General features: G+C 57.7%; 118 protein-coding genes, 1 other RNA gene, 1 pseudogene and 1 riboswitch (2 of these 121 only partly in view). Of the genes and pseudogenes, 83 read left to right on the top strand and 37 right to left on the bottom strand.

Annotated features, from left to right (window positions below; translation table 11 throughout):
- The 7 genes in view from murA to mlaF are tightly spaced (at most 18 nt apart) and all read right to left on the bottom strand, a layout consistent with a single transcriptional unit that may run on beyond the window.
- A protein-coding gene (murA, locus tag I6L46_RS15350; RefSeq protein WP_005336355.1) for a UDP-N-acetylglucosamine 1-carboxyvinyltransferase crosses the window boundary here: on the bottom strand, nt 1-1,031 show its 5' portion. Its footprint begins 226 nt before the window's first position; only the first 1,031 of its 1,257 coding nucleotides appear in the window; its start codon is at nt 1,029-1,031; the stop codon falls past the left edge of the window.
- Between the two features lie 18 nt (nt 1,032-1,049).
- On the bottom strand, nt 1,050-1,307 hold the full coding sequence (ibaG, locus tag I6L46_RS15345) for a BolA family iron metabolism protein IbaG (RefSeq protein WP_005306001.1): 258 nt from the start codon (nt 1,305-1,307) through the stop codon (nt 1,050-1,052).
- Nucleotides 1,307-1,579, bottom strand: coding sequence for a lipid asymmetry maintenance protein MlaB (locus I6L46_RS15340; RefSeq protein WP_005336352.1), 273 nt, complete (start codon nt 1,577-1,579; stop codon nt 1,307-1,309). Before I6L46_RS15340 ends, ibaG begins: the two co-directional genes overlap by 1 nt.
- Entirely contained in the window at nt 1,576-2,208 is a 633-nt protein-coding gene (locus I6L46_RS15335; protein ID WP_139730930.1) for a phospholipid-binding protein MlaC, read from the bottom strand. The genes I6L46_RS15340 and I6L46_RS15335 overlap by 4 nt, the downstream gene beginning before the upstream one ends.
- A gap of 2 nt (nt 2,209-2,210) precedes the next feature.
- The gene (gene mlaD, locus I6L46_RS15330) at nt 2,211-2,708 is read right to left on the bottom strand and encodes an outer membrane lipid asymmetry maintenance protein MlaD (protein ID WP_216976214.1); all 498 of its coding nucleotides are present in this window, start codon (nt 2,706-2,708) and stop codon (nt 2,211-2,213) included.
- Nucleotides 2,709-2,715: 7 nt separating this feature from the next.
- Nucleotides 2,716-3,495 carry a lipid asymmetry maintenance ABC transporter permease subunit MlaE gene (mlaE, locus tag I6L46_RS15325; protein WP_005336345.1) on the bottom strand — a complete coding sequence of 260 codons (780 nt, stop codon included), beginning with the start codon at nt 3,493-3,495 and terminating at the stop codon, nt 2,716-2,718.
- Nucleotides 3,495-4,295 (bottom strand): phospholipid ABC transporter ATP-binding protein MlaF, encoded by an 801-nt coding sequence (gene mlaF / locus I6L46_RS15320; RefSeq protein WP_216976211.1) that lies wholly within the window; start codon nt 4,293-4,295, stop codon nt 3,495-3,497. The genes mlaE and mlaF overlap by 1 nt, the downstream gene beginning before the upstream one ends.
- A 207-nt stretch (nt 4,296-4,502) precedes the next feature.
- On the opposite strand from mlaF, the gene I6L46_RS15315 reads away from it, so the two are divergent.
- The 10 genes from I6L46_RS15315 to npr all read left to right on the top strand — a co-directional run bounded on the left by I6L46_RS15315 (nt 4,503) and on the right by npr (nt 11,319).
- Nucleotides 4,503-5,498: a KpsF/GutQ family sugar-phosphate isomerase gene (locus I6L46_RS15315; RefSeq protein WP_005336342.1), complete on the top strand. Its 996-nt coding sequence runs from the start codon at nt 4,503-4,505 to the stop codon at nt 5,496-5,498.
- Entirely contained in the window at nt 5,498-6,052 is a 555-nt protein-coding gene (kdsC, locus tag I6L46_RS15310) for a 3-deoxy-manno-octulosonate-8-phosphatase KdsC (protein WP_101530526.1), read from the top strand. Before I6L46_RS15315 ends, kdsC begins: the two co-directional genes overlap by 1 nt.
- Nucleotides 6,049-6,609 carry an LPS export ABC transporter periplasmic protein LptC gene (lptC, locus tag I6L46_RS15305; protein ID WP_120416082.1) on the top strand — a complete coding sequence of 187 codons (561 nt, stop codon included), beginning with the start codon at nt 6,049-6,051 and terminating at the stop codon, nt 6,607-6,609. The genes kdsC and lptC overlap by 4 nt, the downstream gene beginning before the upstream one ends.
- Nucleotides 6,596-7,123, top strand: a complete 528-nt coding sequence (gene lptA, locus I6L46_RS15300) for a lipopolysaccharide transport periplasmic protein LptA (RefSeq protein WP_040068817.1) — start codon at nt 6,596-6,598, stop codon at nt 7,121-7,123. Before lptC ends, lptA begins: the two co-directional genes overlap by 14 nt.
- A 3-nt stretch (nt 7,124-7,126) precedes the next feature.
- Nucleotides 7,127-7,852, top strand: a complete 726-nt coding sequence (lptB, locus tag I6L46_RS15295) for an LPS export ABC transporter ATP-binding protein (RefSeq protein ID WP_005336333.1) — start codon at nt 7,127-7,129, stop codon at nt 7,850-7,852.
- A 65-nt stretch (nt 7,853-7,917) separates the two neighbouring features.
- Entirely contained in the window at nt 7,918-9,357 is a 1,440-nt protein-coding gene (locus tag I6L46_RS15290) for an RNA polymerase factor sigma-54 (protein WP_005336331.1), read from the top strand.
- Between the two features lie 20 nt (nt 9,358-9,377).
- Nucleotides 9,378-9,665 (top strand): ribosome hibernation promoting factor, encoded by a 288-nt coding sequence (gene hpf / locus I6L46_RS15285; protein ID WP_005336323.1) that lies wholly within the window; start codon nt 9,378-9,380, stop codon nt 9,663-9,665.
- A 2-nt stretch (nt 9,666-9,667) separates the two neighbouring features.
- Nucleotides 9,668-10,114 (top strand): PTS IIA-like nitrogen regulatory protein PtsN, encoded by a 447-nt coding sequence (gene ptsN, locus I6L46_RS15280; protein WP_005336322.1) that lies wholly within the window; start codon nt 9,668-9,670, stop codon nt 10,112-10,114.
- A gap of 45 nt (nt 10,115-10,159) precedes the next feature.
- Entirely contained in the window at nt 10,160-11,026 is an 867-nt protein-coding gene (gene rapZ, locus I6L46_RS15275) for an RNase adapter RapZ (protein ID WP_124928328.1), read from the top strand.
- Between the two features lie 20 nt (nt 11,027-11,046).
- The gene (gene npr / locus I6L46_RS15270; protein WP_042024530.1) at nt 11,047-11,319 is read left to right on the top strand and encodes a PTS phosphocarrier protein NPr; all 273 of its coding nucleotides are present in this window, start codon (nt 11,047-11,049) and stop codon (nt 11,317-11,319) included.
- Nucleotides 11,320-11,336: 17 nt separating this feature from the next.
- On the opposite strand, the gene I6L46_RS15265 is transcribed toward npr, so the two are convergent.
- The 12 genes from I6L46_RS15265 to I6L46_RS15210 all read right to left on the bottom strand — a co-directional run bounded on the left by I6L46_RS15265 (nt 11,337) and on the right by I6L46_RS15210 (nt 22,258).
- Nucleotides 11,337-13,241 (bottom strand): transcription antiterminator, encoded by a 1,905-nt coding sequence (locus I6L46_RS15265; RefSeq protein ID WP_216976209.1) that lies wholly within the window; start codon nt 13,239-13,241, stop codon nt 11,337-11,339.
- A 107-nt stretch (nt 13,242-13,348) separates the two neighbouring features.
- Nucleotides 13,349-14,089, bottom strand: a complete 741-nt coding sequence (locus tag I6L46_RS15260; RefSeq protein WP_042079669.1) for a KDGP aldolase family protein — start codon at nt 14,087-14,089, stop codon at nt 13,349-13,351.
- Nucleotides 14,089-15,204 carry a DgaE family pyridoxal phosphate-dependent ammonia lyase gene (locus I6L46_RS15255; protein ID WP_216976207.1) on the bottom strand — a complete coding sequence of 372 codons (1,116 nt, stop codon included), beginning with the start codon at nt 15,202-15,204 and terminating at the stop codon, nt 14,089-14,091. The genes I6L46_RS15260 and I6L46_RS15255 overlap by 1 nt, the downstream gene beginning before the upstream one ends.
- Nucleotides 15,188-16,327: an amidohydrolase/deacetylase family metallohydrolase gene (locus tag I6L46_RS15250; protein WP_216976205.1), complete on the bottom strand. Its 1,140-nt coding sequence runs from the start codon at nt 16,325-16,327 to the stop codon at nt 15,188-15,190. The genes I6L46_RS15255 and I6L46_RS15250 overlap by 17 nt, the downstream gene beginning before the upstream one ends.
- A 42-nt stretch (nt 16,328-16,369) precedes the next feature.
- Nucleotides 16,370-17,020 (bottom strand): DUF4310 family protein, encoded by a 651-nt coding sequence (locus tag I6L46_RS15245; RefSeq protein ID WP_005355144.1) that lies wholly within the window; start codon nt 17,018-17,020, stop codon nt 16,370-16,372.
- Nucleotides 17,021-17,031: 11 nt separating this feature from the next.
- Nucleotides 17,032-17,808: a DUF4311 domain-containing protein gene (locus tag I6L46_RS15240; protein WP_005341754.1), complete on the bottom strand. Its 777-nt coding sequence runs from the start codon at nt 17,806-17,808 to the stop codon at nt 17,032-17,034.
- A gap of 39 nt (nt 17,809-17,847) precedes the next feature.
- Entirely contained in the window at nt 17,848-18,144 is a 297-nt protein-coding gene (locus I6L46_RS15235; RefSeq protein ID WP_043821888.1) for a DUF4312 family protein, read from the bottom strand.
- Entirely contained in the window at nt 18,144-18,509 is a 366-nt protein-coding gene (locus I6L46_RS15230; RefSeq protein ID WP_005355141.1) for an SFCGS family glycine-rich protein, read from the bottom strand. Before I6L46_RS15230 ends, I6L46_RS15235 begins: the two co-directional genes overlap by 1 nt.
- Nucleotides 18,510-18,526: 17 nt before the next feature.
- Nucleotides 18,527-18,886 carry a transcriptional regulator gene (locus tag I6L46_RS15225; RefSeq protein ID WP_058058621.1) on the bottom strand — a complete coding sequence of 120 codons (360 nt, stop codon included), beginning with the start codon at nt 18,884-18,886 and terminating at the stop codon, nt 18,527-18,529.
- 314 nt (nt 18,887-19,200) lie between these two features.
- Complete coding sequence (gene degS / locus I6L46_RS15220) at nt 19,201-20,325, bottom strand: outer membrane-stress sensor serine endopeptidase DegS (RefSeq protein ID WP_005336297.1); 1,125 nt, start codon at nt 20,323-20,325, stop codon at nt 19,201-19,203.
- 109 nt (nt 20,326-20,434) lie between these two features.
- Nucleotides 20,435-21,796: a Do family serine endopeptidase gene (locus I6L46_RS15215; RefSeq protein WP_005336295.1), complete on the bottom strand. Its 1,362-nt coding sequence runs from the start codon at nt 21,794-21,796 to the stop codon at nt 20,435-20,437.
- 81 nt (nt 21,797-21,877) lie between these two features.
- Nucleotides 21,878-22,258: a YhcB family protein gene (locus I6L46_RS15210; protein WP_201996575.1), complete on the bottom strand. Its 381-nt coding sequence runs from the start codon at nt 22,256-22,258 to the stop codon at nt 21,878-21,880.
- Between the two features lie 140 nt (nt 22,259-22,398).
- Between I6L46_RS15210 and zapE the strand changes: the two genes are divergently transcribed.
- The 8 genes from zapE to I6L46_RS15170 all read left to right on the top strand — a co-directional run bounded on the left by zapE (nt 22,399) and on the right by I6L46_RS15170 (nt 28,572).
- Entirely contained in the window at nt 22,399-23,493 is a 1,095-nt protein-coding gene (zapE, locus tag I6L46_RS15205; RefSeq protein ID WP_216976203.1) for a cell division protein ZapE, read from the top strand.
- Nucleotides 23,494-23,759: 266 nt separating this feature from the next.
- Nucleotides 23,760-24,188, top strand: a complete 429-nt coding sequence (rplM, locus tag I6L46_RS15200) for a 50S ribosomal protein L13 (RefSeq protein ID WP_005336289.1) — start codon at nt 23,760-23,762, stop codon at nt 24,186-24,188.
- 15 nt (nt 24,189-24,203) lie between these two features.
- Entirely contained in the window at nt 24,204-24,596 is a 393-nt protein-coding gene (rpsI, locus tag I6L46_RS15195; protein WP_005336286.1) for a 30S ribosomal protein S9, read from the top strand.
- A 295-nt stretch (nt 24,597-24,891) separates the two neighbouring features.
- The gene (petA, locus tag I6L46_RS15190) at nt 24,892-25,482 is read left to right on the top strand and encodes a ubiquinol-cytochrome c reductase iron-sulfur subunit (protein WP_005336284.1); all 591 of its coding nucleotides are present in this window, start codon (nt 24,892-24,894) and stop codon (nt 25,480-25,482) included.
- Between the two features lie 2 nt (nt 25,483-25,484).
- Nucleotides 25,485-26,702: a cytochrome bc complex cytochrome b subunit gene (locus I6L46_RS15185; protein ID WP_005336282.1), complete on the top strand. Its 1,218-nt coding sequence runs from the start codon at nt 25,485-25,487 to the stop codon at nt 26,700-26,702.
- A complete protein-coding gene (locus I6L46_RS15180; protein ID WP_005336280.1) occupies nt 26,699-27,433 on the top strand; it encodes a cytochrome c1 in 735 nt (244 codons plus the stop codon). The genes I6L46_RS15185 and I6L46_RS15180 overlap by 4 nt, the downstream gene beginning before the upstream one ends.
- 87 nt (nt 27,434-27,520) lie before the next feature.
- Nucleotides 27,521-28,150 carry a stringent starvation protein SspA gene (sspA, locus tag I6L46_RS15175; RefSeq protein WP_005336279.1) on the top strand — a complete coding sequence of 210 codons (630 nt, stop codon included), beginning with the start codon at nt 27,521-27,523 and terminating at the stop codon, nt 28,148-28,150.
- Nucleotides 28,147-28,572: a ClpXP protease specificity-enhancing factor gene (locus tag I6L46_RS15170; RefSeq protein ID WP_005336278.1), complete on the top strand. Its 426-nt coding sequence runs from the start codon at nt 28,147-28,149 to the stop codon at nt 28,570-28,572. Before sspA ends, I6L46_RS15170 begins: the two co-directional genes overlap by 4 nt.
- Before the next feature lie 43 nt (nt 28,573-28,615).
- On the opposite strand, the gene dolP is transcribed toward I6L46_RS15170, so the two are convergent.
- Genes dolP through I6L46_RS15150 form a run of 4 tightly spaced genes read right to left on the bottom strand, consistent with a single transcriptional unit; the run spans nt 28,616 to nt 31,899 of the window.
- Nucleotides 28,616-29,194: a division/outer membrane stress-associated lipid-binding lipoprotein gene (gene dolP, locus I6L46_RS15165; RefSeq protein ID WP_042053505.1), complete on the bottom strand. Its 579-nt coding sequence runs from the start codon at nt 29,192-29,194 to the stop codon at nt 28,616-28,618.
- Nucleotides 29,195-29,198: 4 nt separating this feature from the next.
- Nucleotides 29,199-29,789 carry an SIS domain-containing protein gene (locus I6L46_RS15160; protein ID WP_005336275.1) on the bottom strand — a complete coding sequence of 197 codons (591 nt, stop codon included), beginning with the start codon at nt 29,787-29,789 and terminating at the stop codon, nt 29,199-29,201.
- Between the two features lie 9 nt (nt 29,790-29,798).
- Nucleotides 29,799-30,191, bottom strand: a complete 393-nt coding sequence (locus I6L46_RS15155; protein WP_085941981.1) for a YraN family protein — start codon at nt 30,189-30,191, stop codon at nt 29,799-29,801.
- Nucleotides 30,112-31,899 (bottom strand): penicillin-binding protein activator, encoded by a 1,788-nt coding sequence (locus I6L46_RS15150; protein WP_254203105.1) that lies wholly within the window; start codon nt 31,897-31,899, stop codon nt 30,112-30,114. Before I6L46_RS15150 ends, I6L46_RS15155 begins: the two co-directional genes overlap by 80 nt.
- 199 nt (nt 31,900-32,098) lie before the next feature.
- On the opposite strand from I6L46_RS15150, the gene rsmI reads away from it, so the two are divergent.
- The 16 genes from rsmI to lfiJ all read left to right on the top strand — a co-directional run bounded on the left by rsmI (nt 32,099) and on the right by lfiJ (nt 47,300).
- A complete protein-coding gene (rsmI, locus tag I6L46_RS15145) occupies nt 32,099-32,932 on the top strand; it encodes a 16S rRNA (cytidine(1402)-2'-O)-methyltransferase (RefSeq protein WP_005336254.1) in 834 nt (277 codons plus the stop codon).
- Between the two features lie 156 nt (nt 32,933-33,088).
- Nucleotides 33,089-33,475: RNase P RNA component class A (gene rnpB, locus I6L46_RS15140), an RNA gene on the top strand.
- Nucleotides 33,476-33,702: 227 nt separating this feature from the next.
- Entirely contained in the window at nt 33,703-34,575 is an 873-nt protein-coding gene (gene lfiM / locus I6L46_RS15135; protein ID WP_216976199.1) for a lateral flagellar motor switch protein LfiM, read from the top strand.
- A gap of 8 nt (nt 34,576-34,583) precedes the next feature.
- A complete protein-coding gene (gene lfiN / locus I6L46_RS15130; protein ID WP_019444828.1) occupies nt 34,584-34,961 on the top strand; it encodes a lateral flagellar motor switch protein LfiN in 378 nt (125 codons plus the stop codon).
- Nucleotides 34,961-35,695, top strand: coding sequence for a flagellar type III secretion system pore protein FliP (gene fliP, locus I6L46_RS15125; protein ID WP_005336248.1), 735 nt, complete (start codon nt 34,961-34,963; stop codon nt 35,693-35,695). Before lfiN ends, fliP begins: the two co-directional genes overlap by 1 nt.
- A gap of 1 nt (nt 35,696) precedes the next feature.
- On the top strand, nt 35,697-35,966 hold the full coding sequence (gene fliQ / locus I6L46_RS15120) for a flagellar biosynthesis protein FliQ (RefSeq protein WP_005336246.1): 270 nt from the start codon (nt 35,697-35,699) through the stop codon (nt 35,964-35,966).
- On the top strand, nt 35,963-36,745 hold the full coding sequence (gene lfiR, locus I6L46_RS15115; RefSeq protein WP_005336245.1) for a lateral flagellar biosynthetic protein LfiR: 783 nt from the start codon (nt 35,963-35,965) through the stop codon (nt 36,743-36,745). The genes fliQ and lfiR overlap by 4 nt, the downstream gene beginning before the upstream one ends.
- A complete protein-coding gene (flhB, locus tag I6L46_RS15110; protein ID WP_216976197.1) occupies nt 36,742-37,878 on the top strand; it encodes a flagellar biosynthesis protein FlhB in 1,137 nt (378 codons plus the stop codon). Before lfiR ends, flhB begins: the two co-directional genes overlap by 4 nt.
- Before the next feature lie 3 nt (nt 37,879-37,881).
- Nucleotides 37,882-39,957, top strand: a complete 2,076-nt coding sequence (gene lfhA / locus I6L46_RS15105) for a lateral flagellar biosynthesis protein LfhA (RefSeq protein ID WP_216976196.1) — start codon at nt 37,882-37,884, stop codon at nt 39,955-39,957.
- Nucleotides 39,958-40,132: 175 nt separating this feature from the next.
- A riboswitch (cyclic di-GMP riboswitch) is annotated at nt 40,133-40,220 on the top strand.
- Between the two features lie 137 nt (nt 40,221-40,357).
- The gene (gene lafK / locus I6L46_RS15100; RefSeq protein ID WP_216978060.1) at nt 40,358-41,740 is read left to right on the top strand and encodes a sigma-54 dependent transcriptional regulator; all 1,383 of its coding nucleotides are present in this window, start codon (nt 40,358-40,360) and stop codon (nt 41,738-41,740) included.
- A 3-nt stretch (nt 41,741-41,743) separates the two neighbouring features.
- Entirely contained in the window at nt 41,744-42,073 is a 330-nt protein-coding gene (lfiE, locus tag I6L46_RS15095; RefSeq protein WP_216976193.1) for a lateral flagellar hook-basal body complex protein LfiE, read from the top strand.
- A gap of 17 nt (nt 42,074-42,090) precedes the next feature.
- The gene (gene fliFL, locus I6L46_RS15090; protein WP_201986437.1) at nt 42,091-43,833 is read left to right on the top strand and encodes a lateral flagellar M-ring protein FliFL; all 1,743 of its coding nucleotides are present in this window, start codon (nt 42,091-42,093) and stop codon (nt 43,831-43,833) included.
- Nucleotides 43,820-44,848 (top strand): lateral flagellar motor switch protein FliGL, encoded by a 1,029-nt coding sequence (gene fliGL, locus I6L46_RS15085; RefSeq protein ID WP_040068863.1) that lies wholly within the window; start codon nt 43,820-43,822, stop codon nt 44,846-44,848. Before fliFL ends, fliGL begins: the two co-directional genes overlap by 14 nt.
- Nucleotides 44,849-44,860: 12 nt before the next feature.
- Entirely contained in the window at nt 44,861-45,553 is a 693-nt protein-coding gene (gene lfiH / locus I6L46_RS15080) for a lateral flagellar assembly protein FliH (protein ID WP_216976191.1), read from the top strand.
- Nucleotides 45,546-46,877, top strand: a complete 1,332-nt coding sequence (lfiI, locus tag I6L46_RS15075; protein ID WP_216976189.1) for a lateral flagellar FliI-like assembly ATPase LfiI — start codon at nt 45,546-45,548, stop codon at nt 46,875-46,877. The genes lfiH and lfiI overlap by 8 nt, the downstream gene beginning before the upstream one ends.
- Before the next feature lie 9 nt (nt 46,878-46,886).
- On the top strand, nt 46,887-47,300 hold the full coding sequence (lfiJ, locus tag I6L46_RS15070; protein WP_040068866.1) for a lateral flagellar protein LfiJ: 414 nt from the start codon (nt 46,887-46,889) through the stop codon (nt 47,298-47,300).
- A 9-nt stretch (nt 47,301-47,309) separates the two neighbouring features.
- Here lfiJ and I6L46_RS15065 read toward each other — a convergent pair whose 3' ends face one another.
- The 3 genes from I6L46_RS15065 to flgA form a co-directional block, all read right to left on the bottom strand.
- Nucleotides 47,310-47,753 carry a flagellar protein FlgN gene (locus tag I6L46_RS15065; RefSeq protein WP_216976187.1) on the bottom strand — a complete coding sequence of 148 codons (444 nt, stop codon included), beginning with the start codon at nt 47,751-47,753 and terminating at the stop codon, nt 47,310-47,312.
- Complete coding sequence (gene flgM, locus I6L46_RS15060; protein WP_216976185.1) at nt 47,750-48,025, bottom strand: flagellar biosynthesis anti-sigma factor FlgM; 276 nt, start codon at nt 48,023-48,025, stop codon at nt 47,750-47,752. The genes I6L46_RS15065 and flgM overlap by 4 nt, the downstream gene beginning before the upstream one ends.
- A 76-nt stretch (nt 48,026-48,101) precedes the next feature.
- Nucleotides 48,102-48,893, bottom strand: a complete 792-nt coding sequence (gene flgA, locus I6L46_RS15055; protein WP_216976182.1) for a flagellar basal body P-ring formation chaperone FlgA — start codon at nt 48,891-48,893, stop codon at nt 48,102-48,104.
- A gap of 59 nt (nt 48,894-48,952) precedes the next feature.
- Between flgA and lfgB the strand changes: the two genes are divergently transcribed.
- From lfgB to I6L46_RS14940, 23 genes and pseudogenes are all read left to right on the top strand, one after another.
- On the top strand, nt 48,953-49,342 hold the full coding sequence (lfgB, locus tag I6L46_RS15050) for a lateral flagellar basal body rod protein LfgB (protein WP_019444816.1): 390 nt from the start codon (nt 48,953-48,955) through the stop codon (nt 49,340-49,342).
- A gap of 2 nt (nt 49,343-49,344) precedes the next feature.
- Complete coding sequence (flgCL, locus tag I6L46_RS15045) at nt 49,345-49,770, top strand: lateral flagellar basal body rod protein FlgCL (RefSeq protein WP_040068871.1); 426 nt, start codon at nt 49,345-49,347, stop codon at nt 49,768-49,770.
- Nucleotides 49,771-49,773: 3 nt separating this feature from the next.
- Nucleotides 49,774-50,481 carry a flagellar hook assembly protein FlgD gene (locus I6L46_RS15040; protein WP_216976180.1) on the top strand — a complete coding sequence of 236 codons (708 nt, stop codon included), beginning with the start codon at nt 49,774-49,776 and terminating at the stop codon, nt 50,479-50,481.
- Between the two features lie 18 nt (nt 50,482-50,499).
- Nucleotides 50,500-51,702, top strand: a complete 1,203-nt coding sequence (gene flgEL, locus I6L46_RS15035; RefSeq protein ID WP_128834334.1) for a lateral flagellar hook protein FlgEL — start codon at nt 50,500-50,502, stop codon at nt 51,700-51,702.
- Nucleotides 51,703-51,711: 9 nt separating this feature from the next.
- On the top strand, nt 51,712-52,446 hold the full coding sequence (gene lfgF / locus I6L46_RS15030; RefSeq protein ID WP_040068877.1) for a lateral flagellar basal-body rod protein LfgF: 735 nt from the start codon (nt 51,712-51,714) through the stop codon (nt 52,444-52,446).
- A 78-nt stretch (nt 52,447-52,524) separates the two neighbouring features.
- The gene (gene lfgG, locus I6L46_RS15025) at nt 52,525-53,310 is read left to right on the top strand and encodes a lateral flagellar basal-body rod protein LfgG (protein ID WP_040068879.1); all 786 of its coding nucleotides are present in this window, start codon (nt 52,525-52,527) and stop codon (nt 53,308-53,310) included.
- A complete protein-coding gene (gene flgH, locus I6L46_RS15020) occupies nt 53,310-53,981 on the top strand; it encodes a flagellar basal body L-ring protein FlgH (RefSeq protein ID WP_040068881.1) in 672 nt (223 codons plus the stop codon). The genes lfgG and flgH overlap by 1 nt, the downstream gene beginning before the upstream one ends.
- Nucleotides 53,982-53,989: 8 nt before the next feature.
- Nucleotides 53,990-55,096: a lateral flagellar basal body P-ring FlgIL gene (gene fgIL, locus I6L46_RS15015; protein ID WP_040068883.1), complete on the top strand. Its 1,107-nt coding sequence runs from the start codon at nt 53,990-53,992 to the stop codon at nt 55,094-55,096.
- 8 nt (nt 55,097-55,104) lie between these two features.
- Complete coding sequence (locus I6L46_RS15010) at nt 55,105-55,503, top strand: rod-binding protein (RefSeq protein ID WP_019444809.1); 399 nt, start codon at nt 55,105-55,107, stop codon at nt 55,501-55,503.
- A complete protein-coding gene (gene lfgK / locus I6L46_RS15005; protein WP_216976178.1) occupies nt 55,503-56,822 on the top strand; it encodes a lateral flagellar hook-associated protein LfgK in 1,320 nt (439 codons plus the stop codon). The genes I6L46_RS15010 and lfgK overlap by 1 nt, the downstream gene beginning before the upstream one ends.
- A gap of 11 nt (nt 56,823-56,833) precedes the next feature.
- A complete protein-coding gene (lfgL, locus tag I6L46_RS15000) occupies nt 56,834-57,751 on the top strand; it encodes a lateral flagellar hook-associated protein LfgL (RefSeq protein ID WP_139442804.1) in 918 nt (305 codons plus the stop codon).
- 17 nt (nt 57,752-57,768) lie between these two features.
- On the top strand, nt 57,769-58,773 hold the full coding sequence (locus tag I6L46_RS14995; protein ID WP_216976176.1) for a hypothetical protein: 1,005 nt from the start codon (nt 57,769-57,771) through the stop codon (nt 58,771-58,773).
- 247 nt (nt 58,774-59,020) lie between these two features.
- Nucleotides 59,021-59,584: pseudogene (locus I6L46_RS14990) on the top strand (Lateral flagellin); the annotation flags it as partial.
- A 159-nt stretch (nt 59,585-59,743) separates the two neighbouring features.
- Nucleotides 59,744-60,136 carry a flagellin gene (locus tag I6L46_RS20825; protein ID WP_338153689.1) on the top strand — a complete coding sequence of 131 codons (393 nt, stop codon included), beginning with the start codon at nt 59,744-59,746 and terminating at the stop codon, nt 60,134-60,136.
- Nucleotides 60,137-60,257: 121 nt separating this feature from the next.
- Nucleotides 60,258-61,544, top strand: a complete 1,287-nt coding sequence (gene lafB / locus I6L46_RS14980) for a lateral flagellar capping protein LafB (RefSeq protein ID WP_216976174.1) — start codon at nt 60,258-60,260, stop codon at nt 61,542-61,544.
- A 49-nt stretch (nt 61,545-61,593) separates the two neighbouring features.
- Nucleotides 61,594-61,986: a lateral flagellar export chaperone LafC gene (gene lafC / locus I6L46_RS14975; RefSeq protein ID WP_005336195.1), complete on the top strand. Its 393-nt coding sequence runs from the start codon at nt 61,594-61,596 to the stop codon at nt 61,984-61,986.
- Nucleotides 61,987-62,045: 59 nt separating this feature from the next.
- Nucleotides 62,046-62,447 (top strand): LafX, encoded by a 402-nt coding sequence (locus I6L46_RS14970; protein ID WP_236761278.1) that lies wholly within the window; start codon nt 62,046-62,048, stop codon nt 62,445-62,447.
- Entirely contained in the window at nt 62,438-63,520 is a 1,083-nt protein-coding gene (locus I6L46_RS14965; protein WP_139740525.1) for a flagellar hook-length control protein FliK, read from the top strand. The genes I6L46_RS14970 and I6L46_RS14965 overlap by 10 nt, the downstream gene beginning before the upstream one ends.
- A gap of 59 nt (nt 63,521-63,579) precedes the next feature.
- Nucleotides 63,580-64,014 carry a lateral flagellar basal body-associated protein LafF gene (gene lafF, locus I6L46_RS14960; RefSeq protein WP_272868740.1) on the top strand — a complete coding sequence of 145 codons (435 nt, stop codon included), beginning with the start codon at nt 63,580-63,582 and terminating at the stop codon, nt 64,012-64,014.
- Between the two features lie 7 nt (nt 64,015-64,021).
- Nucleotides 64,022-64,738 (top strand): lateral flagellar system RNA polymerase sigma factor LafS, encoded by a 717-nt coding sequence (gene lafS / locus I6L46_RS14955; RefSeq protein WP_216976172.1) that lies wholly within the window; start codon nt 64,022-64,024, stop codon nt 64,736-64,738.
- Between the two features lie 50 nt (nt 64,739-64,788).
- Complete coding sequence (lafT, locus tag I6L46_RS14950) at nt 64,789-65,649, top strand: lateral flagellar motor stator protein LafT (protein ID WP_216976170.1); 861 nt, start codon at nt 64,789-64,791, stop codon at nt 65,647-65,649.
- Nucleotides 65,649-66,596, top strand: a complete 948-nt coding sequence (gene lafU / locus I6L46_RS14945) for a lateral flagellar motor protein LafU (protein ID WP_042053528.1) — start codon at nt 65,649-65,651, stop codon at nt 66,594-66,596. The genes lafT and lafU overlap by 1 nt, the downstream gene beginning before the upstream one ends.
- Nucleotides 66,583-67,044, top strand: coding sequence for a hypothetical protein (locus I6L46_RS14940; RefSeq protein ID WP_216976168.1), 462 nt, complete (start codon nt 66,583-66,585; stop codon nt 67,042-67,044). Before lafU ends, I6L46_RS14940 begins: the two co-directional genes overlap by 14 nt.
- Here I6L46_RS14940 and I6L46_RS14935 read toward each other — a convergent pair.
- A complete protein-coding gene (locus I6L46_RS14935) occupies nt 66,977-67,984 on the bottom strand; it encodes a lytic transglycosylase domain-containing protein (protein ID WP_254203104.1) in 1,008 nt (335 codons plus the stop codon). The two genes, I6L46_RS14940 and I6L46_RS14935, sit on opposite strands and share 68 nt — an antisense overlap.
- A 644-nt stretch (nt 67,985-68,628) precedes the next feature.
- Here I6L46_RS14935 and mraZ point away from each other — a divergent pair.
- The 18 genes from mraZ (at nt 68,629) to mutT (ending at nt 89,711) form a co-directional block, all read left to right on the top strand.
- Nucleotides 68,629-69,087: a division/cell wall cluster transcriptional repressor MraZ gene (gene mraZ, locus I6L46_RS14930; protein ID WP_013723406.1), complete on the top strand. Its 459-nt coding sequence runs from the start codon at nt 68,629-68,631 to the stop codon at nt 69,085-69,087.
- On the top strand, nt 69,088-70,026 hold the full coding sequence (gene rsmH / locus I6L46_RS14925; protein WP_005336168.1) for a 16S rRNA (cytosine(1402)-N(4))-methyltransferase RsmH: 939 nt from the start codon (nt 69,088-69,090) through the stop codon (nt 70,024-70,026). It begins immediately after the preceding gene.
- A gap of 3 nt (nt 70,027-70,029) precedes the next feature.
- Nucleotides 70,030-70,344 carry a cell division protein FtsL gene (ftsL, locus tag I6L46_RS14920; protein ID WP_005336166.1) on the top strand — a complete coding sequence of 105 codons (315 nt, stop codon included), beginning with the start codon at nt 70,030-70,032 and terminating at the stop codon, nt 70,342-70,344.
- On the top strand, nt 70,341-72,095 hold the full coding sequence (locus I6L46_RS14915; RefSeq protein ID WP_005336163.1) for a peptidoglycan glycosyltransferase FtsI: 1,755 nt from the start codon (nt 70,341-70,343) through the stop codon (nt 72,093-72,095). Before ftsL ends, I6L46_RS14915 begins: the two co-directional genes overlap by 4 nt.
- Nucleotides 72,028-73,560: a UDP-N-acetylmuramoyl-L-alanyl-D-glutamate--2,6-diaminopimelate ligase gene (gene murE, locus I6L46_RS14910; RefSeq protein ID WP_216976165.1), complete on the top strand. Its 1,533-nt coding sequence runs from the start codon at nt 72,028-72,030 to the stop codon at nt 73,558-73,560. The genes I6L46_RS14915 and murE overlap by 68 nt, the downstream gene beginning before the upstream one ends.
- Nucleotides 73,557-74,912, top strand: coding sequence for a UDP-N-acetylmuramoyl-tripeptide--D-alanyl-D-alanine ligase (gene murF, locus I6L46_RS14905; protein ID WP_216976163.1), 1,356 nt, complete (start codon nt 73,557-73,559; stop codon nt 74,910-74,912). The genes murE and murF overlap by 4 nt, the downstream gene beginning before the upstream one ends.
- Nucleotides 74,906-75,988, top strand: a complete 1,083-nt coding sequence (mraY, locus tag I6L46_RS14900; RefSeq protein ID WP_005355120.1) for a phospho-N-acetylmuramoyl-pentapeptide-transferase — start codon at nt 74,906-74,908, stop codon at nt 75,986-75,988. The genes murF and mraY overlap by 7 nt, the downstream gene beginning before the upstream one ends.
- Before the next feature lie 4 nt (nt 75,989-75,992).
- On the top strand, nt 75,993-77,276 hold the full coding sequence (murD, locus tag I6L46_RS14895; RefSeq protein ID WP_202004356.1) for a UDP-N-acetylmuramoyl-L-alanine--D-glutamate ligase: 1,284 nt from the start codon (nt 75,993-75,995) through the stop codon (nt 77,274-77,276).
- A complete protein-coding gene (ftsW, locus tag I6L46_RS14890) occupies nt 77,273-78,454 on the top strand; it encodes a cell division protein FtsW (protein WP_005336154.1) in 1,182 nt (393 codons plus the stop codon). Before murD ends, ftsW begins: the two co-directional genes overlap by 4 nt.
- Complete coding sequence (gene murG / locus I6L46_RS14885) at nt 78,454-79,536, top strand: undecaprenyldiphospho-muramoylpentapeptide beta-N-acetylglucosaminyltransferase (RefSeq protein ID WP_216976161.1); 1,083 nt, start codon at nt 78,454-78,456, stop codon at nt 79,534-79,536. The genes ftsW and murG overlap by 1 nt, the downstream gene beginning before the upstream one ends.
- A gap of 111 nt (nt 79,537-79,647) precedes the next feature.
- Nucleotides 79,648-81,102: a UDP-N-acetylmuramate--L-alanine ligase gene (murC, locus tag I6L46_RS14880; RefSeq protein WP_216976160.1), complete on the top strand. Its 1,455-nt coding sequence runs from the start codon at nt 79,648-79,650 to the stop codon at nt 81,100-81,102.
- 97 nt (nt 81,103-81,199) lie between these two features.
- Nucleotides 81,200-81,952, top strand: coding sequence for a cell division protein FtsQ/DivIB (locus tag I6L46_RS14875; RefSeq protein ID WP_005336149.1), 753 nt, complete (start codon nt 81,200-81,202; stop codon nt 81,950-81,952).
- On the top strand, nt 81,933-83,192 hold the full coding sequence (gene ftsA / locus I6L46_RS14870) for a cell division protein FtsA (protein WP_005336148.1): 1,260 nt from the start codon (nt 81,933-81,935) through the stop codon (nt 83,190-83,192). Before I6L46_RS14875 ends, ftsA begins: the two co-directional genes overlap by 20 nt.
- Nucleotides 83,193-83,231: 39 nt before the next feature.
- Nucleotides 83,232-84,383: a cell division protein FtsZ gene (gene ftsZ, locus I6L46_RS14865; RefSeq protein WP_005336147.1), complete on the top strand. Its 1,152-nt coding sequence runs from the start codon at nt 83,232-83,234 to the stop codon at nt 84,381-84,383.
- Nucleotides 84,384-84,482: 99 nt separating this feature from the next.
- On the top strand, nt 84,483-85,406 hold the full coding sequence (gene lpxC, locus I6L46_RS14860; protein WP_005336146.1) for a UDP-3-O-acyl-N-acetylglucosamine deacetylase: 924 nt from the start codon (nt 84,483-84,485) through the stop codon (nt 85,404-85,406).
- A 140-nt stretch (nt 85,407-85,546) separates the two neighbouring features.
- Nucleotides 85,547-86,452 (top strand): M23 family metallopeptidase, encoded by a 906-nt coding sequence (locus I6L46_RS14855; protein ID WP_005355107.1) that lies wholly within the window; start codon nt 85,547-85,549, stop codon nt 86,450-86,452.
- Between the two features lie 59 nt (nt 86,453-86,511).
- Nucleotides 86,512-89,232, top strand: coding sequence for a preprotein translocase subunit SecA (secA, locus tag I6L46_RS14850; protein ID WP_005336144.1), 2,721 nt, complete (start codon nt 86,512-86,514; stop codon nt 89,230-89,232).
- 74 nt (nt 89,233-89,306) lie between these two features.
- Nucleotides 89,307-89,711: an 8-oxo-dGTP diphosphatase MutT gene (gene mutT / locus I6L46_RS14845; RefSeq protein WP_019444787.1), complete on the top strand. Its 405-nt coding sequence runs from the start codon at nt 89,307-89,309 to the stop codon at nt 89,709-89,711.
- A gap of 77 nt (nt 89,712-89,788) precedes the next feature.
- On the opposite strand, the gene yacG is transcribed toward mutT, so the two are convergent.
- The 9 genes from yacG to I6L46_RS14800 all read right to left on the bottom strand — a co-directional run bounded on the left by yacG (nt 89,789) and on the right by I6L46_RS14800 (nt 97,602).
- Complete coding sequence (gene yacG, locus I6L46_RS14840) at nt 89,789-89,983, bottom strand: DNA gyrase inhibitor YacG (protein WP_021231282.1); 195 nt, start codon at nt 89,981-89,983, stop codon at nt 89,789-89,791.
- 9 nt (nt 89,984-89,992) lie between these two features.
- On the bottom strand, nt 89,993-90,715 hold the full coding sequence (zapD, locus tag I6L46_RS14835) for a cell division protein ZapD (protein ID WP_005336141.1): 723 nt from the start codon (nt 90,713-90,715) through the stop codon (nt 89,993-89,995).
- A gap of 37 nt (nt 90,716-90,752) precedes the next feature.
- Nucleotides 90,753-91,367, bottom strand: a complete 615-nt coding sequence (gene coaE, locus I6L46_RS14830; RefSeq protein ID WP_216976159.1) for a dephospho-CoA kinase — start codon at nt 91,365-91,367, stop codon at nt 90,753-90,755.
- 13 nt (nt 91,368-91,380) lie between these two features.
- Complete coding sequence (locus I6L46_RS14825; RefSeq protein WP_204381446.1) at nt 91,381-92,253, bottom strand: A24 family peptidase; 873 nt, start codon at nt 92,251-92,253, stop codon at nt 91,381-91,383.
- A gap of 61 nt (nt 92,254-92,314) precedes the next feature.
- Nucleotides 92,315-93,556: a type II secretion system F family protein gene (locus I6L46_RS14820; RefSeq protein WP_005336136.1), complete on the bottom strand. Its 1,242-nt coding sequence runs from the start codon at nt 93,554-93,556 to the stop codon at nt 92,315-92,317.
- Nucleotides 93,557-93,789: 233 nt separating this feature from the next.
- Nucleotides 93,790-95,496 (bottom strand): PilB family type IVa pilus assembly ATPase TapB, encoded by a 1,707-nt coding sequence (gene tapB / locus I6L46_RS14815; RefSeq protein WP_005336134.1) that lies wholly within the window; start codon nt 95,494-95,496, stop codon nt 93,790-93,792.
- A 3-nt stretch (nt 95,497-95,499) separates the two neighbouring features.
- On the bottom strand, nt 95,500-95,925 hold the full coding sequence (locus tag I6L46_RS14810) for a prepilin-type N-terminal cleavage/methylation domain-containing protein (protein ID WP_041915402.1): 426 nt from the start codon (nt 95,923-95,925) through the stop codon (nt 95,500-95,502).
- Between the two features lie 327 nt (nt 95,926-96,252).
- Entirely contained in the window at nt 96,253-97,128 is an 876-nt protein-coding gene (nadC, locus tag I6L46_RS14805) for a carboxylating nicotinate-nucleotide diphosphorylase (protein ID WP_120416062.1), read from the bottom strand.
- A gap of 3 nt (nt 97,129-97,131) precedes the next feature.
- Complete coding sequence (locus tag I6L46_RS14800) at nt 97,132-97,602, bottom strand: TIGR02281 family clan AA aspartic protease (protein WP_040068932.1); 471 nt, start codon at nt 97,600-97,602, stop codon at nt 97,132-97,134.
- 130 nt (nt 97,603-97,732) lie between these two features.
- Between I6L46_RS14800 and ampD the strand changes: the two genes are divergently transcribed.
- From ampD to I6L46_RS14770, 6 genes are all read left to right on the top strand, one after another.
- Nucleotides 97,733-98,308 (top strand): 1,6-anhydro-N-acetylmuramyl-L-alanine amidase AmpD, encoded by a 576-nt coding sequence (gene ampD, locus I6L46_RS14795; protein ID WP_167571392.1) that lies wholly within the window; start codon nt 97,733-97,735, stop codon nt 98,306-98,308.
- A 278-nt stretch (nt 98,309-98,586) separates the two neighbouring features.
- Nucleotides 98,587-99,351 carry a pyruvate dehydrogenase complex transcriptional repressor PdhR gene (pdhR, locus tag I6L46_RS14790; protein WP_005336127.1) on the top strand — a complete coding sequence of 255 codons (765 nt, stop codon included), beginning with the start codon at nt 98,587-98,589 and terminating at the stop codon, nt 99,349-99,351.
- Nucleotides 99,352-99,430: 79 nt separating this feature from the next.
- Nucleotides 99,431-102,091: a pyruvate dehydrogenase (acetyl-transferring), homodimeric type gene (gene aceE / locus I6L46_RS14785; RefSeq protein WP_216976156.1), complete on the top strand. Its 2,661-nt coding sequence runs from the start codon at nt 99,431-99,433 to the stop codon at nt 102,089-102,091.
- A 119-nt stretch (nt 102,092-102,210) separates the two neighbouring features.
- Nucleotides 102,211-104,100 carry a pyruvate dehydrogenase complex dihydrolipoyllysine-residue acetyltransferase gene (aceF, locus tag I6L46_RS14780; protein ID WP_216976154.1) on the top strand — a complete coding sequence of 630 codons (1,890 nt, stop codon included), beginning with the start codon at nt 102,211-102,213 and terminating at the stop codon, nt 104,098-104,100.
- 148 nt (nt 104,101-104,248) lie between these two features.
- On the top strand, nt 104,249-105,676 hold the full coding sequence (lpdA, locus tag I6L46_RS14775) for a dihydrolipoyl dehydrogenase (protein ID WP_005336123.1): 1,428 nt from the start codon (nt 104,249-104,251) through the stop codon (nt 105,674-105,676).
- Between the two features lie 124 nt (nt 105,677-105,800).
- A complete protein-coding gene (locus tag I6L46_RS14770; RefSeq protein ID WP_216976152.1) occupies nt 105,801-106,763 on the top strand; it encodes a sensor domain-containing diguanylate cyclase in 963 nt (320 codons plus the stop codon).
- A gap of 98 nt (nt 106,764-106,861) precedes the next feature.
- Here I6L46_RS14770 and I6L46_RS14765 read toward each other — a convergent pair whose 3' ends face one another.
- The gene (locus tag I6L46_RS14765; RefSeq protein WP_216976150.1) at nt 106,862-108,772 is read right to left on the bottom strand and encodes a methyl-accepting chemotaxis protein; all 1,911 of its coding nucleotides are present in this window, start codon (nt 108,770-108,772) and stop codon (nt 106,862-106,864) included.
- Nucleotides 108,773-109,006: 234 nt separating this feature from the next.
- Here I6L46_RS14765 and I6L46_RS14760 point away from each other — a divergent pair, with 234 nt between their 5' ends.
- Together I6L46_RS14760 and acnB are read left to right on the top strand one after the other, a co-directional pair.
- Nucleotides 109,007-111,268, top strand: coding sequence for a patatin-like phospholipase family protein (locus I6L46_RS14760; protein WP_159164663.1), 2,262 nt, complete (start codon nt 109,007-109,009; stop codon nt 111,266-111,268).
- Between the two features lie 229 nt (nt 111,269-111,497).
- Nucleotides 111,498-112,669, top strand: partial view of a bifunctional aconitate hydratase 2/2-methylisocitrate dehydratase gene (acnB, locus tag I6L46_RS14755; RefSeq protein WP_064339268.1) — the start only. It continues 1,426 nt past the right edge of the window; 1,172 of the gene's 2,598 nt are visible here — the first part of the coding sequence; it begins with the start codon at nt 111,498-111,500; its stop codon lies off the right edge, out of view.

Genomic DNA, 112,669 nt, shown 5'->3' with positions numbered 1-112,669 from the left:
TCTGCACCCATCCGTACCAGTTCGGGAACGTGCATGAAGCGGTTCTCGAAGATGGTCTCGGTGACCATGCCGGTGCCTTTGGCGACGGCGTTCAGCACAGTGAACTGTGCCTGCATGTCGGTCGGGAAGGCCGGGTAGGGGGCAGTCTTGATGGTGACCGGTTTGAGGGTGCGGCCAGTCATGTCGAGGGTGATCCAGTCTTCACCCTTCTCAATCAGGGCGCCAGCCTCTTCCAGTTTGACCAGTACCGCTTCCAGCAGGGTCGGGTCGGTCTTGCGGCAGGTGATCTTGCCGCCGGTGACCGCTGCACCCACCAGGAAGGTACCGGTTTCGATGCGGTCAGGCTGCACGCTGTAGTTGCCGCCGTGCAGACGCTCGACACCGTCGATGGTCAGGGTATCGGTGCCTGCGCCCTGGATCTTGGCGCCCAGAGTATTGAGGAAGTTGGCCAGATCGACTACTTCCGGCTCGCGTGCGGCGTTTTCGATCACGGTGCGGCCATCAGCCAGGGTGGCGGCCATCATCAGGTTTTCGGTACCGGTCACGGAGACCATATCCATCAGGATGTGGGCGCCTTTCAGGCGACCATCGACACGGGCCTTGATGTAACCATCTTCGATGGTGATCTTGGCACCCATCAGCTCCAGGCCGTGGACGTGCAGGTTGACCGGACGGGCACCGATAGCGCAACCGCCTGGCAGGGAGACGTCAGCCGCGCCGAAACGGGCGGCCAGCGGGCCCAGCGCCAGAATGGAGGCGCGCATGGTCTTCACCAGTTCGTAGGGGGCGACGTGGTTGTTCACCGCACCGGTCAGCACGGTGACGTTGCCGTTGACCTTGGTGGTCGCGCCCAGCATCTCCAGCAGCTTGATGGTGGTGCCCACATCTTTCAGGCGTGGCACGTTGGAGAGGTGTACCTCTTCATCACAGAGCAGGGTCGCGAACAGGATCGGCAGTGCGGCGTTTTTGGCGCCGGAGATGGTCACTTCGCCGTTGAGAGTACAACGACCATCGATTTTGAATTTGTCCATTTTTACTTCGTTACCAAATCAGGAGGGCAATAGGAATTTACGTTCGCGTTTCCACTCGGCGTCGGTGAACGCCTTGATGGAGAGGGCGTGAATGGCGTTGCTGGCGATCTTGTCCATCAGCGGGGCATAGATGGCCTGCTGCTTCTTGACCCGGCTCATGCCGTCAAACATGTCACCGACGGCGATCACTTGGTAGTGACTACCGTCCCCTTTGACATGGACTTCGGACAATGGCAGAGCCTCAAGGAGTATCGCTTCAATTTCAGAGACTTGCATTATGCGTCCTCAGTTGTGAGCGGGGTTGACTGAAACAGCCCGGCCACCCCGTAGAGGTTGGCCAGGGTATAGAAATCACTGGAGGCGCCCACCAGTTGCGGTGTGGCGCCTCGCGCTAATACGGCTTTGGCCCATTTGACCAGCAGGGCCAGTCCGGCGGAGTCGAGAGTGGTGACGCCGCCGAGCTCGAGCTGGTCATCCTGCCACCATTCGGCGCGGCGTTGCCACAGGTCATTGACCTGTGGCGCCTGCAGCTCACCGCTGAGGGTCATGGTTTGAGTACCAGCGGCTTGGCGTTGTGTTCGCGCAACTGGGCGATCACCGCATCGATGCCATTCTGGCGAATGAGGCCGCCCAGCTCGCTCTGCTTGGCGGAGAGCAGGCTGATCCCCTCTGCCACCATGTCGAAGGCTTTCCACTCGCCGGTCTTGTTGTTCTTGCGCAGCTTGAACTCGAGGAAGATGTCCGGCTTGCCTGCCTCTTTCACGCTGACGTTGACGGCGGTGATGTTGCCGCTGGGAGCTTTGCCCGGCTCGACCTTGACGGTCTGCTTGTCAAAATGGGCCAGCGCATCGGCGTAGGAGCTCACCATGTACTCGGTGAACACCTCGACGAAGGCATTGCGCTGCGCTTCGGTGGTCTCTTTAATCTGGTTGCCAAGCACCTTGTAGGCGGCGAAGCGGTTGTCCACATAGGGCAGCAGCTCTTCGCGGATGATCACCCGCAGGTGATCCGGATTGCTCTTCACCTGGGCCTGATCGGCTTTCAGGCGGGCAAAGGTCTGCTTGGCAGCCTGATCCACCAGCGCATTGGGGTCGGTGGCATTGACTGCGGCTTGGGCAGACAGGGAAAAGAGCATGCTGGTCATCAGACCCAGCAGCAGGGCGATTTTCTTGAACATGATTACTCCTTCTTGCTGTCTGATTTGCTGTCGGAGGATTGGCTGTAGAGGAACTTGCCAATCAGATCTTCCAGCACGATGGCGGATTTGGTGTCTTCAATCAGGTCGCCATCTTTGAGCATCTCGGTGCCCATCTCCTCATCGCTGAAGCCGGGGGCCAGACCGATGTACTGCTCGCCGAGCAGACCGGAGGTGAGGATGGAGAGGGAGCTGGTATCGGCGAACTCGCCAGCGCTCTTTTGCATCATCAGGGTGACTTCGGGCACCTGGGTTTTCGGGTCCAGTACGATGTCGCTGACCCGACCGACCACCACGCCGCCGACCTTGACCGGCGAACGGACTTTCAGGCCGCCGATATTATCGAAATGCGCGCGCAGGGTATAGGTTTCTCCTTCCGGTTTGAAGCTCAAACCGGCCACTTGCAGGGCCTGTGCCAGAATGGCACCGATGCCAGCCAGCATGAAGGTGCCGACCAGGAATTCTACTTTGCTGAACTTCATCTTTACCTTATCCAAACATGACTGCAGTGAGTATAAAATCCAGGCCGAGCACGGCGAGGGATGAGTGGACCACAGTTCGGGTCGTGGCCTGACTGATCCCGGCCGAGGTCGGCTTGGCATCATAGCCGTTAAAGAGCGCAATCCAGGTGACCACCAGGGCGAAAATCAGGCTCTTGATGGCGCCCTGCATGATGTCTTCATGCCAGTCGACGGAGGCCTGCATGGCAGACCAGAAGCCCCCTTCGTCCACGCCGAGCCAGTCCACACCGACCAGCTTGCCGCCGAAGATACCGATCAGGCTGAACATAAAGGCCAGCAGCGGCATGCTGATGACGCCAGCCCAGAAGCGGGGGGCAACCACCCGGCGCAGTGGGTCGACCGCCATCATCTCTAGGCTTGAAAGTTGCTCGGTGGCCTTCATCAGGCCGATTTCAGCGGTCAGGGCCGAACCGGCACGGCCGGCAAACAGCAGCGCCGTGACCACAGGACCCAGCTCCCGCAGCAGGGAGAGGGAGACCAGCGGCCCCAGGCTCTGCTCGGCGCCGAAATCCTTCAATACGTTGTAACCCTGCAGCGAGAGCACCATGCCGATGAACAGGCCGGAGACCAGAATGATGGCCACCGACTGTACGCCCACCACATACAACTGCTGGACAAGCAGCGGGAAGTGCTTGCGCGGCTCGGGTTTGCCCGCCAGCGCATGGAACAACATGATGGTGGCGCGACCGACGGAGCTGATAAACCGCACTCCGACCCGCCCCAGCTTGCTTATTTGACTTATCAACATCAGAGATCCTGTAGCAGATCGCCTGCCGGAAAATGAAACGGAACAGGACCATCGGGCAATCCTTTGAGGAACTGCTCGACTTCGGGATTGTGCTCCTCGCGCAGCTGATCCGGCGTACCGTGCGCCACCACCTTGCGATTGGCAATGATGTAGGCGTAATCGGCGATGCTCAGCACCTCTTTTACATCGTGGGTGACGATGACGGAGGTGATATCGAGGGCATCGTTCAGCTCCTTGATCAGCTTGACCAGCACCGCCATGGTGATGGGATCCTGCCCGACAAACGGCTCGTCATACATGATGAGGTCGGGGTCAAGGGCGATGGCCCTAGCCAGCGCCGCCCGGCGCGCCATGCCGCCGGAGAGCTCGGAGGGCATCAGTTTCGCCGCGCCGCGCAAGCCCACCGCTTGCAGCTTCATCATGACGATGGTGTGGATCAGCTCCTCCGGCAGGCCGGAGTGCTCCCGCAGCGGGAAGGCCACGTTGTCGTAGACCGTCATGCCGGTAAACAGGGCGCCACTCTGGAACAGCATGCTCATCCGCTTGCGCACTTCATAGAGGCGCGAACGGGAGAGGGTGGGGATATCTTCCCCGTCAAACAGAATGTGACCGGACTCCGGCTTGAGCTGGCCACCGATCAGCCGCAGCAGGGTGGTTTTACCGATGCCGCTCGGGCCCATGACGGCGGTTACCTTGCCACGAGGAATGGTCAGGTTGATCCCGTCATACAACAGCCGATCTCCGTGACTGAAGGTCAGATCGGAGATGGTGATCAGGTCATTGTTCAAACAATTGTCCATCCGGTGTAAATGAGGTGCGAATTTTATGGGGTAGTCTAGGTCTAAGCAACAGCAAGGAACAACTATTGAACAGGCTGCAAGCCCATTTGCACGACAGTTTTCTGTAACAAAGTGCGTCATCGAGAGCGGGACTTGCCATCCGATTCGCTTATCCGGGCAGACTTTTTTATAATCCCGCAGCTAATTTCGGCCCGGAGCTGTGTCTTTATGTCTGTAAAGCCTGAGAAAGTGTCTGAACTGTTCGATTTTCGTCGCAGTGCCCGCGCGGTGCTGGACACAGAAAAGCAAGCCATTGATGGACTCTATCAGTATCTGAACGACGCCTTCGACAAGGCGTGCGAAATGGTGCTGCGCTGTGGTGGCAAGATAGTGGTCACCGGCATGGGCAAATCGGGCCATATCGGCAGCAAGATCGCCGCCACCCTCGCCAGCACAGGCACACCGGCCTTCTTCCTTCACCCGGGAGAAGCGAGTCACGGCGATCTGGGGATGATCTCCAGTGGCGACCTTATCATCGCCATCTCCAACTCCGGTGAGAGCGATGAAATCCTGGCCCTGCTGCCGGTACTCAAGCGCCGCGGCATTCCGCTCATCTGCATGACCGGTAATCCCGCCTCCACCATGGCCAAAGAGGCCAACGTGCATCTGTGCATCAAGGTGGAGAAAGAGGCCTGCCCGTTGGGTCTGGCACCCACTTCCAGCACCACGGCAACCTTAGTCATGGGCGATGCCCTGGCGGTCGCCCTGCTGGAAGCGCGCGGTTTTACCGCCGATGACTTCGCCCTCTCTCACCCTGGCGGTTCCCTTGGCAAGCGTCTGTTGCTGCGGGTTGGCGACCTGATGCACAGTGGCGATCTGTTGCCCCGGGTGGGGATAGATGCCACCATCAGCCAGGCGCTGCTGGAAGTGAGCCGCAAGGGGCTCGGTATGACGGCGGTGGTCGATGGCAATGGCCTGCTGGCCGGGCTCTTTACCGATGGCGATTTGCGCCGCATTCTCGACCAGCAGATCGATATCCATCACACCCCCATCAGCCGCGTAATGACGGCCAACTGTGTTACCGTAGGCCCAGAGATGATGGCTGCGGAAGCCGTTAAGCTGATGGAAACGAGAAAAATCAACGGATTACTGGTCGTGGATGAAGAGAAACGCCCGCTCGGCGCCTTCAATATGCACGACCTGCTGAAAGCCGGAGTAATTTGATGCAAAACGTACCGACCCTCTATGGTCCGGTGACGCGCAGCCAGTTTGAGAAGGCGGCGCAAATCCGCCTGCTGGTGTGCGATGTGGACGGGGTGCTCTCCAACGGCCTCATCTACATGGGAAACAACGGCGAAGAGCTGAAAACCTTCTGCACCCGCGATGGTGCGGGCATGCGAGCACTGCTCAATGCCGGGATCGAGATCGCCATCATCACCGGGCGCAACTCCCGTATCGTTAGCGATCGGATGAAAAGCCTGGGGGTGGCTCATGTGGTGCAGGGGGCTGATAAAAAGCTGCCTCACTTCGAAGCGCTGCTGGCCAAGCTGGGGCTGACTGCTGAACAGGCCGCCTATATGGGCGATGACACCATCGATCTGCCGGTGATGGCCGCTTGCGGCCTGGGTATCGCGGTGGCCGATGCCCATCCGCTGGTGCTGAGTCGTGCCGATATGGTGACCCGGCTTGGCGGTGGCATGGGCGCGGTGCGCGAGGTGTGTGACCTCATTTTGCAGGCGCAGGGCCACGACGATTATCAGCCCGAGGCCTCGGTATGAGCAGACAGACCCTGTTGTTTGCCCTGCTGTTTCTGGTCGCACTGGTTGCCTGGCAGTTGGGCAAGGTTGAGCTGGTGCCTGAGAGCGCCGTCAAAATCGAAAACTATCAGCCGGATTTTGTCGCCAAAGATCTGGTGACCACCCGTTTTGATATCAACGGCAAGCGCACCGAGCGGTTGGAGTCGACCTACGCCGAGTATTATCAAATCCTCGAGCAGGCCACCTTCGATAAGCCGGTGGTCTACATGTATGGCGATCAGGGGGCCGCCGAGTGGAAGGTGACCGCCGAAACCGGCGTGCTCAACACCGGCGACAACGTCATCCTGCGGGACAAGGTGCATCTGGATGGTCTGCTGCCCACCTCTTTCATTTCCACACTGGATACTCCCTATCTGGAGCTGGATTTGGTGACACAGGATGTGCGCAGCAACCGGGAAGTGAACATTCTGGGTCGGGATTTCCAGACCCAAGGGGTTGGCCTCAAGGGCCATCTGGACCGCAAATATTTTGAGTTACTGGATCAAGGCCATGCCATCTATTTCAATGAAAAACGCTAATCTGGCCCTCGCAGCCCTGTTGTTGTGTGGTGCGGTGACCGCCAAAGAGTCCGACTTTGCCGAGAAGGTTTACGTCGATGCCGTCAAACAGGTGGCCGAGATGCAGGACAACCGCATCACCTTCGAAGAGGATGTGACCATCAATCAGGGCACCATCCGGATCAAGGCTGACAAGGTGGTTGTGACCCGTTCCGGCGAGAAAGGGGCCGAGGTGATGACTGCCTACGGCAAACCCGCCACCTTCTTCCAGATCCTGGATAACGGCAAGCCGGTCAATGCCCACGGCAACACTATCCGCTACGAGCTGAAGAACCGGCTGGTGACCATCACCGGCAACGGTCAGCTCAAGCAGGAAGATAGCCAGGTCAATGGCGATCTGATCCGCTACGACATCGTCAAACAGAAGATGATTGCCGAGAGCAAGAGCCCGAGCCAGCGGGTCAAAACCGTATTCCTGCCTGATCAGGTAGAGAATTTCGACAAGCCCGCCGACCAGAAGAAGCAGGGAAAATAAGCCATGGCAGTGTTGAAAGCAGTGGGCCTGCAGAAGAGCTACAAGCGCCGCATGGTGGTGAGTGACGTCAGTCTTGAAGTGGGCACTGGCCAGATTGTCGGCCTGCTCGGCCCCAACGGGGCGGGCAAGACCACCTCCTTCTACATGATCGTGGGGCTGGTGCAGCGCGATGCCGGTCTCATCACCATCGACGATCAGGACATCAGCCTGCAGCCCATGCATGTGCGGGCGCGTAACGGCATCGGTTACCTGCCGCAGGAGGCCTCCATCTTCCGTCGCCTGTCGGTATTCGACAACCTGATGGGAGTGATGCAGACCCGCAAGGGGTTGAGCCGTGAGGAGCGTGAGGACAAGGTTCAGCAACTGCTGGAAGAGTTCAACATCACCCACATTCGCGACAACCTGGGGCAGAGCCTCTCCGGCGGTGAGCGCCGTCGGGTCGAGATCGCCCGTGCGCTGGCGGCCGAGCCGCGTTTTATTCTGCTGGATGAACCCTTTGCAGGGGTTGACCCGATTTCTGTGATAGACATCAAGAAGATCATTCAGCATCTGAAAGATAGAGGCCTTGGCGTCTTGATTACCGACCACAACGTCAGAGAGACTCTGGACGTATGTGAGAAGGCCTATATCGTCAGCCACGGCAAGATGATTGCCGAAGGTGCACCGGCTGACATCCTTGCCGATGAGCAGGTCAAGCGCGTCTATTTGGGCGATCAATTCAGTCTATAGTAAGGGGGCATGCCTTCATTTCCTTTGACGAGTGCCTCGCTGAACATAAGGATATCCCGACGTAGATGAAGCCGACATTACAGTTGCGTCTCGGTCAGTCCCTGACCATGACGCCGCAATTACAACAAGCGATTCGTCTGCTCCAGCTCTCCACTCTGGAACTTCAGCAGGAAATTCAGCAAGCGCTCGAAAACAACCCTCTGCTGGAGCAGGAAGAGAGCGAGGCGCAAGAGACCAGTCCGGAAGCGCCGGTCGATGCCAGCCAGCTGGATTCCAGCGATGCCATGGCTCAGGAGCAGATGCCGGACGAGTTGCCGGTGGATACCACCTGGGACGAGGTTTACTCTGCCGGCACCGCCCAGAGCGCGGGCCCCATCCACGATGGGGAAGATAGCGTCTATCAGGGTGAAACCACCGAAAACCTGCAGGATTATCTGCTGTGGCAGATGCGGCTCACACCGTTCAGCGATGTGGATGCCGCCATCGCGCTCGCCATCATCGATGCCATCGACGAATCCGGTTATCTGACCGTTGCGCTGGAGGATATTCAGGCTGCCGTCACCAGCGATGACGTAGAGGTGGAACTCGATGAGGTCGAGGCGGTACTCAAGCGGGTGCAGCACTTCGATCCGGTCGGCATTGCTGCCCGCTCTGTGCAGGAGTGTTTGCTGATCCAGCTGGATCAGTATGACCCACAGACCCCCTGGCTCAACGAGGCCAAGGAGGTGATCCTCGAGCACATGGAGCTGCTCGGCAACCGGGATTACCGCACCCTCGCCCGCAAGACAAAACTCAAAGAGAGCGACCTCAAGGAGGTGCTGGATCTGATCCAGCTGCTGGAGCCGCGTCCCGGTAACGGCATCATCCAGAGCGACTCCCAGTATGTGATCCCCGACGTCTCCGTGGTCAAGAAGGGCAGCAAGTGGGTGGTCGAGCTCAATCCCGACTCCGCCCCCCGCATCCGGGTCAACGAGACCTATGCCGCCATGGCCCGCAACGCCCGAAGCAGCACCGACACCCAGTTTATTCGCTCCCATTTGCAGGAAGCCAAGTGGTTCATCAAGAGCCTGGAAAGTCGCAATGACACCCTGCTGAAAGTGGCCAGTTGCATTGTCGAGCAGCAACAGGGCTTTTTCGAGTATGGTGAAGAGGCGATGAAGCCGATGGTGCTCAATGACATCGCCGAAGCGGTAGAGATGCATGAGTCGACCATCTCCCGGGTGACGACCCAGAAGTACATGCATACCCCCCGTGGTATCTTCGAATTGAAGTTTTTTTTCTCCAGCCATGTGAACACCGAAGGAGGAGGAGAGTGCTCATCGACCGCAATTCGCGCGCTCATCAAGAAGCTGGTCACGGCAGAGAATCCTGCCAAGCCGTTAAGTGATAGCAAGATCGCGGATTTGCTGGCCGAACAGGGTATTATGGTGGCGAGACGCACGATCGCTAAGTATCGCGAATCCTTGTTTATCCCACCTTCCAATCAGCGCAAACGCCTGGTTTAGGCAAACAAAAGGATGATGTTATGCAAATTAACCTGACCGGACACCATGTCGAGATCACCGAAGCTCTGCGTGATTATGTGAATAACAAATTTGCCAAACTCGAGCGTCACTTCGACCACATCAACAATGTTCATGTGGTGCTTAGCGTGGAAAAACTGAACCAGATAGCGGAAGCCAAATTGCACGTCAGCGGTGGCGAAGTGTTTGCCAACTCTGAACATGCCGATATGTATGCTGCGATAGACACCTTGCTCGACAAGCTGGACAGGCAGATCATCAAGCACAAAGATAAGTTAAATAAAAAATAACCATGCAACTTGAACACATACTGAGTCGGGACTGCACCAAGAGTGCAGTCCCTTGTACCAGCAAGAAACGCGCCCTCGAAATCATCAGCGAGCTGGCCGCCGAACGCCTTGGCACCTCCCGTCAGGCGCTGTTCGAATGCTTGCTGGCCCGCGAAAAAATGGGTAGTACCGGGATCGGTGCCGGTATTGCGATCCCCCACGGTCGCATTGACGATGAGTTCCCGCCAACCGCGATCCTGATGACCTTTGCCGACCCTATTCCTTTCGACTCCATCGACAATCAACCGGTTGACCTGCTGTTTGCCTTGCTGGTGCCGGAAAGCGAGTGCAAGCAGCATCTCAAGACCCTTTCTCTGATGGCTTCCAAGCTGGGTGACAAGGCGGTTTGCCGCCAGTTGCGTCAGGCAACCAGCGACGAAGAGCTCTATCAGATCATGACCTCGGCCTGACAGCAGGCCAAGGATGAGACACCCGCTTTGGCGTGAGGGAACAAGATGCAGTTAATCGTGGTAAGTGGACGTTCGGGCTCCGGTAAAACGGTAGCCCTGCGAGTGCTGGAAGATCTGGGTTACTACTGTGTGGACAACCTGCCGGTCAATCTGCTGCCCCAGCTTATTGTCTCGGTGGAGAGCCAGTACGACAAGCTGGCGGTCAGCATCGATGTGCGCAACCTGCCGAGCGATCCGGAGAAACTGGAAAATCTGTTGGCACAGGTGCGCAATGAGGGGCGGGTAGAGTTCTCCAGCTTTTTCTTCGACGCTGACAATGGCACCCTGCTCAAGCGCTATGGCGAGAGCCGCCGCTTGCACCCCCTCTCACGCAACAAGCTGTCGCTGGATGAGGCAATACGTCAGGAGACCCACCTGCTGGCGCCACTCTCCTCGACCGCTGACCTGCGCATCGACACCACCACCCTCAGCATTCACGACCTGAGCGAGCTCATCAAGACCAGGGTGCTCGGCAAGAAAGAGAATGAGCTGGTGCTGGTGTTCGAGTCGTTCGGCTTCAAGTATGGCATTCCCAAGGATGCCGACTTCGTGTTCGATGCTCGCTTCCTGCCCAATCCACACTGGATTCCCGAACTCAAGCCGTTTACCGGCAAGGATGAGCCGGTTGCCAACTACCTCTCGGCGCAGGCTGACGTGATGCTGTTTACCCAGCAGATCGAAAACATGCTGGTGACCTGGTTGCCCCATCTGGAGCGCAATAATCGCAGCTACCTGACGGTCGGTATCGGTTGTACCGGTGGGCAGCACCGCTCGGTCTTTATCGCCGAGCGGTTGGCGAGTGCTTTCCGCTTGCTTGGCAAGAACGTGCAGATCCGCCACCGCACTCTCGACAAGAGTGCCCCCCAATCCTGACGGACCAATAGGACGATCCGATGACTGTTTCCGCCTCGGTTGAAGTGAAAAACAAGCTGGGTATTCATGCCAGACCGGCCATGATGCTGTTCGAACTGGTGCAGGGTTTCGATGCCCATGTGTTGCTGCGCAATGAAGATGGTGTGGAGGCTGATGCCGACAGCATTATTGGCTTGTTGATGCTCGATTCGGCTCAAGGCAGGCAGGTAGAGGTTCAGGTAGAGGGCCCCGAAGAGGAGGAGGCCCTTGCTGCCGTGGTGGAGCTGTTCACCTCCGGCTTCAACGAGGAGTAGTCACTCCTCGTTTTATGTTATGAACGGGTACGCGCCAGCGCTTTGAAGCTGGCAAAATCGCGACAAGCCAGCAGATTCCTGCTGGCTTTTTCGTTCATCAGTGCCAGAAACAGGTCGTAGAGACCCATCGCCTCCTCGTAGTCGGCCTTGCTGATGGCCAGCACGAAGATGAGCGTCGCGATTTCACCATTCCCCCAGTCAATCCCCTGCGGGGCCAGCACGGTGTAAACCAGAGTGCGGCGTGCCAGCAGACCGAGGGAGTGGGGCAGGGCGATCCCTTCTCCCAACATGGTGGATACGATCCGCTCCCGCTCCTGCAGTGAGGCTCTGAAGCCGCTCTCCACCAGATCTTCCGCCTCCAGCTGATCACAGATGCGGGCAAACAGTTCGGCCTGGGTAAGGGGTTCTGTGACCACCATGAAGTGGTCGGCATCGAAATATTTGTCGAGCATGTAGGGGCGGGTGCGGTCGATCAGCACCAGCTTGCCAAGCTGCTCCAGCTGGTATTGGGTCGGGAAGGGGGCAACGAGTACCACGGGAGCGTTTTTTTCGTTCACCTTGACGGTACTGATGACAAAGTCCTGTGCGATCTGCGCCAGACCTTCGTAATCCCGCACTGACTCCAGCGTGGTCAGCTGCAACTGGGGATACTCCCGCTTGATGCGTGCTTCCAGCACCCGGAAGGTGGCGTTGCCCGCATCGCAAAGCAATAGCGCCTGCGGGCGGCGGGTATAGCCGATATCGTAATGGCGCTCCAGCCCGACCCCGATATGGATCACCAGATAGCCGATCTCGTGGTGGGTCAATCGGTAGGGGGTTTGCTTGATCCACTCCGAAATGGCCGCCAGCGTGATGTCGTAGGCGAGGGGGTAGTACTGCTTGATGTGATCGGCCAGCGGGTTGTGGTTGCCAATCTGGTATTTGACCCGTAGCAGCATGGCGCTGATATGGGTTTGCAGGTCGGCCCGCAGCTGTTGGTCGTCTCGCAGGTCGTAAGGGTAGTGTTGATGAATGTAGGTCAGCAGATGCTCCACCAGCTGTTCGCTCTCGGCGGCCATCGCTGGGCTGAGCTGGGGAGTATCGGCAATCAGGCGCGCCTGGATTTGGATAGCGAGACTGGCGATCTCGTCCTCTACGGGGGGCGTCAGGGTGGGCAATACCGCATATATATCGCGAGATACTGCCAGCAGCGGCAGAGTCAGATCCTCGCTGGCGAAGTGGCGCAACTCGTGACCGGATGCCTGACGCAGCAGGGCAACGGCGCAGTAGATGGCGAGCTGCTGCAGGCTCTCGTCAGCGAGACGCAGCTGATGTCGGGCAAGCTGGGCATGGATGTGATTGCCCACTACCTCCATCGTCTTGCTGGGGCAGAGGTTGGGTAGCAGGGTTTGCAACTGGTTGTTGTGCAGCAACTCTTGATAGAGCAGCTGGGTCAGGCAGGCCCGGATCGCCGTCTCCTCCCCCTGAATGCGCATCCCCAGGCGGGGTTTGCTCTCAACGCTGAGCCTGAAGTGGCTGAGTTGCTCACGGACTTCCGCCATATCCCCCTGCAGTGCCGCCCGGCTCAGATACCAGGTATCAGCCAGCTCATCGAGCTTGATCCCCTGCTCTGCCGTCAATAGCAGGATCTGCAGGTGCAGCACCCGCTCCCGGCTGGTGCGTGGCAGGCCGCTATCCTGACCCTGGGCCGCCAGCAGAGCCTCGAACAGTCCCTGATTGTAGATTTTCAGCTGGTAGCCGCTGCCACGCTGGTGGATCAGGTGAGCGCCGTGTGTGGCAATCAGTTCGTTGAGGGTCGCCACATCGGTGCGCACCGTGCGGGTGGAGACATTGAGGCGGCGAGCCAGCTCCTCCTGTGGCAGTGGTTCGGCATGGAGCTGGATCAGCAATTGATGGAGCCTGGGGTGTGGCAGCTTGATCATAGGGGGTATGCAAGACTCCTGTTGCGAGATAAAGGGTCGATGTTAACAAGTGGGTCATCAACAAGCCAGGCACCGGTCAGTGATTAAACCGGCGCCCGTGGCTGCCATCAGGCCAACAGTCGTTTCACTATGGCCAGCAGAGTGCGAACATCCTCGGGGCGAGTGTGCCCGCTCGCGCTGTCGATGATGGAGCTGTAGACGTGCGGGATCACCTTCTCGACTCCGGCGTCCAGCGCAATCCGCACTATCTCCTCGAAGTTCTCCAGATCGATGCCACCGGTGGGCTCCAGCCAGAAGTTGTTGCGGGCACAAGCCTCGGCCACTGCCTGATACTCGTCGCGGCAGGCCAGCCCGCCCATGGGGAAGAACTTGACCGAGCTGCCGCCCATGTCCTTGAGCAAGGCAATGGCGGTATCGATGGGCACTATGCCATCCGGCTGCCCGGCGCTGAGTGGACCGGTGGAGATCTTTACCATGCCCGGCATGCCGGTAGGGGAGATCAGCCCATTCACCAGCGTTTGTGATTGGCCGAGCAGCGCCCGGCTGGCGCCGACACCGGTGAACACCTGATTGACGTGCTGGGGCTGCAGCTGGCAGGCCAGCTCGGCCACCATGGCGGATTGGCGTGGATCGCCGGCGCCCAGTCCGATGGAGAGGGCGTTGTCGATAAGCTTGGCGTACTCCTTCATATCGGCAACTGCGGAGGGAATATCCGGGTAGTTTTTGGAGAGCACACCGACCAGCACGTGGCCTTCGGCTGCGTCGTACACCTCGACGGCATTCTCCTTGGATCCAGCCAATACGTTGAGACAGACCCGATCACGGTAGTAGTTGGGGGTAAGGGACATCAGCGATTCTCCTGAACGAGGTTGGCAATGGCGGTGTGGATTTGGTCGAGCTGGGGCACGGTGACGCTGCGCACATCGATCTCGATGTGCCCCTCGTTGGCCTTGTAGCCGCGGCAGTAGATGGCAGGCGTGCCCTGTTGCAGACGGGTGACGACCTGCACTGTAGTCATGCCGAGCTGCTGGTGGTCGAAGGCGATATCGGTGCGGGCGATGTCGCGCCCTGCGCTGTCCCATGCCACCTTGGCGGTGACGCCGGGCAGCTGGTTGAGGCGCTCGATGAAGGGGCTCATCTTGGCAACCATGGCGGCGCCGCTCTCTTTCTCTTTGGTCAGATAGCGCTCGATGGCGTGGGTCAGGCCGAGGATCCCTTCCTTACCCACCTTCATGGCGCGGCCGATGCCGTTGGCCTGCTGCTTGACCCACTCCACGTACTGACGCTTGCCGAGCACCAGCCCGCTGGTGGGCCCTTCAATGGCCTTGGCGCCGCTGTAGATGACCAGGTCCGCACCCTGGTTGTAGTAGAGGCGCAGATCCTCTTCGGCAGCCGCATCGACGATGAGCGGGAGCCCGTGGGTCTTGGCCACCTCGGCGGCCTCTGCCACCGACAGAATGCTCTTCTGCACGCAGTGGTGGGATTTGATGTAGAGGATGGCTGCTGTGTTGGCATTGATGGCTGCTGCCAGCTGGGAAGGGGAGCACTCGTTGGCGTAACCTGCTTCCACTACCTTGCCGCCACCCAGATTGACCATGGTACCGACCGGGGCGCCGAAGTTGATGTTATGCCCCTTGGGCAGCACGATTTCACTCGGCACCTCATGGGGATGGGCATGCAGGTGCTCGAGGCGGTAGGGATCGCCGCGTACTATCATGGCGGCGACTGACTGGGCGATGCCAGCACTGGCGCAGGAGACCACCACCGCATCTTCCACATCCAGTAAACCAGCCAGATAGGCGCCGGTCTTGTTGACCAGATCCTTGACCTCGAAGTAGTGGCCCAGGCCAAAATTGACCGCATCGACCACCTCCTGCTCGGGGGTGGAGACGCCGAGAATGGTCATGCGCCCGGAGGCGTTGATCACAGGTTTGAGCTGATATTTCTCATAAACAGAAGGCATGGTGTGATTTCCCATAGTGAGTCAGAACCAGTTCGCCACCGACCAGGGCGGCGAGAGGCTGCAGTTGTTGGTCACCGCTGCGGGACTGGGCTTCGGTATCCATAAACAGGGTCGGGCCGCTGGTGACCTCGAACAGGGTCAGATCGGCATCGGCGTCTACCTCGAGCCGCCCCTTGCCGGATAGGCGCAGGGCATCGGCCGCTTGATGGGTGACACAGGCGAGCACCTGCTCCAGCGTCATGCCGATGGCGAGAAACTTCGACATCACGTGAGCCAGACTGTAGGCCGGCCCCTTGATGCGGTTCTTGCAGTAGATGTCGGAGCTGATGGTGCGGGGCAGGATCCCCTGCCGGATAGCCAGCTCCGCCACCTCGAAGCTGAAGCTGGCGCCGCCGTGGCCGATGTCGAGCAAGAGCCCCCGTTTCATTGCCTCGCGCACCGCCTGACGCAGCTCGCCAGCCGGGGTCAGAATGCGGTTCGGTTTGCCATTGAAGCAGTGGGTCAGCAGATCGCCATCCCCCAGCAGGGCAACTATCTCGTCCAGATCCGGCGGCGTGTTGCCCACGTGCACCATCAGCGGTAGCCGGCCGTGGGTCTGTTGCAGCGCCTTGGCCATGCGCAGCGGTTGCAGGCCGTTTTCTCCGACCACGCTACCGCTCATCCGCGCCTTGATACCGACGATAAAGTCGGGGTGGCGGCGAATGGCTGCCGAGGCGAGATCCATATCGAGGTCCCGGCTATCCGCCAGCTCGTTCTGGCGCAGCAGACCGATGCGGGAGATGTTGAGCAGGGCATGCACCCGGGTCTTGCAGCCCGCAGCGATCAGCTGGAAGTCATCCACATCGTCGGCTCCGGTGCTGCCGGCGTCGATGACGGTGGTGACGCCGGACTCTACGCCCACCTTGTCTGGTTCATCGTGATAGATGGGGGAGGCGGGGTAGCAGTGGGTGTGGCCATCGATCCAGCCAGCGCTCACATGCACCCGGCCGCCGAGATCCAGGGTCTGCCGCGCCGCTGCCGTCTCCGGCAGGGAGCCGATGGCGGCGATTTTGCCCTCCCTGATGGCGATATCGACGAGCTGGCCATCTCCCTGGCGCCCCGCTTTGATGATGATGTCGTACATGCTGAGAACCTCTGGCGAGCCGCCCCGCAGGGCGGCTGGTACTTACACAAGGGCGACCGGGAAGAAGGTACCCAGCAGCATGGCTCCCAGGATGGCACCGCCGGTGATGGGTTTGCCCCACACGTAGAACAGCAGGGCACCCAGCAGGGAACCGATACCGATGGGGATGGAAGCGCCCATGGCAGAGAGGATGATGAGGGGGCCGAGGAAGCGGCCAGAGCTGTTGCCAGCACCCATCATCACGTCAGCACCGTAAGTGGAGTTGCTCTGGTTGATGGTGAACTTGCGCGCCAGAATGATGACGTAGCCGATGGCCAGACCAATCCCCATGCCGGTTGCCAGCGAGGCGCCGAAGTTCTCCACCGGATAGACGATGCCGGCTCCCAGCAGCAGGGCTGGCACTCCGAGGCCGACCCCGGTCTGGATGGCACCGCCGATATCCAGGATCCCCACCAGGGATCCCTCGATGATGCGGGCGAACAGGAAGCTGGCACCAAACGCGGCTACCGCGCCGTAGGCTCCCGTGTCCATTCCTGCTTTCAGCATGGCGACGAAGGCTACCTCGTTGAAGGCACCAACCCCGTACAGATAGAACATGTGGGTACCGGCAAAGACCCCGGCCGAGAGCAGGCCGACGAAGATGGGGAATGACCAGTCGGCATACCAGAAGTTGTTTTTCAGTTTCTCATCCATGGTGTGACCCCTTATTTGCCGCTCAGCAGGTTATGGACGTTTTCCAGCCATAGGGGGACACCCATATGGAAGGATTCAATCAGTTTCATGTCGAAGCCGCGGAAGAAGCCGCTCAGCACGAACAGCAGGACGATGGCTGCCATCATCACCTTGGTGACATGGTTCCAACCGCTCTCTTCCACACCCTTGCCGATCAGGATGCCGAGCACCAGACCCGGTACCGCGTTGCCCATGATGAGCTGGGCCAGACCGCCGAAGATGGTGGCCCAGAAACCGGATTTCTTGCCCGCCTCGATGGCGGCCAGCCAGAAGATCACCGGCATAACGGTGTTGACCAGCAGGTTGGCTGCCGGTACCAGCACCTTGACCGCAGTGACCTGCAGGGCGGCCGGGACGGCAGCAGCCGTACTGTTGAGGAATGCGACCACGATGGCACCTATGATGCCGCCAGCGATGGCCATCTTTTTCGGGTCGTGCAGGGTGGTGGCGAGATCCCGGTTCTTGAACAGCAGTGCCGCCGTGGCCCAGTGCGGGATGATGCGGTGATCCACATCCTGGGTGAAGGCGCCTGCCGCCACGGTGGAGGCCCAAGCGTTGAAGAAGAAGCCCAGACCAAACGAGAAGTGGGAAGCGGGGTCCCCTTCGCAAGAGTTAAGTTCGCCCAGGGTGCGGAAGGCTCCCATGCCCTGTACGGTCGGGGCGTGGAACATCCGCGCCGCGCCGGCCCCCACCCCGACGCCAACCAGGCCGCCAATGATGAGTGACTTGATAAAAATGATTAGAAACATCCAACGTATCCTTCTTGTGGGGTTGTGCCTGCGCAGGCATCACACCTGGGTGAATGTCACCTTGGTGACATCCAGACTGGTGACCTGAACCTTGATCTCCAGCTGGACGCGGTATTCGCGGCGCTGGCGCGGCAGGAAGAAGAACAGGAACTTCTCCACCCGGACCGACTCCTCGGCTTTGAGCACCTGTACATCGACCGGCTCAATGCGCAGCAGTACCTGCTGGTTGTCCTTGAGCAGTGTGGGTTGCACCTGGCTGAGGGCGGAGGCAAACGCCTGCTGGCGGGTCGTCCCCTTGCCGTTGACGATGACCTGGGTGGTGAAGTTCTCTTTCATCAGGCGCGTCCGTGCTTCTTGGCGAAGGCTTCGACCAGCTTCTGGCCCAGCTCTTCCTTGTCCATGAAACCGAAGCCCAGCACCACGCACCCTTCGTTGATGGCGGTGACGCCCTCTTCAACAGAGCGCATGCCGTAGCGGCACTTGTAGCCGTATTTGGTCTGGGCGGTGATCGCCCCGGCGCCGCCGCTGCCGCAGAAGGAGATGCCGAGATCCGCCTGCTCCTTGTTCATCACGTCGCCGAGCTTCATGTCAGCGGCCATGCCTGGGATGATGGTCACGTTGGCTCCGGCTGCTTCCGCGCCTGCACCCACTTTCTGACCCTTGCCGAGACGGTCTCCAATCACGAGTTTGATGGCTGTCATATCGATTTCTCCTTGAGTTACGGGTTCTGCACCGAGCTGAGTTCGTTTTCTTTGGCGACTTCAAAATGGACGGACAAGAGGTGAGCCTCCTCATAAGCAAGCTGATCCAGCCAGCTGACGACCTGTTCGGCGAGACGCAGTGAGAGGGAGGAGATCTCTTCAAACAGGCTGAGGTCAACCTCCGGCAGGGGCTCGCCACTGTGGGAGCGCCACACCATGGCTTTGACGTGGGAGGCCAGCATCTGCCGTTGCACCTCGTTGGGGATGATGCCCTGTTCGGCCAGCAGGGGATAAATGCGCGCGAGGATATGATCGGTCTGGCGCAGCAACTCCGGGCTGTTCGGGGTCAGGGTCTGGTCGTGAGTCTCTGTTTGCAATGTCTGCTCTCCAAGGCTGGCAGAAGGTATGGCGTTACCCTAAGCCTGCGCGTCGATGTGGAGGAGGCAGTGTTTTTCCGATTCGAAGCGGAAATTCCTGAGGAAATGGCCCCGAAGTGATCGTTTGGATACTAAAAAGGCAAAAAGAGTGCTTATTGAAGCTTGTTTTGTGTGATCGGTAGCGCACAAATCGGGGGGCGGGGGCAGGGCAAGCGTTGCGGGAAACTGTGAGTCATCTCACGGTAAGAGACGTAGCCGAGGGGAAAGATATGGAAAAGGGCGGTTTCCCGCCCTTCTCATAACAAGGAGTGACGCTAGCTGGCCGATGCTGCGCTCGAGCTGGCCGTTCTCTGCTGATAGCGCAGGTCTTCCTCTATAGTGACCACCACTTCCAGCGGCTTGCCGGAGCGGAATACCGAGATGGTCAGCTTGGTGCCGGGGCGGCTCTCGACAATCTTGTCCATGGCGCTGCGTACGCCACTGATGGCCTCTCCGTTGATCTTGAGCAGCACATCCCCTCGCTGCAGGCCGCCTTTGGCCGCCGGGCCGTTGGGATCCAGACTCTCCACCACCAGACCACGCAGGTCGCCGAGGTTCATCATCCGCGCGACTATGGGGTTGATCTCGACACTGGAGATCCCGAGGTAGCCGCGGATCACCCGGCCGTTGGCGATCAGCTCATCCATGATCCGTTTTGCCAGCCGGTAGGGGATGGCGAAGCTGATGCCGTAGCTCTCCTGATTGCCGTTGAGGTGATAGGTGGCGGTGTTGATACCCACCAGATCGCCACGGCCGTTGACCAGCGCGCCACCCGAGTTGCCCTCGTTGATGGCGGCATCGGTCTGCAGCAGATCCTGGCGGCCATTGCTGTCGGGTCCCATGCTGGAGAGGCCGGTACGGCCGGTCGCACTGATGATGCCCTGGGTGATGGTCTGGCCGACGTTGTAAGGGTTGCCGATGGCGAGCACCACATCCCCCACTTCTGGCAGTCGCTCGGGATCCTGCGGGATCACCGGCAGGTTGTCTGACTCGATATAGAGCACGGCGAGGTCGGTGAGCTGATCGGTTCCGACCAGCTCGGCACTGAAGACCCGACCATCCTGCAACGCGACGATGATCTGGTCGGCATCGGCGATGACGTGGTAGTTGGTCAGTACATAGCCGCGCTGATTCATGATGACGCCAGAACCCAGCCCTTGCGGGCGCAGTTCCCCCTGATTGCCCTGATTGGGGGCAAAGCTGCGGGTGTAGATGTTGACGACGGCAGGGCCTGCCCGATGGGCGGCATAGGAGAAACTCAGTTCACGGGCATTGGTGATGATGCCGGGCAGTTGGGCACCACCGCGAAAATGGGGAAACAGCAGCAACAGCAGCGCTGCGACGGTCAATCCAAAACCGACAGACTTGCCCAAGTAACTGACTAAAGGGGGGATTTTCATGTCATTCTCATCCGTACAGGCTGCGCGCAGAGAATAACACTATCGATGGATAAAAATCACCCGCGGTGAAGGCCGCGGGTGATAGAGGTGTTGGCGAACAACTTGAGCGTTAGCGGATCACCAGATAGAGCGAGGAGTCGCCGCGCTGGATGTTGAGCGCCAGCACGTCAGGTTTGTTCTTGAGCGCCTTGGTCAGCTCGCCCAGGGTGTTGATGCGCAGGCGGTTGACCCCGATGATGATGTCACCCTTCTGCAGGCCGGAAGCGGCTGCCGGAGAGCGAGGATCAATATCGGCCACCGCGACACCGGAGACCGGGTCGGTAGTGGTGCTCAGCTTGGCCCCTTCCAGTGCCGGATGCAGCGCGCTGGCGCGTACTTCGCTGTCATCGGCCTGCTTCAGGGTCACTTTGGCAGTTTGTGACTTGCCATCGCGGATCAGTCCCAGCTCGACCTGCTTGCCAGCGCCCATGGTAGCGATCTTGGCACGCAGCTCGCCGAAGGAGCGAACCGGTTTGCCATCGATACTAACGATGATATCGCCTGCCTTGATGCCCGCCTTGTCGGCCGCCGAATCAGGCATGACCTGATTGACGAAGGCACCATCCTTCTTGTTGTAGCCGAAGGTTTTGGCGATGTCGGAGGTGAGCTCGGTGCCGGTAATCCCCAGCTGGCCGCGACGCACTTCACCGTACTTGACGATCTGCTCGGTCAGATCCCGCACCATGTTGGAAGGGATGGCAAAGCCGATGCCAATGTTGCCGCCGTTCGGGCCCAGAATCGCGGTGTTGATACCGATCAGCTCGCCACGCAGGTTGAGCAGGGCACCGCCGGAGTTACCGGAGTTGATAGCCGCATCGGTCTGGATGAAGTTCTCCAGATTCTCGATGTTGAGGCCGCTGCGACCCAGCGCACTGACAATACCGGATGTGACGGTCTGGCCCAGACCAAACGGGTTGCCGATGGCCAGCGCATAGTCACCTACCCGCAGCTCGTCGGAGTCGGCAAACTTGATCTGTACCAGATCCTCGGCCTTGATTTGCAGCAGAGCGATGTCGGACTGCTTGTCTTCACCGATCTTCTTGGCCGCGTACTCACGACCATCCTTCAGATTGACCTTGATCTCGTCCGCCTCGTGCACCACGTGGGCGTTGGTGATCACGTAACCCTTCTTGGCATCGACGATGACACCGGAGCCGAGCGCCTGGAACGGCTGCTCGCTCACCTGTTCATCGGGCATGTTGGGGCCGAAGAAGAACTTGAACTGTTCCGGCAGACGCTGACGGGTAATTTTTTTGCCAGAAACCGAGATATTGACCACCGCCGGGGTGACCTGTTCGAGAACAGGCGCCAGGCTTGGCATCTCCTGATTTGAACCTAACAGGGAAGGCAGTGCAGCCTGAGCAGGGGCCGCAGACATGGCGATACCGACACTGAGGGCTAGCACACTGAGCATGGAAAGAGGTTTACGCATATGAAAAACAGCTCCCAGAAAAAGTTGCATTGCAATCGTCAAGGTCAGACCACGGGACTGGCCAATTAGTTCCGCGAGGAACTAGTTTGGTTGCTTGAGCAGTCCGGAAGAGGCGCCAGCATAGTCGCGAGGCGGAACGCCCGGCTCTTCTGCCACATTGGCAGGGGTTTCTTCTACCAATGATTCGCGGAACAGCGGTTCCTGCGCCTTGGCCAGGAATTTGCTCTGCTCGGCCATGTGGCGATAGAGGGTCTGATACTGCTCGGCCAGTTGCTCCATCAGGGCGGCACTGTCGGCGAAGTGGGTGTTGATCTGGCCCTGATAACTCTCGAGCTCCTTGTGGGCCTTCTTCAGCTCCTGTTCGAGACGGCCAGCATCGCGGCTACGCACCGAAAAACGGCCGAGAACGATACCGATAATCAAGGCCGCGACAGCCAGCAGGATCCCAGTTAACAGACTCATAGATGCTCCTTGTTACAGCTAAAACAGAGTGGGTTTATGCGGTCGTCATAACCGCCATGCCTTGATGGCACTATACCGTGCGTCCTGAGGCCGTGATACCATTTTGTCCTCGATTCAGGGACTTGGAGAGGCGCTCAAGGATGACACCGCAGCAAAAATACCAGCAGGATCTGCTGCGCCCCGGCTTTGTGGCCGACCCCGCGCAGGGGATGGCCATTAGCAGGCTGGAGCGACTGTATCAGGATTTGCTACGACGCCCGACTCCGACCAGATCTCGAGGGCTGCTGGGTTGGCTGCAAAAGCCCAAGCCGCCGGAGCCCGTCCTGGGTATCTATATGTGGGGCGGAGTGGGCCGAGGCAAGACCTGGCTGATGGATACTTTTTTCGACAGCCTGCCTGGGACGCGCAAGATGCGCAGCCATTTCCACCGCTTCATGCACCGCATTCACGATGAACTGCAGGGGCTGAGCGGGCAGTCCGATCCCCTCAAGCTGGTGGCCAGCAAGCTTGCCAGCGAGACAGACATCATCTGTTTCGACGAATTTTTCGTCTCGGACATTACAGATGCCATGTTGTTGGGCACGCTGTTTCAGGAGTTGTTCGGTCACGGCGTCGTGCTGGTGGCAACCTCAAACATTCCGCCAAAGGATCTTTACCACAACGGCTTGCAGCGAGCCCGTTTTCTGCCAGCCATTGAGCTTATCGAGCGCCATTGCGAAATACTTAACGTGGACGGCGGCATCGACTATCGCCTGCGTACGCTGGAACAAGCGGAGATTTATCACTGCCCGCTGGACTTGCAGGCAAAAGCCAATCTTGACCACTATTTTCAGCAATTAACCGGTGGGCACGCTGCTTGCGAGGGGACGTTCGAGGTCAATCATCGTCAGCTGAAGTCGCTCGGGATGGGGGAAGGGGTGCTCTATATGGAATTTGAGCAACTTTGCTGTACTCCCCGCTCCCAGAACGACTATATCGAGCTGGCCAGGCTGTTCCACACCGTTCTGCTGGCCAATGTGCAGCCAATGGGCACAGGCACGGATGACGTGGCTCGCCGCTTCATTGCCATGGTCGATGAGTTTTACGAACGGCACGTCAAACTCATCATGTCGGCAGCGGTTCCCATGACAGAACTCTACGGCGAAGGGCTGCTGAATTTCGAATTCAAACGCTGTCTTTCGCGGCTTCAGGAAATGCAATCGCACGAATACCTTGCCAGAGTGCACCTTCCTTAGTCACAATACCGCGCCTGCCAGTCGGATGGGCATCTGCGGCAGGTAGGGCCGGGCGACATTTGCTGGTTTCATGGCAGTGAAATTAGCAGGTGATATTTAAGGCAACTTCACTTATAATCGCCCGGCCCACGTTACAGCTGTCGATAAGACAGCAACACTTTAAGCTTTACTTGTATTCGAAGGGGTACAGGTAGGCCATCGTTTGTTGTTTGTGGGAGAGCCCCCATAAGCAATTGGGTCTGTAACAGGTAATTGGGTTTAACTTAATGAAAACTTTCGTTGCCAAGCCAGAAACCGTAAAACGTGACTGGTACATTGTGGACGCAGAAGGTAAAACTCTGGGTCGTATCGCAACCGAGATCGCTGCTCGTCTGCGTGGTAAGCACAAAGCTGAGTACACTCCGCACGTTGACACCGGTGATTACATCATCGTTGTAAACGCTGAGAAGGTACACGTAACCGGTAAGAAATTTACCGACAAAATGTACCACGCTCACTCCGGTTTCCCGGGTGGTATCAAGTCAATCAGCTTCGACAAGCTGATTCAGCGTAAACCGGAAATGGTAATCGAAGCAGCCGTCAAAGGCATGCTGCCGAAAGGTCCTCTGGGCCGTGCCATGTTCCGTAAACTGAAAGTTTACGCAGGCGCCGAGCATGCTCATGCTGCTCAGCAACCTCAAGTACTGGATATCTAATCGGGAACTGGCAACATGGCAGAAAATCAATACTACGGTACCGGCCGTCGCAAAAGCTCCACTGCTCGCGTATTTATCAAAGCGGGTAGCGGCAAGATCGTAATCAACCAGCGCTCCCTGGAGCAGTACTTCGGCCGTCCGACTGCCCGCATGGTAGTTCGTCAGCCGCTGGAACTGGTTGAGATGACCGAGAAACTGGACCTGTACATCACCGTTAACGGTGGTGGCATCTCCGGTCAAGCTGGTGCGATCCGCCACGGTATCACTCGTGCTCTGATGCAGTACGACGAAACCCTGCGTTCCGAACTGCGTAAAGCTGGCTTTGTTACTCGTGATGCCCGTAAGGTTGAGCGTAAGAAAGTTGGTCTGCACAAAGCTCGTAAGCGTCCGCAGTACTCCAAGCGTTAATTCGCTTTTGGTACTCACTCTTTCGAGTGTCAAAAAAGCCTGGCAATCGCCAGGCTTTTTTTATTGGTAATATTACCGACATCAATGCTAACCACGCGTCACAAAAGACAAAAAATTGTTTCTTTATTGTTTTCATTGCTCACCGCTCTTTCTTGTCAAGTTGTTATCTTTTCTTTAAAATTTCCCCTGTTTTCTGTGGCAATTGTAAATCCAGCTTCCGCCGCTGTTGTCACGGGAAAAATGGGGAACAGGGACACTATAAGAATGTGCGGAGTCCACATGGGAGAGTTTTTGGATGAGCAATGCGCCAGTTGATACCGGTCGCCGCAGATTTCTTACCTGGTCAACGGTTGCCGTTGGTGGGGTAGGAGCTGCGTTTACCGCAGTGCCGTTTATAAAGTCATGGAATCCGAGCGCCAAGGCCAAAGCAGCCGGTGCGCCGGTTGAAGTCGATATCAGCAAGTTGGAACCGGGTCAGCTCATCCGTGTCGAGTGGCGAGGCAAGCCTGTCTGGGTGGTGAAACGCACCAAACAGACGCTGGATGCCTTAGCCGCGCATGATGACAAGCTGCGGGATCCCTCATCTGAAGAGCCGCAGCAGCCTGACTATGCCCATAACGGGTACAGATCGATCAAGCCCGAAATTTTTGTCGCGGTCGGTATTTGCACCCACTTGGGGTGTTCACCTTCCTATCTGCCTGACAGCTTTGGCGAGCAGGTGCAGGGCGTTACGTCCGGCTTCTTCTGCCCGTGCCATGGCTCCAAGTTCGACATGGCCGGCCGTGTGTTCCAGGGGGTGCCTGCACCGCTGAACCTGGTCATTCCGCCCTATCAATTCATTAATGACACCACCATCCAGGTCGGTGCCGATGGCAAGGAGGCCTGACCATGTTGAGTAAACTGATGGGCTGGATCGATTATCGATTCCCGCTCACGGCCATGTACAACGACCACATGGCCAAGTATCCGGCACCGAAGAACCTGAACTTCTGGTACTTCTTCGGCTCGCTGGCCATGCTGGTGCTGGTTAACCAGATCATCACCGGTATCTGGCTGACCATGAACTACAACCCCTCCGCGGAAGGTGCGTTTGCCTCCGTGGAGTACATCATGCGCGATGTGGAGTACGGCTGGCTGCTGCGTTACATGCACTCAACCGGCGCGTCTGCATTCTTCATCGTGGTTTACATGCACATGTTCCGCGGCATGATCTATGGCTCTTATCAGAAGCCTCGTGAGCTGCTGTGGATCTTCGGCATGCTGATCTTCCTGGTGCTGATGGCAGAGGCCTTTATGGGCTACTTGCTGCCCTGGGGTCAGATGTCATTCTGGGGTGCCCAGGTCATCATCTCGCTGTTTGGCGCCATTCCGGTCATCGGTGACGATCTGACCCTGTGGATCCGTGGTGACTACGTGATCTCCGGTGCGACCCTGAACCGCTTCTTCGCGCTGCATGTCATCGCGTTGCCGCTGGTGCTGGTGATGCTGGTTGCCATGCACATTCTGGCGCTGCACGAAGTGGGCTCCAACAACCCGGATGGTATCGACATCAAGAAGCACAAGGACGAGAACGGCTGGCCGCTGGATGCGGTGGCGTTCCACCCTTACTTCACCGTCAAGGATATGATCGGTGTGGCTGGCTTCCTGTTCTTCTTCTGCGCCATCATCTTCTTCAAGCCGGATATGTGGGGTTACTTCCTCGAGAAACCGAACTTTGAAGTGGCTAACGGTCTGAAAACTCCGGAGCACATTGCGCCTGTGTGGTACTTCACGCCGTTTTACGCCATTTTGCGGGCGGTGCCGGACAAGCTGCTTGGCGTCATCATGATGGGTCTCTCCATCGTGGTACTGTTCCTGCTGCCGTGGCTAGATCGCTGCAAGGTGCGCTCGGTGCGTTATCGCAGCATGCTGCACAAGCTGAACATTGCCCAGTTTGTGGTCTGCTTCATCATCCTGGGGGTGTTGGGGGTGCTGCCATCGACGCCGACGTTGACGCTGGTTGCCCAGATCTGTTCACTGGGATATTTCGGGTTCTTCGTCCTGCTGTTCTTCTATAGCAAGAATGAAAGCACCAAGCCGCTGCCGGAGAGGGTGACATTTAAATGAAAAGAATAATATTTGCAGTGCTGACCCTGCTGCCATCTCTGGTATTTGCAAGTGGCGGAGCTGTTCATCTGGACAAAGCCAATTACGATCTGAGTGACAAGGCATCGCTGCAACGCGGCGCGGCCACCTTCATGAACTATTGCGCCGGATGCCACTCCACCCAGTATCAGCGTTATAACCGGGTCGCAGAAGATCTCGGGATCCCCGAAGATTTGATGAAAGAGAACCTGATTTTCACCGGCGCAAAGGTCGGTGACCTGATGAAAAGCGCCATGTCAGAGAAGGATGCCGCCAAGTGGTTTGGTGCGCCGCCCCCCGATCTGACTCTGGTTGCTCGGGTACGCGGTGCAGACTGGATCTACACCTATCTGCGTTCCTTCTACGTGGATGAGACCCGTCCGTTCGGGGTGAACAACGCCGTGTTCCCATCCGTGGGCATGCCCCATGTGCTGGAGCCGTTGCAGGGAACCCCCCGTGCCGAGTTCGCTACTCACACGGTCGACGGAGTGGAAACCCAGCAGGTTGTCAGCATCAAATCTGATGGTAATGGTGAAATGGATGACGAAGAGTATGATCAGACGGTACTGGATCTGGTAAACTTCTTGGTCTACTCGGCTGAACCGGTACAACAGGAGCGTGAACGCATGGGCTTCTGGGTGCTTGGATTCATTGTGATCTTCTTCATCTTCACTGTGCTGTTGAAGAAGGAATTCTGGCGCGACGTTCACTAAGCGACCAGATACGGGTAATATAATGCACGGCAATGAAGACCAAGATGCTTCATTGCCGTTTCTGCTTTTTAATGACGGGAGGGTTCAATGGCTGTAGCTGCCAATAAGCGTTCGGTAATGACGCTGTTTTCCGGTGCCAACGATATGTTCAGCCATCAGGTGCGTATTGTCCTGGCGGAGAAGGGTGTTAGCGTGGATATCTGCCAGGTTGATCCAGCCAATCTGCCGGATGAGCTGGCCGAGCTGAACCCGTACAACTCTGTACCGACCCTGGTTGATCGTGAGCTGGCACTCTACACCTCGCGCATCATCATGGAGTATCTGGACGAGCGCTTCCCGCATCCGCCCCTGATGCCTGTTTACCCGGTTGCCCGTGGTAACAGCCGTCTGATGATGCACCGCATCGAGCTGGACTGGTACTCCCTGGCCGACAAGATCATGGCCGGAACCGATGCTGAAGCGGCACGCAACGAACTGCGTGACAACCTGCTGGCCATCGCGCCGATCTTCGGTGAAATGCCCTATTTCATGAGCGAAGAGTTCGGTCTGGTGGATTGCTACATGGCACCGCTGCTGTGGCGTCTGCCGAGCCTTGGCATCGACCTGACCGGTCGTGGTGCCAAAGAGCTGAAGGCCTACATGGTTCGTCTGTTCGAGCGTGAGTCCTTCCAGGCTTCCCTGACCGAAGCCGAACGCGAGATCCGTGCCGGCGTATGAGCATGGAACCGACAATGACACCGAGCCGCCCGTACTTGTTACGGGCGTTCTTTGACTGGTTGCTGGACAACGATCTGACCCCTCATCTGGTGGTCAACGTCAACATTCCCCATGTGATGGTGCCGATGCAGTTTGCTCAGGACGGACAAATTGTACTGAATATCGCGCCCCGAGCCGTGATGCAATTTCACATGGATAACGAGGCTATCAGCTTCAGTGCCCGCTTTGGCGGCGTCTCCCAGCAGGTTTACATCCCGATGGCGGCAGTGCTGGCTATCCATGCCCGGGAGAACGGCGTGGGCACCATGTTCCCGCCCGAGCCGGGTTACGATATCTGGCTGGAGCAGGCTGAAGCGCCGGTGGAGCCTGAGCCGGAACCGCCGCGTCCAAGCGGTCGTCCGACCCTGAAGGTGATCAAATAAAAAACGCAGCCGATTGGCTGCGTTTTTTTATGTGCGGTCGAGCTTAGTTCTGGGCGAATTCGAAGGCCTTGATCACGCGCTTCACGCCGGTGACATGGCGGGCGATGTTGACTGCCTGCTCTCCCTCTTGGCGAGTCACCAGACCAATCAGGAACACCTCGCCGTTCTCGGTGACCACCTTGACCTTGGTGCTGTCGAAGTTCTTGGTGCCGAACATATCGGCTTTCACCTTGGAGGTGATCCAGGAGTCATTGCTGCGGGTGGTGAAACTGACAGGTTGGCCGATGCGCAATTCGTTGTAGACGTGGCGAACCCCTTCGATGCGACTGACAATTTTGCCCGCCTCAATCTTGTAAACGTCAGAAGGTGTCTGGCCGACCAGCAGGACGCGGCCATTGTTGCTGTAGACGCTGATCTTGCTGGCTGCGCTGAGCGGTTTGTTGTCGGCCAGCAGATTGGCCGCTTTCAGCTCGATGGTCTGGTCATCCCATTGCGCGCCCAGCGTTCGGCGATCGCCAGAGGCCTTGGCAGTCCCTGCGGCGCCGCCAACAACCAGGGCTGCGCAGCCTTGCAGCAGCAGGGTGCTAACCAGCAGACCGAGCAGGATAGTGTGCTTTTTCATGGTTTCAATCTTCCTGTTGCGGGAAAAGAGTCTGGTCGATGAGATCACACAGGCAGTGCAGGGTCAACAGGTTCACTTCCAGAATGCGAGGGCGACGGGCGGAGGGAACACGGATCTCCACATCGTTCGGGCCGAGCAGACCAGCCATTTCGCCACCGTCCCCCCCGCTCAGCACCACTATGGTCATGTCACGGGAGAGGGCAGCCTCGGCGGCCTTGATCAGGCTGCGGCTGTGGCCGGAGGTGGTGATGACCACCAGAATGTCGCCAGGCTGACCCAGCGCGCGGATCTGCTTGGCGTAGACCTCTTCAAAACCGTGGTCGGTGGCGATGGCGCTGATGGTCGCCATGTCCGGGGTCAGGGCCATACCGGGCAGGGAGGGGCGCTGGGTTTCGTAGCAGTTGACCAGCTCGGAGATGAACAGTTGCGCCAGTGCGGCAGAAGGACCGTTACCGCATGCCAGCACCTTGTGGCCATTGAGCAGGCAGATGGTGATCATCTGGGCTGCAGTATGGATGGCATCCGGCAGCGCCTCGGCGGCGGCTATCTTGGTCTGGATGCTTTCGGTGTAGTTCTCTTTGATGCGGTCAGTCATAGGGTCCTCTTAAAATGCGTTCTGGATCCAGGCTGGCTGGTCGCCTTCGAACGCAATCACATCGAATCGGCAGGCCTGATTGGCCTCGTTGATGGCATGTTGCTTCAAATAGTGGCGCGCTGCCAGCATGATCTTGTGCTGTTTGCTGCGGGTGACCGAGCTGGCGGCCCCGCCATGGCTGCCGGTGGCCCGGTAGCGCACCTCAACAAACACCAGGGTCTGGCCCTGGTGCATGATGAGATCTATTTCACCGCCACGACAGCGGTAGTTGCGAGCTACCGGTTGCAGGCCCCGGGCCTGCAACCAGCGTTCAGCGACTTGTTCAAAGTGCTGTCCCTTGCTCGTTGGTGAGGGGAACAGGCTCGGCAACTGCTGGCGCATCCGTTTCCATAGTTCCTTCATTGGAGGGCTCCTCCAGTTGCTGAACGGCGTTCTCGTCGACCAGTTTGCCGTTCTGGTAAGTACCCCAGCTCAGCATACGTACGATATTGCCCTGGGCATCGACGCTCAGCTGACCGCTCATGCCGGCCTGCTGCATGCCGCCCACCTTGCGCATCTGCTGCAGGTTCTCAGCCAGACTGACGGCATCGTAGCCCATGGCAAACAGACGCAGCAGGTCACCCTGAGTCTGCGGCCAGAGCAGGGCGATCTGCTCGCGCTGTTTCTCGTAGCCGCCCAGCAGCAGCGGCATATCGGCGATATGCATGCCGTTGAGCTCGGAGGCGACCTCGGTGGCTGCGCTGTCGTAGCCACGGGAGCTGGTGTAGATGGGCAGGCTGCCCATCGGATTGACCGAGACATCCACGTAGGGCTTGATCATCCGGGTTTCCAGGCTGTTGGCCACCACATAAACGGCATCGATGCTGCGCGGTGAGGCATCAGAGAGTTGCACTACCTCGCCAGCACGGGCGGTAGAGCGGCCGCTCAGGGCATTCTTGACCATCCCCTGTACTTCGTTGCGGGCACCGAAGGTGGCAACGACCGGCTTATCCTGGCTCAGGGTGGCCCAGCTCTGCTCGAATGCCTTGATACTGCTGTAACCGATCCGCCCCTGGGCGGCGATCAGCAGCGGTTTGCGGTAGCCCTGGGTGTAGAGGTATTGGGCTGCCTGCGCGGCATCTGCGGCGGCAGAGAGGGAGAAGTAGTAGGTGGTGTCGTTGACGACCGGCTTGTCCAGCTCGTTGAGCGCCAGTACCGGCACGGTCGGATTGGCCTTGAGCAGCTCCTCGACCCTGTCTTTCAGCAGCGGGCCGATGATCATGTCTGCCCCTTCCTGAATCGCCTGCTTATAAAGGTCGCCGGTCGACTTGCTCTGGGTGTCGTAGAAGTTCAGGGTGAATTGCCCCTGATTTTCCTTATAAGACATCAGCATACCGTTACGGATGGCGGCGCCCTGTGGCTCCAGATTGCCGGAGAGGGGCAGTAGCACTGCGATCTGTTGCACCGAGGTGCTGGCAGTGGCCGCCAGATCGCCCAATCCTGCCGGCATATCCTTCTGAGCCGGATGGTTGGGGAAGTCGCGCTTCCAGCCTGCCAGTTGGCGGGCCAGCAGGTTCGGCTGGGCGCCAAACTCGTTGACCAGTGCCGCCAGTCGCAACCAGCCGGTGGTCACATCAGGGGCCGGAGCCTCTTCCAGCGCTTGCAGGGTGGAGGGGGTCATGCTTTTGAGCAACGACCAGATCTGCTGATGGTTGGTCGCCTGCTCGCTCTGATTGAGGTAGGGCTCCAGTGCAATCAACGACTTGGCTGCGCCAAACTTGTTGTTGATGTCGAGCTGCAGCACCACGCGCTGGCGATACCAGTCCTTCTGGGTATCGGCATCCAGCACCACCTCGGGTTTGCCTTCCAGCAGGATCAGCGCCTGATTGGCGTGGCCTTGCGCCAGCAACAGATGGGCTTGCAGCAGTTGCAACTGCGTCTTCTGAACGGGATCCTTGGCCTGCTTCTGCAATTGTTGGAACAGTGCCGAGGCCGGTTTGGCCTGGCCCAGCGCCAGATAGCTGCGTGCCGCCAGCATCTGCCAGGTAAAGGCCTCGGCCGGCTTGGCGGGGTCCACCTGCTCAAGATACCACTGGGCATTCTTGGTCAGATTGGAGAACGCAGAGGGCATGCCTGACTGCCCTGACGGTTGATTGGGCTCCGACGCACAGGCGGCGAGCAGTACTGCCGCGAGTATGATGCCGAAGAGTCGTGATACACTTAGCTGCTTTGTAACCCGGTTCAAGTTCATTCCCCGACCAGTGTTGAAGTTCCCCATAGTGTAAACGGGCCAATATGGCGACACAATTGTCGGGGCACTCGGAGATCCCATGAGTGACATCCCAACCCTGTATATAGTCCCCACTCCGATCGGTAATCTGGCGGACATCACCCAGCGTGCATTGGACATTTTACGCAGTGTCGATCTGGTGGCCGCCGAAGATACCCGTCATACCGGTATCCTGCTCAGCCACTACCAAATCTCGGTGCCGACCTTCGCCCTGCACGATCACAACGAGCAGCAGAAGGCCGATGTACTGATCGGCCGGATCAAAGAGGGCAAGAGTGTTGCGCTGGTCTCCGATGCCGGCACTCCGCTCATCAGCGACCCCGGTTATCACTTGGTCACCCGCTGTCGTGAAGCCGGGGTCAAGGTGGTGCCGCTGCCCGGTCCCTGTGCTGCCATCACCGCCCTGAGCGCGGCCGGTCTGCCCACCGATCGCTTCGCCTTTGAGGGCTTCCTGCCTGCCAAGAGCAAGGGGCGTGACGATCGCCTGCAAGCCGTTATTGAAGACACCCGCTCGCTGGTGTTCTACGAATCCCCACGCCGTGTGCAGGATACAGTGGAAGCGATTGCTCGCATTCTCGGCGAGCGTCAGGTGGTGGTGTGCCGCGAGCTGACCAAGACCTTCGAGTCGATCCATGGTCTGCCAGCCTCCGAGATGCTGGCCTGGCTTGGTGAGGATGACAACCGCTGCCGCGGCGAGATCGTGCTGGTCGTGGCTGGCGCCTCCAAAGAGGAAGAGGATCTGCCAGCAGAAGCGATCCGTACCCTTGGGTTGCTAGTGACCGAACTGCCACTGAAAAAAGCGGCCGCCCTGACCGCCGAGATCCACGGCGTGAAGAAGAATGCCCTCTATAAATACGGTCTCGAGCACTATTGAGTCGGTTAATAGGTCGTCAGACTGTTTTTTGACCTGAGCAATCCCTTGTATCGACAATCAGTCAGCCTGTAAACGGGGGCCAAAGCGCGATAAATGGCTGTAAACGGGAATTGCCGGTTTACCCCGTGCGTATCGCAAGGCTATAATCCGCGCCTCGGAGTTGGCTGGGCAATCGCTGCTTCGTCGTTGTGTCCCTCGGGACAGACGGGCGGAGGGGAGGAAAGTCCGGGCTTCACAGGGCAGGGTGCCAGGTAACGCCTGGGGGGCGTGAGCCTACGACCAGTGCAACAGAGAGCAGACCGCCGATGGCCCGCAAGGGATCAGGTAAGGGTGAAAGGGTGCGGTAAGAGCGCACCGCGCGACTGGCAACAGTTCGTGGCACGGTAAACTCCACCCGAAGCAAGACCAAATAGGCCCCTATTGGCGCGGCCCGCGTTGGGGGCGGGTAGGTTGCTTGAGCCAGCGAGCGATTGCTGGCCTAGAGGAATGATTGCTACCCGGGGCAACCCGGTACAGAACCCGGCTTACAGGCCGACTCCGACCTCATTCCGCGTGAACCGTCACGCTAAAATCCCGGTGCCTAACGGCACCGGGATTTTTATTATTCACGCCGAGATGCACCGCATGGCGGCTTTCTGGAATTTGTAATAAAGTTCTCACCCTTTTTGGTCGATATACGTCGGCTGGACTGTCTGTATCTATCACACTGCTGGCCTGATGAGCGACCCTGTGGCAGTAAGGCGAGATGAAATGGTTAAGGTGGATTATTAATGTCATCAAGCAGCGCAATGCTCACACCTTCCCGGCTGCTTAGCGCAGAACGGGGCAGAACCCTGCCTCATTATGATCTGTTGGGTGTCGAGCGGTTAAACCACGCCCGTTTGAAGCAGGTCAATGGCCAGTTGAGCACATTTTCCCTGCAAGCTGCGAGTTGTATGGCCCAGCTGTTTAATAGTGCTGAGTGCGAACTGAATTATGGCGAGTTCGCCTTTTCCGGTCCGGCAGAGATAGATGACGCTCATATCTGGGTCGAGGCGAGAAGTCCGCTTGAACCACAGCGCGCCGTCTATTTCTCGATCGCACCTCTGGTCATCTATCGTCTTGCGGTCCTCTTTTTCGGCGGCACCTTGCAGCAAAAAGAGGAGCATGTTCAGTCTGGCAAAGGGTTGACCGATACCGAACAGCGGCTGTTATTGCGGCTTTGCCAGTATCAGGTTGATATCTGGTGTGCTTGTCTGGGGTTGGGGGATCTGAAGTGGCAGTTGCATGTCGTGCCACGTGATTCCATCGCCCACCGTCAGCTCTGGACCACGCAGGCAATCCTGCAGGCAGGTAATTGCACTCATCACTGGCAGATGTGGTTGCTTCCCCCCGAGGAGTCCATTTCTCCGGTCAGTCATTCCCTGCCGGAAGGTCAGCTGGAACAGGCTCTGACTCATGTCCCGGTTCGTCTGCGGGTGGTGATGGGCCAATTGTCCATGACGCTGGCGGATCTTGAGTGTCTCAAGGTGGGTGATGTGCTGTCACTGGACCTGCCTGAGGTGGTGCCAGCACTGATTGGCAGCCGTCCCTGCTTCAGTGGACGAATCGCAGAACACAAAGGCAGCCTGGTCTATCAGGTTGCGACGGTTGTAGAGGAGTAAATTGAATCATGAGTGAGCACAATATGAATGATCCGCTGGATCTGGATGGACTGGATCAACTGTTTGGTGACGACATCAGCATGCCCAGCGCAGCAGACTATTTGGCCCCCACCAGTAGCAGCAAACAGCGGGATCTCTCCTTCTTTCGCCAGATCCCGGTCAAGGTGACGCTGGAAGTGGCCAGTACCGAAGTGCCGCTCGGCGATTTGATGCGCGTCGAGGAGGGGGCTGTCATTGAGCTGGACAAGCTGGCAGGTGAACCGCTGGATGTGCGGGTGAATGGCCGTCTGCTTGCCAAGGGCGAAGTCGTCGTCGTGAATGGCAAATATGGTCTGCGCCTGGTCGATGTCATCGATACCAACCTGCTGGGTGGCATGGACGACTGATGCGCTATCTGCTGCTGACGCTGCTGTTATTTTCGCTGCCCGGCTGGGGGGCGGACATGACCCTGTTCTCGGTATCGCCAGGCGCTTCAGGGGGCGAGGACTATAACATCAAGTTGCAGATCCTCTTCTTCATGACCCTGCTGGGTCTGCTCCCGACCTTGTTACTGATGATGACCAGTTTTACCCGGATCATCATCGTGCTGGCCATATTGAGACAGGCACTTGGCCTGCAGCAGAGCCCTCCCAACCGGGTGCTTATCGGCATCAGTCTGATCCTGACTGTGGTGATTATGCGTCCGGTCTGGACGGACATGTATCAGAATGCGTTTGTTCCTTATGACCAGAATGAAATAACCCTGTCAGAGGGGATCGCCAAGGCAGAAAAGCCCCTGCGCAAATTCATGCTTGCCCAGACCCGTGAACCTGATCTGGAGCAGATGCTGCGTATCTCTGGCGAACCAACTACGGTAGCCAAAGAGGATGTGCCTTTCGGGGTGCTGTTGCCCGCGTTTGTATTGAGTGAGTTGAATACCGCATTTCAGATTGGCTTTATGCTGTTCATTCCCTTTCTGGTGATCGATTTGGTGGTCGCCAGCGTCTTGATGGCGATGGGGATGATGATGCTCTCCCCGCTGATCATCTCCTTACCCTTCAAACTGATGGTGTTTGTGCTGGTCGATGGCTGGTCGATGACCGTCGGCACCTTGGCCGCCAGCTTTGGTGGGGGAGGCTGATATGACCCCTGAGCAGAGCGTTGCCCTGGTTGGTGGCGCGGTCAATCTGGTGGTGACCATGGTCTCGGTGCTGATTGTACCGGGCCTGATCGTAGGTTTGGTGGTCAGTATTTTTCAGGCGGCCACCCAGATCCAGGAGCAGACGCTCAGTTTTCTTCCCCGTTTTATCGTGACGTTGATGACCCTTATCTTTACGGGTAACTGGCTGTTGTCGCAGATCACCACTTTGTTTCAGGATCTTTTTCTTAAAATCCCCGGGTTTATCGGATGAATTCGCTGCTGTCCCTCAGTGCTGCTGACCTGACCGCATGGTTGGGACAGTGGTGGTGGCCCTTTATCCGGATCGGTATGGCATTCTGGGTGATGCCGGTCTTTGGGGATACCCGGGTGCCTGCGCAAGTTCGCCTGATGCTGGCGTTCATCATCAGCCTGCTGCTCGCCCCCATGATGAAAGATATGCCGGTTGTCGATCCTTTCAGTGCCGGTGCGCTGGTCCTGGCGGTGGAGCAGCTGCTGTTTGGTTTGCTGTTTGGTCTGTGTGTCCAGTTGCTCTATATGGTGATGACCACAGCGGGGCAGATCCTCTCCATGCAGATGGGGCTCGCGATGGCGGTGATGAATGATCCGGTCAACGGTGATTCTGCCCCAATCATCAGTCAGGTCATGATGGTGTTCTGCGCCTTGCTCTTTCTGGGGCTGAATGGCCACCTGGTGGTACTGGATATTCTGGTACAGAGCCTGCGTAGCTGGCCGCCGGGTTCATCTCTGGATCTGATCGATATGAAAGGTGTGATCGGGTTGTTTGGCTGGTCTATCGGTGCCGCCCTGTTGCTGACGTTGCCTGCCGTTGTCGCCATGTTGATGGTTAACCTGACCTTCGGGGTGATGAACCGGACCGCCCCTTCGCTCAATATCTTCTCTCTCGGTTTTCCCATGACCCTGTTGCTCGGGTTGCTCACCATGGCGCTCTCCATCAGTGGTGTGCCCTCCCGTTATCTGGATTTGGTTACCCATGTGCTTGAGCAGCTGCGAGGCTTGACCCCGGCATGAGTCAGAACAGCGCACAGGACAAAACCGAAGAGGCCTCCAGCCAGAAACGCCAGAAAGCGAGAGATGAGGGGCAGATCGCCCGCTCAAAAGAGCTCAGTTCTGCCGGTTTGCTGCTGCTTGGCGGGTTGGTGATGCAGTGGATGGTGCCGGGGTTTGGCCAGTTCTTTGCCGAGTTGATGAAGCGTCCGCAGCGTTTTGACTGGCAAGGTGCCCGTGACCCGCAGATGATGATCCATTGGCTGGGGGAAGCGCTGATAAACATGCTATGGGTGCTGCTGCCCCTGTTTGGTTTTCTGGCTCTGATGCTGGTGTTGCTCAGCATAGTGCCGGGCGGTATGGCGTTGACCTGGAAAAAGCTGCTACCCAGTGGCGAGAAGATGAACCCTTTGAAGGGGCTGGGGCGCATGTTCTCCAAGAACAGCCTGATGGAGTTGCTGAAGTCACTGCTCAAGGTGACGCTGATCGGCGGCACGCTGGCGTTGATGTTAAATCATCAATGGCCTTCCTTGTTGATGATGAACCGGATGCCCCCTCAGGCGGCCCTCGAACAGGCGCTACGGATCCTCTCCCAGGCATTTATTCTGCTGGGGAGTGTACAGATGCTGATTGCCGTGCTGGATGTGCCCTATCAGCGCTGGTCGTTTAACAAGCAGCTCAGGATGACCAAACAAGAGGTCAAGGATGAGCACAAGAACAGCGAAGGGCGTCCCGAAATCAAAGCCAAAATCCGCCAGGTACAGGGAATGCTTGCCCGCGCGCGTATCGAGCAGCGGGTACCGCAGGCAGATGTGATTATCGTTAACCCGACCCATTATGCGGTGGCAATAAAATATGATGCGACTCGTGCCAATGCCCCTTTCGTGATTGCCAAAGGGGTCGACAGCATGGCCGAGCGGATCCGTCAGGTCGCCAAACAGCATGACAAAATGGTGATGAGCTTGCCCGAGTTGACGCGAGCCATCTATCACTCGACCAAGGTGGATCAGGAAGTCCCCGCAGGGCTGTACACGGCAGTTGCCTATGTATTGAACCATGTATTGCAGTTAAGGGCGTATGAGGCAGGCAAGGGGAGGAAACCGACCCCTCTTGCCCCGTTATATGTACCGCCCGAGTTACGTCAACCTGAGAGGTAAGTTGTGAACTGGCGTGTATTCACCCAATCCTATACCGCAATTCCGCTGATGTTATTGGCCATTCTGGCCATGATGATCCTGCCTCTGCCCGGTTGGCTGCTGGATGCGCTCTTTACCTTCAACATCGTGTTGGCGGTTCTGGTGTTGCTGGTATCCGTCTCGGCCCGCAGACCACTCGATTTCTCGGTATTCCCAACCGTGTTGCTGGTGGCCACCTTGATGCGACTGTCGCTGAACGTGGCCTCTACCCGGGTGGTGTTGCTGCACGGTCACGAAGGGCATGAAGCAGCCGGTAAGGTCATCCAGGCATTCGGTGAGGTCGTGATCGGTGGCAACTATGTCGTCGGTCTGGTGGTCTTCGTGATCTTGATGATCATCAACTTTGTGGTGATCACCAAGGGTGGTGAGCGGATTTCGGAAGTATCCGCCCGCTTCACTCTGGATGCTATGCCCGGCAAGCAGATGGCCATCGATGCCGATTTGAATGCCGGCACCATGGATCAGCATCAGGCCAGGGCTCGCCGTGAGGAGATCGCACGAGAAGCAGACTTCTATGGTGCAATGGATGGTGCTTCCAAGTTCGTTCGTGGTGACGCGATAGCTGGCATGTTGGTGCTGATCATCAACCTGGTGGGTGGGTTGGCCATCGGTATCTTCCAGCATGCCTTGCCCGTCGCGGAGGCCTTCCAGCGCTATGCACTGCTGACCATTGGTGATGGTCTGGTTGCCCAGATCCCGTCCCTGCTGATGTCGACTGCTGCGGCTATTATCGTGACTCGGGTCAGCGATGAGGGTGAGATGGCTGATCAGGTTGGTCAGCAGATCCTGGCATCCCCTCGCGTTATCTATACCTCTGCAACCATCATGCTGATCCTGGGTCTGGTACCCGGGATGCCGATGCTCGCATTCCTCAGTTTCGCAGCTGTACTGGCCTGGACAGGTTGGAGTGTCAGCAAGCGAGCCGTCAATGTGCCGGATCTGGATGCAGCGCAAGAGCTGACTCGTCAAATGATTCAGCCTGAACAGCAGGCACTGGAGTGGCAGGATTTGCCGCCAGTTGATACGGTCGCCATCGAGCTTGGTTATCGTCTGGTGCCTTTGGCTGAAACGGATAAAGGGGCTGAACTGCTTGCCCGGGTGCGCGGGATCCGTAAAACCCTCTCCGAGCAGTACGGTTTTCTGCTCCCCGAGATCCGGGTGCGCGACAATCTGCAATTGCAGCCGGATCAGTACCGGATCAAGCTGTCCGGCGTCGCGTTAGCGACGGGGAATGTGGATTGTCAGCGCTTGATGGCCATCAGCAGTGGTGAGACCTATGGCGCGCTAGATGGCGAGTTGACCCAGGACCCGGCCTACGGCATGAGTGCGGTCTGGATCTCCCCTGAACAGAAGGCCAAGGCCCTTAATCTTGGTTACTCGGTGGTGGATTCGGCCACCGTGATTGCCACTCACGCCAGCAAGTTGTTACGTGAACAACTTGATGCGCTGTTTGGTCACGATGAAGTTGGCAAGCTGGGCCAATACCTAGCCAGTCAGTCCCCCCGGTTGGCTGAAGAGCTGAATCTGGCGCTGACCCAGATGCAGCAATTGAGAGTTTTTCGTCAATTGCTAAAGGAGCAGGTCAGTCTTACCGATATACGAACCGTTGCCACGACGCTGCTGGATGCGAGCGAGCTGACCAAAGATCCTGTCTTGCTAGCATCCGATGTGCGCTGTGCCTTGAAGCGCCAGATTGTGCGGCAGGCCATTGGTAATCGGGATGTGCTGGCTACGTTTACGCTGGATGATCGCCTTGAGCAGACATTGCTGGCTGCAATGAATCAGTCACAACAGCAGGGCAAAATCCAGCTGGACAGCTTCCCGGTTGATCCACAACTGCTGGCCCAATTGCAGCAAAATATGCCGTTGGTGAAGGAGCAGTTGCAGCAGTTGGGACATGCCCCTGTGTTGGTTGTTATGCCGCAACTGAGACCGTTAATAGCCCGTTATGCCCGATCATTTTCAAAGGGACTCAAAGTGCTTTCTTATAATGAAATACCGGAAGAGTTACGGGTAGAGGTAATTGGTACACTTGGTTAATTGCTGTTGGATAAATGCGCTGATGGGGAAGTGTTTTTTCCGCCTTTGCTTGAATTGCCGTATGAATACTATATGATGTGGCGAAAATTGACGCAGCAATGTGTGAAAGTTAAATAACAAAAACAATATTAATTGTGTTGCTACACGCCTAGGCAATCAGGTCGGGCGTGTTATCACATTGTAAGGGCAAACTGAACTGAAAAGTCAGGACGCAAAGCCTCCGGTCTAACAGCATGAAAGCTAATGACAGCGGGGTTACCAAGGTGAATTTGGATACAATATCGTTACCATATGGATACAAGGTTGTGCTGTTTTTCAGTATCACCTTGTATTGATCCTTTGTGTCTGATGCTTCAGCTCTATTGATTGTCCTATTCACAGTCACAGGTATCAGATGTCTATGTCTTCGGGATTATCAATAAATAAAAAAATCGGGTTGTGTGGTGATGGTTCTGCTGAACCACATATATTATTGATTCAACCGTTAGTCGCTAGGAATGAGGTTGTAAATATTCTCTCCAGAGAAGGCCTTAGAGTATCAACGGTTAATTCTGTAAAACAGTCAAAGAGCATTATTGCTGACAATAATGTTCATCTTATATTGCTCGATATGGATGCCATGACCGAGCTTGGGCCACGTATTCTGCATGAGTTTGAAGGGCTCGATTGTGTCATTATGGTTAATGAGCATCAGGCCGCAATTGCTGCAGAAGCCATGTGTGCCGGAGCTATAGATTATATTGTCAAACCCTTCCGTTCCCAGCAATTGCTCGATGCTGTACGTGGTGCTTTACGCCTTCGTCAGGCGATCCCCAATCTTATCGCTGTGTCGCCCATGAGCCTGCAGGTCTTGCAACTGGCTCGACGTGCCGCCAAAACCTCCGCCACCATTCTGATTGGTGGTGAGTCAGGCACCGGTAAAGAGCGGTTGGCCCGTTATATTCATGATATGTCAGTCAGGTCTGAAAAACCGTTTGTTGCAATTAATTGCGCTGCCATTCCTGAGACAATGCTCGAATCTATTCTCTTTGGCCATAATAAAGGTGCGTTTACCGGTGCTATATCTGCCCAACCTGGCAAGTTTGAGTTGGCACAGGGGGGTACCCTGTTATTGGACGAAATATCTGAATTATCTTTGAACTTGCAAGCAAAGTTATTACGGGTTTTACAGGAGAAAGAAGTGGAGCGGCTTGGTAGTAATCAAACGATTGCGCTTGATGTTCGTATCATTGCCGCCAGCAATAAAGATCTGCGTACTTTGGTTGCTAATGGATTGTTCCGTGAAGATCTGTTTTATCGTCTTGATGTTTTGCCTATGAGCTGGCCCGCATTGCGTGATCGCCCTGACGATATTATTCCTCTGGCCAACTATTTTCTTGAGCGTTATGCACCTCAGCAGGGTTATCGCCTGAGTAAGCAGGCGTGCCAATTGCTGTTGTCTTATGAATGGCCAGGAAATGTGCGAGAGCTTGATAATGTTATGCAACGCGCATTAATTATGGCGCGCGGTTTGCATATACAGTCCGTCGATTTGATGTTGCCAAACTGTATTCTTCCCGAAGAAACAGTCGCATCAGACACGTGGCATGCTCCCGAGGGGTTGAGTGAAACCCGGCGGCATGCCGAGTTCCAATTTGTATTAGAGACCTTGCGCCGCTTTCGTGGCCATCGTACCCGCACAGCCGATGCACTGGGCATGACAACCCGGGCACTGCGCTACAAGCTTGCGGCGATGCGTGAGCAAGGCATTGATATTGAACAGCAGATTCAAGCAGAGGGATAAAGAATGGAGATTCAAATGATGCCATCGCAGGTGACGCTCCTGCAACAGATGCAGGAGATGCAGCGTGTCGCCAGTCAGACACCGTCCATCGAATCCAATAGTGATGTATCGGGAGCATCGTTTTCAGATGCTATGCACGACGTAGTCGGGCGTGTCAATGAACAGCAAAATATTGCCTCAAAATTGATGGCATCCGTCGATGCGGGACAGAGTGACGATCTGGTGGGGGCCATGGTGGCGAGTCAAAAAGCCGGCTTGAGTTTTTCAGCCTTGATGCAGGTTCGCAACAAGCTGATGACCGGTTTTGACGACATTATGCGCATGCCACTTTGAGGTAACAGATGACTGAACTGGTAACATCTCCTCAGGGGGCTGCCCCTGATTCGCTCAAAATCAGGTTGCAAGAGGGGCTACGCAATTGGCGTACCCTCTCCCGTGACAATAAATCGATCCTGACTATTGCTCTGCTGGCTGCCATTGTGGCCGGTACCATAGTCGTTATCCTTTGGACCTCCAGCAAAAACTATGTGCCCCTGTATGGCAAACAGGAGCTATACGATACCGCCAACATCATGGAGATGCTGGAGAAAGAGCAGGTACCTTTCCGTCTGGAAAAGAGCACCGGTCAGGTACTGGTTCCTGAAAATCAGCTGGCTCATGTCCGGATGGCACTCGCTGCGCGAGGGGTGCGTGCAGCCATGCCGTCGGGTCTGGAAGGGCTGGACAATGTAACCGGGTTGGGTACCAGCGAATTTATGGAAGGGGCGCGTTATCGTCATGCCCTGGAAGGGGAGCTGGCCCGCACCATCATAGCGCTCGATGCCGTGCGCAGTGCCCGTGTTCATCTGGCTATTCCGAAGCGCACGCTATTCGTTGGACGCGATGAGGAGAAACCCAGCGCGTCAGTAATGCTCGATATGCAACCGGGCCAATCCATCGAAGCGGGTCAGGTCGAAGCGATAGCCAACCTGGTGGCGGGTAGTATTTCCGGAATGAAACCTGGTGCCGTGACCGTGGTTGATCAATCCGGCCAGTTGCTCAGCGCAGAGCTGGGGGACAAGGTCGGGTTTGGCAAGCAGAGCGTCCAACAGATGGAGTATGTCCGCAAGCTGGAACAATATATCCGTCAGCGCGCCAATGACATGCTCTATCCCATGCTGGGCAGCACCAATTTCAAGGTGCAGATCGCGGCAGACGTGAACTTCAATGCCGTCGAAGAGACCCAGCAGCAGCTCGATCCGCAAGGTGTGGTGACTCAAGAGTCCAACAAGTCCGACAAGACCATCGATGCGCTGGCGATGGGGATCCCGGGGGCGTTATCCAACCGCCCGCCTGAAACGGCGGCAAAAGATGAAAAGGCTGGTGCTGACAAAGGCAATGCAAATGCCAATACCGCGACACAACAGAACGACACTCGTACCGAGCGTCAGGAAATCAGCAAGCAGTACGAAAACAGTCGCACCATAGTGCACACCCGTTACCAGCAGGGGCGGCTGGAGCGAATTAACGTCTCCATTCTGCTTAACCAGCAGATCGCACCAGAAGGAGGTTGGAGTGCCGAGCAACTGACACAGATCCGTCAGATGGTGGAGCGTGCAGTCGGTTTCGATGAGACGCGTGGCGATCAGATCAGCCTGCAGGCCTTCGATTTCAATGGTGCAGTACAAGTAGCCGCGCCCGAATCCAGTTGGTGGGAAACCCCTTACTGGCAAGACTCCCTGCGTTATCTGGTCGGCGGTTTGCTTGGCCTGACACTGGTCTTCTTCGGTATTCGTCCGCTGGTGAAACATCTGGTTCGTACCCAGCAGCAGCCGGATATGGAAATGAGTGAGACTGAGGAAGATCTGGAGCCCACCGTCGGATTGTCGATGCGCAGTGATGACCTTCAACCTCCGGTCACATTGTCCAGTGGCTTGATCCATGCAGACAATGAGATTGAACCCCAATTCACATCATTGGATTTGGACTCACTGCCAGAGCCGGGATCTGAACTTGAAGTGCAACTCAAGCATTTGCAGTTGTTGGTGGAAAAAGATACCGCCCGCGTGGCGGAGGTTTTCAAAGCGTGGGTGAGTGGCAATGAACAGCGTTAACTTGAATCAGAGTGCTGTCGATATCGATATCGACAACCTTGAGAAGGCCGCCATCTTGTTGCTGAGCATGGGGACAGAGTCAGCAGCCAAGGTGATGCAGAAGCTCTCCCGTGATGAGGTGCAGCGGTTGATATCCAAGATGGCCGCGCTCTCTGGCGTCAGTGCTATCGAAGCGAAATGGACATTGCAACAGTTCTTCAATCAATACCGTGAGCAGAGCGGTATTGGCAGTGCCTCACGGGAGTATCTGGAGCAGACGCTGGATCTGGCGTTGGGCCAACGTCTCTCCCGCAGCCTGCTCGACAGTTTGTATGGCGATGTGATGAGTCAGGATATCCAGCGTTTGCAGTGGGTGCCAGCCGATGTACTAGCTCGTTTCTTCCGTAATGAGCATCCCCAGATGCAGGCTGTGCTGCTGGCCTTCCTGCCGCCTCAGACTGCGTCCGCCGTGCTAGATGCCTTGCCCGGATCGGTACACGATGATTTGTTGGTGCGTGTCGCCAGTCTCACCAGTGTCAGTGAACATGTGCTGGGCGAGCTCAGGCTGACGCTGGATCGCTGCCTCACCTATGTGGCGGATCAATCCGGTGCCAAGGTAAACGGGGTGCGGCAGGTAGCCGATATTCTCAACCGTTATCAGGGTGACAAGGAGCAGATGCTTTCCCTGCTGCGTGAGCACGATGGTGATATGGCGTTTGAGATCGAGAAGAACATGTTCGACTTTATGACGTTACGCCGTCAGAGCGACGACACCTTGCAGCGATTGGTGCAGGAATTGCCCAGCGAATTGCTGGCACTGGCTCTCAAGAATACCGACCCTGGCTTCCGCAAAGTTATTCTGGGGGCTATGCCGAAACGGATGGCTCAGGCGCTGGACGATCAGATCCAGAACCAGGGCAGTGTCTCTTTGCGAAAGGTCGAACAGGCAAGAGAGGAGGTCATGCAATTGGTCCGCGAGTTGGTGGAGCAGGGCGAGATCGAGTTCCAACTGTTCGAAGAGCCTACCGTCAGCTAACAGGAGGCATTTATGAGCCAGTATGTGCGTAAATTGGTGCCTGGCGCGACCAGACTGTATCGCTTCCCTGCGCTCGGTCAGAGCGGGGAAGAAGCACAGAGTCAACAAGAACAGTTTGAATATGGTTACCAGCAGGGACTGGAGCAAGGCCACGACGAAGGTTATCAGGCTGGTTATCAGCAAGGGCTGACCAGCGGCCTGCAGGAAGGCGAGAGCACCGGTTTGCAACAAGGGCAAACCCGCGGGTTTGCTCAGGGCCTTTCAGAGGGGCGCGCTGCCTTCGAACAGGCGATGTTGCCGTTTGCCAAGCTGCAAGAGCAGTGGGAGTCACTGAGCCGGGCCCGAATGGCCGAGCAGAAAGAGCTGATTGCCCAGCTGGTAGCGCAGGTTGCCAAGCGGGTCATCATGGCGGAGTTTACCCTCAATCCGCAGCAGGTGATGAATCAGGTCGAGCAGGCGCTGGCTACTTTGCCGAGTGAGTCGGAAGAGCTGGTGATCTACCTCAACGAGGAAGACCGGCAGCGACTCGCCGAGCAGGGGGTGACTCGCTGCGAAGGGTGGCCATTGCAAGTCGATGCATCGCTCGGGGTAGGGGATGCCCGTATCGAAACCCGCGCTGCCGTCGTCGAGGTGAGCACCAGCTCCCGTCTGGCAACCTGCATCGAACAGCTCAACAGCTCGCTGGACGTGCCACAAGATGCATGAAGCCTTGCAGCAGGCACTGACCAGTGCGCTGGATCATCTGGATGAACTACCCGCATTTCGTCGCTTTGGCCGGTTGGTGCGAGTCACTGGTTTGACTCTGGAAGTAGTCGGCTGTCAACTGGTGATGGGGCAGCGTTGTCGTGTCAGCACGGCAAGTGGCGCCCCCTTGCTGGCCGAGGTGGTCGGTTTTAACCGGGATATCTCTTACCTGATGCCGCTGCAGCCGATGAGTGGCCTCTTCGCGGGGGCTCAGGTCGAACCGATCGATGGAGAGGAAACCGTTCGGCTTGGTCGTCATCTGCTGGGGCGGGTACTCGATGGACTGCTGCAGCCCCTCGACGGACAGCCATTACCCGACGTTGGTGACAGTGTCCCCCTGTTTGCTCTTCCCCCCAATCCACTATTGCGAACCCCGGTACGTGAACCGCTGGATGTCGGTATCCGTGCCATCAATGGCCTGCTGACGGTTGGCAAGGGTCAACGTTTGGGGCTGTTCGCCGGCTCGGGGGTCGGCAAGAGTATGTTGCTGGGCATGATGACCCGCAATACCGCAGCCCAGATTGTGGTGGTGGGACTGATCGGTGAGCGGGGCCGTGAAGTGCGCGAATTCATCGAACACAGTCTGGGGGCGGAAGGTCTGGCTCGCGCCGTGGTCATCGCGGCGCCAGCAGATCAATCTCCCCTGATGCGGTTGCGAGCGGCCCAGCTATGCCACCGGATTGCCGAGTATTTCCGTGAGCAGGGGCAGGATGTGCTGCTGCTGATGGATTCACTGACTCGCTATGCCCAGGCGCAGCGGGAAATTGCGTTGGCTATCGGTGAACCCCCCGCGACCCGGGGCTATCCGCCCTCGGTATTCAGCATGCTGACCCAGCTGGTGGAGCGAGCCGGTAACGGCACGCATCCGGATGGCAGTCTGAGTGCTTTCTACACCGTGCTGGCGGAAGGGGATGACCAACAGGATCCGGTGGTCGATGCGGCGCGCGCCATTCTCGATGGTCATATCGTGCTGACCCGCCGTCTTGCGGAAGAGGGCCACTATCCAGCCATCGATATCGGTGCCTCGGTCAGTCGGGTTATGCCACAAGTCGTGCCTGCCGAATGGCAAAAGCTGGCGGTCACCTTGCGCCAGCTGTGGGGACGCTATCAGCAGGTGCGTGAACTGCTGCCACTGGGCGGTTATCAACCCGGGGCCGATCCGCAGATGGATGAGGCTGTTCAGCGTTATCCGGGGATTGCCGCATTCCTGCAGCAAGGCTTGCATGAAGAGATGGCCTTTGAACAGGTGATGGTTGGTCTCAAGCAGGTGCTGGGGCAGGGATAAGGATTCGTTATGCTGAAGTCTTATCTGGGGTTGCAACAGGAAGAGCTGGAAAATCTTGGTGCTGAGCGTCAGCGTTTGCGGGAGCTGGCGTTGCGGGAAGAGCAGCGAGCACACAAATTGCAGGAAGTGATCTCCTCGTTGCGACCCGGTTCCGACAAGTTTCACCCTTTGCTATGGCAAAACAAGCAACAGATGGATGGCCAGTTGCGCCGTTTGCTCTCCCATCAGGTGCAGCAATCGGCGCTGGCCAGACTGGATCTGGAGCGCCACGAAGGGGAGCTGGTCCGGCAGTTCGGACGGGTCAAGGGGTTGGAGCTATTGCTGGCAAGACGTGATGATGTTGCTCGTCAGCAGCAGGAGAGGCGGGATCAGCTACAGCTGGATGAGCTGGCGAGTTTGCGTCACCTGACCTGTAAAGAGTAAGGCGGAAGGTTAATCCGTAATGCTGTCCGGGTCGCGATAACCTGAATCTTGTCCCAACAGTGAATGAATCGTCTCCATCTGGCCTGCCAGCAGACGGCCATTGAGATCATTCTGGCGTAGACACTGGTGCAGCAGCTGTTCAAGCTGTTGCCATTGATTGGCGACCGTGGTGCGCAGGGGAAGTGGCAGCTTGGCTATCAGGGTGGCCATCCCCTTCTCATCGGGTTTGAGGCCCAATGCCTGCAGCTGCTGGCAACGCAATTTTGCCTGTTGTGTCACCTTGGCCATCAGTTCGGTCTGCTGTTCGTTATGGACTTGCAGACCATCGACATCGTGGCTTGCCAGCAGTGCATGCTGGCGTAGCAACAGGGCGGTGAGTTCGGTATAGTGGCCGTAATCCTGCTGGATCCCGAGGAGCAATGCCTTGACGGTGGCCTTGGTATCCACGCTCATCGGCGATGCATATCCAGAATGGCTTGACCCAGCGCATCCAGATCGATCTCCAGCTTGCCTTCACTGATGGCTTTGCGGATCTCGTTGACCTTGTCCATGTCGATGTCGGATGTGGTGGCCAGCTGGCTGCGGGCGTTGGCGACTGACTGCGCTGTGCTGCTGATCCGGGCTTCGGATGACTGTGAAGATTTAGTTTCCGGTTTGGCCGTCACATCCGGTTTGCGGCCAGACTGGTTTTGAATATAGAGCGGGTCAGTTCGGGTAATTTTCATAACGTAACTTCCTGATGGTCTGTCTATGACAAGCGACCCAAGGCTTGTCGAACTTGAATCAAATTGCGATCTTGGTTCAAAAACGGGTTTCAACTTCCCCTATATCAGTCACCCATGCCTGTATCTGTTTGCCAGAGCTAAGATTTTTCACTCTGATCCCGTCGCCTATTGCGCCATTATCGAGGGCTTCCCCTCTGGTTGTGGCGGAGAACTCTCCCTCCCCTGCACGAATAAGTACCCCTTCTCCCTGTTTGACCGCCCAACTCTTTTGTAAATCGAGCTCACCGATGAGCTGTCCGCTTCTCAGATGTCGGTTGCTTTTATGGCCTAACAGGGAGTGATTGCTCGGGATAAACCCGCGTTGTACACGGCTGACATCCAGCTCTTTCTCTACCAGATCGCTGGCACTGATGGCCTGACCTTTTGCGATATCCCGTGCTGCAACCCAGACCGGCAACAGTAACGAGACCTCTACCCGCCCGCGCACCTGCCAGGCGGGGTCGGTGCACTCGATGAGATAGGGGCGCCGTCCCCAGGGTTGCCGATATTGGCCACCTGCTTGTAACGAGAGTGAATGTGAGGGGCAGGGAGGGAGATGCTCGACGGAAGGGGCAAGCCAGACTCGAAATTCTCCTGTGGTTACAGGCCATCCCTGCTGGGTGATGTAGCCCTCAAGACTTTTACGGGCATCCTGTTCAAGCAACTGCTCAAGCATGTCGCTTTGTGCTTGCGGCGTGCCATGGGCTGGCGCGCCTGATAGCAACCAAAGCACACCGGCCAATTTCCACACGGGAAGTCGTACTTCCTCATTTCTCGCTGTATTGAGGTTAATGAGGTGCGCTAACCGCTTGATATCAGGTCTTTTCATGATTGGCATGAGTCTTGATAAGGAAAACACCGGTCTGAGTGAACGATAAAGGATGAAGCATGAGTATCTCATTTGACAGCGCCCTCGGCGTACACCCTTATGCCCTCGATGTCAGGGCTGAGCGGGCGCGGATTTTGGCGGGGAATCTGGCCAACGTGGATACACCGGGCTATCTGGCTCGGGATGTCGATTATAAGACGATTCTGGGCCGTGTCGCCCAACAAGTTGCTGCGGGTGAAGAGAGCCAGGCTATCAGCCAGGGCGCCATGCGTGACGATATGCGTCACCCCCTCTATCGCATTCCTTATCAGGTCTCCATGGATGGTAATACCGCTGAGTTGGGCGTGGAGCAGGGCAAGTTTGCCAACAATGCCACCGATTTCCAGACCAGTCTCACTTTCCTCAATATGAAAATTACCGGGATCGCCAAGGCGATTGAGGGCCGTTAACCATGTCGTTCAACAAGATTTATGACATCGCAGGCAGTGCTATGCGTGCCCAGACCGTGCGGCTGGATACCGTAGCCTCCAACCTGGCCAACGTGGATAGCGCTGCCGCCAGTGAAGATGCTGCGTTTCGTGCCATCAAGCCGGTTTTTTCCACTCTCTATCAGAAGATTCAGGATGCCGATGGCCTCGGCGCTGCGTCGGTGCAAGTGGCGGGTATCGTGCAGTCCGACCGTCAGGTCGAGAAACGGCTGGAACCGACCAACCCGATGGCCGATCAGGATGGTTTTGTTTACTACTCCAACGTCAACGTGGTGGAAGAGATGGCCGACATGATGAGCGCCTCTCGTGGTTTTGAAACCTCGGTGGAGGTGATCAACCGCATTAACAGCATGCAACAGGGGCTGTTGCGTCTTGGTCAGGGAGTCTAAGTCATGAGTCTGCCACAGATCAGTAGCCTGGATACGGCGCGCGGTACAGCACAGACCAATACCGATCCCAAGATCGCCAGCAATGGCAGTGGTGCTGCTCAGGATGTGCAAGCCAACCAAAATGGTGGCATGCAACTGCGCAATGAATTTCTGCAGATGATGGTGGCGCAGATCCAGAACCAGGATCCCACCAACCCGCTTGATGGTGCCCAGTACGTGGCTCAGCTGGCCCAGTTCAGCATGGTTGAAGGGGTCGAAGGGCTGAAGAAGCTCCAGCTCCAGAGCAATACCAAGATGGATACCCAGCAGGTGTTAGAGAGTACCGCGTTGGTCGACAAAGAGGTCATGGTGCCTAGCAAAACCCTCAAGCAGCAGCAAGAGCACAAAATCCGCGGTCAGATCGAGTTGCAAGGTACGGCGGAACAGGTGGATCTCAAGGTATATGACCAGCATGGCGTGCTGGTAGCGAGCAAGAGCTGGGGTGACAGCAAGGCGGGTGGGCTGGATTATGAATTGCCCCCTCTTCCAGCCGGGGAGTACCGCTTTGAGGTCAAGGCCTCGGCAGGCAAGATCCTGGTGGGGGCCAAAAATTATGTGGCGAGCAAGGTGGAACGTGTTGCCTTGCCCGGTACGGGAGAAATCATGCTGCAGGTTGCCGGTGTGGGCGATGTCCCGCTCTTCAGTGCAATCCAGTTCGGCAAATCAGCGTAATCAGAGAGGAGCGACACTGTGTCTTTCAGTATCGGATTGAGCGGCCTGCGCGCCGTAAACCAGGAATTGAGTATTATCAGTAACAACGTAGCCAATGCCAGTACCGCGGGCTTCAAATCCAGCCGCGCCGAATTTGCGGCAATTTACGGTGGTGGTCAGGCTGGCGGTGTCGAGATGAACAACGTCTCCCAGAATTTTGACCGCAATGGTGATATGACTCGTACCGGTCGCGGGCTGGACCTGGCGATTTCTGGCAGTGGTTTCTTCGTGCTGAAAGATGGCAGCGGCCAGACGTCCTATACCCGTGCCGGTATGTTCCAGCGTGATAATGCCAACTACCTGACCACTGCAGGCGGTACGCGGTTGCAAGGTTATACAACGGATGACGCGGGCAAGCTGCAATCTGGTGTGGTTGGTGATATCCAGGTCAAGGCGGGCAGCCTGCCTGCCAAGCCATCCGACAAACTGGAGTTTGTGGCTAACCTGAAAGCCGATGCCAGTATCATCCCGGTTGACCCTAAATTTGATCCAAACAAGTCGAATACCTTCAGCTATTCACAGTCCAGCAAGGTTTATGATTCGCTGGGAACTGAACATACCGTCACCCAGTATTTTGTGAAAAAAGGGGCCAATGCCTGGGATGTTCATTACAGCTTTAATGGAGCAGATGTGACGCCTGCTGCCGGTGCCAAAATGATTTTTGATCCCAATGGCAAGTTGGATACTGGTGCTTCCACCATTCCTCCCTCCTTGGCCCTGAAGCCTGCGGGTGCCTCGCCGATTGAATTGCAATTGGACATGAGCCGAGTCAGCCAGTATGCCTCTGACTTTAATGCCACCCGCAACCAGTCCAATGGTTATACCGCTGGGGATTTGACCGGGGTACGTGTGGATGGAGATGGCGGTGTCTACGCGACCTTTACCAACGGTCAGAGCCTGTTGCAGGGGCAGGTCGTGATGGCGAACTTCACCAATCCCAATGGCCTGCTGCAGACCAACAATACTTCTTGGCAGCAATCTTTCAGCTCAGGGCAGCCTGTACTGGGGGCACCGGGAACCGGCACCATGGGCAAGCTGACCGCCGGGGCTTATGAGAGCTCCAACGTTGATCTGACCGGTGAACTGGTAAGCCTGATGACTTCCCAGCGTAACTATCAGGCCAACGCCAAGACCATCAGTTCGGCTGACAAGATGAGCCAGATCCTGTTCAACTCCTTCTAAGGGTAATCCGTGGAAAAGCTTATCTACACAGCCATGTCCGGGGCACAACATACCCTGATGGCTCAGCAGATCCGTGCAAATAATCTGGCCAACGTCAACACAGCAGGCTTTCGGGCTGATTTTGAGCGGGTTTCGGCTTATGCCCTGACTGGCGATGGTTACCAGAGTCGGGTGATGGCCAAGGAGGAGATGGCGGGCACCAATTTCAAGGCTGGCCCTCTGATGCAGACCGGTCGCAAGCTGGATGTGGCGATTCGTGGCGAAGGCTTTCTTGCCGTACAGACTGAGGATGGCAAAGAGGCCTATACCCGTGCTGGTAACCTGGAAGCGGATGCTGACGGGCTGTTGACCCTCAATGGTCGGCCGGTACTGGGGGAGGGGGGCGAGCTGGTGCTGCCCGCTTATCGTGACATCAGTTTCGGCAAGGATGGCACTCTGAGTATCACTCCTCCGGGGGGCGGCGCCCGGCTCGATGTGGGGCGTCTGAAACTGGTCAATCCAGAGCCAGCCGAATTGGTCAAAGGTCATGACGGTCTGTTCCGGATGCGTCAGGGAGAGGATGCAGAGGTCAGTGACCAGGTGGTGATGGCATCCGGTTTTCTGGAAGGGGCCAACGTCAATGCCGTGGATGAATTGGTGAGCAGCATGTCATTGACCCGCAACTTCGAACTGCAGGTCAAGTTGATGAAAGCAGCGGATGATCAGGCTCGTCAGGGAGCCAAATTGATTTCCGGTCAGGGTTGATTTTGACGGCATCGGGCAGATACCCGATGCCTTGCCACATCCCAGTGGATGAGGCTTGATGAATAAGGTGGAATAACAATGCACGCAGCATTATGGGTCAGTAAAACAGGTCTGTCGGCACAAGATGCCAAGATGTCCAGTATCTCCAACAACCTGGCTAACGTGAATACGGTCGGTTTCAAGCGCGATCGGGTGGCATTTGAAGATCTTTTCTATCAGGTGCAGCGCCAGCCGGGTGCTCAGCAGGATCAGCAGAATCTGGCGCCTATAGGTATTCAGATGGGTAATGGTGTGCGGGTAGTGGGTACCCAGAAGGTCTTCACCTCCGGCCAATTCCAGAATACCAATCAGGAGCTGGATATGGCGGTGGTCGGTGCCGGTTTCTTCGGCGTCGAGCGCCCGGATGGCGAGACGGCCTATACCCGCAATGGTCAATGGCATCGCAATGCCGAGGGGCAACTGGTTAACGCGGATGGTTTGCCCATGGTACCGCAGATCCAGATCCCCGATAACGCTACCAAGATCTCCATTGGTACGGATGGTACCGTCAGTGCATCTTTGCCGGGTCAGCAAGAGAGTGTCGAGCTGGGCCGTATCACCCTGACCAACTTCGCCAACCCGGCCGGTCTGGAAGCCCTCGGTGGCAACCTCTACCGTGCAACCGGCGCGTCCGGTGAGCCGATTGAAGGTGTGCCTGGTGAGGAGGCGATGGGGGCCGTCAAGCAATTCGCGCTGGAGAGTTCCAACGTGAACGTGGTCGAGGAGATGGTCGACATGATCACGACTCAGCGGGCTTACGAGATGAATGCCAAGGTGGTCTCTTCTGCCGACCAGATGCTCAAGTTTGTCACTCAGGCACTGTAATGATGAAGTCGATGCTGCGTTATATCTGGTTGGTATTGCTGTTGGGCGGCTGTGCCACCTATGAGCTGCAGGCACCCGAGCCGGGTGACGAGAAATGGGCACCATCCCGTCCCAAGGTGACCGCGACTGCGCAGGGCGAAGATGGTGGCCTCTATCGGGGCAACTACATGATGACCCTGTTTCAGGATCGGCGTGCTTACCGTGTTGGTGACATTCTCACCGTGGTGCTGGAAGAGCGTACCCAGTCGAGCAAGAAAGCCAATACCAGCATGAGCAAAAACAGCAGCATGAATGTGCCGGCCCCCTCTATTGGCGGTAAACTGCGCCCCGACTGGGGGGCCGCCCTCAGTGCCGATCGGGATTTTGATGGTGGAGCGACCTCCAGTCAGCAAAATACCCTGGCAGGTTCCATTACCGTGACCGTAGCAGAAGTGATGCCCAATGGTGTGCTGGGGATCCGCGGTGAAAAGTGGATCCGCCTCAATCAGGGGGATGAGTATATCCGCTTGGGCGGCATGGTGCGGGTCGAGGATATTGACCAGAGCAACCGTATCTCGTCCCAGCGCATTGCCGATGCCCGCATCACCTATGCCGGTCGTGGAGCCCTTGCAGACAGTAACCAGATGGGGTGGCTGGGCCGCTTCTTTAGCTCGGCGTTTGCGCCATTTTGAGGAATCACATGAACAGATGGTTTATCGCCCTGCTGTGTCTCTGCTTGCCCTGGTTTAGTCAGGCTGCCGCACCGGCCAAACGAGCCTTGCTGGATATTGCCGATGTGCAGGGGCTGAGAACCAACCAGCTGGTGGGTTATGGTCTGGTGGTCGGTCTCTCCGGGACCGGTGACAAAAGCCAGGTCAAATTTACCGGCCAATCCATGGCCAACATGCTCAAACAGTTTGGTGTGCAGCTACCGGACGATATCGATCCCAAGCTCAAGAACGTGGCAGCCGTTTCGGTTCAGGCCACGCTACCCGCCTTGGCTGGCAAGGGGCAGTTGCTCGATGTGACCGTGACTTCCATTGGTGATGCCAAGAGTCTGCGTGGCGGCTCTCTGCTGCTGACCCCCCTGCGTGGTATCGACGGTGAAGTCTATGCCGTGGCGCAGGGCAATCTGGTTGTCGCCGGGGTGAAAGCGGAAGGGCAATCAGGTTCATCGGTCACGATTAACGTGCCGACAGCTGGGATTATCCCCAATGGCGCCACCATCGAGCGAGAGGTGGTGAGCAATTTTGCCGAAAAGCCGGAAGTGACCCTCAATCTGCACCAACCCAACTTCAAGACCGCGCGCAATGTGGAGCGAGCCATCAACCATCAGCTGGGGCCGGTTGCCCGAGCGGTGAGTGCCGGGCGGGTTCAGGTTGCAGCCCCCAGGGACGAGAGCCAGCGCATCGCGTTTATGGCCCTGCTGGAGGATATCAAGGTGGATCCGGGTCAGGAGCGGCCGAAGGTGGTCTTCAACAGTCGAACCGGCACTGTGGTGATGGGGCAGGGGGTCAAGGTTCACAAGGCTGCCGTCAGTCATGGCAGTCTGACGGTGACCATTGGCGAGAGTCAGACGGTCAGTCAGCCCAACGCATTCTCCAACGGGCAGACCACCACGACCCCCAACTCCAAGATCCAGGTCGATCGGGAACGTAACAACATGTTTGTCTGGCCGGATGGTACTTCTTTGGAAGTGATCGTCAAGGCTGTCAACTCACTCGGGGCAACCCCCGATGATGTCATGGCCATCTTGCAAGCGCTCAATGAGGCTGGCGCCCTTGAGGGTGAGCTGGTGGTTATCTAAGGACTATCATGACCAGAATTAGCTCGGATCCCGGTTTTTATCAGGATCTCAATGAATTGCAGCAAATCAAAAGCAACCCGGATCAGCGTGCCGCGCTGGATGCTGCAGCCGGTCAGTTTGAAGTCAGTTTTCTGCAAACCGTGCTCAAACATATGCGCTCGGCGACGGATGCCCTGCAGGATGAGGACGACAAGATTATCAAGGGACAATCCCTCTATCGCGATATGTATGACAGCCAGTTGGCGATGAGCATGGTCAAACGTGGTGGCATCGGTCTGCGGGAGCAGATGGTCAACCAGCTGGCTCCGTCATTAAAGAATCCGGACGGGGTGGTCGCTTCAGAGCAGCAGACCCTGGCTGCATTCAGCCAGCCTCTCAACTCGGTAAAAATGAAGAAGGTTGACTGATGTCACTGCTCAATATCGGCGCCAGCGGACTAAATGCAGCCCAGATTGCATTGAACCTGACCGCCCAGAATATCGCGAACGTCAATACCATCGGGTATAGCCGTCAGGAAGCCATGATGGGCAGTCTGTCCGGTTTCGGGCGGCTGGATAATGGTGCCGGTGTCGAGGTGACAGGGGTACGCAGGGTAACGGATGACTATCTGGTAGCCCAACACTGGCGTAGCCGTGCGGCCACCGGTTCCTCTTATGCCTTTCATCAGTACATCAATACGACAGAGCAGTTGCTGGGCAGTGAGTCGATGAATATCGCAAAAGGGCTCGACAGCTTTTTTGCTTCGCTCAGTGCTGCGCTCGACAGTCCGGAAACACCGGCACAGCGCAGCCAGATTGTCAGTTCAGCAGGGGCGCTTGCTAACCGTTTTACCCAGCTTGACGAGAGCATGGTCACCCAGGAAAAGCAGATCGATGATCAGCTGAACAGTACGGTTTTCCAAGTGAACAGTTACTTGAAGCAACTGGCTGAGCTGAACATGCAGATTGGCGATCAGACAGCCAAGGCAGTTAATACCGCTGCGCTGGAAGATAGTCGCGAACAGATTGTGCGTGAGTTGTCTGCCTATATGGAGGTGCGGGTCAATCGTCAAAGCGATGGCTCGTTTGCGCTCAGTCTGCCGCAAGGACAGCCGTTGGTCTTGGGAAGCAGCAGCAGTACCCTCGCGCTTGCGGGCGATAAACTCAGCCTCGCTTTCGGTGGGCAGACGTTTGAGGTGCCTAAATTGCATGGTGGCTCTCTGGCGGGGGTAATGGATTATCGCACTACAGTGCTGCGTCCACTGCGTGGTGAGCTGGATCAGATAGCCAAAAAGCTGGCTGATGAGTTTAATGCCAAACAAGAGACCGGCTCTGATTTGAAGGGGGCGAAAGGCAAACCCCTCTTCTCATACGACCCGCTTAATCCTTCAGGTTCCCTGCGCGTTGTCGCCGGTTTTTCCGGTAGCGACCTTGCCTTTGCCAAGACCGGCGGCGGTAAGGGCGATAACCGCAACCTGCAGGAGTTGCTGACCATCAAAGATAGCCAGTACAACGCATACAGTGCGCTGCTGGGCAAGATGGCGGTGCAGAGTGGTCAGGCCAAGGCGACCATGCAGGCCGATGCCAATATGGAAAAACAGATGGCGACCAAGCTGAGCAGTGTCAGCGGTGTAAATACAGATGAAGAAGGGGTGAAGATCATGGCGTATACCAAGGCTTATCAGGCCAATGCCAAGGTGATCAGTACCTCCGAACAGCTCTTCAACTCCATTCTGAACATGTTCTGAGAGTCATAACCATGCGGATCAGTACCCATCAAATTCAGCTCAGCATGCTCGATAATTTGCAGCATGGTTTCGGCGAGTATGCCCGCCTCGATCGCCAGATCTCCACGCAAAAACGCATTCTTCAGCCCTCAGATGATCCTGTTGGCAGTGTGCAACTGCTGGGCTTGCAGAAAGAGCAGGTGGCGATGGCGCAGTACCAGAAGAATATTGCCAATGCCAAGAGCCAGCTCTCCCAGGGGGAGTTGCAGCTCGATACCATGACCAACATGCTGATGCGGTTGCGTGAGTTGACCCAGACGGCCGCTAACGGCTCCCTTTCTGAGGGGGATCGCAAGGCGGTGGCCAGTGAAGTCGCCATTATCAAGGATGGCCTGCTGGATTTGGTCAATGCCCGCAACGAAAGTGGCTCCAGCCTGTTTAGCGGCAGCAAGGTGGATGAGACCGCTTTGGTGAAGGTGACTGACCCAAAAGATACTGACTTCGGAGGTTATCGCTACAAGGGTGATCATCTGGTACGGGAGGTCGGCATTGCCAAAGGTGTCACAGTGGGGTTAAACCAGACTGCTGATCAGCTTTTTTTGCAGCCTGACGATTTTTTCAAACGACTCGACAGCATGGTGAAGGCAATTAATGACGCAGCACCTGACGCCATCGATCAAGCACGAGGCATGCTGGATCGCAGCCAGACGCTGCAAGATAATATCAGCCAGGCGGTGAGCACGATTGGTGCCCGGATCAATCTGCTGGATCAGATTGACGAGAGCCATGCCGAGAAAGGCGTCTATAGCAAGGAAGTGAGCAACCAGATAGAGTCGCTGGACTATGCCGAGGCCGCGACCCGACAGGCCCACGTCCTGATGGCATTACAGGTGCAGCAGCAAGCTTTTGCCAAGGTTAATGGTCTTAGCTTGTTCAACTACATGCCGTAACGAGCAGAGGAGTCATGATGCAGGTCCAGCAAACCCGTCTTGGAGGCGTTGCAGAGCCACAGGCAAAGCCCAGGTTGCAGGGCCGCGCAACTGCACAGGCTCACACTCTGGAAAACCGCAAGCAGACTGAGCGCCACCCCAATATTATCCGGATGGACAGATGGGCCCTGATCGGTGCTGCGCAACAGCGCATTGCCCATGCCCAGAGCGGCGAACAGGCGCTTAATCTGGTTTGGGGGGAATTGAAGCGGCTCGAACGCCAACTGGGTCAGCGCGAGCTGGCCAGCAGTGACGTGACCAACCGCTTAAAAATGCTGGAAGAGAAAGTCACCCAACCAAGAGGCCCTTTGACTGACGAGCTCAAGCCCAGACTTCTTGCGTCACCTCAGGAACTGCGTCCCCGCTTCAGTGCCGAGCATCTGGATTTATTAAGCGCCAAAAATAGCACTGAGCGACTGGTGTTTTCTTTCCCCCAAAGCAGTAGTGCGGTGGAGGTGACAATTCCGGCCGGAGCGCGAGAGGGTGAGGTTGTCACCATGCTCGATCGGGCGCTGCGTAAAAAGCATATCCAGGCCAGATTGAATGAACTGGGCAAGCTGGAACTCTCCGTTGCTGAACCCCATCGCCGCAAACTGGATGAGCCGGTGCTGATCCGGGGGGAGGGGATTCGTATCCCGGCAGGCAACCCGATACCGGTGCAGTTCAAGCCCAAGGCCGGAACGCTGACCCGCATGGCAGATGGGGTAGACAAAGGGGAGGTCCGTCAGGAGCGACAGCGGCTGCAAAAAGTGCTTGGCGAGATTGAGCAATCGGTACGGGAGTTGAAACAGTTTCGCCAGAAGATGGTGCTGCAACTGGACAAGGTCAAGGCTCGCAGTCAGAACCTGAAACAGGAGGAGCTGGCACAGTTGCAATCCTCTCTGGCCGCCCGCCTCTCACAAGGCGGCTATATGGGTACCATGTCCGGTCTGCTGGCGCAGGCCAATGTCACTCGTCAAGGGGTGGTTGCGTTACTCACCTGATAACGCTGACCTGCCTCGTAAAAAAACCGCACAAGCTGACTGGTGCGGTTTTTTTATCTCTGTGATGCCCTCTTGTGCCAGTGATGGCGCTGTCTGCTCGCGGGCCCACTGTTTCGCATCCAAACGGGGGGCCAAGAGAAACTGCTGTTCAGCAAAAAAAGATTTAATTTTCACGACGCTGTGGTCGTTCTTCATTGGGGTCAACCCAAACGCTGCCTGTGGCAGCATCCATTTCGAGGAAACGAAAATGAGTCTGTCAATTCATACCAACTTTGCCAACATGGTCACCCAGAACCAGCTGAACTCCACCAACAAAATGGCAAGCAATGCCATGCAGCGTCTGGGTACCGGTCTGCGCATCAACTCTGCCGCTGACGATGCCGCTGGCCTGCAAATCGCCACCCGTCTGCAATCCCAGTCAAACGGTCAGAAAATGGGCATGCGCAACGCCCAGGATGCCATCTCCATGATGCAGACCGCCGAAGGCGCCATGGACGAGATGACCAATATCGTTCAGCGCATGAAAGATCTGGCTACCCAGGCTGCCAACGGCACCAGCAGCGACAAAGATATCGCAGCCTTGAACGCCGAGTTTGGCGAACTGACCAAAGAGCTGAAAAATATCGCCAGCAACACTACCTTCGGTGGTGAAAACTTGCTTGATAAAACTAATGGCAAGTTTGCCAAGGGTGAAGTGACCTTCCAGATCGGTAACACCAGCAGCGAGACTTTGGCGTTGGATGTGAAGGAAGTGCTGGGTAAGGTAGTGGGCACTGCCGGAGGCAAAGTGACTGGGGAGGCAAACCTCAAGGCTCTTAAAGAGTATCAGAATGAGGCCAAGGCCGGCTCTGGTGCTGAGACCTTGAAGAAGGCAAAAGATGAGTTCAAAAAAGCTGAAGATACCTATAAAGCGCTTGCTGCAAAGCCAACAGAGGCAGAACAGAAAGCCTATGACACCGCCGTAGAGACTATGGCTAAGGCCCAAGAGACTTATGACGATGGCTTGAAGGCAAAGGTTAAAGAGGCCATGACTGTTGGTAGCGGTCTGGACTCTAACGTGTTGGAAGTCGGTTTGAGCGCTGCTTCAGCCCAGTATGCCATGGGCAAGATGGAAGAGTTTATGCAGGATATCACCAGCGTACGCTCCGCTTTCGGTGCCAATATCAACCGTCTGGAGCACACTGTTAACAACCTCTCCAACATGAAAGAGAACACCGATATCGCCAAGGGCCGTATCATGGACGCCGATATCGCTACCGAAAGCACCAACATGGCCAAGAACCAGATGCTGATGCAGGCTGGTATGTCCGTACTGGGCAAGTCCAACGAGATGACCGGCATGGTTACCATGCTGCTGCGTTAATCGCTATAAGGGCCGCTACCTGTGTGGCGGCCTCTTTTCTTCCCCTTGCCGGTTGAAAAGTGCTAGCGTAACAGCCTTTTTCAACAAGCAAGTCTTGCCCTGATACCGAAGGAGTTGATATATGCAGGTCGATCCCGCTTCAGCCGCGATGAACATGGTGACCAATGAGCGCAAGAATATGGACCAGCTGCTCAAGGGGCAGCTTGCCACGGTCAAGGCGCAGCAGAGTTCGCTGTCATCTATCAACTCCAAACTCTCCAGCTTTCAGACTCTGCTGAAAGACCTGAACAAGCCAGCCACGTTGCAAGCCCAGAAAGCCAGCCTCTCGCAAGAGGGTGTCATGACGGTCACCAGCAATGGCAAGGCGACCCCAGGACAGTATAACTTTCAGGTCAATCAGTTGGCTCAGTCGCATCAGTTCGGGGTGCAACTGGCAGATGAAAAGGCGCCATTGCCAACCTCCGGCAAAGTATCGTTTACCGTCGATGGCAAGGCGTTTGCTATCGATTTGGCGACCTTGCCCGCTGGAGCGACAGCCCAGAGTCTGGTTTCTGCCATCAATGATGCGGCGGATAATCCGGGGGTCAAGGCCAGCCTGGTTCGCACGGATGGCAAGGTTAACCTGGTGCTGACCAGTAAAGAGAGCGGGGCTGCCAAGGTGTTTACCCCCACCTATGATGGCGACCCGGCTTCCGCGTTCGGCAAGGCATTTATCGATGGCAAGGTGATCACCCCGGGTCAGGACTCCATCATCAAGATGGGGGTTGGCGACGGTGCGCTGGAGATCAAGTCGCCGACCAACAAGATTGAAAACGTGGTTGAAGGGCTGACGCTGGAGCTCACCAGGGTGCAAAAGCCAACCGATGGCCCGATGCAGGTGACAGTGGCTTATGACAATGAAGGCGTCACCGGTTCATTGAAGAAATTTGTTGATAGCTACAACGAGTTGCTCGAGCTGCTGAACAAAGAGACGTCCACCAATATCAAGGCAAAAGGCGTACTGGCGTCTGATGCCACGGTGCGAGGTTTGAAAGGTACGCTGGCCAATGCGGTTCGCAATCTGCCTGCAGGCATGACCCTGACTCAGCTTGGCATCAAAACGGAGAAGTCGGGCAAGCTGGTGTTTAGTGACTCTGATTTCAAAAAGTCGCTCGAGAAGGACCCTGAACTGCTGGGCAAGGCGCTGATGGGGGATGACGGTTTGCTCAAGCGGATGAGCAAGGTGCTCGATCCTTTCTCCAAGACTAACGGGGTGATAGCCACTCGCAAGAGCACATTGGAAGCCAATCAAAAGCGACTTGATGATAAAATGGAGTCGCTGAATAAACGGATGGAATCTGTTTACAAGCGTTACCTCAATCAATTCACCACCATGAACCAGATGATGCAGACCATGGGAGCACTGTAAGCTTTTTCCCTGGATGAACTGGTTTTGAACCTGCAATAGCGAGTGACCCATGTTTGAATCTGAAGATGGCTATGATGCCTATCGATTTGCCGCCACAGAAGCCAAGGCCGCGAGTGCCGATCCATATCAGCTGGTGCTGATGTTGATGGATGGCTTGCTTGATGAGATAGCCAGAGCAGAAGGGCATATCTTGGCGAAACAGTTTGAGCGCAAAGGGTTGGCCATCAACAAGTGTCTGCAGATCCTGGGTGGGCTGGACAGTGCGCTTGATATGAATAAAGGCGGCGAACTGGCGGTTAATCTGCATCGTCTTTATGACTACTGCGGTCAGAAATTGTTCGAAATCAGCGTTTCCAACAATGTTGAGGGATTTGCCGAAGTGCGCAAAATCCTGCAAGAGCTGAAAGAGGGTTGGGAAGCAATGGCGCGTCATCCTCGTTAATACGGAAGTAGTACTTCCTTCCTCTCTGTTCTTCCTCACGCCCAACATATTGAAATTTCTTGGTTCTCGGTCTGGCCCACTCCTTGCTTGTGGGCTGGTTCATCTTCTTTTTGGGGCTCGTCATGTCAGGTATTGCTCCCGTGTTGCGTGAGACCGAACTGCAGACTCGCCAGCGTCAGTTATTGGGGTTGGGTACGCTCTTGCTGCAACAAGCGCAAGCTGGCCAGTGGGAAGCCGTCAGGCTAACCGATGGACGCTTCGCGCAATTTGTCTCTCAAGTTAGCCTGGATCCCCAACTCTGGGCTGCGTTGCAACCAGCAAGAGATAAAGCCCGGGTGTTGTATCGACAAGCATTGCAGCTTTGCGAGCAGGAGACCTTGATTCGTAAACAGGAGTGGCAGCAGCTTTCTTCGATTCGTGAAGGCTTGACTGCTTACGGTGAGACAGAGCAATGGGATTGATTCAATTTAGCGGTTTTGATGCGGTGAATTCGCCGGATGTCACGGCCTTGAACCGTTTGTCCGGCCAAGCCGGCAGTGAAGGGGAGTTATATCAACCGCTGGATGAGGTGGTTGACCCTCAGGTTGCATTGCCCTTGCCCGAGTTGGTTGCCAGTGATGTTCCGGTAGACGAAGCAGAGAGCGAACAATCAGGAGCGGAAGGCGACCCGGTTGAACAGCTGCAAGCGTTTACCAATGTGCCTCCTCTCTTTGTCAGAGTAAGTGATGCCGATCTTGATGGTTTTCGTGTAAGCCGTACTTTTTCCCGAGCTGAAGGTAGCACTGGTGGGCAGCAGGTGGTGGTGGATAACAAATTGCCGCCCTCTCTTCGTGCCTTGATGGGGAGTGCGACCACGCTGCCCGAGCAAGAGGTGATGCCGCGTCGTGAGACGGTTTCTGCCGCTGCGGAACAGGCGCTCTCTACCTTGCTTGCCAAATCAAATGGGCAAACCGGTGTATTGCCCGGCCGCTTCACCTTGCCGGTTATGGCTGCCGGTTTCGATGCTGGAAATGTGCCTGATACCGCAGTGGTAGAAAACAGGCTGCCAGATGCTCGCCAGCTGGCAGTTGGCCAACTCGCTGCGACGCCGTTGCGACCTGCCGACTATCAGTGGGCACCTGTCCGGTTGTCAGACAACCAGAGCCAGTGGGGACAGCAGCTGGTTAGCCTGCTTCAGGACAAGGTTGAGCTGCAAGTCAATCAACAGGTGAAACAGGCCCACATCCGGCTGGATCCGCCAGAGCTCGGGCGATTGGAGTTGACCGTCAAGCTCGATGGTGACCGGCTCAATGTCCAGTTGAATGTGACTAACCCGGCGGTGCGCGATGCAATGATCCAGTCGATGGAGCGCTTGCGCATGAGCCTGGCTCCCCATCATGCCGGCGGGGTCGAGGTCAATGTGGGGCAAGGCGGCGAGCAGGGGCAGCAGGATCGGTGGCAACAGGAGAAGATCCTGGCTGGCCGCCGTCAGTGGTTGGATGAACCAGAGTCCCAATGGGGGACGATGCACGACTGGCTCAATACTCTGGTCTGATTTTTAACCCGTAATAACGAGAGTGGTTTTACATTATGCGGCGTGTCATGAAGTGGTTGATGGTTGTCGTCATTGCCCTGTGTCTGCTGGTTTTGCTGGCATATGGTGCCTGGTTGAAACGCGATGTGATTGAAGTCTGGCTAGGATTGGCAGAGCCAAAGCCAGAGCTAAGCAGTACTCCGCTGTTCAAGCCGATGGAGCGCTTCGTTATCAGTCTGGAAGGGGGCGAACAGTCCCATTATCTGGTGCTGGAGCTGGCACTGGTGACCTACAACCCGGAGCAGGTTGCCAAGCTGGATGAGCTGACTCCACTGATCCGCAATGCCATGGTGCAGTATTTCAGCCACCGCTCCCATGATGACGTAAAAGTCGAGCTGCAGAATATTTCCAAGCTGCAGGTCTCTTTGCGCGACAAGCTGGTCACTACGGTGCAGGGATATGGCTACAAGCCCTATCTGGACGAAGTGCTGATCACCAAGGTACTGGTACAGTAATTACCATATGACTGATTCTGCTTGGGATTCTCAACAAGAGTTTGCGGATACGCCAACGATTCCTCGTACTGGTGAACAGGCCATTCTGACTCGCTATCTGCCTCTGGTTAAGAGGGCTGCTTGTCACCTGCGTAGCCAGGTCAGCGCCTGTTTTGATCAGGAGGATATGGAACAGGTAGGGATGATGGGACTGCTGGAGGCGTGGCGTCGTTATGGTAGTGAACCTGATGCCCAGTTTGAAAGTTACGCCTTCAAACGGATTCGTGGTGCCATGCTCGATGAGCTGCGGCGTCTGGACTGGCGACCCCGCCAATTGCGACAGCAGGTACACGGCCATAATCAGGCGCAGCGTGAACTGCACAATCGTTTGGGGCGCCCCCCCTCAGAGCAAGAACTTGCTACTGCGCTCGACTGTTCGGTGGATGAGGTGCGCCAGTTGTCCTATGCCAGCCAGGCTGAAGCGCTACAGAGTCTGGAAGAGTGGCTGGAGAATGGTGGCAAGGCGCCAACAACCGAGTCTGATGATGTCGATATGGCGATGACAATCAGCAAGGTGTTGGCCACTCTGGATAAACGCGAGCAGCTATTGCTTGCCCTCTATTACCAGCAAGAGCTCAATATGAAAGAGATCGCGCTGGTGCTTGGATTAACCGAATCCCGGGTTTGTCAGCTGCACAAGCAGTGTGTGCTTCAGCTAAAGCAGCGATTGGTCGACTCCATATAGTAGTGCTTCACCTTTACTGGTGACCCTTCTTGTATCGTGCGGGAACATTCATGCAAAAACAGATTGGCATCGGCATCATTTTAGTATGCGTGCTGGGTGGCTTCATGATGGCCGGGGGAAATCTCCTCGCCTTGTGGCAGCCAGCCGAGCTCATCATTATCATCGGCGCAGCGGTAGGCTCCATGTTTCTGGGCAACTCGAAAGAGGTGATGCACGAAATGTGGCGGCAGATCAAAATGTGCTTCAAGCCTCCTAATAACGAAGAGAGCGAGGTCTATCGTGAGCTGTTGACTCTGATGCATCAACTGCTGGAGGAGACACGCAACAAAGGGATGAAGGCGCTCGACGAGCATATTGAAAATCCCCAGCAGAGCTCGGTTTTCTTGATGTACCCCCAGATTTCGGAAGATCCCCAACTGCTAGGTTTCATAATCGATAACCTGCGTCTGCTCGGGATGGGCAAGATCACACCCCATGAACTGGATACCGTGCTGGAGCAGGAGATCATGGCCATTGAAGAGGACATGCTCAAGCCTGCCCATGCTTTGCACAAGACCGGCGAGGCCTGCCCGGGCTTCGGCATTCTTGCTGCGGTGATGGGGATCATCATCACCATGCAGCAATTGGACGGCCCCCTGAGTAACATAGGCGTTCATGTAGCGGCCGCTCTGGTGGGCACCTTTATCGGGATTTTTCTCTGTTACTGCTTGCTGGAGCCTGTCAGTAACGCAATGGAAGAAATGGTCAGGCGTCGTATTAGCCTGTTGATGTGTATCAAGTCGATCCTGATTGCCCAGTTGCGTGGCAAGACACCGCTGCTGGCCGTCGATTCAGGTCGCAAGATCCTGGAGCCTGAAGTCAAACCAAGCTTCCTTGAACTGGAAGATTGGGTGAACAACAGGGCAATGTAATGCGCAATCACGAGCAGATTATCGTCAAGCGCCAGCAGCGACGTAATAGTGCCCCTAAAGGAGGGGGCGCCTGGAAGGTGGCATTTGCCGACTTCACGTTAGCTATGATGGCTTTCTTTATGGTGCTCTGGATCCTGGCGGTATCTAACCAGGAGGAGCGGGAAATTGTTGCCAGCCGTCTGCGGGACTACAGCATCATGGACAGTGAGTCCAACCCGTTTGACATACGCAATAGCCCCTATCCTGTCGATTTGGGGGGGAATCCCTCGGTGATCGATGAGCTGAACCCCAAGTTCGATCAGCAGGGGCAGCTGATGCCCAGGCATATGGATCGCCGTCAGAGCATTTTTTCAGATGGGCCTAACGGCGGGTACGAAAATCTGCTGGTTGGAAAGCTCGAAGGTGAAGGCCAGATGCAGCAATTAGCTGGATTCATCAATGATCTGGCTGAACAAATGCAAGCTAACAATAACCTCGAGATTCAGATTGTTCCCCAAGGATTGCGGATCTTGATCCGCGATGACGCTGATCGGGAAATGTATAGCCGTGGCAGTGCCCGTATCACTCCATTTTTTCGTCACCTGTTGATGGCATTGGCCCCCATTTTCCAGCGTATCGAGAATCGGGTCATGATTTCTGGCCATACCGACAGTACACCGTTTGCGGGTGACAACTACACCAACTGGGAACTCTCGTCAGACCGCGCCATGATGGCAAGGCGGGTATTGCTAGCGGGCGGCATGCCGTCTGATCGGGTCGCGCAGGTGGTCTCTATGGCTGATACCATGCTGGAAGATACCCGGAATCCGCAAAGCAGCCGTAATCGGCGCATTGAATTGCTGGTTATGACAACTCAGGCAGAAACCAATCTGGAGCAACTTTTCAGCTCACAAACACAAGCGGCAGCTAGTCATGCCAAGGAGATGATTTCTCATGGACAGCCCTGAAATCGAGTTTCCGCTGCATACCTCGCACAATGATCCGCGCCGAAAGGTACCGCGCTGGTATCTGCATGATGGATCAACGCCACTTGAGTCACAAAGTTGTGGTATTGCCGCACGGATGCTGATTTCAGGTGTGTTATTTGACAAAAGTATTGGCCGAGCCGTGATCAAGGATATCGGCCCAGGAGGCGTTGGCTTTCTTGCCCCTGCTCGCTTTACGTTACCTGATACGGTGACCCTTTCTCTGTCCCGCCAGATTGTTCTGGATTGTCGCATCACGCATCGTCGGCCTATAGGTCAGCATCTTTGTTTCTATGGCGCTTGCTGGTCATATCCGGAAGAAGTCGATTTGGGACCAATATTGAGCCAGTGGCGCCACTGCTTCATGGTGCCGCAATCAGCGGCCGCTTCTGCTGAATCCCAAGAGGATCAGGTAAGCGTTCCAGCCTGATCTCGCCTCGACTCATATCAAGCCCCCTGGCAGCTTTCAGCAACAGGGGGTCCTGCAGACTGTCCAGTGAGACCGCTTTGACAATGAAGGTCGCCCCCTTCTTCTGGTTGGCGGTGGGAGCCTTGTCCTTGCTATAGACGATCGGGCAATTGGTTATCCCTTGCGCGGTAGGGAGTTGCCAGGCCGGATTCCAGCGGCTGGCGTCATTCATTGATACTCCCTTCGCTTGAGCCCACGCAGGCAGTGAGCAGTCATCAGGATGACGGAATATTTGCAAGTCAGTGCCGCTGTCCCATGGTGGAAGCTGAAACTGATAGCTGTCAGCCATATCGAGCAGTCTTGCCAGCGCGACAAAGCGTGCGACATAAAAACGCGTTTCAGTCGGAAGCTCCAGTTCCCATATATTACGTGTCCCCGCTTTTAAAACTGCATTGAGTACCCGCCCTTCTCCTGCATTATAGGCGGCCAAGGCAAGCAGCCAGTCATTGCCAAAGAAGCGATACAACCATGCCAAATAGGAAAGGGCAGCCTCTGTTGCCAATGGCAGTGAATAGCGCCCATCAAATTCGCTAGTGATGGGAATGGCAAATCGGGTGGCGGTATCTGACATCAGTTGCCAAGGGCCTGCGGCGCCTGTAGCAGAGACCACATCCAGTCTATAACTGCTTTCCAGCAGAGGAACAAAGGCAAGTAACGGAGGAAGCTTGCGTTCGTGAACCTGTTCCGCGACCCAGCGAATAACGGGTTGTGTCTCCGCAAGACGTTGTTGGAGATAAGGGCGCTGCTTCAACAGGAATTGTTGCTGCTGGCTGACCAAGTCGACCCCTTTTCCCTGGATCGGGATTGGGAAACCTGCTTGCCAGTGATAATTGTGATAAGCATGACAAGATGTTGATATCATTAACATCCCGCACATTAGTAAAAAAATGAGCTTGGTCATGGGGTAATGGTTGAACAAGGATCGCGCAATAATAAAAACATGATATATCTCAACAGTTTTTTGAATTTAAGGTCGCTTGATCATGTGTAATCCAGGACTTAGTAAGCATGATAACACGAGTAAAAAAGAGCCGAAATTCAGGTAAAGCGATTCAGAAGTTTTTGCTGTATCTGATACTCGCCAATTTCATTCTGATGGGACTGTACATCGGGTATGCTCACGAGCTCACATTCGCCACCAATATTCTGCTGACATCCCTACTGATTATTTACAATCTGTTGCTCTGCCAGCTGGTGTCTCTGCGTGCTCGCCGTTCGAAAGATGGTTACATCATCTATCCAGTGATATGTGTCAGTATTTTGCTCTGTGCAGTGGTATTGTTCCGTTTCATCATATCGCCCAGATAGTGACCGCTCACCGACTTGCTGCTTATTAATCACTTTCTGTTTTTTCAGCAATAACTCTTGGAAAATCAACCTACTCAATCCGCAGCATGCAATTGCTGCGTCAATATGTTCCCTCTGTCCCATCTCCTTGCTTGAAAAGCCCCCTGCACGTCCTTAAACTTCAAGGTGGGGAAAAGTGGATCAAAGTGGTTTTTAGAGGGGCAATCTGCCTGCTCACTCACCTTCAGGGACTGCAATTTGTTGCGTGGCGCTCATGCCATCAGCCTGGACAGTAAAGGGCGGCTGGCAATTCCGACCAAATTCCGTGATTGGCTGCGCGATGAAAGCGACGGCCAACTGGTCTGCACCATCGATATTGCCCATCCCTGTCTGCTGCTTTATCCCCTGAATGAATGGGAAGAGGTCGAGCGCAAGCTCAAAACTCTCTCCAGCATGAATCCGCAAGAGCGCCGTTTGCAGCGTCTGCTGCTGGGACATGCAACCGAATGCGAGCTGGATGGCAATGGCCGTCTGCTGCTCAGTCAGCCACTGCGCAACCATGCGGGGCTGGACAAGAAAATCATGCTGGTGGGCCAGCTCAACAAGTTTGAGCTGTGGGATGAAGCCCGCTGGCAACAACAGGTCAATGACGACATCTTGGGTCTGCCCGGGGACGATTGGGCAAGCTCACCACGACTACAGGATTTCTCTTTATAAATGACCCAAGCCGCTGAACACATCACAGTGCTGCTGCACGAAGCCGTTGAAGGTCTGGCCATCAAGCCGGACGGTGTCTACGTCGACGGTACTTTTGGCCGTGGTGGTCATTCTCGTCTGATCCTGCAGCACCTTGGCCCAAATGGCCGCCTGATCGCCATCGACCGCGATCCCCAGGCGATCGCCGAGGCCGCCAAGATCCAGGATCCCCGTTTCGAAATCGTGCACGGTCCCTTCTCCGGCATCGCCTCCTATCTGGATGAGCGCGGTTTGCTGGGCAAAGTGGATGGCTTCCTGCTGGATCTGGGGGTTTCTTCACCCCAGCTGGATGATGCCGAGCGCGGCTTCAGCTTTATGAAAGATGGTCCGCTCGATATGCGGATGGACCCTACCTCCGGCCAGAGCGCTGCCGAGTGGCTGGCCAAGGCCGATGTGGATGACATCGCCTGGGTGCTGAAGACCTTCGGTGAGGAGCGTTTTGCCAAGAAGATCGCCCGTGCCATTGTGCACGACCGGGTGACCGAGCCTTATGTGCGTACCCGCCAACTGGCCGAGATGATTGCCCGAGTCAATCCGAGCAAGGAGAAGGGCAAGCATGCGGCAACCCGCAGCTTCCAGGCCATTCGCATCTATATCAACAGTGAGCTGGACGAGATCGAAACCGCGCTCAACGGAGCACTGGAAGTGCTGGCACCACATGGCCGTCTGTCAGTGATTAGCTTCCATTCGCTGGAAGACCGATTGGTAAAGCATTTCATCCGCAAGCACGAGAAGGGGCCGGAAGTGCCTTACGGCATTCCGTTGACCGAGGCCCAGCTGGCTGGCGGTCGCAAATTGAAGTCGGTCGGCAAGGCACTCAAGCCTTCTGATCATGAAGTATCTGAAAACAGCCGGTCACGCAGCTCGGTGCTGCGGGTTGCCGAACGGCTTGCGGAGTAAGCGATGAGCGAAGTGCGTGTTCATCTGGCCAAGGAGATCGTTGCCGATCTCTGGCGGCACAAGCTGCAGATTTTTCTGTCGGTCGCCGTGCTGGTGACCGCGTTTGCCGTGATCCTGGTGACCAACATGACCCGTGGTCTGACGGCCAAGCAGAACGATCTGATGGCGGAAGAGGATCGCCTCAATATCGAATGGCGCCACCTGTTGCTGGAACAGGGCACCCTGGCTGAACACTCCCGGGTGGCGAGTCTGGCGATGGACAAGTTGCAGATGGGTCGTCCGCTGGTGACCACCGAGAAGGTAATTACCCAACCATGAAACGCAAGGCTACAGCCAAAGCTGCCAAAGCGAATGTCAAAGCGCCATCGATCTATCCGTGGCGCTTTCGCACGCTTGCGGTGTTTATCGGCATCGCGTTTGTGGGTCTGATCCTGCGTCTGGCCTGGATCCAGGTGATCAATCCGGATCGTCTGCGTCAGGAAGGGGACATGCGTTCCCTGCGTACCACCTCTACCCAGGCGGTGCGCGGCATGATCACCGATCGCAACGGCGAGCAGCTGGCGGTTTCTGTGCCGGTCGAGGCGGTCTGGGCCGATCCCAAGACGGTGCATGAATCCGGTGCCATCAATAATGAGCGAGCCTGGCTGGCGCTCTCCGCCGTGCTCAAGCTCGACATCAATACCCTCAAACACCGCATCGCCAACCCCAGCAAGCGCTTCGTCTATCTGCAGCGTCAGGTTACTCCTGCGGTGGCGGAATATATCAAGGGGCTCAAGCTGGGTGGCGTCTACCTGCGCCCAGAAGCGCGCCGCTTCTATCCGACCGGCGAGATCAGCGCCCATCTGGTGGGGGTGACCAACATCGATGGCAGCGGTATTGAAGGGATTGAGCGCAGTTACAACGAATGGCTGACGGCGACCCCCGGCGAAATGCGGGTGCGAAAGGATCGTCAGGGGCGCGTCATCGAGCGGCTTGGCATCGTCAAAGAGGGCAAGAACGCCAACGATCTGCAGCTCAGTATCGATCAGCGGGTGCAGGCATTGGCCTACCGTGCCCTCAAGCGGGCAACCGACGAGAACAAGGCGACCTCCGGCTCCATGGTGATGCTGGATATCAAGACCGGTGAAGTACTCGCCATGGTCAACACCCCCTCCTATAACCCGAACAATCGCGGCCAGTATCAGAGCTTCCGGGTTCGCAACCGTGTGGTGACCGATACTTATGAGCCGGGTTCGACCGTCAAGCCATTGATTTTGCTCAGCGCCTTGCAGGCAGGTGTCACCAGCTGGAAAGATTTCATTCCCGGTGGGCCGCTCTTTATCGGTGCCAAGCAGATCAAGGACGTCAGTATCCACAAGGCGACCAACCTCTACGATATCCTGCGTTACTCCTCCAACATCGGTATGTCGCGCATTGCGCTGCGGATGCCGGCGCAGGAGATGATCAACACCCTCAGCATGTTCGGTTTCGGCATGGATACCGGCAGCGGGCTGATGGGCGAGAGCAGCGGCATGCTGCCCCAGCGTCGTCGCTGGTCCGATATCGAGCGTGCGACCCTCTCGTTTGGTTATGGTCTGCGAGTCACCCCGCTGCAGCTGGCTTCCGCCTACGCCACCTTGGCTAACAAGGGCAAACGGGTGCCGCTCTCCATCGTCAAGGTGACTACGCCGCCCAAGGGTGAGCAGGTTATCGATCACAACAACGCCGCTGCCATGTTGCAGGCGCTGGAGTATGTGGTCGACAACGCCATTCCAAAAGCCAAGATCCCGGGCTATCGGGTTGGCGGCAAGAGTGGTACCGCCAAGGTCGCCGTCGCCGGTGGCTATGGCAAGGATTACATGGCCTGGTTTGCCGGTTTCGCACCCGCCAGTGATCCCCGTTTCGTCATGGTGGTGGTGATCAACGAGCCAAAAGGCAGCGCCTATTATGGCGGCGCCGTGGCTACCCCACCGTTTGCAGAGGCCATGGGCGGGGTGCTGCAGCTCTTCAATATTCGTCCCGATGCGGTGCCGCCAGCGGTGCCCACCAAACTTGCCCGTACGGAGGCTTCTCTTGTCCCGCGCACTTGATGCATTACTGCGCCCCTTCGATATCCTGGCGCCGGCGCTCACCTTGACCGATATCCAGCTGGATAGTCGGCGGGTTGGCCCCGGCTCGCTCTTCGTGGCCATTCGTGGTCATCAGGTGGATGGCAGACGGTTTATCGAACAGGCGGTGGCTCAGGGAGCGACCGCTGTTGTGTTTGAGGAGGATGGTGAATTTATCCCACCATCGACTCCGGTTCCCTGTATCGGGATGCGGGATCTGCCCGCTCACCTCTCTGCTCTTGCGGGCTATTTCTACGATCAGCCAGCCCAAAAATTGGATCTGGTCGGGATCACCGGCACCAACGGCAAGAGCACTACCGCTTTGCTGGTCGCCAACTGGCGCACCCTGCTGGGTGGCAAGGCGGGTGTGATGGGCACCATCGGCAACGGCCTGTTCGGCAATCTGATCGAAGCGGAAAATACCACCGGCAGCGCCGTGCAGGTGCAAGCCAATCTGGCTGCGCTGCAAGCGCAGGGGGCGGACCTGGTGGCGATGGAGGTCTCCAGCCATGGTCTGGTGCAGCATCGTGTTGCCGCACTGCCCTTTGCCGCTGCCGTTTTCACCAACCTGAGCCGGGATCACCTCGACTACCACGGCACCATGGAAGCCTATGGCGCGGCCAAAGAGCAGTTGCTGCAGCTGGTCGATGAGTCGAATGCGGTGATCAACCGTGATGACGAGTTGGGTGCCAAGTGGCTCGAAAAATACCCGGCAGCGGTGGCCTTCAGTGTTAATGGCCCGATTGAACACCATTCTGGCCGTCAATTAACGGCGCAGCAGCTCGATTTTCACCAGCAAGGTTTTCGCGCGCAGATTAACTCCAGCTGGGGGAATGGTGTATTATCCGCCCCCTTGCTCGGGCGCTTCAACGTCAGCAATGTGCTGGCCGCGATGGGCGTGATGCTGGTGCTCGGCTATGACTTCCATGAGCTACTGGCAACGGCCTCGAAATTGCAGCCGGTAACCGGTCGCATGGAGTGTTTTGGCGGTGGCGATACGCCGCTGGCGGTGGTCGATTACGCCCACACACCGGACGCGCTGGAGAAGGCATTGCAGGCCCTGCGGGTGCATTGCACAGGGCAGCTATGGTGCTTGATTGGCTGTGGTGGCGACCGCGATCGCGGCAAGCGCCCCATGATGGCCGCCATGGCCGAGCAGTATGCGGATCGCGTGATCCTGACCGACGACAATCCCCGTACCGAGGAGCCGGCCCGGATCATGGCCGACATGGTGGCGGGTCTTCGCGATCCTGCTGCGGTGCAGGTGGAGCACGACCGGGTCAAGGCGATTGTGCTGGCCATTGGTCAGGCGAGTAAACAGGACATCATCCTGGTGGCCGGTAAGGGTCACGAGGATTATCAGATCATTGGAACCGACAAGCGGCACTACAGCGACCGGGAAACCGTCGCGGCCGCCTTGCACACATTATTGGAGTCATTCAAATGATGACCCTCAGGCTTGCCGAGCTGGCGCAGGTACTCGATGCCCGTCTGATTGGTGACGACGGCGAGATCACCGTCGTCAGTACCGACACCCGCACTCTGGGCGCGGGGGCCCTGTTCGTTGCTCTGCGCGGCGAGCGCTTCGATGCCCACGATTTTTGCGAGCAGGCTGTTCAGGCAGGGGCCTCTGCCCTGCTGGTTGAGCGTGAACTGCCGCTGGCCATCCCCCAGCTGGTGGTGACCGACACTCTGAAAGGACTGGGCCGCCTCGGCAAACTGGTGCGCGAGCGCATCAACCCGAAAGTGCTGGCCATTACCGGCAGCTGCGGCAAGACCACGGTGAAGGAGATGGCAACCGCCATCCTGCGCAACGAAGGGGAAGTGCTGGCCACCGCTGGCAACTTCAACAACGAGGTGGGCGTGCCGCTCACCCTGCTGCGCCTCGAACCGCAGCACAAGTTTGCGGTGATGGAGCTGGGTGCCAACCATCCGGGCGAGATCGCCTGGACTACCTCGCTGGCCAAACCCGATGCCGCCATCATCAACAACGTGGCGGCGGCCCATCTGGAGGGCTTCGGCTCGCTGGAAGGGGTGTTCCACGCCAAGAGCGAAATCTTTGAGGGGCTGAGTGAGGGCGGCACGGCCATCGTCAACGCCGACAACGAATTCTGGCCGAAGTGGCGGGAACGCGGCATTCAGTGCGCCTTCTCCATCGACGGTCAGAGCCAGCCGTTCCACGCGCGCAACCTTGTGCTCAACGAACAAGGTTGTGCCGAGTTCGTGATGGTGACCCCGCAGGGTGAGCTGAGCCTGACTCTGGCGATCCCGGGTCGCCACAACGTGGCCAATGCGTTGGCTGCCGCCGCGGGCTGTCTGGCCCTCGGCGCATCCCTCGCCTGTGTCAAGGCGGGGCTGGAACAGATGGCGCCGGTCAAGGGGCGCTTCTGCGTGCAGCGCTGGGGCGGTCTGACCCTGGTGGATGATACCTACAATGCCAGCGTGGAATCCGTGCTGGCGGGCATCGATGCCCTGACCGCCATGGGCGGCTTCAAGGTGCTGGTGTTCGGTGATATGCGGGAACTGGGTGAGGAGTCTGCCGAGCAACACGCCCGGGTTGGCCGTCATGCCCGCGAGCGCGGTCTGGATGCCGTGCTGACAGTGGGGGAAGAGAGTCGCCACACCGCAGATGCCGCGGCTGGCCGACATTTCGATAACAAGGCGTCGTTGTTTGAAGTGCTTGCGCAAATGATAAATACACATCAGGAAATTTCGATTCTGGTCAAGGGCGCCCGTGGCTCCCGCATGGAAGATATCGTCGAGATGGTCAAAGGCCATCAGGAGTCAGCCACATGCTAGTCTGGCTGGCCGAACTGCTCACCCCGCACTTCACCTTCTTCAACGTCTTCTCCTACCTGACGTTTCGCGCCATCCTGTCGATCATCACCGGACTGGGGGTTGCCCTCTGGATGGGGCCACGCCTGATACGTCGCCTGCAGATCCTGAAGTTTGGTCAAGTGATCCGCAACGATGGTCCCGAGTCCCACCTCAGCAAGCGGGGCACCCCGACTATGGGTGGCCTGATGATCATTGCTGCGATTTTCACGTCTGTGCTGCTCTGGTGCCGCCTCGACAACCCTTATGTCTGGCTGGTGCTGTTTGTGCTGGGTGCCTACGGTGCCATCGGCTTTGCCGACGACTACCTCAAGGTGGTGCGCAAGAATACCGACGGCCTGATTGCTCGCTGGAAGTATTTCTGGCAATCCGCGGTAGCGCTGGCGGTGGCGGTGTTCCTCTATGCGACCGCAACCCATGAGGGCCAAACCCAGCTGGTGGTGCCCTTCCTCAAGGATGTGATGCCGCAGCTTGGCCTGATGTTTATCGTGCTGACCTACTTTGTCATCGTCGGCACTTCCAATGCGGTCAACCTGACCGACGGTCTCGATGGCCTGGCCATCATGCCGACCGTGATGGTGGCGGGGGGCTTTGCCCTGATCGCCTGGGCTACCGGTAACGTCAACTTTGCCAACTACCTGCACATTCCCTACGTGCCCTATACCTCCGAGCTGGTGATCGTCTGTACCGCCATTGTCGGGGCGGGTCTGGGTTTCCTCTGGTTCAACACCTATCCGGCGCAGGTCTTCATGGGGGACGTCGGTTCCCTGGCACTGGGCGGCGCGCTCGGCACCATCGCAGTGCTGGTACGTCAGGAGTTCCTGTTGGTGATCATGGGCGGCGTCTTCGTGATGGAGACCGTTTCGGTGATCCTGCAGGTGGGGTCATACAAGCTGCGCGGCGTGCGGATCTTCCGCATGGCGCCGATCCATCACCACTACGAGAAGAAGGGCTGGCCGGAGCCGCGCGTCATCGTGCGCTTCTGGATCATCACCCTCGTGCTGGTGCTGCTGGGTCTTGCCACCCTGAAGGTGAGGTAAGGCCATGGTCATCATCATCGGATTGGGCAAAACCGGACTCTCCTGTGTCGATTACTTCCTCGGCCGTGGCGTGACGCCACTGGTGATGGATACCCGCGCCAACCCGCCCGGCAAGGATCAACTGCCGCCTGAGGTGGAGCTCATTCACGGTCTCGACGAGGAGCTGCTCAAGCAGGCGCACATGATCGTCGCGAGCCCGGGTATCGCGCTGGCGACCCCCGAACTGAAAGCAGCTGCCGAGTGTGGCGTGCAGATCGTCGGTGATATCGAGCTGTTTGTGCGCGAGACCCAGACCCCGGTCATCGCCATTACCGGCTCGAACGGCAAGAGCACCGTCACTACCCTGGTGGGCGAGATGATTGCCGAAGCCGGTCTCAATGTCGGCGTGGGCGGCAATATCGGCACGCCTGCGCTGGAGCTGCTCAAGCAGCCGATGGATCTCTGCGTGCTGGAGCTCTCCAGCTTCCAGCTGGAAACTACTCACAGTTTGCGTGCTGCCGCCTCCGTGGTGCTGAACCTCTCCGAAGATCACATGGATCGCTATCAGGGCATGGCCGACTATCGCGCCGCCAAGATGGAGATCCATCAGCACTCCAAACACATTCTGGTCAATCGTGACGATGCCCAGACCCTGCCCGATGTGGGTCAGGTGTGGCAGAGCTTTGGTCTCGATTGCAATGGCTATGGCCGTTGCCTGCTGGATGGTCGCTACTGGTTGACCCTGCACGGCGAACCGCTGCTGGCGGTGGACGAGATGAAGATCGTCGGTGCCCACAATCAGGCCAACGCCCTTGCGGCCATGGCGCTGTGCGATGCGGTCGGTATTCCCCGTGCGGCTCAGCTTACCGTGCTGCGTCGTTTCGAGGGCTTGCCCCATCGTGCCCGCTTCGTGCGCGAGGTGAACGGGGTGCGCTGGATCAACGACTCCAAAGCCACCAACGTGGGAGCCACGCTGGCTGCCGTTGCCGGTGTGCGCGAGTCGGTCAAGGGGCGCCTGCTGCTGCTGGCCGGTGGTCAGGGCAAGGGGCAGGATTTTGGCCCGATCCAGGCGCTGCTGGGCAACCAGATCGATCACATGTACTGCTTCGGTCAGGATGCCGAGGTACTGCTGGCACTGGGCGAGCAGACCGAACGGGTGGCCGACCTGGCCGCTGCGGTTGCCAAAGCGGCGGCCGATGCCAAGCCCGGTGACTGGGTGCTGCTGGCGCCAGCCTGTGCCAGCCTCGATCAGTTCAAGTCGTTCGAGGTGCGCGGCGATCGTTTCACCGAGATGGTGCTGGCACTATGAACGCCCTTCGCGCAGCAGCAGGTCTGTTCCAGCGCTGGTTGTTACCAGCGCGTCCTGCCGGTCTCTACGATCGGCAGCTGGTACTGCTGGCGCTCTCCCTGATGGCGGTCGGGGTGGTCATCGTGGCCTCGGCGTCGATCCCCGAGGGGATTGCGCTGGGGGATGACCCCTTCATGTTTGTGAAGCGTCACGCCCTGTTTCTGGTGATGGCGCTCGGTATCTCCTGGTTTGTGTTGCAGGTGCCGATGGCGCGCTGGCAACAGCACAACGGCCCCATGCTGCTGCTGGCGATCTTGATGCTGGTGCTGGTGCTGCTGGTGGGCCGCAACGTTAACGGTGCGGTGCGCTGGTTGCCGCTCGGCCCCTTCAACCTGCAACCTGCCGAGTTTGGCAAGCTGGCGCTGTTTGTCTATCTGGCCGGCTATCTGGTGCGACGCCAGAGCGAAGTGCGTGAAGCCTGGATCGGCTTCCTAAAACCGCTGGCGGTGTTCGGGGTGCTGGCGGTCTTGCTGCTGTTGCAGCCTGACTTGGGTTCCACCGTGGTGATGTTCGTTACCTCGTTCGGCATGCTGTTTCTGGCCGGTGCCCGACTGGGACAGTTTTTGACCCTGATCGGTGCGGGCCTCGGCTCTGTGGTGATGCTGATTATCGTCGAGCCCTACCGGATGCGGCGAGTGACCTCCTTTATGGATCCCTGGGCCGATCCGTTCGGCAGCGGCTACCAGTTGACCCAGTCGCTGATGGCGTTTGGTCGTGGCAGCTGGTTTGGCGAAGGGCTTGGCAACTCTATCCAGAAGATGGAGTACCTGCCGGAAGCGCACACCGACTTCGTGTTTGCGATCCTCGGTGAAGAGCTGGGTTACGTCGGGGTGCTGGGCGCCCTGTTCCTGATTTTTGCGCTGGCGGTCAAGGCGCTCAAGCTGGGGCATCGCGCGCTGGTGGCAGAGCGGCTCTATGACGGTTATCTGGCCATCGGCATCGGCATCTGGTTCAGCTTCCAGACCTTCGTTAACGTTGGCGCGGCCAGCGGCATGATGCCAACCAAGGGCTTGACCCTGCCGCTGGTGAGTTACGGTGGTTCCAGTCTCATCATCATGTCGGTGGCGGTGAGCATGTTGATTCGAATAGATTTTGAGTTGCGTCAGGCGACAGCCCAGGCGCGCGTGCGGGAGGTTTAGTGAGCAAGACTCTGTTGGTGATGGCAGGTGGTACCGGTGGGCATGTGTTCCCCGGTCTGGCCGTGGCCGATCGCCTGAAGGCCCAGGGCTGGACTGTCCACTGGCTCGGCACTGCCGACCGGATGGAGGCGGAGCTGGTGCCCGCCCACGGTTATCCCATCTCCTTCATCGATATTCAGGGGGTGCGTGGCAACGGCATCAAGCGATTGCTGGTGGCGCCCTATCGCATCGTCAAATCGATCCTGCAGGCGCGTCAGGTACTCAAGACCGTTCGTCCTGATGTGGTGCTAGGCATGGGCGGTTTTGCTTCCGGCCCGGGTGGCGTGGCGGCCTGGTTCTCCGGCATCCCGTTGCTGCTCCATGAGCAAAATGCTGCTGCAGGCATGACCAACAAGCTGCTGGCCCGTATCGCCAAGCGGGTGTTGATGGCATTTCCGGGCGCCTTCGCGCCGAGCCGTCGCACCGCCGTGGTCGGTAATCCGGTGCGTCCCGAAGTGGTCGCACTGCCGGATCCGCAATTACGCAGCGGAGCCGAGCCACTGCATCTGCTGATCGTGGGTGGCAGCCTGGGGGCGCGGGTGCTCAACGAGCAGGTACCTGCTGCGGTGGCGGCATCCGGCGTGCCCATTGAAGTGCGTCACCAGTGTGGCAAGGGCAATGCCGAGGCCGTCTCTGCTGCCTATGCCCAGCACGGCATCAATGCCGAGGTGAGCGAATTTATCAAGGATATGGCCAGCGCCTACGCCTGGGCCGACCTGGTGGTCTGCCGTGCCGGTGCCCTGACCGTTTCCGAAGTGGCTGCCGCCGGTGTGGCTGCCATTTTCGTGCCGCTGCCCCATGCGGTGGATGATCACCAGACCCGTAACGCCCTGACCCTGGTCGACGGCGGTGCGGCCGAGTTTCTGCCCCAGTCCGAGCTGAATACCGCATCGCTGGCGGCGCGCCTGACCTGGTTAGCTGGTCGCAGGGAGACCCTGTTTAACATGGCGAAAGCGGCTCGCCGCGTCGCCATCATCGATGCGGCCGAGCGGGTTGCAGATGAGTGCAAACAGCTCGCAACCGGGCAGCGTGGTAAAGATTGATGAGCAAGGTTGCAGCGGTGACACCGTGCAGCCTTGTACCTGTATGTATTGATGCCGCCGTGCAGCCGCGCTTTGACGGCACATGGCCTCCGGCAGACTAAAGAGACGATTATGACCAAGGTTGAACTGGCAAAACTGCGTACTGTGATCCCCGAAATGCGCCGCGTGCGTCGCATCCACTTTATCGGCATCGGTGGTGCCGGTATGGGCGGGATCGCCGAAGTGCTTGCCAACGAAGGGTATCAGGTAACGGGTTCTGATCTGGCTCGCAACGCCGTGACCGAGCGGTTGGCCGGACTGGGCGCCCACATCTTCGTCGGCCACAGTGCCGAACACGTTGAGGGTGCCAGCGTGGTGGTGGTCTCTACCGCCATCAAGCAGGACAACCCGGAGCTGCTGGCTGCCCGTGAACTGCGGATCCCGGTGGTGCGCCGCGCCGAGATGCTGGCCGAGCTGATGCGTTTCCGTCACGGTATCGCCATTGCCGGTACCCACGGCAAGACCACCACCACCAGTCTGGTGGCGAGCATCTATGCCGAAGCCGACCGCGACCCGACCTTCGTCATCGGTGGCCTGCTCAACAGTGCCGGTACCAATGCCCGGCTGGGCAGCAGCCGCTACCTGATCGCCGAAGCGGACGAGAGCGACGCCTCTTTCCTGCATCTGCAGCCGATGGTCTCTATCGTGACCAACATCGAAGCGGATCACATGGACACCTACGGCGGTGACTTCTCCAAGCTGAAGGCCACCTTCATCGAGTTTCTGCACAATCTGCCCTTCTACGGACTGGCGGTGGTCTGCATCGATGATCCGGTGATCCGTGGCATGTTGCCCGAGATTGCCCGCCCGACCCTGACCTACGGTCTCTTTGACGATGCCGATGTACAGGTGCTGGATTTTGTCCAGACCACCAACCACAGCTGCTTCCGTGTTCGCCGCAAAGAGGCGGGTGAGCTGCAGGTGACCCTCAATTTGCCGGGTATTCACAACGCATTAAACGCCGCAGCGGCGATAGCTGTCGCGACAGAGGACGGGGTCAGCGACGAGGCCATCATCTCTGCACTGGCCAAATTTGAAGGGGTCGGTCGTCGCTTCCAGCAGTATGGCGAGTTTGAAACCGGTCGCGGCAAGGCGATGCTGGTGGACGATTACGGTCACCACCCGAGCGAAGTGAAGGTCACGATCAATGCTGCCCGTGCCGGTTGGCCCGAGAAGCGTCTGGTGATGGTGTTCCAGCCGCACCGTTATACCCGCACCCGCGACCTCTACGAGGACTTCGCCGATGTGCTCTCCAAGGTAGACGTGCTGGTGATGCTGGAGGTTTATGCTGCCGGTGAGGAGCCGATCCCGGGCGCTGATGGACGGGCACTGTGCCGCTCCATTCGCTCGCGCGGCAACCTGGAACCCATCTTCGTCGCTACACCAGATGACGTGCCAGCCGTGCTGGCCGACCTGATCGGCGAGGGGGATTTGGTGCTGACTCAAGGCGCCGGGAACGTCGGGGCACTGGCCCGTCGTCTCGGAGAGATGAAATTGAGCATAGATAGCATGAAATCTGGCGCCTGAGGGCCCAATGAGTATTTTGACCGCCAAGCCGGGGCCTATATAATGGCGAACCGGTCTGTCAAAGGCCGGTTTAGCGCGTTACACGGGGATCGATCGGGTGGAGGCAAGGGCACAGGGGCGCACCAAGGGTGGCTTCATCGCAGGGGTAGCGTTTTTCCTGCTGGTGATATGGGGCTGCTACCGGACGGCGCTGGATGTTAAAGGTTGGCTGACAGATGCCAACCGGTTGCCCATGAGCGAGCTGTTGCTGCAGGGGCAACACCAGTATTTGCAAACCGAAGAGCTGCGGATGGCCGTGCTGGATGGCGCCGAGCTGCGCAACTTCTTCGAATTGGACGTCAACGAATTGCAGGCAAGGCTCAATGCCTTGCCATGGGTGGCCTCGGTCTCGGTACGAAAGAAGTGGCCGAACAAGATCAAGATCTACCTCACGGAACAAGATGTGGCGGCGCGCTGGAATGGCAACCGCTTCGTCAACACCAAGGGCAAGGTATTCAGTGCCCCGGATCGGGTCAAGACGCCGCTGTTGCAGCTGTCAGGGCCGGATGACCAGGCCGCCCGGGTGTTGAAAGAGAGTCGGCAGTACGAGTCGCAACTGGCTGCCAAGGGATACAAGTTGCTGGGGGTGAATCTGACCCCCCGCCATGCCTGGGAACTGACCCTGGATGGCAATATCAAGCTGTTCCTGGGACGCAATGACATTGCGCTCCGGCTGCAGCGGTTTATCGATGCCTTCCCGGTTATCGAACCCCGTGCGCAAGTCGCCTACGTGGATCTTCGATACGACACCGGAATGGCAGTTGGCTGGAAGAAGAGCGAAGAGAAAGTGCATGACCAACACCGCAGATAGGAATTTGATTGTCGGACTGGATATCGGCACAACCAAGGTGGCGGTTCTGGTCGGGGAAGTATTGCCGGACGGTGAACTGAACGTCATCGGTATGGGCAGTCACGCTTCTCGCGGAATGGAGAAGGGCGGGGTCAATGACCTCGACTCCGTGGTCAAGTCACTGCGCCGCGCGGTGGAAGAGGCCGAGATGATGGCAGATTGCCAGATCAGCTCTGTCTATCTGGGGTTGTCCGGCAAGCATATTGATTGTCGCAACGAGACCGGCATGGTGCCCATCTCCGATGAAGAGGTGACCCAGGAGGATGTGGACAACGTGATCCACACTGCCAAGTCGGTTCGCCTCTCCGATGAGCTGCGTGTGCTGCATGTGCTGCCTCAGGAGTTTGCCATCGATTATCAGGAAGGGATTAAGAATCCGGTCGGCCTCTCCGGTGTGCGGATGGCAGCCAAGGTTCACCTGATCACCTGCCACAACGACATGGCCCGCAACATTGAGAAATGTGTGGAGAAGGTCGGCTTGCGCGTGGATCAACTGATCTTCTCCGCGCTGGCCTCCAGCTATGCGGTGTTGACCGAAGACGAGAAAGAGCTGGGTGTCTGCGTGGTGGACATCGGTGGCGGCACCATGGACATGTCGCTGTTTACCGGCGGTGCCCTGCGCCACACCAAGGTGATCCCGTATGCTGGCAGCACTGTGACCAGCGACATCGCCTACGCCTTCGGTACGCCGCCGCTCGACGCGGAAGCGATCAAGGTGCGCTACGGTTGCGCCCTCGGCCGTCTGGTCAGCAAGGAAGACAATATTGAAGTACCCAGTGTCGGCGGTCGCCCGGCGCGCAGCCTGCAACGGCAGACACTGGCTGAAGTGATTGAGCCCCGTTACACCGAGTTGCTCTCCATGGTGAATGATGAGCTGGTGCGGGTACAAAGCGAGTTGAAAGCGCAGGGGGTCAAGCATCAGCTGGCAGCCGGTGTGGTCTTGACCGGCGGCGCTGCCCAGATTGAAGGCATTGTGGAGTGTGCAGAGCAGATCTTCCAGAGCCAGGTCCGGGTGGGAGAGCCCATGAACATACGTGGTTTGAGTGATTACGTGCAGGCACCGGTGTACTCGACTGCGGTCGGGTTGCTGCAGTACGGCCGAACACATCAGGCAACAGGTAGCAACAAAGAATATGCCGCCAAGGCAAGCGTCGGTGGTCTGGTCAAACGGGTCAGCAACTGGCTGCGTGGCGAGTTTTAAGAATTTTGCTGAGTCAGGCAAATAAAGCGGAGAGACAACATGTTTGAATTTATGGATAGCCACACTGACGAAGCCGTCATTAAAGTGATCGGTGTAGGTGGCGGCGGCGGCAACGCTGTCGAACACATGGTTCGTCAAAATATCGAAGGTGTCGAGTTCATTACCGTCAACACCGACGCCCAGGCACTGCGTAACTCCAGTGCCAACACCACTCTGCAGATCGGCGGTGGCATCACCAAAGGTCTGGGTGCTGGCGCCAACCCGGAAGTGGGTCGTGATGCGGCCATGGAAGATCGCGAAGCGCTGCGTGAGCTGCTGACCGGCTCCGACATGGTGTTCATCGCTGCCGGTATGGGCGGTGGTACCGGTACCGGTGCTGCGCCGATCGTGGCCGAAGTGGCCCGCGAGATGGGCATCCTGACCGTTGCTGTGGTGACCAAGCCGTTCTCCTTCGAAGGGAAGAAGCGGATGGGCTTCGCTGCGCACGGTATCGAAGAACTCTCCAAGAACGTCGACTCCCTGATCACCATCCCCAACGACAAGTTGCTGAAGGTGCTGGGTCGCGGTATCTCCCTGCTGGATGCCTTCAAGGCGGCCAACGATGTACTGCTTGGCGCGGTACAGGGCATTGCCGAGCTGATCACCCGTCCGGGCTTGATCAACGTCGACTTCGCGGACGTGCGTACTGTGATGCGTGAAATGGGTACCGCCATGATGGGTACCGGTTCCGCCTCCGGCGATGACCGCGCCGAAGAAGCGGCCGAGAAAGCCATCTCCAGCCCGCTGCTGGAAGACGTGGATCTGGCTGGTGCCCGTGGCATCCTGGTCAACATCACCGCCGGTATGGATATGACCATCGAAGAGTTCGAAACCGTGGGTAACGCGGTCAAGGCCTTCGCTTCCGAGAATGCCACTGTAGTTGTGGGTACCGTAATCGATCCGGAAATGCACGACGAACTGCGTGTGACCGTGGTTGCTACCGGTATCGGTGCCGAGCGCAAGCCGGACATCACTTTGGTCAAGAGCAGCCAGGTGCAAGAGCGCCCGGTGCGTCAGCCGCTGGTTAGCGACATGATGCAAGGCCGCGTGATGGACGAAGCCCCGGCCAAGGTGGTCAACGCCGAGCCGCAAGCTCGTCGTGAACCGGATTACCTGGATATTCCGGCGTTCCTGCGCAAGCAAGCCGACTAAGCCTCTTATGGATCTCGTTTGTTTGTTGTTCAAGGAATGTGCTAAGATGGCCTGCCAACGACCATCTGGTCCGGATTTTAAGCTGTTTAGGGTACACCCATGATTAGACAAAGAACCTTGAAAACGAGTGTACAGGCGACTGGTGTCGGCCTGCATTCGGGCCGGAAAGTCACTATGACGTTCCGTCCGGCGCCTGTGAACACAGGGATCGTTTACTTGCGTACCGACCTGAATCCTGTGGTGGAGCTGCCAGCCAATGCCGATCAGGTGCGCGATACCGTGCTCTGTACTGCTCTGGTCAACGAAGCCGGTGTCCGTGTCTCTACCATTGAGCACCTCTCTGCCGCGCTGGCTGGGATGGGGATCGACAACCTCTATGTCGAGGTTGACGCGCCCGAGATCCCGGTGATGGACGGCAGTGCGCATCCCTTTATCTACCTGCTGCAGGAAGTCGGGATCCGTGAGCAGAATGCTGCCAAGCAGTTTGTGCGGATCAAGAAGAGCATCCGGGTTGAAGACGGCGACAAGTGGGCGGAATTCCACCCCTATCGCAACGGCTTCAAGATGGATCTTGAGATCGATTTCCAGCATCCGGTCTTTGAAGGGCGCAATCAGCGTTGCGTACTGGATTTCTCCGGTGCCTCCTTCGTGAAAGAGATCAGCCGTGCCCGTACCTTCGGGTTCATGCGCGATATCGAGTACCTGCGTTCCCAGAACCTGGCGCTGGGCGGAAGCCTGGAAAACGCCGTGGTACTGGACGACTATCGGGTGCTGAACGAAGACGGTTTGCGTTATGAGGACGAGTTCGTCAAGCACAAGATGCTGGACGCGATCGGTGACCTCTATATGTGTAACCGCAGCATCATCGGTGAGTTCCGTGCCTACAAGACCGGACATGCCCTGAACAACAAGCTGCTGCGTGCCTTGCTGGCCGAGCAGGAGGCTTGGGAACTGGTGACCTTCGAGGGTGAGGGCGACAAAGCGCCTATCGCTTACTACGATAACGGTCTGGTTCTGGCCTGATAGCTGTGCAACGGAACGTCGGTCCTCTCTCCGCACCGACGTTCCGTCATTTGTTTACTCCATCCTTTAATACCGATTATCTCCCGGTTTTATTTCCCGTGCAGGCTCTTGGCCGCACCTGACCGAGCAGACTGATTTCTATGAGCATTACCCTGATCCTCCACGGCAAGCAGCGACGCAAGTTGCACCTGCCCAAACAACGTCTGGCCTGGGTCGGCGGTATTCTCTTCTCCCTGTTGGCCCTTGGTGGTGGTTGGCTCTGGCAGAGCTGGCACCAGAAAATGGAGGCGCTGGAAGTGGCGCTTGCCGTTGCCGAGCAACAGTCCGTCGACCAGAGTGGCGACGAAGCCCGTGAACAGTTGGCAATGCTGGCTGCTCAGGTAGGCACCATGCAAGGCCAGCTTGGCCGTCTCAATGCCCTCGGCGAACGATTGACCGAGCAGGCCGATCTCGATCCCGACGAGTTCAATTTCAAAGAGCTGCCCCCCATGGGCGGCCCTTCTTATGATGAAGAGCTGGAAGTGAGCCTCAACGAGCTGCAAGCCTCGATGAAGCACCTCAGCCAGCAGCTCAGCAGCCGTGAAGAGCAGCTGTCGGTACTTGAATCTTTCATCATGAATCACCATATCACCGATGCCGGTTTTATTTCCGGCACGCCAGTCAAACAGGAGCGAGTTTGGGTCTCGTCCGGGTTTGGTGGACGGGTCGATCCGTTCAACGGGCGTGCCAAGATGCACAAAGGGGTCGATTTCCGTGGCAAACCCGGAACCCCGATTCTGGCCACCGGGCCCGGCATTGTCAGCTGGGCGGGCCGTCATCCGGAATTTGGCAATATGGTGGAGATTAATCACGGCAATGGCCTGGTCACCCGCTATGCCCACAACTCCAAGTTGCTGGTCGAGGTGGGCACCCTGGTTGATCAGGGTCAGAAGATTGCCTTGATGGGACGCACCGGTCGCGCGACCGGGGTCCATCTGCATTACGAAGTGTTGAAAGATGGTCGTCAGGTCAACCCCGCACGCTTTCTCAGTGCCAGACGGGGTTAGGTTTTTTTCTTCAGGTTCCAGTGACGGAACGCTTTTATAACCAGAAATAGTTGGTACCCATGATTAGCACACTGCTTACCAAGATTATCGGCAGCCGGAACGACAGAACGCTCAAGGCTTTGCGCAAAATTGTAAAACAGATCAATGCCATGGAGCCGCAGTTCGAGGCTCTCTCCGATGCCGAGTTGCAGGCCAAAACGGCTGAATATCGTCAGCGTATCGAGCAGGGTGAGACCCTGGAGCAGTTGCTGCCGGAAGCGTTCGCGACCGTGCGTGAAGCTTCCAAGCGGGTGTTTGGCATGCGTCACTTCGACGTGCAGCTGATCGGCGGCATGGTGCTGAACTCTAACCGCATCGCGGAAATGAAAACCGGTGAAGGTAAGACTCTTACTGCGACTCTGCCAGCTTACCTGAACGCCCTGAGTGGCCGTGGTGTGCACGTGGTGACGGTGAACGACTATCTGGCCAAACGTGACGCTGAGGCAAACCGCCCGCTGTTTGCCTTCCTCGGCATGACCGTCGATTGCAACGTGCCCGGTATGGATGCGTCCCAGAAGCGTGACGCCTACGCCGCCGACATCACCTACGGTACCAACAACGAATTCGGTTTTGACTACCTGCGCGACAACATGGCGTTCTCGCCCGAGCAGCGCGTACAGCGTCCGCTCAACTACGCGCTGGTGGATGAGGTGGACTCGGTGCTTATCGATGAAGCCCGTACTCCGCTCATCATCTCCGGCCCGGCTGAAGACAGCTCAGAGCTCTATATCCGCGTCAACAAGCTGATCCCGCTGCTGGTCAAGCAGGACAAGGAAGACACCGAAGAGTACACCGGTGACGGTCACTACACGGTGGACGAGAAGAACCGTCAGGCCCTGCTGACCGAAAACGGTCAGATCTTCGTGGAAGAGCTGCTCAAGAAAGAGGGGCTGCTGGATGAGAACGACTCCCTGTTCTCCGCCTCCAACATCAGCCTGCTGCACCACGTCAACGCCGGTCTGCGCGCTCACACCCTGTTCGAGCGCAACGTCGACTACATCGTCCAGAAAGACGAGATCGTCATCGTCGACGAGCACACCGGCCGTACCATGCCGGGTCGTCGCTGGTCCGATGGCCTGCATCAGGCCGTTGAAGCGAAGGAAGGGGTGAAGATCCAGAACGAGAACCAGACGCTAGCATCCATCACCTTCCAGAACTACTTCCGTCTCTACAACAAGCTGGCGGGGATGACAGGTACTGCAGATACCGAAGCCTTTGAATTCCAGCAGATTTATGGCCTGGATACCGTGGTTATCCCGACCAACAAGCCGATGGTGCGCAAGGACATGGGCGATCTGGTCTACCTGACCGCCAATGAGAAGTATGCCGCCATCATCGAAGATATCCGTCAGTGTGTGGCCAAGGGCCAGCCTGTACTGGTTGGTACTGTCTCTATCGAGAACTCCGAGCTGCTCTCCGGCATCCTGACCAAGGAGAAGATCCCGCACAAGGTGCTGAACGCCAAGTTCCACGCCATGGAAGCGGAGATCGTCGCCCAGGCCGGTCAGACAGGTGCGGTCACCATCGCGACCAACATGGCCGGTCGTGGTACCGACATCGTGTTGGGCGGTAACTGGCAGGCAGAGATTGCCAAGCTGGAGAACCCGACCAGCGAGCAGATTGCCGAGCTGAAAGCCGCCTGGCAGGTGCGTCACGATGCGGTGCTGGCCGCCGGTGGTCTGCACATTATCGGTACCGAGCGTCACGAGTCCCGCCGTATCGATAACCAGCTGCGCGGCCGTTCCGGTCGTCAGGGTGACCCGGGCTCATCCCGTTTCTACCTCTCCATGGAAGATACCCTGATGCGGATCTTCGCCTCCGATCGCGTGACCGGCATGATGAAGAAACTGGGCATGGAAGAGGGCGAAGCCATCGAGCACCCGTGGGTCACCAAGGCGATCGAAAACGCCCAGCGCAAGGTGGAAGGTCGCAACTTCGACATCCGCAAGAGCTTGCTGGAGTTTGATGACGTTGCCAACGACCAGCGCAAGGTGGTCTACGAGCAGCGCAACGAGCTGCTGGATACCAACGACATCTCCGAGACCATCCACGTTATCCGTGACGACGTCTACGGCGCGGTGATCGACGAGTACATTCCGCCCCAGTCTCTGGAGGAGATGTGGGATGTGCCGGGTCTGGAAGCTCGCCTGAAGGCAGACTTCGCGCTGGATCTGCCGCTGCAGCAGTGGCTGGCGGAAGATGACAAGCTGTACGAAGAGAAGCTGCGCGAGCGCATTCTGGACGAAGCCACGAAGCTCTATGCCCACAAGGAAGAGCTGGTCGGCAAAGAGGTGCTGCGCAACTTCGAGAAGGCAGTGATGCTGCAAACTCTGGATGGTCTGTGGAAAGAGCATCTGGCGGCCATGGATCACCTGCGTCAGGGCATCCATCTGCGCGGTTACGCCCAGAAGAACCCCAAGCAGGAGTACAAGCGCGAATCCTTCGATCTGTTCACCCAGATGCTGGAAACCCTCAAGCGCGACGTGGTCAGCATCCTGAGCCGTGTTCAGGTGCAGGAGCGCGATGTGGAAGCGATGGAAGAGCAGCAGCGCCAGCAGGCGGAAGCCGCTCCCCGCACCTATACCCACGCCGCTGCCGAGAGCCAGCTGGCCGATGAGCAGGCCGCAGGCGAAGAGGGCCACACCACCTTCGTGCGCGACGAGCAGAAAGTTGGTCGCAACGATCCCTGCCCGTGCGGCTCCGGCAAGAAGTACAAGCACTGCCACGGTCAGTTGACCTGATCGACGCTATGCCATAACAGGCGGGCCAAGTGCCCGCCTTGTTATTGGTGGCAACAAGCGAACAGAGGTAATTGATGGAACAGAAAAAACGGATCTGGGTGGCGGTTGGCGTCATCGAGAATGAACGGGGCGATATCTTCATCGCCAGACGCTCCTCCGATCGCCATCAGGGGGATCGCTGGGAGTTTCCCGGTGGCAAGGTGGAGTCGGGCGAGGATCTGCTCACCGCACTGGATCGGGAGCTGTGGGAAGAGATCGGCATCCGGGTATTGGATTGTGCCCCCTTCATGGAACTGCAGCACGACTACCCCGAGAAGCAGGTATTGCTGGATATCTGGAAGGTGACCCGTTTCAGCGGCGAGCCGTTCGGCAAGGAGGGTCAGGAGTGTCTGTGGGTGCCGGTGGCCGAGCTGCACAACTACCACTTCCCCGATGCCAATGGCCCGATTGTAGCGCGGCTACAGGGTCTGCTGGCGTGAGCCGGTAGCAATCAACAAGCATGAAAAAAGGGCCAATCGGCCCTTTTTTCATATTGCAGAGGTGCGTGACCAGGGGCTTACAGCCACTGATCGCCCTCTTCCTGCTCCGGCAGCAGATCCGGGTTGATCTCCCCCGGGATCCGCTTCTCTTCATCGGCCCATTCGCCGAGATCGATCAGCTGGCAGCGCTTGCTGCAGAAGGGGCGGAACGGACTCTGCGGGCCCCACTCCACTTCGCTCTGACAGGTCGGACACTTTACCTTGGTGACCATAAGCCCTCCTTAGCAGCAGGCGAGCTGGAACGGCACGTCGCCAATCGGCTGTTCTGCGGTGGGCAGAAAGCGCAGGGCGAAGCGGTTCTTGTGGCCGCTCAGGGTCGGGTAGCAGAACAGATTGCCCGGCAGCTTGATGCGGATCAGCTCGGCGCTCTCGGCGGTGTCCTGGAAGAAACCGTTGCTGGCAACCTGCTCGCTGAAGCTGCCGGATTCACGCCACAGGCGCAGCAGCAGGGTGATGGCATTCATCAGCAGGTTGATATCGCTCAGCCAGCCCTGCATCTGCTGGTGACGGGTGATGGCCGGGGTGCCGAGCCAGTGATGCAGCTGTGGCACATCGAAGGCACACAGACCACCCGGGATGGAGAAGCGCTGGCGGATGGAGCCGAGCAAACGATCCTCTTTCAGGCGGGCACCCGGGCGTGGCGAGTTGAGCAGGTTGCGAGAGAGCTGGCTGCTCTCTTGCTGCATCAGTTTGATCTGCTCCAGATCGACATCGGGCAGGCTGGCCCAGTGGCTCAGACGTTGGCCGAGACGCTCCAGATCCTTGATGAGGTCGGCGCGCAGGTCACCACGCTCCAGCAACTCCTGCAGATCGAACAGCCCCTTGAAGAAGGCGATATGTGCCCAGGATTGTTCACTCTCCAGATTGTCGCGGATCTGGGAAAACAGGGACTCCAGACGAAGATAGGTCCGGCTTTTTTCATTGAGGGGGAAATCGTAAATCATGCCTAATCCTGGCCAGCCATAAACCGGCCTAGTGTACTCACACTTGGCGGCCTTGTTGAGAGGCAATTGCCAGATATGTCTCGTGCAGCGCCAAAATCCGCGTTTTAATCGCCATTTCGCTGCCATTGTAGTTTTCGATGACATCATCCGCCGCCGCGAGGCGCTCCGACCGACTCGCCTGGGCGGCGATGATGGCCTTGGCTTGCTCGGCCGATACCCCATCACGGCGACAGGTGCGCTCAATCTGGGTGGCTTCATCCACATCGATCACCAGCACCCGGTTGGCGAGGCCGGTGAGTTTGTTCTCCACCAGCAGCGGCACCACCAGCAGGCAGTAAGGAGAACTGGCTGTGGCACACTGGCGCAGCATTTCGCTGCGAATCAGCGGGTGGAGCAGGGCATTGAGCCACTCCTTGGCCTGTGGATCGCTGAAGACCCGCTCGCGCAGGGCACGACGGTCGAGTTGACCGCTCGGATCAATCACATCCGGGCCAAAATAGTCGGCGATGGCGGCAAGGGCCGGGGTGCTCGGCTCGACCACTTCGCGGGCGATCACATCGGCATCCACCACCTCGATACCCAGCGCGGCAAACTGATTGGCGATAGTGGTCTTGCCGCTGCCGATACCACCTGTGATAGCAACTACATACATGGGGGCCTCTTGCTCAAAGCAGGGTAGAGAGATACCAGCGGGTGATGGTATCGCCCCATAGCAGGGCGATCCAGCCCGCGATGGCGAGGTAGGGGCCGAAGGGGATGGGCTTGCCCTGATGATGTTTTTGCAAGGCGATCAGGCTGATGCCGATCACGGCACCGACCAGAGATGAGAGCAGCAGAATTATGGGCAGCGCCTGCCAGCCGAGCCAGGCACCCAGCGCTGCCAGCAGCTTGAAGTCGCCATAGCCCATCCCCTCCTTGCCAGTGAGCAGCTTGAAGGCCCAGTAGAGGCTCCAGAGCACCAGATAGCCCGCCATGGCACCGATCACGGCATCCGCCAGCGGCACGAAGCCGCCTGCCAGGTTGAACAGCAGCCCGCCCCACAGCAGTGGCAAGGTGAGCTGGTCGGGCAGCAACATCTTGTCGAGATCGATAAAGGTGAGGGCGACCAGTACCCAGGTCAGCAGCAGGGCGGCCAGCGTCCCCCAGCCTGGCGTTATGACCATGGCAACGGCCACCGAGAGCAGGGCGGTCAGCAGCTCTACCAGCGGATAGCGGGCCGAGATGGGGGTCTGACAGTCGCGGCAACGCCCTTTGAGCCAGAGCCAGCTCAACAGCGGGATGTTCTCCAGCGCAGTGATGGCGTGGCCACAGTGAGGGCATGCGGAGCGCGGCACCATCAGGTTGTAGCACTCTGGCGCAGTGGCCTCCTCATCAGTGGCGAAGTAGCTGCGATATTCGGCCTGCCACTCCCGTTCCAGCATGATGGGCAAGCGGTGGATGACCACGTTAAGGAAGCTGCCGATCATCAGGGAGAAGAGAAAAACCAGCGAGAAGTAGAGCCAGGGCAAGCTGTGAGCCAGCTCGAGAAGAAGTGTCATAACCAACCGTCAGTTATTGAATGAGGGGGAGGGCATGGTTGTGGTGCCATGCCCTGATGAATCAGCCTACCACGTCGCCAAGCTTGAAGATGGGCAGGTACATGGCAATAACCATACCGCCGACCAGCACCCCGAGCACCACCATGATGAGGGGTTCCAGCAGGCTGGTGAGGCCATCGACCAGATCATCCACCTCCTGTTCGAAGATGGTGGCGACCTTGGAGAGCATATCATCGATGGCACCGGACTCCTCACCGATCATCACCATCTGGATCACCATGTCGGGGAAGAGATCGACGGTGCGCATCGCCACGTTGATCTGCATACCGGCCACCACCTCGTTGCGGATGGCCATGACCGCGGTGCGATAGACATAGTTGCCGGAGGCGCCAGCCGCTGAAATCAGCGCATCTACCAGCGGAATACCGGCGGAGAAGGTGGTCGACAGGGTGCGGGCAAAGCGAGCCATAGCCGCCTTGTGCAGGATCATCCCGACCACCGGAATGGTGAGGACGAACTTGTCGGTATTGTCTTTCACCTTCTGGGAGGCCCGCCAGGCCCGCACGTAAAGGAAGATGCCAAGGGCCGTGCCACCAAAGAAGACATACCACCAGTTCTGCATAAAGCGGGAGATGCCGATAACAAACTGGGTGAACACCGGCAGCTCGGCACCAAAGCTCTTGAAGATATCCTCGAACTGCGGAATGACGAACAGCAGCAGGATGGAGGTCACCACGATGGCGACCAGAATGACCATGGTGGGGTAGAACATCGCCTTCTTGATCTTCGACTTGAGCGCTTCCGACTTTTCCCGGTAAGTGGCGATACGGTCGTAGATGGTCTCCAGTGCACCGGATTGCTCACCGGCTTCCACCAGATCGCAGTAGAGATCATCGAAATAGAGAGGATGGCGACGCAGCGCCTCCGACATGGGGGTACCAGTCTCCACATCGGCGGCAATCTGCCCCATCAGCTCGCGCATCGAGGCTTTCTCGTGACTGCGGGCGATGATCTGCAGGCTCTGCACCAGTGGTACACCGGCGGAGAGCATGGTGGTGATCTGACGGGAGACGATGGCGATATCCATCGGCTTGATCTTGGCGCCGCCCTTGGAGAAGAGCCCCTGGGATTTCTTGGCTACCTTGGTGACGTTGACCCCCTGCTTGCGCAGTTCGGTCTTGACGGTGTTGATGCTGTCGGCCTGCAGCTCGCCGGAGACCTTCTGCCCCTTGCGGTTTACCCCATGCCAGCGGAAGGCGAAGACTTTCTTGGGGGCATTGTTCTTTTTCGTTAGGGTTGCCATCTTTGCATCCTGCAATGGGGTTGGTTGTCAGAGCCGAGCTCTGCACGTTACCAACCTGGTCAAGGTGTCCGACTGGCTTGATGCCGGCGGGGTACTGATAGGGGGGGCCTTCTTGGCGCCAACCCGGTCACTTGAATATCTGATTACTCTGTTGCCGGGGCCATCATCCACTTTGTATTCGTGGGTGACAGCCCCTTTGCCAACCGAACCGGTAGAACGCTGCACCACGTGAATTAGTTGGTGGTGACCCGGTTGACCTCGGCCAGACTGGTGACCCCGAGCCGGGCCTTCTCAAGTCCGGAGGTGCGCAGGGTACGCATTCCCTCTTTTTGCGCGATAGCGGCGATCTGCAGGGAGTTGGCGCCTTGCATGATCAATTTGGCGATGTTCTCCGACATCAGCATGATTTCGTAGATGCCGACCCGTCCCTTGTAGCCGCCCGAGCACTCCTTGCAACCGACCGGTTTGAACAGTCGCAGCCCGGCAGCCAGTTGCTGCGGCGTAAAGCCCAGTTCCAGCAGTTCGGCTTCCGGCACCACTTCCGGCGCTTTGCAGTGGTCGCACAGTTTACGAGCCAGCCGCTGGGCCATGATCAGGGTTACCGAGGAGGCGATGTTGAAGGCGGGCACCCCCATGTTCATCATTCGGGTCAGGGTTTCGGCGGCGGAGTTGGTGTGCAGGGTGGATAGCACCAGGTGGCCGGTTTGCGCCGCCTTGATGGCGATTTCGGCGGTTTCGAGATCGCGGATCTCCCCCACCATCACCACATCCGGGTCTTGCCGCAAGAAGGAGCGCAGGGCGCTGGCAAAGGTGAGCCCCGCCTTGGGATTGACCTGCACCTGGTTGACGCCGGGCAAGTTGATCTCTACCGGATCTTCGGCGGTAGAGATATTTACCTCGGTGGTGTTGAGAATATTGAGGCCGGTATAGAGTGAAACCGTCTTGCCCGAACCGGTAGGGCCGGTCACCAGGATCATCCCCTGTGGTTTCGAGAGGGCGCGCAGGTACTGCGCCTTCTGCCGGTCATCAAAGCCGAGTTGCTCGATATTGAGGCGTGCCGCCGAGGAGTCGAGCAGACGGATAACGATCTTCTCCCCCCACATGGTGGGCAGGGTATTGACCCGCATATCCATCGACTTGTTGCGCGACAGCTTCAGCTTGATGCGGCCATCCTGTGGCAGCCGCCGCTCGGCGATATCGAGCCGCGCCATCACCTTGAGGCGAGCGGAGAAGCGGTTGGAGAGGTTGACCGGCGGCGTAGCGATTTCATGTAGAATGCCGTCGATGCGAAAGCGGACCCGATACTTGAACTCATAGGGCTCGAAGTGCAGGTCGGAGGCGCCGCGCTTGATGGCATCCATCAGGATCTTATTGATGTACTTGACGATGGGGGCATCGTCATCGGCGGTATTGACGCTCTCGTCCAGCCGACTGTTCTCGTCGGAGACCTCGAGATCCGAAATCTCGGACTCGTCGATATCCTCCATGCCGAGGGCGTCATTTTCGCTCTCCAGCAATTTGCCGATGGCGGCGGTGAGCTTGTTCTCCTCCACCAGCAGCGCCTCGGTATGAAGACCGAAGCTGAAGCCAAAGTCCTCCAACGCCGAGACATTGGTCGGATCCGACATGGCGATATAGAGGGTGTGGCCCTGGGTGTAGATGGGCAGGACGTGGTGTTTCTCAATCAGCTTCTGATTGAGGTACTTCTGCGGGATCTCGGCCAAGTCGAAGGCGGCAAGATCCAGCAGAGGTACCCCATACTCCAGCTCGCAAAAATCGGCGAGTGCCTTGCTGTCGAGGATCTCGTTCTCTATCAGAAATGTCACAAAGGGCTTGCGCTGAGCCTTGGCCTGGCTCAGATAGCGCTGGGAGTCCTCTTCACTGATCAGTGAAGAGGCGGCCAGGCTTAACGCCAGGCCGCTATTGGGGCTAGAGGTCATGCCTTAGCATTTGCCATCAGTCTTACATGAACCGGAGACTGTCCACCTAACTTGCTGACCAGCTGCTGTAAGAGCATTAGATATGAGAACATAGGTTGAGTTACCAACATCAGAGCCACCACTACCAGTAATAGTTATGGTGTTTGTACCACTTGCAACGGAAACGCCAGATAAGACATTTGAGGTTGTAAAAGCTCCAGATGTTGCATTAGTTCCTGCAGTGACACAATCAGCAAGTGTTAGTGTACTGGCCCCTTGAACGCAAACTTCAACGGCAGTTTTTGCTGGACCTGTGGCTGCAATTACTTCAGTAAACTTTGCTCTCTGTGTGTAGCTTTGATAAGCAGGCAGTGCTACCGCCGCCAGAATAGCCACGATCGCGACCACGATCATCAGTTCAATAAGGGTAAAACCCGATTGTTTCTTCATTTCGCTCTTCATGGAAAATATCCTTTTATCCTTGGTTCCTGGGTAGTGTCGGTAGAAAATCGTCCGAACGTCAGTATCTTATCCGAGCTGTCAGGGGTGGCAACAGAGATTGCTGCCTTTGTTAACCACTTTCATGTCATTTACCAAAAACTTGATGCGAGTCATAAAATAAGTGGCTTCTTATGACTCTTTGTTACGGGCGAAAGCGGGTCCGTCATTACACTCCTTTGCTGAGGGATCCTGCATAAAGAAAAGGCGCCCATGGCGCCTTTTGCAAGTTGTTTATCCGGTTAGGTCGAGTATTTGCTCAGGCCTGCGGGGTGAATCTCACTGCTGGATAAAGCGCATGGAGAGATCGAGCGCTCGTACATGCTTGGTGAGCGCCCCGACCGAGATAAAATCGACGCCGGTGGCGGCAAATTCGGCCAGGGTATCGAGTGTCACGTTACCGGAGACTTCGAGCTTGGCGCGGCCCTGATTGATGGCGACGGCTTCGCGCATCATGGTCACGTCGAAGTTGTCGAGCATCACGATATCGGCCTTTGCCGCCAGCGCCTGTTCGAGTTCTGCCAGCGATTCCACTTCCACCTCCACCGGTTTGCCCGGATTGAGATGGCGAGCTTCATTAATCGCCTCGGCAATGCCGCCACAGGCGAGGATATGGTTCTCTTTGATGAGGTAAGCATCGTAGAGGCCGATGCGGTGATTCTTGCCACCGCCGCAGGTGACCGCGTACTTCTGGGCGGTGCGCAGCCCCGGGATGGTCTTGCGGGTGTCGAGCAGACGGCAGTCGGTGCCCTCCAGCTCTGCCACATAGCGGGCGGTGAGGGTAGCGACGCCGGAGAGGGTCTGGACAAAGTTCAGCGCATTGCGCTCGCCAGTCAGCAGCAGGCGGGCAGGGCCATGGAGGCGAAAAAGCTCCTGATTGGGGGAGAGCACTTCCCCATCCTGCACCTTCCACTCCACCTTCACTTCGCCACCGAGCTGGGCCTTCAGTTGCAGGAAGACTTCATCCACCCAGGGTTGGCCGCAGAATACTCCTGCTTCACGGGTGATCACCCGGGCAGTGGCCATCCGATCCGCCGGGATCAGCTGGGCGGTGATATCGGCGCTGGCGTCCGGTTGGTCCAGCGTGGTGAGGGCATCGCCCAGATCTTCGAGTAGTGCGGCGCGCACGGCGCGGCTGACATCCTGTTGAAACATGCCTTATTCCTGCAAGGGTCTGAGCAGCAGTTGCCGCTCTTTTTGAACCAGCTCCAGCCGACCGAGGGCGTTCATGCCAACCAGCACTTCGTCACCGTCTGCCGCCGGATTGATAAAGATGGCCAGATCGTACAAGGTCAATGGCCCCATCGCCAGCGTTTCGATGGTGCCGTTGCCGACCCGGATCTGCCCCGCGGCGGTATTGACCTGGCTGCTGCCATGAGCGGTCAGGCCGAGCCGCTCGGCAACCTGCTGCGGGATGGTGATACGGGTGGCGCCGGTATCGAGCAGCAGTTGCACCGGCTGGCCGTTGATGGCACCCTCCAGACGATAGTGGCCGCTCTGGTCGGCCCGCAGCAACAGCTCGCCGCTGGCGGTGACGCTGGGTTGGTTGCGGGAGTGAAAATAGAGGGTCAGCAGGCCCATCAAAGAGAGCCAGGCCAGTAACCACATCCAGCGTGCCGTGTGCTGCATACCCCATCCATATCGAGCGGAAGATGACTCAGCCTAACATACCATTTCCCTTGGATTCAGTGAGTTGGTGCCGGATTGCCTATCAGGTATCTTCGTTTTCTCGCCATTTATCAGCCAACTCGAGTAGCCGATGACTCAACTCGCTTCGCAACCTTGTTTCTCTATCGATGCCGCAGGCTGGTGCCAGCAGGCGCGCCGGGTGCCTTCTCCCCATCACAACGAACGGGCAGCGCCGGATGATATCTCCCTGCTGGTGGTGCATGGCATCAGCCTGCCGCCGGGGGAGTTCGGTGGCCCCTTTATCGACGATCTCTTTATGGGGCGACTCGACCCCGAGGCTCACCCCTATTTTGCCGGTATCCATCAGCTGAGGGTCTCGGCCCACTGCCTGATCCGCCGTGATGGCGAGCTGGTGCAGTATGTGCCATTCGGCGCGCGCGCCTGGCACGCTGGTGTCTCGAGCTGGCAGGGGAGGGAGGCATGTAATGACTTCTCCATCGGCATCGAGCTGGAAGGGACCGACGAGACCCCCTATACCGAGGCTCAATACCGGGCGTTGGCGGGGCTCACCCGAGCCATTTCGGAGCGCTATCCGGCCATCACCCACGAAAAAATTGTCGGCCATTGCGACATCGCGCCAGGGCGCAAGACGGATCCCGGAGCCAGTTTCCAGTGGGATTACTACCGGCAACTACTAAACAGCTAAAGTAAATATTCAAATTTAGTTTGGATTTTAAAATCAATGGCTTGCCTATCTGGCAGGCCATTTTTGTCTCTGGTTGCGCAAATGTTATTTGTGAGCGTGGTCAAGAATATTGGTCAGACCATTTTCTATGAGCTAAATCATGTTTCCCCTGCTTTACCCCTTAAGTGGTGGTGGTGATTCTTGACTCAGATCATCTTTTGAGTGGACTTTTCAAAAGGCCTCTGCTAATTTTCGCCCCATCCATAAAATTGGTAATACCAATTTAACAAAGTAGCCTCATGCCCTATCGCAAGATTACGCAACCCAAGTTGGCCGACTCCATTGTCGCCGAGCTGGAACAGATGATTCTGGAAGGCAGCCTGCAACCGGGGCAGAAATTGCCTCCCGAGCGGGAACTCGCCATCCAGTTTCAGGTATCGCGCCCCTCCTTGCGCGAAGCCATCCAGCGACTGGAAGCGCGCGGATTGCTTTATCGCCGTCAGGGCGGCGGCACTTATGTGCAGAATGCCCTGAGCAAGGGGATCGCCGATCCTTTGTTCGAACTGCTCAGTACCCACCCGGAAGCCCAGTATGACCTGCTGGAGTTTCGCCACGCGCTGGAAGGCATCTGTGCCTACTACGCGGCCTTGCGGGGAACCGGGTCTGATTTCGAGCGCATTCGTCAGGTGCAAACCACCATCGAAGAGGCGGGCCAACTCGGTTCGCTGGTGGCCGAGTCGGCAGCCGTCACCCAGTTCTATCTGGCGGTGGCCGAGGCGTCCCACAACGTGGTGCTGCTGCACCTGCTGCGGGCCATGAGCCCGATGCTCGAACAGAACATTCTGCAGAATAACGAGATTTTGAATCGCCGCCCGGGAGTGGTAGCCAAGATACGTCGCCATCGCGCGAATCTGATCGAGGCTATTCTTTCGGGGGCTCCGGAGCGGGCCAGAACAGCTTGTCATGAGCATCTGGCCTTTATCGAGGACACCTTGTTGGATATGCAGAGGGAAGACAGCCGGATCCAGCGATCCATGCGTCGGATCCGTCAGCAGGAAAACTAATCCCACAAGGCTTTATTGTCGAATGCTTGCGCCCTTCGCCGTGCAATGCCGTGCAATCACAACAACATAGGAACCAGCCATGTCTGATATCCTGAAGAACGATGTGGACCCGATAGAAACGCTGGAGTGGCTTGCCTCTCTGGAATCCCTGCTGCGTGAAGAGGGTCCGCAACGCGCTCAGTTCATCCTTGAACAGTTGGCCGAGAAAGCCCGCGTAAGCGGTGTGGACGTGGCTGCCAAGGCAAATCGCGATTACATCAACACCATCCCGTCCAGCGACGAGCCGGACTACCCGGGTGACCTGGAGATGGAACGCCGCATTCGCGCCATCATCCGCTGGAACGCCATGATGATCGTGCTGCGCGCGTCCAAGAAAGACCTGGACCTGGGTGGTCACATGTCTTCCTTCGCTTCTTCTGCGACCATCTATGATGTCTGCTTCAACCACTTCTTCCGTGCTCGCAACGAGAAGGATGGTGGCGATCTGGTTTACTTCCAGGGTCACATCTCCCCGGGCATCTACGCCCGTGCGTTTGCTGAAGGTCGTCTGACCGAAGAGCAGCTGGACAACTTCCGTCAGGAAGTGGACGGCAAGGGTATCCCTTCCTATCCGCACCCGAAACTGATGCCGGACTTCTGGCAGTTCCCGACCGTATCCATGGGTCTGGGCCCTATCGCCGCCATCTATCAGGCTCGCTTCCTGAAGTACCTGACCGACCGTGGCATCAAGGATTGCTCCGAGCAGACCGTTTACGCCTTCCTGGGTGACGGCGAGATGGACGAGCCGGAAGCCAAAGGTGCCCTGACCGTTGCCGTGCGTGAAAAGCTCGACAACCTGGTGTTTGTGGTCAACTGCAACCTGCAGCGTCTGGATGGTCCGGTTGTCGGTAACGGCAAGGTCATCAACGAGCTGGAAGGCCTGTTTGCTGGCGCCGGTTGGGATGTCACCAAGGTGATCTGGGGTCGCAAGTGGGATGAGCTGCTGAAGAAAGACACTTCCGGCAAGCTGATCCAGCTGATGAACGAGACCGTGGACGGTGACTACCAGACCATGAAGTCCCGCGACGGTGGCTACATCCGCGAGCACTTCTTCAACCGTTATCCGGAAACTGCCGCGCTGGTCAAAGATATGACCGACGAGGAGATCTTCGCTCTGAACCGCGGTGGTCACGATCCTCGCAAACTGTTCGCTGCGTTCAACAAGGCGACCCAGACCAAGGGCAAGCCGACCGTTATTCTGGCCAAGACCATCAAGGGTTACGGCATGGGTGAAGCGGCTGAAGGCAAGAACATCGCTCACCAGGTCAAGAAGATGGAGCTGGACTCCGTGCGTCACCTGCGTGACCGCTTCAACCTGCCGGTGGCCGACGAGCAGTTGGCCGATCTGCCGTACCTGAAGATCGAAGCCGGTTCTGCCGAGCACAAATACCTGCACGACCGTCGCACCGCCCTGAAAGGCTATGTGCCGACCCGTCTGCGCGAAAGCACCACCAAGCTGGAAATCCCGGCACTGGATGCCTTCGCTCCGCTGCTGGGTGAGCAGGCGCGCGAAATCTCCACCACCATGGCATTCGTGCGTTCCCTGAACGTGATGTTGAAAGACAAGTCCATCGGCAAGCGCATCGTGCCGATCCTCGCTGACGAAGCCCGTACCTTCGGTATGGAAGGTCTGTTCCGCCAGATCGGTATCTACAGCCCGCACGGTCAGCAGTACACCCCGCAAGACCGCGACATCGTCTCCTACTACAAGGAAGACAAGCAGGGTCAGGTTCTGCAAGACGGTATCAACGAGCTGGGCGCCATGTCCTCCTGGCTGGCTGCTGCGACCTCTTACAGCACCAACGATTGCCCGATGATCCCGTTCTACATCTACTACTCCATGTTCGGCTTCCAGCGGATCGGCGACATGGCGTGGGCAGCCGGTGACCAGCAAGCCCGTGGCTTCCTGCTGGGTGCGACCTCCGGTCGTACTACCCTGAACGGCGAAGGTCTGCAGCACGAAGATGGTCATAGCCACATCCTGGCCGGCACCATCCCGAACTGCATCTCCTACGACCCGTCCTACGCCTATGAAGTGGCGGTGATCGTACAGGACGGCCTGCGCCGCATGTACGGTGAGAACCCGGAGAACGTGTTCTACTACATCACCACCCTGAACGAGAACTACGCCATGCCGGCCATGCCGGAAGGCGCCGAGGAAGGCATCCGCAAGGGTATCTACAAGCTGGAATCCGTCGCCGGTGCCAAGGCGAAAGTTCAGCTGCTCGGTTGTGGTTCCATCCTGGGTCACGTGCGCACTGCTGCCCAGATCCTGGCAAGCGAATATGGCGTGGGCTCCGACGTGTTCAGCGTCACCTCCTTCAACGAGCTGGCTCGTGACGGTCAGGACGCGGATCGCTGGAACATGCTGCACCCGACAGCCGAAGCTCGCGTACCGTACATCGCTCAGGTGCTGGGTTCCGAAGCCACCATCGCTGCGACCGACTACATGAAGTCCTTCGCCGATCAGGTTCGCGCCTTCGTTCCGACCGAGAACTACCGCGTGCTGGGTACCGACGGTTACGGCCGTTCCGACAGCCGTGCCAACCTGCGTCGTCACTTCGAAGTGAACGAGTTCTACGTGGTGGTTGCTGCCCTGACCGAGCTGGCCAAGCGCGGCGAGATCGACAAGCAGGTTGTGGCTGATGCCATCGCCAAGTACGGCATCGATGCCGACAAGGTCAACCCGCTGTACGCGTAAGTGGATCAAGGGTCGCGCCGTCATGCGGCGCGACCCTGCCAGGGTTTAAAACGGTTAACGCGAGATGTGCGTGGCGGCATCAGCCAGTCACGCGGATCGACGCAAGAGGATAAAGCACAATGTCCAAACAGATTATGGTGCCGGATATCGGCGCCGATGAAGTTGAAGTCACCGAGATCATGGTGGCCGTGGGTGACAAGGTCGAGCTGGACCAGTCCATCATCGCGGTAGAAGGCGACAAGGCCTCAATGGAAGTACCGGCGCCGTCCGCCGGTATCGTCAAAGAGATCCTGATCAAGGTGGGCGACAAGGTTGCCACCGGTTCCCAGATCATGATCTTCGAAGCCGAAGGCGCTGCTGCACCTGCAGAAGTGGCCGCTCCTGTTGCTGCAGTTCCGGCCGCCGCACCGGTCGCTGCCGCTCGCAAAGATGTCAACGTACCGGACATCGGTGGTGACGAAGTTGAAGTCACCGAGATCATGGTTGCCGTGGGCGACATGGTTGAAGCCGACCAGTCCATCATCGCCGTGGAAGGTGACAAGGCCTCCATGGAAGTGCCGGCGCCGTTCGCCGGTCGCGTGGTCGAGATCAAGGTTGCCGCTGGCGCCAAGGTTTCTACCGGCTCTCTGGTGATGGTATTTGAAGTGGCTGGCGCTGCGCCTGCTGCCGTTGCTGCACCGGCTCAAGCTGCCGCGCCCGTGGCTGCAGCCCCGGTTGCCGCTGCGGCCAAAGAGGTCAACGTACCGGATATCGGTGGCGACGAAGTGGAAGTCACCGAGATCATGGTTGCGGTGGGTGACAAGGTTGAAGCCGACCAGTCCCTGATCGCCGTGGAAGGTGACAAGGCCTCCATGGAAGTGCCTGCGCCGTTCGCCGGTGTGGTCAAAGAGATCAAGGTGAAGGCGGGTGACAAGGTCTCCACCGGTTCCCTGATCATGGTATTCGAAGTGGCTGGCGCTGCCCCTGCTGCCGCGCCGGTTGCTCAAGCTGCCGCTCCGGTCGCTGCAGCCCCTGTTGCCGCTGCTCCGGCTCCGGTTGCCCAGGCTGCTGCCGCTGCGACCGATTTCGTTGCCAACGACGCTTATGTGCACGCTTCCCCGGCAGTACGCCGTCTGGCGCGCGAGTTCGGCGTCAACCTGGCCAAGGTGAAAGCCTCCGGTCGCAAGGGCCGTATCGTCAAAGAAGACGTACAAGCCTACGTGAAGGATGCCATCAAGCGTGCCGAGTCCGCTCCTGCCTCTGCCGGCGTAGCCGGTGGCAACGGTCTGGGCGTACTGCCGTGGCCGAAGGTAGACTTCAGCAAGTTCGGTGATGTGGAAGAGGTAGAGCTGACCCGCATCCAGAAGATCTCCGGTCCGAACCTGCACCGCAACTGGGTCATGATCCCTCATGTCACCCAGTTCGACGAAGCCGATACCACCGAGCTGGAAGCGTTCCGCAAAGAGCAGAACGCGATGCTCGAGAAGCAGAAGGCTGACGTGAAGATCACCCCGCTGGTGTTCATCCTGAAAGCCGCCGCCAAGGCGCTGGAAGCTCACCCGCGCTTCTGCAGCTCCCTGTCCGAAGATGGCAGCAAGCTGATCATGAAGAAGTACATCCACATCGGTGTGGCGGTAGATACCCCCAACGGTCTGGTTGTGCCCGTGGTGCGCGATGTTAACAAGAAGGGCATCATGGAGCTGTCTCGCGATCTGGCCGAGATCTCCAAGAAGGCCCGTGCCGGCAAGCTGACCGCTGCCGACATGCAGGGCGGTTGCTTCACCATCTCCAGCCTGGGTGGCATCGGCGGTACCAGCTTTACCCCGATCGTCAACGCGCCGGAAGTGGCCATCCTCGGTGTCTCCAAGTCCGAGATGAAGCCGAAGTGGAATGGCAAAGAGTTTGCGCCGCGCCTGATGCTGCCGCTGGCTCTGAGCTACGACCACCGCGTGATCGATGGTGCCGATGGGGCTCGCTTCATCACCACCATGAACGGCGTGCTGTCCGACATTCGTCGACTGGTCCTGTAAGTGAGAGGGCGGGCCCAGAGCCTGCCCTTTTTACTTCTCATTTCATTAACATGATCGTAAACTTGCCCCGTTTTTTTCACGGCTGCAGCCACCCGTTTCGGTATAAGACTGCGCTGTCCGGGGATATAAGAACGACAAAGAGGTCATGATGAGTAAAGAAATCAAAACCCAGGTCGTAGTACTGGGTGCTGGCCCTGCCGGTTATTCCGCTGCTTTCCGTGCAGCCGATCTGGGTCTGGATACTATTATCGTCGAGCGTTACTCCACCCTGGGTGGCGTCTGCCTGAACGTGGGCTGCATCCCCTCCAAGGCGCTGCTGCACGTTGCCAAAGTGATTGAAGAAGCCAAGGCGCTGGCCGAGCATGGCATCGTCTTCGGTGCACCGCAGACCGACATCGACAAGATCCGTCTGTGGAAAGAGAAGGTTATCAACCAGCTGACCGGCGGTCTGGCTGGTATGGCCAAGATGCGTAAAGTACAGGTTGTTAACGGCTTGGGTAAATTTACCGGCCCGAACACCCTTGAAGTGGAAGGTGCCGACGGCAAGACTACCGTGACCTTCGACAACGCCATCATCGCGGCCGGTTCCCGTCCGGTGAAACTGCCGTTCATCCCCCACGATGACCCCCGCGTATGGGACTCTACCGATGCGCTGGAGCTGAAAACCGTTCCCGGCAAACTGCTGGTTATCGGTGGCGGCATCATCGGTCTGGAGATGGGTACCGTTTACTCCTCTCTGGGTTCCGAGATCGACGTGGTGGAATTTGCCGACCAGCTGGTTCCGGCTGCCGACAAAGATATCGTCAAGATCTACACCAAGCGCGTCGCCAAGAAATTCAACATCATGCTGGAGACCAAGGTCACCGCAGTTGAAGCTCGCGAAGACGGCCTGTACGTATCCTATGAAGGCAAGCACGCTCCGGCCGAGCCGGTTCGTTACGACAACGTGCTGGTTGCGGTAGGTCGTGTGCCGAACGGCAAGATGCTGGATGCCGAGAAGGCAGGTGTTGCCGTGACCGAGCGCGGTTTCATCGAGGTGGACAAGCAGCTGCGTACCAACGTGGCGCACATCCACGCCATCGGTGACATCGTTGGCCAGCCGATGCTGGCACACAAAGGTGTTCACGAAGGTCACGTTGCCGCCGAAGTTATCGCCGGCAAGAAGCACTACTTCGACCCGAAAGTGATCCCGTCCATCGCCTACACCGAGCCAGAGATGGCCTGGGTTGGTCTGACCGAGAAGGAAGCCAAGCAACAGGGCCTGAACTTCGAAGTCGCTACCTTCCCGTGGGCTGCTTCCGGTCGCGCCATCGCGTCCGACTGTTCCGACGGTATGACCAAGCTGATCTTCGACAAGGAGAGCGGCCGCGTCATCGGTGGTGCCATCGTGGGTACCAACGGCGGTGAACTGCTGGGTGAAATCGGTCTGGCCATCGAGATGGGTGCTGACGCCGAAGATATCGCGCTGACCATCCACGCTCACCCGACTCTGCACGAGTCTGTGGGCCTGGCTGCCGAAGTGTTCGAAGGCTCCATCACCGACCTGCCGAACGCCAAGGCCAAGAAGAAAAAGTAATTTTCTTCCCCGCTTGTCTAAAAAGCCGCTCGAATGAGCGGCTTTTTGTTTTCTCCTTGCTGCCCCGACTTCGACAAAGCCCAATATGCTAAAGATAGGTTTTGGCACTGACGAGAGAGGCACGATGCTAGAAGCACCCATTCCCCCCGATGAGGCATTGCGGTTGGAGACCCTGCGGCGGCTCTCTTTGCTCGATTCCGAGGCCGAGGAGCGGTTTGATCGGCTGACCCGCATGGCCAGACGGGTGTTCAATGTCCCCATCGCGCTGGTAAGTCTGGTGGATGAAGATCGCCAGTGGTTCAAATCCTGTATCGGTCTGGAGGTCCGTGAGACCGCGCGGGACATTTCGTTTTGTGGCCACGCCATCATGGGCAATGAGACCTTCATCGTGCCGGATGCTTCGCAGGATCCCCGCTTTGCCGACAATCCGCTGGTGGTGGGCGGGCCCGGCATCCGCTTCTATGCCGGACAGCCACTGCGGATCGCCAACGGCTGCAAACTGGGGACGCTCTGCATCATCGATACGGTGCCGCGGGAATTGAGTGAGGAGGATGTGGGACTGCTCAAGGATCTGGCGGCGATGGTGGTGCGGGAGCTCGAAGCGGTGCAGCTGGCCACCATTGATGAGTTGACCCTGATCTCCAATCGGCGCGGGTTCGTGATGCTGGCGGAGAAGAGCCTCTCGCTGGCCAGTCGCTTGCAGATGCCGCTGGCGCTGCTCTATCTGGATCTCAATGGCTTCAAGGGGATCAACGATCGGTGGGGGCATGCAGAAGGGGATCGGGCTCTGATCGCCTTTGCCACTCTGCTCAAGCAGGCTTTTCGGGGCGCAGACGTGTTTGCCCGCATGGGCGGCGATGAGTTTGCCGTCCTGTTGCCCAATGTGATGGAGGCGCAGGCGCAACTGGCCTATGAGCGTTTCAATGCCATGTTGGCCGAGCACAATCAGCACAGTGGTTGCAGTTATGCGCTGACCTGCAGCACCGGGATTGTCTGCTATGACGGGCACGGCTGTGTCTCCCTGGCCGAGCTGCTCACCCGCGCGGATGAGCTGATGTATCAGCGCAAACGGGATGGCAAGGGCTGACTGTGCTATATCGGATTAGCCGCCACCAAAACAACAGAGAGCGCCACGGCGCTCTCTGTTGTTGATGGCTTAGGTCAAGGCCAAGGCCAAGGTCGGGGTCAGAGTCGGAAGTTGCCAACCAACTTGTCCAGCTGACCGGAGAGCTGCTGCAGGCTGCGGCTGGACTCGGTCAGCTGGTGGGCGATATCTGCGGTCTCCATGGTGAGCTGGTTGATATCTTCCACGTTGCGGTTGATCTCGCCGACCACACTGGACTGCTCCTCGGTGGCGGTGGCGACCTGGATATTCATGTCGTTGATCTGGGTGATGTGGGCGGTGATCTGGCCGAGGGCGGCGTTGGCCTCATCGGCCTGGTTCACTACCTCCAGACTTTGGTTACGCCCCTGCGCCATGGCGCTGACCGCGCGGGCACTCTGCTCCTGCAAGCGGTTGATCATCCCCTGGATCTCGGCAGTCGAGGCGGCGGAGCGGTTGGCCAGATTGCGCACTTCATCTGCCACCACGGCGAAACCGCGACCCTGTTCACCGGCGCGAGCGGCCTCGATGGCGGCGTTCAGTGCCAGCAGGTTGGTCTGCTCCGAGATGCTGCGGATGGTTTCGAGGATGCTGCCGATGGAGTCGGTCTGGCTGGCCAGCGATTCGATAACCCCTGCCACCTGCTCAATCTCGCCTGAGAGGTCGACGATGCCGTGGCGCGCCTGCGCCACCACTACCGCGCCCGCATCGGCCTGATCGTTGGCCTGTCTGGCTACTTCGGCTGCCAGCGAGGCGTTACCGGCGATCTCGCTCACCGTGGCCCCCATTTCGTGGATGGCGGTGGCCACCTGTACGGTGCGATCGCGCTGGGCAGTACAGTTGTGCTGGGTCAGCTGTGCCTTGTTGGCCACCTCGTTGGCGGTGGCCGCGAGCTGGCGGGAGTTCTCTGCCACCTGCTCGATGGAGCCGTGGATCTTGGCGACGAAGTTGTTGAAGCCGGTGGCGACCTGACTCAGTTCGTCACGTCCTTCCACCTTGAGGCGCTGGGTGAGATCCCCATCGCCGCTGCCCAGCTCCTTGAACAGGCGGGCCAACTCGTTGAGCGGGCGGCTGACCGAGCCTGCCAGCAGCATCCCCATCAGCCCCATGGCCAGCGCAATCACCAGCGAGATCATCAGGATCTCGTTGCGGGTCTGATCCAGCTCGGCATAGATCTCGGCTTCTGGCACCTGGGCCACCAGATACCAGTCGAGCAGAGGGATATAGCTGCTGGCCAGTACCATGGGCTCGCCATTGACTTCGGCGTTGATGACGGCAAAGGGGCGTTTGGCCAGCAGGCTGCCGGTATCACCGTTGGCAATGTTGCCAAGGGTGTCACGCTCGATGCGGTTGGCCTCGGGGTGCAGCTTCACCTTGCCGCTGCCATCGACCATAAAGACGATGCCGCTCTCTTCCAGCCGGAAGTTGGAGACCATGGTCACCATGGTGTCGAGGGATTTGGCAAAGCCGGCCAGCCCGCGCCCGTTGAGCTGCTGGAAGTTGACGAACAGCTTCACCTCGCCGTTGCTCTCGCGGAAGATGCTGAGGGTCATCTCCTTCTGGCTCTTGGTGTAGTCATAGAACCAGGCGTCCTGTGTCGGGGTCAGGTTGCGCAGAAAGCCATCCTGGTTGTAGTAGGCGGCGGTCTGGCGATCGGCGAAGGAGGCGGTCACCAGACCATACTGGTTGGCCACATCCTTGAGCTGGTTGATGAGGATTGGCTCCTGCTCTTTGGGCATGCCCCGATCCACCCAGTCGAGGATGAAGCGGTCGGTGGCCAGTTGGCGGGCGGCCTGGGCGATGCCGTGGAGATCCTGTTCAATCTCCTTGCTGATCCGCTGGGTCAGGTTGGGGAGCTCCTGCTCGAACATCCGGTTTTCGATCAGTTGCTGGGCCGAGCGTTGGCTGAAGTAGCCTACCAGCAAGCAGGAGACGACCACGGCCAGGGTGACCGTGGCCAGTATTTTCTGTTTAAGAGTGAGGGTTGCCAGCATAAAGGTGCTCAAAAGGTTGAGATTGACGACGCTCATATTAGCGGCAGCGCGGCGGTACCCATGAGGCTTGCAGCCCTTTATTTGCGGATTACGTTTGCGCTCACAGGGGCGGCGACTTGCCCCTTCGCCATGCAGCACAGGCGGGATGCGGATTGACGGTTGCGCTAACTGCCGGGCCCCTTATAGTAGAGGCCATCCTTGGTGACTGACCCTCTGAATAATATGGAAAATATGATGCGCAGCTTAGGTGCGGGATGGACCCGTCTGCTTTTGGTGATGTTGGCGGCGATGCCGCTGCTGGCTGTGGCGGCACAGGGGGAGCGCCCGAAAATTGCGGTGGTGCTCAGTGGTGGCGGCGCCAAGGGCTCGGCCCATATCGGCATTCTCAAGGTGCTGGAGCAGAAGCGGATTCCGGTCGACATCATAGTCGGCACCAGCATGGGCTCTTATGTGGCGGGGATGTATGCCATGGGGCTCAGTGCCGAGGAGGTGGAGCGCACCACTTTGGCCATCGACTGGAACAAGGGGTATCAGGACAAGGTTGGCCGCGACGAGCTGTCGCTGCGCAAGAAGCAGCAGAACGAGCAGTATCAGCTGCGCACCGACATCGGGGTGAATGGTGACACCACCCAGCTGCCGGACGGTTTCTTCCAGGGCCAATCCATGGCCAGCCTGCTGCGGGGGGCCACCTCCAACCTGCCGGTGCAGGAGAGCTTCGATGATCTCCCCATTCCCTACCGCGCCATGGCGACCGACATGGAGACGGTCACCCCCTTTGTGCTGGATCACGGCAGCCTGGCCAAGGCGATGCAGGCCTCCATGTCCATTCCCGGTGCCCTCAAGCCGGTGGAGTGGGAGGGGCACATCCTGGCGGACGGCGGCAGCGTCAACAACATGCCGGTGGATGTCGCCAAGGCGATGGGGGCCGATGTGGTGATCGCGGTGGATATCGGTGCCAAGCTGCGTACCCGGGAGTCCCTCAAGTCAGGGTTGGCGATGATTGACCAGCTCACCACCTACATGACCCAGGTGGGCACCGACAAGCAGAAGGCGCTGATGGGACCGAAGGATATTCTGATCGCCCCCGAGTTTGGCGATATGGGGATCGCCGACTTTGCCCGGATGCCGGAGGGGATCAAGATCGGTGAGACGGCGGCTGACAAGGTGTCGCTGCAACTCGATAAGCTGTCGCTCACCAAGGCGCAGTACAACGCCTATCGCAACCAGAAGCTGAGCCGCCGTGCCGAGCGTAGCGGTCAGCCCGCCTACTTCATCGACAAGGTGGAGATCATCAACAAGTCGCGCCTCTCCGACGAGACGGTGCGCGCCATGCTGAAAGTGCGGCCGGACAAGGTACAGACCAATGAGAGTCTGGAAGCGGGTATTCGCCGCCTCTATGCCCTTGAGTCGTTCGATCGCATCACCTACGAGGTGGAGGAGCGTGATGGGGAGAACGTGCTGCTGGTGGATGCCAGCGAGAAGAACTGGGGGCCGGGCTACCTCAACTTCCAGTTCGGTTTCACCGATGACTTCGAGAACACCTCCAACTACAACGTCGGCATGTCCTATACCCTCACCAACGTCAACGAGTGGGGGGCCGAGTGGCTGACCGAGGCGTCGCTGGGCACGGCCAAACATATCAAGACCGACTTCTATACCCCGCTCGAACCCTCCCAGACCTTCTATGGTGAGGCGAGTCTGGCCTATGACCAGACCCTGCGCCGCCTGTTTTTCCCCAATCCGGATCCCGAGGCGGTTTCGATAAGCTATCTCGACTCCGAATACTCCTTCTTCAGCGGTGATCTGGCGGTGGGCTGGAACCGCCAGCCCTGGAGCCGGTTGTCGATGGGGCTGGAGGGACAACTGGGCACGATTGATGTGAAGAACTTCAAGGGGCTGGAGATGGATGCCACGGCGTGGGGCCCCTATGTCCGCTTTGAACACGACAATCTGGATAGCCGCTATTTCCCCTATCAGGGGATGAAATGGGACATGAAACTGGGCCACTCACACGTCAGTGTGGATGGACTCGAGTCGGCAGATGGCCGCAGTGAAGGCTGGAATTATCAACTCTCCATGATCAAGCCCTGGTCATGGGACAGGCACAGCCTCAACCTGATCCTCGAAGGGGGTGGCTCGGGCAGTGAAGAGGTGGTGCCGCTGCATATTCAGGATCTGGGCGGACTGTTCCGCCTCTCCGGTTTCCAGCGCTACCAGCTGAGCGGTCGCTACAGCCTGTTTGGTGGCCTGCGCTACATCTATCGGGTGGCAGACAATGACTTTGGTGCCCTCAAGATGCCGCTCTATCTGGGTGGATCTCTGGAGCAGGGCGGGGTCTGGAACAAGGGTGAGGATATCAGTCTGGAGAGCTCCTTCACCGCCGGTTCGCTTTATGTCGGGGTGGAGAGCTTCCTTGGTCCTGTGTTCCTCGGCTACGGCATGGCGGAGGGGGGCAATGACGTCTTCTATCTGCAATTGGGCAGTACGTTCGAATAATGCCGAAATGATGCCAATTTGTTAAATCTGGTTGAGAGCGTTCAATTAATTTTCAAAAAATACCAGTCTGTTTAATTGGTTACGATTTTGTGGTGAATAAGTAAACAGGGTTTGGATTTTAATTAGTCGTTAAAACTTATATAGTGGGGAGCACCCTACGGGGTGTCCCGCAAGGACGATCGCCGCGAGCGTGGGCGAACCCCAAAAAAAGACCAAAGAGGAATTAGTCGTGCTTGAAACATACCGTAAACACGTCGCAGAACGTGCCGCCGAGGGCGTGGTTGCCAAACCTCTGGATGCAGAGCAGGTCGCCGCCCTGGTTGAGCTGCTCAAGAACCCGCCCGCTGGCGAAGAAGACTTTCTGAAAGAGCTGTTGTCCTCCCGTATTCCCCCCGGTGTTGATGAAGCGGCCTATGTCAAAGCCGGTTTCCTCACCGCCGTCGCCAAGGGCGAAGCCCACTCTCCCATCCTGACTGCCGCCGAAGCTGTCGAGTTGCTGGGCACCATGCAGGGTGGTTACAACATTCAACCGCTGATCGACCTGCTGGATCACGCCACTCTGGCGCCGCTTGCCGCCAAGGGGCTCTCTCACACCCTGCTGATGTTTGACTCTTTCCACGACGTGGAAGAGAAGGCCAAGGCGGGCAATGTCCACGCCAAACAGGTGATGCAGTCCTGGGCTGATGCCGAGTGGTTCCTCTCCCGCCCGGAGCTGGCCGAGAAGATCACTGTCACCGTGTTCAAGGTGACCGGCGAAACCAACACCGACGACCTCTCTCCGGCACCGGACGCCTGGTCCCGCCCGGACATTCCGCTGCACGCGCTGGCGATGCTGAAAAACGCCCGTCCCGGCATTACTCCGGACAAGGATGGCGCCGTCGGCCCCATCAAGACCATCGATGCCCTGAAAGAGAAAGGCTTCCCGCTGGCCTATGTGGGTGACGTGGTCGGTACCGGCTCTTCCCGTAAATCCGCCACCAACTCGGTGCTCTGGTTTATGGGCGACGACATTCCGTTCGTGCCGAACAAGCGCGCTGGCGGTGTCTGTCTGGGTGGCAAGATTGCCCCGATCTTCTTCAACACCATGGAAGATGCTGGCGCTCTGCCTATCGAAGTGGATGTCTCCAAGCTGGAAATGGGCGATGTAATCGACATCTACCCGTTTGCCGGCAAGATCTGCAAGCACGGCACCGAGCAGGTGCTGGCGCAGTTTGAACTGAAAACCGACGTGCTGATCGACGAAGTGCGCGCTGGTGGCCGTATTCCGCTGATCATCGGTCGCGGCCTGACCGACAAGGCCCGCGAAGCGCTGGGTCTGCCGTTCTCCACCGTATTCCGTCGCCCGCAGCCGGTGGCCGATACCGGTAAAGGCTTCACCCTGGCCCAGAAGATGGTGGGCAA

The organism is Aeromonas sp. FDAARGOS 1416 (genome assembly GCF_019048085.1).
GTDB classification, from domain to species: domain Bacteria; phylum Pseudomonadota; class Gammaproteobacteria; order Enterobacterales; family Aeromonadaceae; genus Aeromonas; species Aeromonas veronii.
Note: the sequence above shows the minus strand (reverse complement) of the source record. Positions and strands in the feature narration are given on the sequence as shown.

Coding starts and splice junctions, on each gene's coding strand:
- ibaG (WP_005306001.1), bottom strand. CDS start 1,307: ATGCAAGTCTCTGAAATTGAAGCGATACTCCTTGAGGCTCTGCCATTG.
- I6L46_RS15340 (WP_005336352.1), bottom strand. CDS start 1,579: ATGACCCTCAGCGGTGAGCTGCAGGCGCCACAGGTCAATGACCTGTGG.
- I6L46_RS15335 (WP_139730930.1), bottom strand. CDS start 2,208: ATGTTCAAGAAAATCGCCCTGCTGCTGGGTCTGATGACCAGCATGCTC.
- mlaD (WP_216976214.1), bottom strand. CDS start 2,708: ATGAAGTTCAGCAAAGTAGAATTCCTGGTCGGCACCTTCATGCTGGCT.
- mlaE (WP_005336345.1), bottom strand. CDS start 3,495: ATGTTGATAAGTCAAATAAGCAAGCTGGGGCGGGTCGGAGTGCGGTTT.
- mlaF (WP_216976211.1), bottom strand. CDS start 4,295: ATGGACAATTGTTTGAACAATGACCTGATCACCATCTCCGATCTGACC.
- I6L46_RS15315 (WP_005336342.1), top strand. CDS start 4,503: ATGTCTGTAAAGCCTGAGAAAGTGTCTGAACTGTTCGATTTTCGTCGC.
- kdsC (WP_101530526.1), top strand. CDS start 5,498: ATGCAAAACGTACCGACCCTCTATGGTCCGGTGACGCGCAGCCAGTTT.
- lptC (WP_120416082.1), top strand. CDS start 6,049: ATGAGCAGACAGACCCTGTTGTTTGCCCTGCTGTTTCTGGTCGCACTG.
- lptA (WP_040068817.1), top strand. CDS start 6,596: ATGAAAAACGCTAATCTGGCCCTCGCAGCCCTGTTGTTGTGTGGTGCG.
- lptB (WP_005336333.1), top strand. CDS start 7,127: ATGGCAGTGTTGAAAGCAGTGGGCCTGCAGAAGAGCTACAAGCGCCGC.
- I6L46_RS15290 (WP_005336331.1), top strand. CDS start 7,918: ATGAAGCCGACATTACAGTTGCGTCTCGGTCAGTCCCTGACCATGACG.
- hpf (WP_005336323.1), top strand. CDS start 9,378: ATGCAAATTAACCTGACCGGACACCATGTCGAGATCACCGAAGCTCTG.
- ptsN (WP_005336322.1), top strand. CDS start 9,668: ATGCAACTTGAACACATACTGAGTCGGGACTGCACCAAGAGTGCAGTC.
- rapZ (WP_124928328.1), top strand. CDS start 10,160: ATGCAGTTAATCGTGGTAAGTGGACGTTCGGGCTCCGGTAAAACGGTA.
- npr (WP_042024530.1), top strand. CDS start 11,047: ATGACTGTTTCCGCCTCGGTTGAAGTGAAAAACAAGCTGGGTATTCAT.
- I6L46_RS15265 (WP_216976209.1), bottom strand. CDS start 13,241: ATGATCAAGCTGCCACACCCCAGGCTCCATCAATTGCTGATCCAGCTC.
- I6L46_RS15260 (WP_042079669.1), bottom strand. CDS start 14,089: ATGTCCCTTACCCCCAACTACTACCGTGATCGGGTCTGTCTCAACGTA.
- I6L46_RS15255 (WP_216976207.1), bottom strand. CDS start 15,204: ATGCCTTCTGTTTATGAGAAATATCAGCTCAAACCTGTGATCAACGCC.
- I6L46_RS15250 (WP_216976205.1), bottom strand. CDS start 16,327: ATGTACGACATCATCATCAAAGCGGGGCGCCAGGGAGATGGCCAGCTC.
- I6L46_RS15245 (WP_005355144.1), bottom strand. CDS start 17,020: ATGGATGAGAAACTGAAAAACAACTTCTGGTATGCCGACTGGTCATTC.
- I6L46_RS15240 (WP_005341754.1), bottom strand. CDS start 17,808: ATGTTTCTAATCATTTTTATCAAGTCACTCATCATTGGCGGCCTGGTT.
- I6L46_RS15235 (WP_043821888.1), bottom strand. CDS start 18,144: ATGAAAGAGAACTTCACCACCCAGGTCATCGTCAACGGCAAGGGGACG.
- I6L46_RS15230 (WP_005355141.1), bottom strand. CDS start 18,509: ATGACAGCCATCAAACTCGTGATTGGAGACCGTCTCGGCAAGGGTCAG.
- degS (WP_005336297.1), bottom strand. CDS start 20,325: ATGAAAATCCCCCCTTTAGTCAGTTACTTGGGCAAGTCTGTCGGTTTT.
- I6L46_RS15215 (WP_005336295.1), bottom strand. CDS start 21,796: ATGCGTAAACCTCTTTCCATGCTCAGTGTGCTAGCCCTCAGTGTCGGT.
- I6L46_RS15210 (WP_201996575.1), bottom strand. CDS start 22,258: ATGAGTCTGTTAACTGGGATCCTGCTGGCTGTCGCGGCCTTGATTATC.
- zapE (WP_216976203.1), top strand. CDS start 22,399: ATGACACCGCAGCAAAAATACCAGCAGGATCTGCTGCGCCCCGGCTTT.
- rplM (WP_005336289.1), top strand. CDS start 23,760: ATGAAAACTTTCGTTGCCAAGCCAGAAACCGTAAAACGTGACTGGTAC.
- rpsI (WP_005336286.1), top strand. CDS start 24,204: ATGGCAGAAAATCAATACTACGGTACCGGCCGTCGCAAAAGCTCCACT.
- petA (WP_005336284.1), top strand. CDS start 24,892: ATGAGCAATGCGCCAGTTGATACCGGTCGCCGCAGATTTCTTACCTGG.
- I6L46_RS15185 (WP_005336282.1), top strand. CDS start 25,485: ATGTTGAGTAAACTGATGGGCTGGATCGATTATCGATTCCCGCTCACG.
- I6L46_RS15180 (WP_005336280.1), top strand. CDS start 26,699: ATGAAAAGAATAATATTTGCAGTGCTGACCCTGCTGCCATCTCTGGTA.
- sspA (WP_005336279.1), top strand. CDS start 27,521: ATGGCTGTAGCTGCCAATAAGCGTTCGGTAATGACGCTGTTTTCCGGT.
- I6L46_RS15170 (WP_005336278.1), top strand. CDS start 28,147: ATGAGCATGGAACCGACAATGACACCGAGCCGCCCGTACTTGTTACGG.
- dolP (WP_042053505.1), bottom strand. CDS start 29,194: ATGAAAAAGCACACTATCCTGCTCGGTCTGCTGGTTAGCACCCTGCTG.
- I6L46_RS15160 (WP_005336275.1), bottom strand. CDS start 29,789: ATGACTGACCGCATCAAAGAGAACTACACCGAAAGCATCCAGACCAAG.
- I6L46_RS15155 (WP_085941981.1), bottom strand. CDS start 30,191: ATGAAGGAACTATGGAAACGGATGCGCCAGCAGTTGCCGAGCCTGTTC.
- I6L46_RS15150 (WP_254203105.1), bottom strand. CDS start 31,899: ATGCCCTCTGCGTTCTCCAATCTGACCAAGAATGCCCAGTGGTATCTT.
- rsmI (WP_005336254.1), top strand. CDS start 32,099: ATGAGTGACATCCCAACCCTGTATATAGTCCCCACTCCGATCGGTAAT.
- lfiM (WP_216976199.1), top strand. CDS start 33,703: ATGTCATCAAGCAGCGCAATGCTCACACCTTCCCGGCTGCTTAGCGCA.
- lfiN (WP_019444828.1), top strand. CDS start 34,584: ATGAGTGAGCACAATATGAATGATCCGCTGGATCTGGATGGACTGGAT.
- fliP (WP_005336248.1), top strand. CDS start 34,961: ATGCGCTATCTGCTGCTGACGCTGCTGTTATTTTCGCTGCCCGGCTGG.
- fliQ (WP_005336246.1), top strand. CDS start 35,697: ATGACCCCTGAGCAGAGCGTTGCCCTGGTTGGTGGCGCGGTCAATCTG.
- lfiR (WP_005336245.1), top strand. CDS start 35,963: ATGAATTCGCTGCTGTCCCTCAGTGCTGCTGACCTGACCGCATGGTTG.
- flhB (WP_216976197.1), top strand. CDS start 36,742: ATGAGTCAGAACAGCGCACAGGACAAAACCGAAGAGGCCTCCAGCCAG.
- lafK (WP_216978060.1), top strand. CDS start 40,358: ATGTCTTCGGGATTATCAATAAATAAAAAAATCGGGTTGTGTGGTGAT.
- lfiE (WP_216976193.1), top strand. CDS start 41,744: ATGGAGATTCAAATGATGCCATCGCAGGTGACGCTCCTGCAACAGATG.
- fliGL (WP_040068863.1), top strand. CDS start 43,820: ATGAACAGCGTTAACTTGAATCAGAGTGCTGTCGATATCGATATCGAC.
- lfiH (WP_216976191.1), top strand. CDS start 44,861: ATGAGCCAGTATGTGCGTAAATTGGTGCCTGGCGCGACCAGACTGTAT.
- lfiI (WP_216976189.1), top strand. CDS start 45,546: ATGCATGAAGCCTTGCAGCAGGCACTGACCAGTGCGCTGGATCATCTG.
- lfiJ (WP_040068866.1), top strand. CDS start 46,887: ATGCTGAAGTCTTATCTGGGGTTGCAACAGGAAGAGCTGGAAAATCTT.
- I6L46_RS15065 (WP_216976187.1), bottom strand. CDS start 47,753: ATGAGCGTGGATACCAAGGCCACCGTCAAGGCATTGCTCCTCGGGATC.
- flgM (WP_216976185.1), bottom strand. CDS start 48,025: ATGAAAATTACCCGAACTGACCCGCTCTATATTCAAAACCAGTCTGGC.
- flgA (WP_216976182.1), bottom strand. CDS start 48,893: ATGAAAAGACCTGATATCAAGCGGTTAGCGCACCTCATTAACCTCAAT.
- lfgB (WP_019444816.1), top strand. CDS start 48,953: ATGAGTATCTCATTTGACAGCGCCCTCGGCGTACACCCTTATGCCCTC.
- flgCL (WP_040068871.1), top strand. CDS start 49,345: ATGTCGTTCAACAAGATTTATGACATCGCAGGCAGTGCTATGCGTGCC.
- I6L46_RS15040 (WP_216976180.1), top strand. CDS start 49,774: ATGAGTCTGCCACAGATCAGTAGCCTGGATACGGCGCGCGGTACAGCA.
- lfgG (WP_040068879.1), top strand. CDS start 52,525: ATGCACGCAGCATTATGGGTCAGTAAAACAGGTCTGTCGGCACAAGAT.
- flgH (WP_040068881.1), top strand. CDS start 53,310: ATGATGAAGTCGATGCTGCGTTATATCTGGTTGGTATTGCTGTTGGGC.
- fgIL (WP_040068883.1), top strand. CDS start 53,990: ATGAACAGATGGTTTATCGCCCTGCTGTGTCTCTGCTTGCCCTGGTTT.
- I6L46_RS15010 (WP_019444809.1), top strand. CDS start 55,105: ATGACCAGAATTAGCTCGGATCCCGGTTTTTATCAGGATCTCAATGAA.
- lfgK (WP_216976178.1), top strand. CDS start 55,503: ATGTCACTGCTCAATATCGGCGCCAGCGGACTAAATGCAGCCCAGATT.
- lfgL (WP_139442804.1), top strand. CDS start 56,834: ATGCGGATCAGTACCCATCAAATTCAGCTCAGCATGCTCGATAATTTG.
- I6L46_RS14995 (WP_216976176.1), top strand. CDS start 57,769: ATGCAGGTCCAGCAAACCCGTCTTGGAGGCGTTGCAGAGCCACAGGCA.
- I6L46_RS20825 (WP_338153689.1), top strand. CDS start 59,744: ATGGCTAAGGCCCAAGAGACTTATGACGATGGCTTGAAGGCAAAGGTT.
- lafB (WP_216976174.1), top strand. CDS start 60,258: ATGCAGGTCGATCCCGCTTCAGCCGCGATGAACATGGTGACCAATGAG.
- lafC (WP_005336195.1), top strand. CDS start 61,594: ATGTTTGAATCTGAAGATGGCTATGATGCCTATCGATTTGCCGCCACA.
- I6L46_RS14965 (WP_139740525.1), top strand. CDS start 62,438: ATGGGATTGATTCAATTTAGCGGTTTTGATGCGGTGAATTCGCCGGAT.
- lafF (WP_272868740.1), top strand. CDS start 63,580: ATGGTTGTCGTCATTGCCCTGTGTCTGCTGGTTTTGCTGGCATATGGT.
- lafS (WP_216976172.1), top strand. CDS start 64,022: ATGACTGATTCTGCTTGGGATTCTCAACAAGAGTTTGCGGATACGCCA.
- lafT (WP_216976170.1), top strand. CDS start 64,789: ATGCAAAAACAGATTGGCATCGGCATCATTTTAGTATGCGTGCTGGGT.
- lafU (WP_042053528.1), top strand. CDS start 65,649: ATGCGCAATCACGAGCAGATTATCGTCAAGCGCCAGCAGCGACGTAAT.
- I6L46_RS14940 (WP_216976168.1), top strand. CDS start 66,583: ATGGACAGCCCTGAAATCGAGTTTCCGCTGCATACCTCGCACAATGAT.
- I6L46_RS14935 (WP_254203104.1), bottom strand. CDS start 67,984: ATGACCAAGCTCATTTTTTTACTAATGTGCGGGATGTTAATGATATCA.
- rsmH (WP_005336168.1), top strand. CDS start 69,088: ATGACCCAAGCCGCTGAACACATCACAGTGCTGCTGCACGAAGCCGTT.
- ftsL (WP_005336166.1), top strand. CDS start 70,030: ATGAGCGAAGTGCGTGTTCATCTGGCCAAGGAGATCGTTGCCGATCTC.
- I6L46_RS14915 (WP_005336163.1), top strand. CDS start 70,341: ATGAAACGCAAGGCTACAGCCAAAGCTGCCAAAGCGAATGTCAAAGCG.
- murE (WP_216976165.1), top strand. CDS start 72,028: ATGCGGTGCCGCCAGCGGTGCCCACCAAACTTGCCCGTACGGAGGCTT.
- murF (WP_216976163.1), top strand. CDS start 73,557: ATGATGACCCTCAGGCTTGCCGAGCTGGCGCAGGTACTCGATGCCCGT.
- mraY (WP_005355120.1), top strand. CDS start 74,906: ATGCTAGTCTGGCTGGCCGAACTGCTCACCCCGCACTTCACCTTCTTC.
- murD (WP_202004356.1), top strand. CDS start 75,993: ATGGTCATCATCATCGGATTGGGCAAAACCGGACTCTCCTGTGTCGAT.
- ftsW (WP_005336154.1), top strand. CDS start 77,273: ATGAACGCCCTTCGCGCAGCAGCAGGTCTGTTCCAGCGCTGGTTGTTA.
- murC (WP_216976160.1), top strand. CDS start 79,648: ATGACCAAGGTTGAACTGGCAAAACTGCGTACTGTGATCCCCGAAATG.
- ftsA (WP_005336148.1), top strand. CDS start 81,933: ATGACCAACACCGCAGATAGGAATTTGATTGTCGGACTGGATATCGGC.
- ftsZ (WP_005336147.1), top strand. CDS start 83,232: ATGTTTGAATTTATGGATAGCCACACTGACGAAGCCGTCATTAAAGTG.
- lpxC (WP_005336146.1), top strand. CDS start 84,483: ATGATTAGACAAAGAACCTTGAAAACGAGTGTACAGGCGACTGGTGTC.
- I6L46_RS14855 (WP_005355107.1), top strand. CDS start 85,547: ATGAGCATTACCCTGATCCTCCACGGCAAGCAGCGACGCAAGTTGCAC.
- secA (WP_005336144.1), top strand. CDS start 86,512: ATGATTAGCACACTGCTTACCAAGATTATCGGCAGCCGGAACGACAGA.
- mutT (WP_019444787.1), top strand. CDS start 89,307: ATGGAACAGAAAAAACGGATCTGGGTGGCGGTTGGCGTCATCGAGAAT.
- yacG (WP_021231282.1), bottom strand. CDS start 89,983: ATGGTCACCAAGGTAAAGTGTCCGACCTGTCAGAGCGAAGTGGAGTGG.
- zapD (WP_005336141.1), bottom strand. CDS start 90,715: ATGATTTACGATTTCCCCCTCAATGAAAAAAGCCGGACCTATCTTCGT.
- coaE (WP_216976159.1), bottom strand. CDS start 91,367: ATGTATGTAGTTGCTATCACAGGTGGTATCGGCAGCGGCAAGACCACT.
- I6L46_RS14825 (WP_204381446.1), bottom strand. CDS start 92,253: ATGACACTTCTTCTCGAGCTGGCTCACAGCTTGCCCTGGCTCTACTTC.
- I6L46_RS14820 (WP_005336136.1), bottom strand. CDS start 93,556: ATGGCAACCCTAACGAAAAAGAACAATGCCCCCAAGAAAGTCTTCGCC.
- tapB (WP_005336134.1), bottom strand. CDS start 95,496: ATGACCTCTAGCCCCAATAGCGGCCTGGCGTTAAGCCTGGCCGCCTCT.
- I6L46_RS14810 (WP_041915402.1), bottom strand. CDS start 95,925: ATGAAGAAACAATCGGGTTTTACCCTTATTGAACTGATGATCGTGGTC.
- nadC (WP_120416062.1), bottom strand. CDS start 97,128: ATGTTTCAACAGGATGTCAGCCGCGCCGTGCGCGCCGCACTACTCGAA.
- I6L46_RS14800 (WP_040068932.1), bottom strand. CDS start 97,602: ATGCAGCACACGGCACGCTGGATGTGGTTACTGGCCTGGCTCTCTTTG.
- ampD (WP_167571392.1), top strand. CDS start 97,733: ATGACTCAACTCGCTTCGCAACCTTGTTTCTCTATCGATGCCGCAGGC.
- pdhR (WP_005336127.1), top strand. CDS start 98,587: ATGCCCTATCGCAAGATTACGCAACCCAAGTTGGCCGACTCCATTGTC.
- aceE (WP_216976156.1), top strand. CDS start 99,431: ATGTCTGATATCCTGAAGAACGATGTGGACCCGATAGAAACGCTGGAG.
- aceF (WP_216976154.1), top strand. CDS start 102,211: ATGTCCAAACAGATTATGGTGCCGGATATCGGCGCCGATGAAGTTGAA.
- lpdA (WP_005336123.1), top strand. CDS start 104,249: ATGAGTAAAGAAATCAAAACCCAGGTCGTAGTACTGGGTGCTGGCCCT.
- I6L46_RS14770 (WP_216976152.1), top strand. CDS start 105,801: ATGCTAGAAGCACCCATTCCCCCCGATGAGGCATTGCGGTTGGAGACC.
- I6L46_RS14765 (WP_216976150.1), bottom strand. CDS start 108,772: ATGCTGGCAACCCTCACTCTTAAACAGAAAATACTGGCCACGGTCACC.
- I6L46_RS14760 (WP_159164663.1), top strand. CDS start 109,007: ATGCGCAGCTTAGGTGCGGGATGGACCCGTCTGCTTTTGGTGATGTTG.